79 protein-coding genes, 1 tRNA gene and 1 pseudogene (1 of these 81 running past the window's edge) are annotated in these 93,353 nt (G+C 71.1%); 47 read left to right on the forward strand and 34 right to left on the reverse strand.

What is annotated here, in order from left to right; translation table 11 throughout:
- On the reverse strand, window positions 1-1,622 hold the beginning of the coding sequence (locus tag ACFWM2_RS13845) for a S41 family peptidase (RefSeq protein WP_383277813.1). 1,882 nt of this gene lie to the left of the window's left edge; only the first 1,622 of its 3,504 coding nucleotides appear in the window; its start codon is at window positions 1,620-1,622; the stop codon falls past the left edge of the window.
- 190 nt (window positions 1,623-1,812) lie between these two features.
- On the opposite strand from ACFWM2_RS13845, the gene ACFWM2_RS13850 reads away from it, so the two are divergent.
- Window positions 1,813-2,403: a TetR/AcrR family transcriptional regulator gene (locus ACFWM2_RS13850; protein WP_383277816.1), complete on the forward strand. Its 591-nt coding sequence runs from the start codon at window positions 1,813-1,815 to the stop codon at window positions 2,401-2,403.
- A gap of 170 nt (window positions 2,404-2,573) precedes the next feature.
- Window positions 2,574-4,805, forward strand: coding sequence for an MMPL family transporter (locus tag ACFWM2_RS13855; RefSeq protein ID WP_383277819.1), 2,232 nt, complete (start codon window positions 2,574-2,576; stop codon window positions 4,803-4,805).
- Between the two features lie 40 nt (window positions 4,806-4,845).
- Here ACFWM2_RS13855 and ACFWM2_RS13860 read toward each other — a convergent pair whose 3' ends face one another.
- The gene (locus tag ACFWM2_RS13860) at window positions 4,846-5,289 is read right to left on the reverse strand and encodes an ATP-binding protein (RefSeq protein WP_383277822.1); all 444 of its coding nucleotides are present in this window, start codon (window positions 5,287-5,289) and stop codon (window positions 4,846-4,848) included.
- 140 nt (window positions 5,290-5,429) lie between these two features.
- Here ACFWM2_RS13860 and ACFWM2_RS13865 point away from each other — a divergent pair, with 140 nt between their 5' ends.
- A complete protein-coding gene (locus ACFWM2_RS13865) occupies window positions 5,430-6,278 on the forward strand; it encodes a helix-turn-helix domain-containing protein (protein ID WP_383277825.1) in 849 nt (282 codons plus the stop codon).
- A complete protein-coding gene (locus ACFWM2_RS13870; protein WP_383277828.1) occupies window positions 6,275-6,484 on the forward strand; it encodes a DUF397 domain-containing protein in 210 nt (69 codons plus the stop codon). Before ACFWM2_RS13865 ends, ACFWM2_RS13870 begins: the two co-directional genes overlap by 4 nt.
- A gap of 39 nt (window positions 6,485-6,523) precedes the next feature.
- On the opposite strand, the gene ACFWM2_RS13875 is transcribed toward ACFWM2_RS13870, so the two are convergent.
- Entirely contained in the window at window positions 6,524-6,913 is a 390-nt protein-coding gene (locus tag ACFWM2_RS13875) for an ATP-binding protein (RefSeq protein ID WP_383277831.1), read from the reverse strand.
- Between the two features lie 898 nt (window positions 6,914-7,811).
- Between ACFWM2_RS13875 and ACFWM2_RS13880 the strand changes: the two genes are divergently transcribed.
- Window positions 7,812-8,150, forward strand: coding sequence for a MerR family transcriptional regulator (locus ACFWM2_RS13880; RefSeq protein WP_383277834.1), 339 nt, complete (start codon window positions 7,812-7,814; stop codon window positions 8,148-8,150).
- Between the two features lie 115 nt (window positions 8,151-8,265).
- Here ACFWM2_RS13880 and ACFWM2_RS13885 read toward each other — a convergent pair whose 3' ends face one another.
- Window positions 8,266-8,613, reverse strand: a complete 348-nt coding sequence (locus ACFWM2_RS13885) for an SsgA family sporulation/cell division regulator (RefSeq protein WP_383277837.1) — start codon at window positions 8,611-8,613, stop codon at window positions 8,266-8,268.
- Between the two features lie 169 nt (window positions 8,614-8,782).
- Between ACFWM2_RS13885 and ACFWM2_RS13890 the strand changes: the two genes are divergently transcribed.
- The 4 genes from ACFWM2_RS13890 to ACFWM2_RS13905 all read left to right on the forward strand — a co-directional run bounded on the left by ACFWM2_RS13890 (window position 8,783) and on the right by ACFWM2_RS13905 (window position 11,943).
- Complete coding sequence (locus ACFWM2_RS13890) at window positions 8,783-9,835, forward strand: energy-coupling factor ABC transporter permease (RefSeq protein ID WP_383277840.1); 1,053 nt, start codon at window positions 8,783-8,785, stop codon at window positions 9,833-9,835.
- A gap of 1 nt (window position 9,836) precedes the next feature.
- Window positions 9,837-10,598, forward strand: a complete 762-nt coding sequence (gene cbiQ, locus ACFWM2_RS13895) for a cobalt ECF transporter T component CbiQ (protein ID WP_383277843.1) — start codon at window positions 9,837-9,839, stop codon at window positions 10,596-10,598.
- Entirely contained in the window at window positions 10,586-11,359 is a 774-nt protein-coding gene (locus ACFWM2_RS13900) for an energy-coupling factor ABC transporter ATP-binding protein (protein WP_383277846.1), read from the forward strand. Before cbiQ ends, ACFWM2_RS13900 begins: the two co-directional genes overlap by 13 nt.
- Before the next feature lie 98 nt (window positions 11,360-11,457).
- Complete coding sequence (locus tag ACFWM2_RS13905) at window positions 11,458-11,943, forward strand: MarR family winged helix-turn-helix transcriptional regulator (protein WP_383278324.1); 486 nt, start codon at window positions 11,458-11,460, stop codon at window positions 11,941-11,943.
- Between the two features lie 13 nt (window positions 11,944-11,956).
- On the opposite strand, the gene ACFWM2_RS13910 is transcribed toward ACFWM2_RS13905, so the two are convergent.
- Complete coding sequence (locus ACFWM2_RS13910; protein ID WP_383277849.1) at window positions 11,957-12,712, reverse strand: helix-turn-helix domain-containing protein; 756 nt, start codon at window positions 12,710-12,712, stop codon at window positions 11,957-11,959.
- A 221-nt stretch (window positions 12,713-12,933) separates the two neighbouring features.
- Between ACFWM2_RS13910 and ACFWM2_RS13915 the strand changes: the two genes are divergently transcribed.
- The 3 genes from ACFWM2_RS13915 to ACFWM2_RS13925 all read left to right on the forward strand — a co-directional run bounded on the left by ACFWM2_RS13915 (window position 12,934) and on the right by ACFWM2_RS13925 (window position 15,661).
- Complete coding sequence (locus ACFWM2_RS13915; protein WP_383277852.1) at window positions 12,934-13,602, forward strand: DUF4097 family beta strand repeat-containing protein; 669 nt, start codon at window positions 12,934-12,936, stop codon at window positions 13,600-13,602.
- A gap of 266 nt (window positions 13,603-13,868) precedes the next feature.
- Window positions 13,869-14,315: an organic hydroperoxide resistance protein gene (locus tag ACFWM2_RS13920; RefSeq protein WP_383277855.1), complete on the forward strand. Its 447-nt coding sequence runs from the start codon at window positions 13,869-13,871 to the stop codon at window positions 14,313-14,315.
- A 182-nt stretch (window positions 14,316-14,497) separates the two neighbouring features.
- Entirely contained in the window at window positions 14,498-15,661 is a 1,164-nt protein-coding gene (locus ACFWM2_RS13925) for a serine hydrolase domain-containing protein (RefSeq protein ID WP_383278328.1), read from the forward strand.
- Window positions 15,662-16,091: 430 nt separating this feature from the next.
- On the opposite strand, the gene ACFWM2_RS13930 is transcribed toward ACFWM2_RS13925, so the two are convergent.
- The 6 genes and pseudogenes from ACFWM2_RS13930 to ACFWM2_RS13955 form a co-directional block, all read right to left on the reverse strand.
- Window positions 16,092-16,937, reverse strand: coding sequence for an EamA family transporter (locus tag ACFWM2_RS13930; protein WP_383277858.1), 846 nt, complete (start codon window positions 16,935-16,937; stop codon window positions 16,092-16,094).
- Window positions 16,934-17,497: a YbaK/EbsC family protein gene (locus tag ACFWM2_RS13935; RefSeq protein WP_383277861.1), complete on the reverse strand. Its 564-nt coding sequence runs from the start codon at window positions 17,495-17,497 to the stop codon at window positions 16,934-16,936. The genes ACFWM2_RS13930 and ACFWM2_RS13935 overlap by 4 nt, the downstream gene beginning before the upstream one ends.
- A gap of 58 nt (window positions 17,498-17,555) precedes the next feature.
- Window positions 17,556-19,229 (reverse strand): penicillin-binding transpeptidase domain-containing protein, encoded by a 1,674-nt coding sequence (locus tag ACFWM2_RS13940; protein WP_383277864.1) that lies wholly within the window; start codon window positions 19,227-19,229, stop codon window positions 17,556-17,558.
- Window positions 19,230-19,326: 97 nt separating this feature from the next.
- Entirely contained in the window at window positions 19,327-20,955 is a 1,629-nt protein-coding gene (locus tag ACFWM2_RS13945; RefSeq protein WP_383277867.1) for a penicillin-binding transpeptidase domain-containing protein, read from the reverse strand.
- 148 nt (window positions 20,956-21,103) lie between these two features.
- Window positions 21,104-21,235 (reverse strand): annotated as a pseudogene (locus ACFWM2_RS13950) (pyridoxamine 5-phosphate oxidase); the annotation flags it as partial.
- Window positions 21,236-21,279: 44 nt separating this feature from the next.
- Entirely contained in the window at window positions 21,280-23,019 is a 1,740-nt protein-coding gene (locus ACFWM2_RS13955) for a dolichyl-phosphate-mannose--protein mannosyltransferase (protein WP_383277870.1), read from the reverse strand.
- Window positions 23,020-23,081: 62 nt separating this feature from the next.
- On the opposite strand from ACFWM2_RS13955, the gene rsmI reads away from it, so the two are divergent.
- From rsmI to ACFWM2_RS14005, 10 genes are all read left to right on the forward strand, one after another.
- Window positions 23,082-23,939 carry a 16S rRNA (cytidine(1402)-2'-O)-methyltransferase gene (gene rsmI, locus ACFWM2_RS13960; protein WP_383277873.1) on the forward strand — a complete coding sequence of 286 codons (858 nt, stop codon included), beginning with the start codon at window positions 23,082-23,084 and terminating at the stop codon, window positions 23,937-23,939.
- 227 nt (window positions 23,940-24,166) lie between these two features.
- Window positions 24,167-24,649, forward strand: coding sequence for a hypothetical protein (locus ACFWM2_RS13965; protein WP_383277876.1), 483 nt, complete (start codon window positions 24,167-24,169; stop codon window positions 24,647-24,649).
- Between the two features lie 115 nt (window positions 24,650-24,764).
- Complete coding sequence (locus ACFWM2_RS13970; RefSeq protein ID WP_383277879.1) at window positions 24,765-25,634, forward strand: TatD family hydrolase; 870 nt, start codon at window positions 24,765-24,767, stop codon at window positions 25,632-25,634.
- Window positions 25,635-25,767: 133 nt separating this feature from the next.
- Window positions 25,768-27,120, forward strand: a complete 1,353-nt coding sequence (locus ACFWM2_RS13975) for a ubiquitin-like domain-containing protein (protein WP_383277882.1) — start codon at window positions 25,768-25,770, stop codon at window positions 27,118-27,120.
- A 152-nt stretch (window positions 27,121-27,272) separates the two neighbouring features.
- Window positions 27,273-28,223, forward strand: coding sequence for a 16S rRNA (adenine(1518)-N(6)/adenine(1519)-N(6))-dimethyltransferase RsmA (gene rsmA / locus ACFWM2_RS13980; RefSeq protein WP_383277885.1), 951 nt, complete (start codon window positions 27,273-27,275; stop codon window positions 28,221-28,223).
- Window positions 28,220-29,119, forward strand: a complete 900-nt coding sequence (locus ACFWM2_RS13985; RefSeq protein WP_383277888.1) for a 4-(cytidine 5'-diphospho)-2-C-methyl-D-erythritol kinase — start codon at window positions 28,220-28,222, stop codon at window positions 29,117-29,119. Before rsmA ends, ACFWM2_RS13985 begins: the two co-directional genes overlap by 4 nt.
- 71 nt (window positions 29,120-29,190) lie before the next feature.
- Complete coding sequence (locus ACFWM2_RS13990) at window positions 29,191-30,996, forward strand: ABC-F family ATP-binding cassette domain-containing protein (protein ID WP_383277891.1); 1,806 nt, start codon at window positions 29,191-29,193, stop codon at window positions 30,994-30,996.
- A 188-nt stretch (window positions 30,997-31,184) separates the two neighbouring features.
- Window positions 31,185-33,053 (forward strand): PQQ-binding-like beta-propeller repeat protein, encoded by a 1,869-nt coding sequence (locus ACFWM2_RS13995; protein ID WP_383277894.1) that lies wholly within the window; start codon window positions 31,185-31,187, stop codon window positions 33,051-33,053.
- 79 nt (window positions 33,054-33,132) lie between these two features.
- Window positions 33,133-34,992, forward strand: coding sequence for a PQQ-binding-like beta-propeller repeat protein (locus ACFWM2_RS14000; protein WP_383277897.1), 1,860 nt, complete (start codon window positions 33,133-33,135; stop codon window positions 34,990-34,992).
- Between the two features lie 226 nt (window positions 34,993-35,218).
- A complete protein-coding gene (locus ACFWM2_RS14005; protein ID WP_383277900.1) occupies window positions 35,219-35,926 on the forward strand; it encodes a LuxR C-terminal-related transcriptional regulator in 708 nt (235 codons plus the stop codon).
- Window positions 35,927-35,994: 68 nt separating this feature from the next.
- Here ACFWM2_RS14005 and ACFWM2_RS14010 read toward each other — a convergent pair whose 3' ends face one another.
- Together ACFWM2_RS14010 and ACFWM2_RS14015 are read right to left on the reverse strand one after the other, a co-directional pair.
- Window positions 35,995-36,306: a hypothetical protein gene (locus ACFWM2_RS14010; protein WP_383277903.1), complete on the reverse strand. Its 312-nt coding sequence runs from the start codon at window positions 36,304-36,306 to the stop codon at window positions 35,995-35,997.
- Window positions 36,307-36,327: 21 nt separating this feature from the next.
- Window positions 36,328-38,007, reverse strand: a complete 1,680-nt coding sequence (locus ACFWM2_RS14015; RefSeq protein ID WP_383277906.1) for a sodium:solute symporter family protein — start codon at window positions 38,005-38,007, stop codon at window positions 36,328-36,330.
- 170 nt (window positions 38,008-38,177) lie between these two features.
- Here ACFWM2_RS14015 and galT point away from each other — a divergent pair, with 170 nt between their 5' ends.
- The 3 genes from galT to galK are packed head-to-tail and all read left to right on the forward strand — an operon-like array spanning window position 38,178 to window position 41,353.
- A complete protein-coding gene (galT, locus tag ACFWM2_RS14020) occupies window positions 38,178-39,242 on the forward strand; it encodes a galactose-1-phosphate uridylyltransferase (RefSeq protein ID WP_383277909.1) in 1,065 nt (354 codons plus the stop codon).
- Entirely contained in the window at window positions 39,239-40,204 is a 966-nt protein-coding gene (gene galE / locus ACFWM2_RS14025) for a UDP-glucose 4-epimerase GalE (RefSeq protein WP_383277912.1), read from the forward strand. Before galT ends, galE begins: the two co-directional genes overlap by 4 nt.
- Before the next feature lie 3 nt (window positions 40,205-40,207).
- Entirely contained in the window at window positions 40,208-41,353 is a 1,146-nt protein-coding gene (gene galK / locus ACFWM2_RS14030) for a galactokinase (protein WP_383277915.1), read from the forward strand.
- Between the two features lie 141 nt (window positions 41,354-41,494).
- On the opposite strand, the gene ACFWM2_RS14035 is transcribed toward galK, so the two are convergent.
- On the reverse strand, window positions 41,495-41,950 hold the full coding sequence (locus ACFWM2_RS14035) for a GNAT family N-acetyltransferase (protein ID WP_383277918.1): 456 nt from the start codon (window positions 41,948-41,950) through the stop codon (window positions 41,495-41,497).
- A gap of 252 nt (window positions 41,951-42,202) precedes the next feature.
- Here ACFWM2_RS14035 and ACFWM2_RS14040 point away from each other — a divergent pair, with 252 nt between their 5' ends.
- Window positions 42,203-42,970, forward strand: coding sequence for a LuxR C-terminal-related transcriptional regulator (locus ACFWM2_RS14040; protein WP_383277921.1), 768 nt, complete (start codon window positions 42,203-42,205; stop codon window positions 42,968-42,970).
- On the opposite strand, the gene tamR is transcribed toward ACFWM2_RS14040, so the two are convergent.
- Window positions 42,929-43,426, reverse strand: coding sequence for a MarR family transcriptional regulator TamR (gene tamR, locus ACFWM2_RS14045; protein ID WP_383277924.1), 498 nt, complete (start codon window positions 43,424-43,426; stop codon window positions 42,929-42,931). The genes ACFWM2_RS14040 and tamR overlap by 42 nt on opposite strands.
- A 107-nt stretch (window positions 43,427-43,533) precedes the next feature.
- Here tamR and ACFWM2_RS14050 point away from each other — a divergent pair, with 107 nt between their 5' ends.
- Both ACFWM2_RS14050 and ACFWM2_RS14055 read left to right on the forward strand, forming a co-directional pair.
- A complete protein-coding gene (locus ACFWM2_RS14050; RefSeq protein WP_383277927.1) occupies window positions 43,534-44,349 on the forward strand; it encodes a trans-aconitate 2-methyltransferase in 816 nt (271 codons plus the stop codon).
- Window positions 44,346-44,756, forward strand: coding sequence for a VOC family protein (locus tag ACFWM2_RS14055; RefSeq protein WP_383277930.1), 411 nt, complete (start codon window positions 44,346-44,348; stop codon window positions 44,754-44,756). Before ACFWM2_RS14050 ends, ACFWM2_RS14055 begins: the two co-directional genes overlap by 4 nt.
- Here the strand turns inward: ACFWM2_RS14055 and ACFWM2_RS14060 are convergent.
- Both ACFWM2_RS14060 and ACFWM2_RS14065 read right to left on the reverse strand, forming a co-directional pair.
- Window positions 44,753-45,430: a TetR family transcriptional regulator gene (locus tag ACFWM2_RS14060; protein ID WP_383277933.1), complete on the reverse strand. Its 678-nt coding sequence runs from the start codon at window positions 45,428-45,430 to the stop codon at window positions 44,753-44,755. The genes ACFWM2_RS14055 and ACFWM2_RS14060 overlap by 4 nt on opposite strands.
- Entirely contained in the window at window positions 45,427-46,440 is a 1,014-nt protein-coding gene (locus tag ACFWM2_RS14065) for an acyl-CoA desaturase (RefSeq protein ID WP_383277936.1), read from the reverse strand. The genes ACFWM2_RS14060 and ACFWM2_RS14065 overlap by 4 nt, the downstream gene beginning before the upstream one ends.
- 319 nt (window positions 46,441-46,759) lie before the next feature.
- On the opposite strand from ACFWM2_RS14065, the gene ppc reads away from it, so the two are divergent.
- On the forward strand, window positions 46,760-49,492 hold the full coding sequence (gene ppc / locus ACFWM2_RS14070; RefSeq protein ID WP_383277938.1) for a phosphoenolpyruvate carboxylase: 2,733 nt from the start codon (window positions 46,760-46,762) through the stop codon (window positions 49,490-49,492).
- 126 nt (window positions 49,493-49,618) lie between these two features.
- Here ppc and ACFWM2_RS14075 read toward each other — a convergent pair whose 3' ends face one another.
- Both ACFWM2_RS14075 and ACFWM2_RS14080 read right to left on the reverse strand, forming a co-directional pair.
- Window positions 49,619-50,107 carry a hypothetical protein gene (locus ACFWM2_RS14075; protein WP_383277941.1) on the reverse strand — a complete coding sequence of 163 codons (489 nt, stop codon included), beginning with the start codon at window positions 50,105-50,107 and terminating at the stop codon, window positions 49,619-49,621.
- Window positions 50,108-50,478: 371 nt separating this feature from the next.
- On the reverse strand, window positions 50,479-50,913 hold the full coding sequence (locus ACFWM2_RS14080; RefSeq protein ID WP_383277944.1) for a hypothetical protein: 435 nt from the start codon (window positions 50,911-50,913) through the stop codon (window positions 50,479-50,481).
- Here ACFWM2_RS14080 and ACFWM2_RS14085 point away from each other — a divergent pair.
- Entirely contained in the window at window positions 50,863-51,582 is a 720-nt protein-coding gene (locus ACFWM2_RS14085) for a zinc-binding dehydrogenase (RefSeq protein ID WP_383277948.1), read from the forward strand. The two genes, ACFWM2_RS14080 and ACFWM2_RS14085, sit on opposite strands and share 51 nt — an antisense overlap.
- A 56-nt stretch (window positions 51,583-51,638) precedes the next feature.
- On the opposite strand, the gene pth is transcribed toward ACFWM2_RS14085, so the two are convergent.
- The 6 genes from pth to ACFWM2_RS14115 all read right to left on the reverse strand — a co-directional run bounded on the left by pth (window position 51,639) and on the right by ACFWM2_RS14115 (window position 56,676).
- A complete protein-coding gene (gene pth / locus ACFWM2_RS14090; protein ID WP_383277951.1) occupies window positions 51,639-52,250 on the reverse strand; it encodes an aminoacyl-tRNA hydrolase in 612 nt (203 codons plus the stop codon).
- Between the two features lie 69 nt (window positions 52,251-52,319).
- On the reverse strand, window positions 52,320-52,913 hold the full coding sequence (locus ACFWM2_RS14095) for a 50S ribosomal protein L25/general stress protein Ctc (RefSeq protein ID WP_383277954.1): 594 nt from the start codon (window positions 52,911-52,913) through the stop codon (window positions 52,320-52,322).
- A gap of 160 nt (window positions 52,914-53,073) precedes the next feature.
- Window positions 53,074-54,048, reverse strand: coding sequence for a ribose-phosphate diphosphokinase (locus ACFWM2_RS14100; protein ID WP_383277957.1), 975 nt, complete (start codon window positions 54,046-54,048; stop codon window positions 53,074-53,076).
- Between the two features lie 108 nt (window positions 54,049-54,156).
- Complete coding sequence (glmU, locus tag ACFWM2_RS14105; RefSeq protein ID WP_383277960.1) at window positions 54,157-55,605, reverse strand: bifunctional UDP-N-acetylglucosamine diphosphorylase/glucosamine-1-phosphate N-acetyltransferase GlmU; 1,449 nt, start codon at window positions 55,603-55,605, stop codon at window positions 54,157-54,159.
- A 116-nt stretch (window positions 55,606-55,721) separates the two neighbouring features.
- A tRNA-Gln gene (locus tag ACFWM2_RS14110) sits at window positions 55,722-55,792 on the reverse strand.
- An 11-nt stretch (window positions 55,793-55,803) separates the two neighbouring features.
- Window positions 55,804-56,676 carry a hypothetical protein gene (locus ACFWM2_RS14115; protein ID WP_383277963.1) on the reverse strand — a complete coding sequence of 291 codons (873 nt, stop codon included), beginning with the start codon at window positions 56,674-56,676 and terminating at the stop codon, window positions 55,804-55,806.
- 168 nt (window positions 56,677-56,844) lie between these two features.
- Here ACFWM2_RS14115 and ACFWM2_RS14120 point away from each other — a divergent pair, with 168 nt between their 5' ends.
- Window positions 56,845-58,161 carry a sensor histidine kinase gene (locus ACFWM2_RS14120; protein WP_383277967.1) on the forward strand — a complete coding sequence of 439 codons (1,317 nt, stop codon included), beginning with the start codon at window positions 56,845-56,847 and terminating at the stop codon, window positions 58,159-58,161.
- Window positions 58,162-58,265: 104 nt separating this feature from the next.
- Here ACFWM2_RS14120 and ACFWM2_RS14125 read toward each other — a convergent pair whose 3' ends face one another.
- Both ACFWM2_RS14125 and ACFWM2_RS14130 read right to left on the reverse strand, forming a co-directional pair.
- Window positions 58,266-58,760 carry an SUKH-3 domain-containing protein gene (locus ACFWM2_RS14125; protein ID WP_383277969.1) on the reverse strand — a complete coding sequence of 165 codons (495 nt, stop codon included), beginning with the start codon at window positions 58,758-58,760 and terminating at the stop codon, window positions 58,266-58,268.
- Between the two features lie 130 nt (window positions 58,761-58,890).
- A complete protein-coding gene (locus ACFWM2_RS14130; RefSeq protein WP_383277972.1) occupies window positions 58,891-59,394 on the reverse strand; it encodes a YwqJ-related putative deaminase in 504 nt (167 codons plus the stop codon).
- A 255-nt stretch (window positions 59,395-59,649) separates the two neighbouring features.
- Between ACFWM2_RS14130 and ACFWM2_RS14135 the strand changes: the two genes are divergently transcribed.
- The 3 genes from ACFWM2_RS14135 to ACFWM2_RS14145 all read left to right on the forward strand — a co-directional run bounded on the left by ACFWM2_RS14135 (window position 59,650) and on the right by ACFWM2_RS14145 (window position 65,148).
- Window positions 59,650-60,636 carry an SMI1/KNR4 family protein gene (locus ACFWM2_RS14135; RefSeq protein ID WP_383277975.1) on the forward strand — a complete coding sequence of 329 codons (987 nt, stop codon included), beginning with the start codon at window positions 59,650-59,652 and terminating at the stop codon, window positions 60,634-60,636.
- A 7-nt stretch (window positions 60,637-60,643) separates the two neighbouring features.
- Complete coding sequence (locus tag ACFWM2_RS14140) at window positions 60,644-64,066, forward strand: SUKH-4 family immunity protein (RefSeq protein WP_383277978.1); 3,423 nt, start codon at window positions 60,644-60,646, stop codon at window positions 64,064-64,066.
- Between the two features lie 197 nt (window positions 64,067-64,263).
- Entirely contained in the window at window positions 64,264-65,148 is an 885-nt protein-coding gene (locus ACFWM2_RS14145) for a DivIVA domain-containing protein (protein WP_383277980.1), read from the forward strand.
- Window positions 65,149-65,376: 228 nt separating this feature from the next.
- Here the strand turns inward: ACFWM2_RS14145 and ACFWM2_RS14150 are convergent, their stop codons facing one another.
- Window positions 65,377-66,999 carry a cation acetate symporter gene (locus ACFWM2_RS14150; RefSeq protein ID WP_383277982.1) on the reverse strand — a complete coding sequence of 541 codons (1,623 nt, stop codon included), beginning with the start codon at window positions 66,997-66,999 and terminating at the stop codon, window positions 65,377-65,379.
- Entirely contained in the window at window positions 66,996-67,457 is a 462-nt protein-coding gene (locus tag ACFWM2_RS14155; RefSeq protein WP_383277985.1) for a DUF485 domain-containing protein, read from the reverse strand. Before ACFWM2_RS14155 ends, ACFWM2_RS14150 begins: the two co-directional genes overlap by 4 nt.
- Window positions 67,458-68,003: 546 nt before the next feature.
- On the opposite strand from ACFWM2_RS14155, the gene ACFWM2_RS14160 reads away from it, so the two are divergent.
- Complete coding sequence (locus ACFWM2_RS14160) at window positions 68,004-68,168, forward strand: hypothetical protein (protein WP_383277987.1); 165 nt, start codon at window positions 68,004-68,006, stop codon at window positions 68,166-68,168.
- 31 nt (window positions 68,169-68,199) lie between these two features.
- Here ACFWM2_RS14160 and ACFWM2_RS14165 read toward each other — a convergent pair whose 3' ends face one another.
- Complete coding sequence (locus tag ACFWM2_RS14165; RefSeq protein WP_383277990.1) at window positions 68,200-69,756, reverse strand: MFS transporter; 1,557 nt, start codon at window positions 69,754-69,756, stop codon at window positions 68,200-68,202.
- A 454-nt stretch (window positions 69,757-70,210) separates the two neighbouring features.
- On the opposite strand from ACFWM2_RS14165, the gene ACFWM2_RS14170 reads away from it, so the two are divergent.
- The 3 genes from ACFWM2_RS14170 to mfd all read left to right on the forward strand — a co-directional run bounded on the left by ACFWM2_RS14170 (window position 70,211) and on the right by mfd (window position 77,577).
- On the forward strand, window positions 70,211-70,999 hold the full coding sequence (locus ACFWM2_RS14170) for an ABC transporter ATP-binding protein (RefSeq protein WP_383277993.1): 789 nt from the start codon (window positions 70,211-70,213) through the stop codon (window positions 70,997-70,999).
- Window positions 70,996-73,560: an ABC transporter permease gene (locus tag ACFWM2_RS14175; protein ID WP_383277996.1), complete on the forward strand. Its 2,565-nt coding sequence runs from the start codon at window positions 70,996-70,998 to the stop codon at window positions 73,558-73,560. Before ACFWM2_RS14170 ends, ACFWM2_RS14175 begins: the two co-directional genes overlap by 4 nt.
- Before the next feature lie 474 nt (window positions 73,561-74,034).
- Complete coding sequence (gene mfd, locus ACFWM2_RS14180) at window positions 74,035-77,577, forward strand: transcription-repair coupling factor (RefSeq protein WP_383277998.1); 3,543 nt, start codon at window positions 74,035-74,037, stop codon at window positions 77,575-77,577.
- 230 nt (window positions 77,578-77,807) lie between these two features.
- Here the strand turns inward: mfd and ACFWM2_RS14185 are convergent, their stop codons facing one another.
- The gene (locus ACFWM2_RS14185) at window positions 77,808-78,389 is read right to left on the reverse strand and encodes a TetR/AcrR family transcriptional regulator (protein WP_383278001.1); all 582 of its coding nucleotides are present in this window, start codon (window positions 78,387-78,389) and stop codon (window positions 77,808-77,810) included.
- Between the two features lie 109 nt (window positions 78,390-78,498).
- Between ACFWM2_RS14185 and ACFWM2_RS14190 the strand changes: the two genes are divergently transcribed.
- Window positions 78,499-79,449, forward strand: coding sequence for a hypothetical protein (locus ACFWM2_RS14190; RefSeq protein WP_383278004.1), 951 nt, complete (start codon window positions 78,499-78,501; stop codon window positions 79,447-79,449).
- A gap of 310 nt (window positions 79,450-79,759) precedes the next feature.
- The gene (locus ACFWM2_RS14195) at window positions 79,760-80,479 is read left to right on the forward strand and encodes an HNH endonuclease family protein (protein ID WP_383278006.1); all 720 of its coding nucleotides are present in this window, start codon (window positions 79,760-79,762) and stop codon (window positions 80,477-80,479) included.
- Window positions 80,480-80,512: 33 nt separating this feature from the next.
- Here ACFWM2_RS14195 and ACFWM2_RS14200 read toward each other — a convergent pair whose 3' ends face one another.
- Both ACFWM2_RS14200 and ACFWM2_RS14205 read right to left on the reverse strand, forming a co-directional pair.
- Complete coding sequence (locus ACFWM2_RS14200; RefSeq protein WP_383278009.1) at window positions 80,513-81,262, reverse strand: hypothetical protein; 750 nt, start codon at window positions 81,260-81,262, stop codon at window positions 80,513-80,515.
- A 478-nt stretch (window positions 81,263-81,740) separates the two neighbouring features.
- Window positions 81,741-82,478 carry a hypothetical protein gene (locus tag ACFWM2_RS14205; protein WP_383278012.1) on the reverse strand — a complete coding sequence of 246 codons (738 nt, stop codon included), beginning with the start codon at window positions 82,476-82,478 and terminating at the stop codon, window positions 81,741-81,743.
- Window positions 82,479-82,669: 191 nt separating this feature from the next.
- Between ACFWM2_RS14205 and ACFWM2_RS14210 the strand changes: the two genes are divergently transcribed.
- The 5 genes from ACFWM2_RS14210 to ACFWM2_RS14230 all read left to right on the forward strand — a co-directional run bounded on the left by ACFWM2_RS14210 (window position 82,670) and on the right by ACFWM2_RS14230 (window position 89,191).
- Complete coding sequence (locus ACFWM2_RS14210; RefSeq protein ID WP_383278015.1) at window positions 82,670-84,700, forward strand: N-6 DNA methylase; 2,031 nt, start codon at window positions 82,670-82,672, stop codon at window positions 84,698-84,700.
- A gap of 132 nt (window positions 84,701-84,832) precedes the next feature.
- Window positions 84,833-85,456: a hypothetical protein gene (locus ACFWM2_RS14215; protein ID WP_383278018.1), complete on the forward strand. Its 624-nt coding sequence runs from the start codon at window positions 84,833-84,835 to the stop codon at window positions 85,454-85,456.
- A gap of 38 nt (window positions 85,457-85,494) precedes the next feature.
- Complete coding sequence (locus ACFWM2_RS14220) at window positions 85,495-86,985, forward strand: protein kinase (RefSeq protein WP_383278329.1); 1,491 nt, start codon at window positions 85,495-85,497, stop codon at window positions 86,983-86,985.
- 287 nt (window positions 86,986-87,272) lie between these two features.
- Entirely contained in the window at window positions 87,273-87,929 is a 657-nt protein-coding gene (locus tag ACFWM2_RS14225) for a SurA N-terminal domain-containing protein (protein WP_383278021.1), read from the forward strand.
- A 176-nt stretch (window positions 87,930-88,105) separates the two neighbouring features.
- Window positions 88,106-89,191, forward strand: coding sequence for a nucleoside triphosphate pyrophosphohydrolase (locus tag ACFWM2_RS14230; protein ID WP_383278024.1), 1,086 nt, complete (start codon window positions 88,106-88,108; stop codon window positions 89,189-89,191).
- A 181-nt stretch (window positions 89,192-89,372) separates the two neighbouring features.
- On the opposite strand, the gene ACFWM2_RS14235 is transcribed toward ACFWM2_RS14230, so the two are convergent.
- On the reverse strand, window positions 89,373-90,617 hold the full coding sequence (locus ACFWM2_RS14235) for a globin domain-containing protein (protein ID WP_383278027.1): 1,245 nt from the start codon (window positions 90,615-90,617) through the stop codon (window positions 89,373-89,375).
- A gap of 378 nt (window positions 90,618-90,995) precedes the next feature.
- Between ACFWM2_RS14235 and ACFWM2_RS14240 the strand changes: the two genes are divergently transcribed.
- Together ACFWM2_RS14240 and ACFWM2_RS14245 are read left to right on the forward strand one after the other, a co-directional pair.
- Window positions 90,996-92,396 carry a cytochrome P450 gene (locus ACFWM2_RS14240; protein WP_383278030.1) on the forward strand — a complete coding sequence of 467 codons (1,401 nt, stop codon included), beginning with the start codon at window positions 90,996-90,998 and terminating at the stop codon, window positions 92,394-92,396.
- 459 nt (window positions 92,397-92,855) lie between these two features.
- Window positions 92,856-93,353 (forward strand): transglycosylase family protein (locus ACFWM2_RS14245; RefSeq protein ID WP_383278331.1); only part of this gene is annotated, 498 nt, incomplete at its 3' end.

Genomic DNA, 93,353 nt, shown 5'->3' on the forward strand with positions numbered 1-93,353 from the left:
TCGATCCGGGCCATCTTGATCTGCCGCAGGGAGCGCCCGATGCCGGGGTGCGACCAGGTCAGCCATGACCCGTCGGGCGAGAACGCCAGGTCCCGCACCGGCCCGTTGATGGACTGGATCAGCTCGGTCACCCGCCCGTTCGCCTCGCCGCCCAACACTCCGGCGGCCAGACCGCCCAACCCCCCGGTCCCGTCTATCTCGGACCCCCCGGCCCCATCCCCGTCAGACCGCAGGACCCCGTCCCTCTCAGACCCCAGGGCCCAGTCCCCCTCCACCCCCTCGGTCCCCCCGCCCTCAGCCCCTCCAGCCCCTCCAGCCTCATCAGCCCCGTCAGCCCCGTCAGCCTCCCCCGCCTCCTCAGCCGCATCAATGAGCAGCAGCCGTCCGTCGTGCGAGGCAATCGCGAGCCGTTCACCCTGCGGGTCGGCGACGAGTTCCAGTACGTGGCCCAGTTCGCCGGAGGCGAGCCGGCGGGGCTTGCGGTCGCCGCTGGCGCGCGGCAGGTAGGCGATCTCGACGGCGTCCTCGCCCTCCGCGTCGGTGACGTAGGCGACCTGGCCGCCCGAGCCGAGCATCTCGGGGAGCCGGACCCGTACGCCCGGGGTGTCCGTGATGGTGCGGGCGGGCCCGTCGCGGTGGGTGAGCCAGTAGAGGCTGCCGCGTACGACGACGGCGCCGGCGCGGCCCGTCTCGTCGACGGAGATGCCGTCGATGTGCTGCGCGGCGGGCACCTGGTACCTGCGCCGGCCCGCGCGGGGCCCGCCCAGGCGGATGTCGAGGCGGCGCGGCTGCGAGTCGGGGGAGAGGTCGTCGACGATCCACAGGTCCCCGGCGCACTGGTAGACGACCCGGGTGCCGTCGCTCGCGGCGTGCCGGGCGTAGAAGGCGTCGTGGTCGGTGTGCCGGCGCAGGTCGGAGCCGTTGTGGGCGCACGAGTAGAGGTTGCCGATGCCCTCGTGGTCGGAGAGGAAGGCGATGCGGTCGCCCACGAACATCGGCGAGTGCAGATGGCCGTCGAGACCGTCGAGGATCCGCTGCCCGTGCAGCCACAGCCGTCCCGTCGCACCGCCCCGGTACCGCTTCCACGCGGCCGGCTCGTGCGGCGGGGTGCCGGTGAGCAGCAGCGTCCTGCGCTCGCCCGCGAGGTCGGCGACCTGGATGTCGGAGACCGGGCCCCAGGGCAGCCGGCCGCCGGGGTCGCCCGTGGTGGGGACGTTGTAGGCCCAGGTGAAGTAGGAGAAGGGCTGGCCGTGCGAGGCGACGGCGAGGATGTCGCAGTGGCCGTCCTTGTCGGGGGGTGTCCAGCCGCAGACCCGGGTGTCCGCGCTGCCCCAGTAGGTGAGCCGCCGGCCGGGGCCGCCGTCGACCGGCGCCAGATGGATCTCCGGGACGAGGCTGCGCCAGCTCGTGTACGCGATGTGGCGGCCGTCGGGGGAGAAGCGGGGGTGGCCGACCTTGGTGCGGTCGACGGTGAGCCGCCAGGCGCGCCCCGGGCCGTCGAGCGGGGCCACCCACAGGTCGTCCTCGGTCGCGAAGCAGATCCGGTCGCCGCTGAGGTGCGGGAAGCGCAGGTATCCGGGTGCGTGCTCCCCGGGGGTCGCCTTCTCGTACGCGTCGCTCACCTCCCCATGCTTTTCCGCCCGGCGGCCCCCGGCAACTCGTGCCAGGGAAACCAGCGCCCCACCGGTGAGAGGTGACCCGTGACACAGCACACGTACGAAACGGTTTCGTTTCGCAGGTTCTCAGGGTATGTTCAGAGAGGTAAGAACCGGCACAGGAACCAAGCAGTCGAAGCAGAGGAAGGTGAGTGGGATGACTGAAGCCGCAACGGTGCGTCGCAGTCGGATCACGCCCGAGCGCGAAGCCGAGTTGTACGCGGCTGTGCTCGATCTGCTTCGAGAGGTCGGCTACGACGCCCTGACGATGGACGCCGTCGCCGCCCGTACGCGGTCCAGCAAGGCCACGCTCTACCGCCAGTGGGGCGGCAAGGCCGAGCTGGTGGCGAGGGCGATGCGGCACCAGAAGCGGGCCGATTTCACCAACCTCGACACCGGATCCCTGCGGGGAGACCTGCACGCGCTCGTCCTGCGCGCGGACGACTGCCAGATGGAGCAGGACTCCGCGCTGATGCGGGGTCTGGCCATGGCGATGCACGGGAACCCCGATCTGCTGCGCGCCTTCCGGGAGTTGCTCATCGAGCCGGAGGTGGAAGAGATGCGCGTGGTGCTGCGACGCGCCATCGACCGGGGCGAAGTCCGCCCGGACAACCCCGCGATGGCCTACGTCGTGCACATGATGGTCGGCGGCTTCGCGGCCCGGACCATGATCGACGAACTGCCACCGACGCAGGACTTCCTCACCTCGTACATCGACGCCGTCGTTCTCCCCGCGCTCGGCGCCTGATTCCCTCGACCCCCTCTCAAGTCCCAGCTGTTCAAGTGAAACCCTGAAGTCTTGACCCACCTGACGCGACCGCTCACGTCGTCGGGCTGATCCCTGCTGCCGTCCCCCACGCCCAGCGGGGATCTCACCAGCCCTTTGTCGTCCCACGACCTGACCGGGAGTACGCCCTCGTGGCCACGTTCCTCTACAAACTCGGCCGACTCGCCTTCAGGCGACGGCATTTCGTCGCCCTGATATGGGTGGCCCTCCTGACGCTCGCCGGCGTCGGAGCGGCCTCCGCCCCCACCGCGGGGACCAGTTCTTTCTCGATCCCGGGCACCGAAGCCCAGAAGGCCTTCGACCTGTTGGAGCAGCGCTTCCCCGGGATGAACGCCGACGGGGCGACCGCACGCGTCGTCTTCCAGGCGCCGAGCGGCGAGAAGATGGCGGACGCGGCGAACAAGGCCGCCGTCGAGAAGACCGTCGACGAGCTCGGCGACGGCTCCGAGGTCACCTCCGTCACCGACCCGTTCAAGGCCAAGTCCATCAGCAAGGACGGCACGATCGCGTACGCGCAGGTGTCGTACAAGGTCTCCGGCATGGAGCTGAAGGACGCCACCAAGGACGCGCTGAAGGAGGCCGCGCAGGACGCGCGGGGCTCCGGGCTGACTGTCGAGGTCGGCGGTGACGCGCTCCAGGCCGTGCCCGAGACCGGGTCCACCGAGATCATCGGTATCGCGGTCGCCGCGGTCGTCCTGGTGATCACCTTCGGCTCGCTGATCGCGGCCGGACTGCCGCTGCTGACCGCGCTGGTCGGCGTCGGCATCGGCGTCTCCACCATCGCCGCCCTGGCGAACGCGCTCGACCTCGGTACCACCACCTCCACGCTCGCGATGATGATCGGCCTCGCGGTCGGCATCGACTACGCCCTCTTCATCGTCTCCCGCTACCGCGCCGAACTGGCCGAGGGCCGAGAACGCGAGGAGGCGGCGGGACGCGCCGTCGGCACGGCCGGATCGGCGGTGGTCTTCGCGGGCCTGACCGTCGTGATCGCCCTGGTCGGCCTGGCCGTCGTCAACGTTCCGATGCTCACGAAGATGGGTGTCGCGGCCGCCGGTACGGTCGCCATCGCGGTACTGATCGCGCTCACCATGATTCCCGCGCTGCTCGGTTACGCGGGCCGCAAGGTGCAGCCCGCGGGCCGGAAGAGCCGGCTGCTCGGCGGCGGACGCAAGAAGGCGCAGCAGGCCGCGGCCGGAGAGCGCCCCAACATGGGTACGCGCTGGGCGCGTTTCGTCGTCCGCCGGCCGCTCGCCGTCCTGCTCCTCGGTGTCATCGGCCTGGGTGCCGCCGCGATCCCGGCGGCCTCGCTGGAACTGGGTCTGCCGGACGACGGCTCGCAGCCGACGTCCACCACCCAGCGCCGCGCCTACGACCTCCTGTCGGAGGGCTTCGGACCCGGCTTCAACGGTCCGCTGATGGTGGTCGTGGACGCCAAGTCGAGCGACGCCCCGAAGGACGCCGTCACCACGGTGTCCAACAAGGTCAGGGACCTCGACGACGTCGTGTCGGTCACCCCGGCGACGTACAACAAGGCCGGTGACACGGCCATGATCAACGTGATTCCGGACTCCAAGCCGTCCTCGACGAAGACCGAGGACCTGGTCCACGCCATCCGTGACTCGGGCGGCACGGTCAAGTCCAACACCGACGCGAACGTGCTGGTCAGCGGCTCGACGGCGATGAACATCGACTTCTCGCAGAAGCTCAACGACGCGCTGGTGCCGTATCTGGCGCTCGTCGTGGGTCTGGCCTTCCTGCTGCTGATCGTGGTCTTCCGCTCGATCCTGGTCCCGCTGAAGGCGGCCCTCGGCTTCCTGATCTCGGTGCTGGCCGCGCTCGGCGCCGTCGTCGCGGTCTTCCAGTGGGGCTGGCTGTCCGGGCTGATGGGGGTCGAGGAGACCGGTCCGATCATGTCGATGATGCCGATCTTCATGGTCGGTGTGGTCTTCGGTCTCGCGATGGACTACGAGGTGTTCCTCGTGACCCGGATGCGGGAGGCGTACGTCCACGGGGAGCGGCCGGGGCAGGCCATCGTGACCGGCTTCAGGCACAGCGCCCGCGTGGTCACCGCCGCCGCCGTCATCATGATCGCCGTCTTCTCCGGCTTCATCGGCTCCAGCGAGTCGATGATCAAGATGATCGGCTTCGGCCTCGCCATCGCCGTCTTCTTCGACGCCTTCATCGTCCGGATGGCGATCGTCCCGGCCGTGCTCGCCCTGCTGGGCAAGTGGGCCTGGTGGCTGCCGAAGTGGCTGGACCGCGCACTGCCGAACGTCGACGTCGAGGGCGAGGCCCTGCGCGCGCAGGACGCCGGTGCCGCCAAGGACGGGGACGAGGACCGGGAGTTGGTACGGGTCTGACCCGACCGCCCCTCTGACCAGACCGCCGGTGAGCGCCCCCTCACCGGCGGTCGCCTTTTTCCAGCGGTACGTCCGCCCAGACCGTCTTGCGCGGCGGCGGGCCCGGAGTGACACCCCAGCGGTCGGCGAGCGCGGCCACCAGGAGCAGCCCCCGGCCCGACTCGGCGTCCGGGGGCGCCTGTTCGGGCAGCGCGGGCAGACGGTCACCGCGCGTGTCCGTCACCTCGATCCGGAGCGTGGCGCCGACCACGTAGAGCGTCAGGCGGAAGTCGCGGCCCGACACCCGGCCGTGGGTCGCCGCGTTGGCCGCCAGTTCGGCGACGATCTGGCCCGCCGGGTCCAACGGGAGCTCCCAGCAGCGCAGTTGCTCGACGGCGAGTAGCCGGCCGAGGCGGGCGCCGCGGGGCGTGGGGGACAGCAGGACGCTGAAGTTACGGATGGGGTGGCCGAGTTGGGGCCGCGCCCCGACGGTTTCCTGATTCACGTCACTCAGCGTGGCGGACCTTGCCTACTCTGAGCGGTGATCACGCCGGTGCGTACGGGGACTGTCCGGTCGTTGTCCCGTTCTGTCCCGGCTGTCCCGGGGGCCGTACGGGTACGGGTGCGCGTTGGAGGTGGGTGGGTATGAACAGCGAGGGTGCGGACAAGCCCGGGTGGGACGTGAGTCCGGAGGACGAGATCGCTCCGGTGGTGGAGTCGACTGGCCGTCAGATCAAACTCTGGCGCGAGGCGGCCGGGATGCGGGTGGCCGACTTCGGGGAGGCCATCGGATACGGCGAGGACCTGATCCGCAAGGTGGAGCGCGGGGCGCGGATTCCCCGCGCGGAGTTCCTGGACCGGGCGGACGAGGCGCTGAACGCCGGGGGCCGCATCAGGGCGTTCCGGGAGGACATGGAGAAGGCCCGGTATCCCAAGAAGGTACGCGAGCTGAAGATGCTGGAGGAGCGGGCGGTTGAGCTGGTGGCCTACGGGGACCACAACCTCCACGGCCTTCTGCAGACGGAGGAGTACGCCCGGGCGCTCTTCGAGATGCGGCAACCGGCGTATTCGCGTGACGAGGTGGAGCGAGCGGTATCAGCACGCATGGCACGTCAGTCGATCTTCGAGCGGGAACCAGCCCCTGCGCTCATCTTCGTTCAGGAGGAGGTGACCCTGCGGCGCCCACTCGGAGGGAGAATGGTGCTGCGCCGGCAGCTTGAACGGCTGTTGGAGGTAGGGAAGTTGCGGAACGTCACGATTCAGGTGATGCCGACAGACCGCGAGGAGCATGCCGGGATGCAGGGTGAGACCCAGGTGCTGAAGTTCGAGGACGGTACGGCCGTGGGGCGCTCCGAGGGTGCCTTCAACAGCCGCCCGGTTTCCGAACCCAGGCAACTGCGAATCCTGGAATTACGGCATGGCATGATCCGGGCGCAGGCTCTCAATCCCCGGGAGTCGGCGGCCCTCATCGAGCAAGTGCTGGGAGAGACATGACCCTTAAGCCCTCTGCCGAGGACGGCTCCGAGCTGAAGTGGCGCAAGAGCAGCTACAGCGACAGTAGTAATAGCAGCGAGTGCGTCGAGGTCGCCCCCACCCCCACCACCATCCACATCCGGGACTCCAAGAACACCTACGGCCCTCGCCTCGCCGTGGAACCCACCACGTGGACGGAGTTCGTGGCGTACGTCTCGGGCAGCTGAGCCTGACGTAGGCGCCAAAGGGGCGCCGACGCCTTGGCGCTACCGCGCGAGAAGGGCGCTTACGGTCTTGCCGTCGGGCATCCGGCGGCTCACCGCGGTGGCGAGGGCGAGGCGATTGACCATGGGCCAGCCGAAGCCTCCGGTGCCGCCGTTCAGGTCGGGGGTGCGCATGCGCGGAGCTTGCGGGCTGGGGTCATGCACGGCCACCTCGATGCTGTCCGGGTGCGCGGTCAGGTCCAGGGTGCAGGTGCCGCCGCCGTGGCGCAGAGCATTGGTGACGAGCTCCGAGACGACCAGGACCACGGTGTCGGCAGCCTCGGCTGCGATCGGATGGCCGAGACCTTCGAGGAAGCCCCGGGCGCTCCTGCGTGCGCCGGTCACGGACGTCGCGGAGCGGACGGTTGCGACGTTGACGCTCAAGGTGTCCATCAGGTCTCCCTGGTCTCTGGATCGTCCATTCCCGGTCCCGTCTGCGCGGTGGTTGTGCCCCGGTCGACGGCCCGTCAACCGGGCCGGGGGGACGGCTTCGCACCTGTTCGCGTCACTGTTCGAGACCGATTGCCTCATCGGCGAGCGATCGGAAATCTATGTTGGCCGGGGTAGACATTGGTGAGCCGTGTGGTTATGGTTTCTCTCGTAGCCGAGATCAGCAAGGCCCGGGCAGACACGAACTGCCGGGCAGCAGTAACGCAGTTGCAGTGCGCAGGACGGTGCGGTGGTGGAGTTTCGAAGCCAGGGTTGTTGCAGGACGGCGACGGGACTGACGACCGGACCGGGTGGCCCGCGGTGATCAGGGGCCGCCGTGAGCAAGACCGCAGTTGTCGCGGTGGCATTACTCAGTTCGCAGTACCCCGCAGTGAAGTCAGTGAGCAGCACCTCGGTGAAGGCGTCGGCTGCGGACGCGCGCACCGGGAAGTTCGGCAGTGGGGTTCCAAGCCAGAGCGGACGCATGACGGGCGACGGGGCTGGCTGCCGAAGAGTGGTGCTGTCGCAGGCCACTGAGCAGTTCGCATCACCAGCATGTGCGGTAGAGCAGTACGCAGTCCCCAGTTCGGCAAGTAGTTGATCACCGAGGGAAGAACGGAGGAGCCGAGCGCCATCTGGATCGCCCGGGCGGACGTCTTGAGCCCGGGTACCGCAGGACATCGATAGTGGGGTGGTCTCCGGTCAAGCAACCGCGATCCCAGCACACCCGACAGCATCTCGGTCGGGTCTGCGGACACAGTAGGCCGGCGCAGTATCAGGGCCGGCGGATGGTGTAGCAGTTCCTTCGGGGCCCTGGCGCAATGGCGCCAGGGCCCCTCAACGCGTTCCACAGAGAGGTGCAATGACAGCAGACGACTCGTTCGGCCGTCTCGATGACGACGACTATCCCGCGTACACGATGGGCCGGGCCGCCGAACTGCTCGGCACCACCCAGGGCTTCCTCCGCGCCATCGGCGAAGCCCGCCTCATCACCCCGCTCCGCTCCGCAGGCGGACACCGCCGCTACTCCCGCTACCAACTGCGCATCGCCGCCCGCGCCCGGGAACTCGTCGACCAGGGCACTCCCATCGAGGCCGCCTGCCGCATCATCATCCTCGAAGACCAGCTCGAGGACGCCCAGCGCATCAACGCCGAACACCGCCGCGCCGCCGAATCGGCGAACCCAACGGTCGCGGTCTGAGGCGGCTGCCCCGAGGCCCCCGGCGGCTTCGCGACTGCAGCCCACGCATGCTGCCCGGGACGCAAAGCGTTCCGGGCAACGTCGTTAAACGGACCGATCGGCCTGAGCGGCAGCGCTAGTGCGGAACCGGCGTGGCCGCCACCGTGTACGTGCGCCGCAGGAACCGTACGAGGGCCTTCGAGTCGAACTGGACGACGGTCACGCCCTGGGTGGAGTGGAACTCCAGCACCGCCTGCACCCGGCCGCACGGCCAGATCTCCACGGCACCGCTGCGGGCCGGGGCGCGCAGACCGCGCTCCAGCAGCTCGCGGGAGAACTCCCACTCGTGGGGGCCGGGCAGACCGATCCGGACGGAGCGCGGGTCGGTCTCGGGGTCGTAGCGCAGGACGACCGGGACGGCGTTCTGGCCCTCCGAGGTCTCCGTGACGATGTGGGCTCGTGCGTACTGTTCGACGACGGACATCGGACGGCTCCTCACGCTGCGTAACCTAAGCAGAAGCTGTGAATCCCGCTCTTCATCCAATGTCGCACACTTCCCGGAACTCGCCCCTGGGCCGCCACCTGCCCGTACGCGACTATTCCTGGGCACACGCTCTTGCAAGCCATTCGCAACAAGGCGCTATCCTCGAACGGTGCATGTGCCTGACGGATTCATCAACGCCCCGGTCTCCGCGGTCGCCGGAGTGGTCGCCGCCGGCGCCATCGCCGTGAGCCTCAAGGGGGCCCGGCGCGAGCTGGACGAGCGGACCGCGCCGCTCGCCGGCCTGGTTGCCGCCTTCATCTTCGCCGTACAGATGCTGAACTTCCCGGTCGCCGCCGGGACCAGCGGACATCTGCTGGGAGGAGCGCTGGCGGCGATACTCGTCGGCCCCTTCACCGGGGTCCTCTGTGTCTCCGTGGTGCTGCTGATGCAGGGCATCCTCTTCGCGGACGGCGGCCTCACCGCCCTCGGCGTGAACATCACGGACATGGCGATCACCACGACGGTCGTGTCGTACCTCGTCTTCCGGGGGCTGGTGAAGGTGCTGCCGCGCAAGCGGCGTTCCATCACCGTCGCCGCGTTCGTCTCCGCGCTGCTCTCCGTGCCCGCCGCGGCGGTCGTCTTCACCCTCATCTACGCGATCGGCGGCACCACCGACGTCCCGATCAGCAAGGTCGCCACGGCCATGGTGGGCGTCCACATCCTCATCGGCATCGGCGAGGCCGCGATCACCGCACTCACGGTCGGCGCCGTCATCGCCGTACGACCGGATCTCGTCTACGGCGCGCGGGGCCTTCAGCAGCGCCTCAAGCTGCGGGTGCAGGGTGAGCTGGTCGACGTGCCGGAGCCCGTCGCCGTGCCGGTCGTCGCCCGGACCTCCCGGCGCAAGGTGTGGGCCGTCGGACTCGTCACCTCCCTCGTGCTCGCCGGGTTCGTCAGCTTCTACGCCTCGGCCAACCCGGACGGCCTGGAGAAGGTCGCCAAGGACCAGGGCATCGACAAGAAGGCGCAGAAGCACGCGTCGGACGACTCGCCGCTCGCCGGGTACGGCGTCAAGGACGTCTCCGACGCCCGGATCTCCGGCGGTCTCGCCGGCGTGATCGGCGTCGGCGTCACGATCGTCGCGGGCACCGGAATCTTCTGGGCCGTCCGCAGGCGCCGTACGAGCGAGGCCTCCCCGACCTCGCTTCCCGAAGGCGTCTGACGTGGGCGCGGGACATGCGCACAAGCTCTACCGGCACGGGCACTCGCCCGTGCACGCCCTGCCCCCGCACACCAAACTGGCGGCGGCCTTCGCCTTCGTGATCGTGGTGGTCTCCACCCCGCGCGAGGCGATGTGGGCGTTCGCGCTGTACGCCGTCCTGCTGGCCGGCGTCGCGTACAAGGCCCGCGTACCGGCCGGCTTCCTGCTGAAGCGGCTGCTGATCGAGATCCCGTTCGTCGCCTTCGCCGTACTCATGCCGTTCGTGGCCGAGGGCGAGCGGGTGGACGTGCTGGGACTCTCGCTGAGCCTGAACGGCCTGTGGGGCGCCTGGAACGTGCTCGCCAAGGGGACGCTGGGTGTCGCCGCCTCCGTCCTGCTCGCCTCGACCACCGAACTGCGCGAACTGCTGCTCGGCCTCCAGCGGCTCAAACTCCCGCCGCTGCTCGTGCAGATCGCCTCCTTCATGATCCGCTACGGCGATGTCATCACCGGCGAGATGCGCCGGATGCGGATCGCCCGCGAGTCGCGCGGCTTCGAGGCCCGCGGTGTCCGGCAGTGGGGCGTCCTCGCCAAGTCTGCCGGCGCGCTCTTCATCCGCTCGTACGAGCGCGGGGAGCGGGTGCATCTCGCCATGGTGAGCCGGGGGTACGCCGGTTCGATGCCGGTGATCGACGAGGTGACCGCGTCCCGGGCGCAGTGGTCGTACGCGCTCGCCCTCCCCGTCGCCGCCCTCGCCGTATGTCTGCTGGGATGGACCCTGTGACCTCCTCCGTTGTGACCCCCTCGCTGGACGTGGCCGGGCTGGCCTTCGCCTATCCCGACGGCCACCAGGCCCTCTTCGGCGTCGACTTCACCGTCGGACGCGGTGAGCGCGTCGCGCTGCTCGGGCCGAACGGCGCCGGCAAGACCACGCTCGTCCTGCACCTCAACGGCATCCTGAGCGGTGGCGCCGGGAGCGTGACGGTCGCCGGGCTGCCGGTCGGCAAGAAGCACATGGCGGAGATCCGGCGCAAGGTCGGCATCGTCTTCCAGGATCCGGACGACCAGCTCTTCATGCCGAGCGTGCGCGAGGACGTCGCCTTCGGACCCGCTGCGGCCGGTGTGCGGGGCGCGGAACTCGAGGAACGGGTGGACAAGGCGCTGACGCAGGTCGGCATGGCGGAGTTCAAGGACCGTCCGCCGCACCACCTCTCCTTCGGCCAGCGCCGCCGGGTGGCGGTGGCGACGGTCCTCGCGATGGAACCGGAGATCCTGGTCCTGGACGAGCCGTCCTCCAACCTGGACCCCGCCTCGCGGCGCGAACTCGCTGACATCCTGCGGTCGTTGGACGTGACCGTGCTGATGGTCACGCACGATCTGCCGTACGCCCTCGAACTCTGCCCCCGGGCCATGATCCTCAGCGACGGCGTGATCGCGGCCGACGGGCGGACCGGCGAGCTGCTCTCGAACGACGAGCTGATGCGCACTCACCGTCTGGAGCTGCCCTTCGGGTTCGACCCGCGTTCCGTGACAATGGGCGCGTGACGAACGACGAGACGGGGTCGAGCGGTGTGACGGGTGTTGCTCCGGTCCGTGGGGCGGGTGCCGCGGAGCGGGGGGCGGGCAGCGCTCCGGTCCGTGGGGTGGGTGTCCCGGTCCGGGAGGCCGGGTCCCCGGGCGGCCGGCCGGGGTCGCTGTTGCTCGACGAGCAGCTGTGCTTCGCGCTGTACGCCGCCCAGCGTGCGGTGACCGCCGCCTACCGCCCGCTTCTCGAAGAACTCGGCCTCACCTACCCGCAGTACCTGGTCATGCTCGTCCTCTGGGAGCGCGGCGAGACCACGGTCAAGGAGCTGACGGGCAGCCTGCGGCTCGACTACGGCACGGTGTCGCCGCTGCTCAAGCGGCTGGAGACGGCCGGTCTGCTGCGCCGCGAGCGCTCGGCGCGCGACGAGCGGACCGTGCTCGTCGCGCCGACCGGGCGGGGCGAGGCGCTGCGCGAGCGCGCGGAGAGCGTGCCCGAGGCGCTGCTGGCGGCGACCGGCGTGGACGGGGACGAGGTCGCCCGGCTGCGCGAGGAGCTGTGGCGGCTAGCGGATCGGGCGGAGGGGGCGGCGGCCCGGGGGCGTTGACGCCCGGGCGCTGCTACCCCTGATCCGAGCTTGGCTCGACGGTGCCGCCCGAGGCCGCTTCGGGCTTCGTGTGGAGGACCTCGCGGGCCTGCTCCGCGGCGCGGGTGAGGCTCTCGGAGACGAAGTCGAGGAAGCGGGCGACGTTCTCGAGGCGGACGGCCGCCGGGGTGCCGGGGCCGAGGATGCCGACGCCCTGCCGTGCGGTCTCGACGACCTGGGCGGTGGACCGGGCGCTGGCGATCATCGACTGGTACCAGATGTCGTCGTCGACGACGTAGCGCTCGCGGCGCCGCTCGTCGCGTTCCCGGCGGACGAGGCCCTGGCTCTCGAGGAACGCGATCGCTTTGGAGATGGACGCCGGGCTGACCTGGAGGCGCTGGACGAGTTCGGACGCGGTGAGCGTGCCCGCGTCGGTGGTGTAGAGGCAGGCCAGCACCCGGGACATCATCTTGGGCGCGCCCGAAGCCATGAAGACGGTGGTGAACACCTCCTCGTACTCGCGTACGGCCTCGGCGTCGCGTCCGTGGGCCTGCGGGGGCGCTTCCGCTCCCCGGGGCGCGGCCTGCCTGCGCCGGTGCGCGCGGTGTTCGGTGGCGCGGTGGGCGAGGTCGGCGCGGTAGGCGGTGGGACCGCCGTTGCGCAACACCTCGCGCGTGACCGTCGAGGTGGGGCGGTCGAGGCCTCTGGCGATCTCCGCGTAGGCGAGGCCGTCGGCCAGTCCCAGCGCGATCTGCCGGCGTTCCTGCTGGGTGAGCCTGCCTCCCGGCATCGCGGTCTCCTTCGTGGTCCGTGGTGTCTCCAATATAGCGTTCACTTCCAATTCATTGCAACGAACAGACTGGCGGTTGTTGCGTTAGATTCAGAACCAATGCAACGATTTAACGGCTGTGAGCTGCTCAGATGACAATTACACGCAACGAGTTTGTTGCCAGTTTCGTGAACGCAACGTAGCTTTTCCTCTATCGGAAACAACGAACCGAGGAGAGCACGATGCAGAAGTTCGACACCCCCGCCCCCGTCTCCGCCGTCCTCGACATCCCCGCGGGGCGCATCCGGTTCATCGCCGCCGACCGGGCCGACACCACGGTCGAGGTCCTGCCCGCGGACGCCTCGAAGGGCCGCGACGTGAAGGCGGCGGAGCAGATCACGGTCGAGTACGGCGACGGCGTCCTGCGGATCGAGGCCGCCCCGGCGAAGAACCGGATCCTCGGCAACTCCGGATCGGTCGAGGTGACCGTCCAGCTGCCCGCCGGCTCCCGCATCGAGGCGAAGGCGGCCAGCGGTGAGTTCCGCGGCGTCGGGCGGCTCGGCGACGTCGCCTTCGAGGGCGCGCAGGGTTCGGTCAAGCTCGACGAGACCGCGAGCGCCCGACTCACCCTTCTCGCCGGCGACGTCTCGGTCGGCCGCCTGGGCGGTTCCGCGGAGATCAGCACCCAGAAGGGCGACCTCCACATCGCCGAGGCCGTGCGCGGCACGGTCGAACTGCGCACCGAGGCCGGCGAGATCTCGGTCGGCGCCGCCCGCGGAGCCTCCGCCTCCCTGGACGCCGGCACCGGCTACGGCCGGATCCACAACGCGCTCAAGAACACCGAGGGCGCTGCCGGCCTGAACATCCGCGCGACCACCGGCTACGGGGACATCTCCGCTCGCAGCCTTTGAGCCGGGCCAGGTGGCGCCGCCGGTTCGGTGCTCCCGCCCCGGGGCGGCATACTCCGACATCGCGTCGGCGTACGCCGCCCTGCCGGTGTCTCGATCGGTGTCGTTCACGAGTCCGGCGCCCGGACCTGACCGCCTCCGCCGGGTCACCCGGGCCGGAGCGTCGCTGGTTACCGGTGGTTTCTACCCCCGGGTAACAAGAGGGCGGTGGCGGTGGATAGCTTGTGCGCAATGTACTTGTGCACACTTGTCCCCGGGGAGGACCGGCCATGATCGACGGCGCCGCTGTCGACACGCGTCCCACGAAGATCATGTACGTCGCCGAAGCCACCGCACACGGCGGCCGGGACGGCTATGTGACCAGCCATGACGGCCAGTTGGAGCTGAGGGTCGCGATGCCGCCCGCCCTCGGCGGCGACGGCGCCGGGACCAACCCGGAGCAGCTGTTCGCCGCCGGGTACAGCGCCTGTTTCCACAACGCGCTCGTGCTCGTCGGCCGCCGCGCCGGCTACGACCTGTCCGGCTCCACGGTCGCCGCGAAGGTCGGCATCGGCCCCAACCAGCAGCGCGGTTACGGCCTCGCGGTCGCCCTCAGCGTCTCGCTGCCGGTCGTCGACCAGGAGCTCGCGGGGAAGCTGGTGGACGAGGCCCACCAGGTCTGCCCGTACTCGAACGCGACCCGGGGCAACATCGAGGTCACGATCCTGCTCGGCTAGGGCCGGACAGGCCCTGGGTGCCTGGGAATCCCGTGCGGTGGATGGCTGTTGCATCGACTGTTGCCGGCGATCGGGACCGGCGCGATCGGCAGGGCAGGTCGGGCAGGCACGACCGGCAGGGCAAGGCGGACAGAGATGACCGGGGCGGGAGCGCGGGCGTGGACGTGGACGTGGACGTGGACGTGAACGTGAACGGCACAGTGGCCGAGGGCTTCGAGCCGGTCAGGGCGGCGTTCGTACGCAACTTCGAGACGCTCGGCGAGCGGGGCGCGGCCGTGACCGTCTACCGCCACGGACGCAAGGTCGTCGACCTGTGGGGCGGCACGCGGGACGTGGACGGCTCCGAGCCCTGGCAGCGCGAGACGGCGCACGTCGTGCACTCCGCGACGAAGGGGGTCGCCGCCGCCGTACTGCTCCTGCTGCACCAGCGCGGCCAACTGGACCTGGATGCTCCGGTCGGCGCGTACTGGCCCGAGTTCAAGGCCCGCGGCAGGGAGACGGCGCTCGTGCGGCACGTGCTGTCGCACCGGGCCGGCGTGCCGGTGGTGGACCGGCCGCTCACACCGGAAGAGGCCGCCGATCCCGACCGTACGGCGGAGGCGGTCGCGGGGCAGGCCCCCGCCTGGGCACCCGGCGCGGACCACGGGTACCACGCGCACACCTACGGCTGGCTCGTCGGCGAGCTGGTGCGCCGGGTCACCGGGCGGGGCGTCGGCGGCTGGATCGCCGACGAGATCACCGGGCCGCTCGGCGCCGACCTCTGGGTCGGTCTGCCGGAAGCGGAGACCGGCCGGGTGGGCCGGTCGGGGCGCGTCACGTCACCGGAGACGGCCGGCAGCGTGCGGATGCGGCCGAAGCGGTCGGTGGCCGACGCCTACGCCGATCCGTCATCGCTGACCAGCCGCGCCTTCGCCGCGATCACGCCGCCCCCGGACGACAACGACCCCGCATACCGCGCCGCCGCGCTGCCCGCCTCCAACGGGATCGCCACCGCGGAGGGCCTCGCCCGTTTCTACGCCGCCCTCATCGGTGCGGTGGACGGCCGCGAGCCCCTGTTCGCGCCACCCACGGTCGAGGCGGCCCGCGCGGAGGAGTCCGCCGGGCCGGACCGCGTCCTCGTCGTCAACACCCGTTTCGGCCTCGGCTACATGCTCCACGGCACGGCGTCCCCGCTGCTGGGCCCGGGCTCCTTCGGTCACCCCGGCCGCGGCGGCCCCCTCGGCTTCGCCGACCCCGACTCGGGCATCGCCTTCGGCTACGTCACCAACGGCTTCCGCAAGACGGTCACCGCGGACCCACGAGCCCAGGCGCTGGTACGGGGTGTGCGGGCGGCTATCGCCGGCTGAGGGGGGCGGGGGCTCGGCGTGCGCGCTGTTCATGGGGGCGCGAGGTCTCGGCGTGCGCGCCGTTTATGGGGGCGCGCGACGCGACGGGCGGGTGTGCGCGCCTGCTGCGGGGCGCGGGGGTTTGGGGTGCGAGCCTGTGACGGGGCGCGAGGATTCGGCGCGTACGCCGTCTATGGGGGCGCGGAGTTCTGGCGCACGCCTGTGGGGCGGCGCGGGAGGTCCGGCGCGTTCGCTTGTGACGGCGCGCGAGGGTCTGGCGCGCACGCCTCCTATAGGGGCGCGGACATCCGGCGCGCACGCCCCAATTTGGGGGCCGCGGATGGCTGGCGTGCGCGCCTGTTGCAGGGGCGCACGAGGCCGGCTCGCACGCCCACGACAGGGGCGCGAAATCCAGGACGCACGCACGCGCGCGCACCCGCGGGCGGGCGGGTCACCCCGCGTGCAGCATCAGGCCGATCCCCGCGACCAGCAGGCCCGCCGCCGCCAGGCGCGGCGCTCCGAAGCGTTCCTTGAAGAAGACGGCGCCGATGGCCGCGCCCACGATGATGGACGACTCGCGCAGGGCAGCGATCGGCGCCAGCTCCGCACGCGTCTGCGCCCACAGGACCAGGCCGTACGCCGAGACGGACAGCACCGCGCCGAGCAGACCGACCGCGGCGAACGGCCGGAGCACCGTCACGAACTCACCGCGCCAGCGATACGCCGCGTACGCCGGGATCGCCACGCCCTCCAGGGCCATCAGCCAGGCGGTGTAGCCGAGGGAGGAGCCGGAGGCGCGGACGCCGAGGCCGTCGACGACGGTGTACGCGGCGATGGAGAGGCCCGTGGCCAACGCCGCGCCGATCGCCGCCCAGTGGGGCCGGCTCCCGCGCAGACCCCACAGGGCGACGCCGGTCAGCCCCGCGCAGGACAGCGCGATGCCCGCCGCAGCCCACCGGTCCGGCACCTCGTGCGCGAAGACCGCGGCCAGCGCGGTCACGATCAGCGGCGCGGTGCCGCGGGCGATCGGATACGCCTGCCCGAAGTCACCGAGCCGAAACGAGCGCATCAACAGCACGTAGTACACGACGTGGATGACGGCGGAGGCGAACAGATACGGCCACGCCCCGGACGCCGGGAAGGCGACGAACGGGATCGCGGCCAGCCCGAGCAGCGTTCCGCCGCCCGCGATCAGTGTGAAACCGACGAGCTTGTCGGTGATGTGGTGCGCCATCGCGTTCCAGCCGGCGTGCGTGACCGCGGCGAGCAGTACGGCAGCGGTGACGAGCGGGGTCACTGAGCCGGCTCGCGGACGCCCCGGCCGTCGCCGTGCGGGTCATCGCCGTCGGCACCGTCGTCGTCCTGTTCACGGACGTCGACGAGCGTGCCGCCCGCGTGGGCGACAAGGGACTTGGGGTCCATCGGGAAGACGGCGTACGGCGTGCCGGCCGCGGCCCACACGGTGTCGTGGCCGAGCAGTGAACGGTCCGCCAGCACCCGCGTCCGCGTCCGGTGCCCGAAGGGCGGGATCCCGCCGATCGCGTACCCCGTCGTCTCCCGGACCAGATCGGCCCTGGCCCGCGTGACCTTCGCCGCGCCCAGCTCCCGCCGTACGAGCTCCAGGTCCACCCGGGAGGCGCCGTCCATGAGCACCAGCACCGGGACCCCGTCCGCCGCGAAGATCAGCGACTTGCAGATCTGACTGAGATCGCAGCCGATCGCGGCAGCGGCCTCGGCGGCGGTCCTGGTGGCGTCCGGGAAGCGGCGGATGCGCGGAAGCACATCGCCGAGGCCCAGCTCATACAGGGCCTCGGCGAATCGGGGATGAGCGGCGTGCTGCGGTTCGTCGGCGGTCATGCACGGCACGCTAGCGGTGGGTGTACGAGCCACGCGACCGAGTTCCGGGGAGCGGACGTCAGCTGCCTGCGCGCAGCAGGGCCGCCACGATCGGGCCCGCCGAGTCGCCGCCGTGACCGCCCGCCTGGACGACGCCCGCGGCCGCCAAGTCGCCCTTCCAGGCCGTGAACCAGCCGTTCGGCTCCTTCTGGCCGTCGACCTCGGCGGAGCCGGTCTTGGCGCCGAAGTCGGGGCCGAGACCGGACATGGCCTTGGCGGCGGTGCCGGAGGAGGCCGTGTACTGGAGCAGCTCGCGCAGCTGGGCCTGAGTGGTGGAGGAGAGGGAGCGGGAGCCCTTGGCGAGGGTACGGTCGTCGACCGAAGGGGCGACCAGATACGGCTGGTGGAAGGTGCCGGTCTTCGCAGTGGAGACCACCGACGCCATGTTCAGCGGGTTCATCCGGACCCCGCCCTGGCCGATCAGCGAGGCCGCCATCTGCGCGGCGCTCTGCACCGGCACCGCTCCGTCGAAGGACGGGACGCCGATGGACCAGTTGTTCCTGCTGAGCCCGAAGACCTGCTGGGCCTGCTTGGTCAGGTCGTCGTTCTCGAGCTTCTTGGCCTGCGAGATGAAGGCCGTGTTGCAGGACGCCGCGAAGCTCGCCTTGAACGTGCCGTTCTTGATCTCGAACTTGTTGTCGTTCTGGAACTTCCAGCCGCCGTACGTCACGTACTTGGGGCAGGGGTGCGCCTTGTCCGCCGACGCCAGGCCCTTGTCGATCAGCAGGGACGACGTGATGATCTTCATCGTGGAACCGGGGGCCAGGGAGCCCTGGAAGGCGGTGTTGAAGCCGTGGCCCGAGTTCGCCACCGCCAGGATCTCGCCGGTCGACGGGCGGGTCACGACCACCGACGCGCGCGGCTTCGTGGTCACCTGCTGCTCGGCGTCCGCCTGGAGAGCCGGGCTGAGCGTGGTGTGGACCGTCCCCGGAGTTCCCTCGCTCAGCGCCACCAGCGTCTTGTCCGGGGTCTTGTCGGCGCCCTTCGCGGCGGCCTTGCGGACCACCCGGAGCTCGATGCCCGCCGTACCGCCGGCCTTCTTGCCGTACTTCTCGCGGAGTCCGTCCAACACCGTGCCCAGCGACGGGTACTTGGCGGTGGTCAGCTCGCCGCCGTCGCGGTCGAGGGCCTTGACCGGCGGGGTGCCCGACGCGCCGGTGACGAGCCGGTCGCCGTCCCGCAGGTCCGGGTGCACGACGGACGGCTTCCAGCCCACCAGCGCGACACCGTCCTCGGCCCGTCGCACGATGGTCAGCTTCGAGTTGTACGCGAGCGGCTTGCTCTTGCCCTTGTACGTGACGGTCGCCTTGACGGAGAACGGGACGGTGGCGCCCGCGCGCGTGCCGGACGTCAGGGTCACGCCGGTGATGTGGGCGTCCTTGCGGTAACCGGTCAGCGCCGCGGTCGCGGCCGCCGAGTCGTCGGTGGCGGCGGCCGCCTTCGCGACCTGGCCGCCCTGCCAGGCGGCGAGGAACGTGCGTGCGGCGGTGCGCACCTCGGTCGCCGACACCGGCCCGGTCTTGACCGCCTTGTGGTCGGCGGTCGCCGTCGTCCGGTCCTCGGCGGCGGCTCCACCGCCGCCGTACAGGCTGTAGGCGCCGACTGCCCCGCCGCCGACGACCACGGCGATCAGCCCGCCGATCACGGCGGGCCTCTTCTTACCGCGCTCGGTGGCGCGCCCTCGCTTGCCCACAGCTACAGATCCTCCGCTGGTTCCCCTGGTGCCCCCGTGCCCTCACGCTTCTCAACGAGAGGCACCACCCTAGGTTCCCGGTGTGACCGGAGTGACTTCAGCCACCAGTTCGTAGCACAGCTGCGACGATCGGACCGGCCGCGTCCCCGCCGTGCCCGCCCTCCTCGGTCATCGCCGCGGCCGCCACGTCGCCCCGGAAACCGGTGAACCAGCTGTTGGACTTCGCCTGGCCGTCGACATCCGCCGAGCCGGTCTTGGCGCCGTAGTTCGGGCCGAGACCGGCCATGGCCGGGGCGCCGGTGCCCTGGGCCGCGGTGAGGCGCATCATCTCCTTCAGCTGGGCGGAGGTGCCGTGCGACAGGCCGCGTGCGGTGGCGAGTTGGCGGTCGTCGAGCTTCGGCGAGACGAGATACGGCTGGCGGAAGGCACCGGTGATGGCCGTGGCCGTGACCGACGCCATGTTCAGCGGGCTCATCTGGACCTCGCCCTGGCCGATGGCGTTGGCCGCGCGGTTCGGGCCGCCGGAGGCCGGGACACTGCCGTCGAAGGACCTGATCCCCGTCTTCCAGTTGTCCTTGCCGAGACCGAACCGCTCCTGCGCCTCGGTGGTCAGCGACTCGTCCGTCAGCGGCTTCTCGTCGACGAGCTTCACGAAGGCGGTGTTGCACGACCGCAGGAAGCTGTTGGCGAGGGTGGCGCTCTCGTTGGCCTTCATGCCCGTGAGGTTGTGGAAGGTCTGGCTCTGCCAGACGGCGGTGTCCGTGCACGGTGCCGGGCCGTTCATCGAGGTCACGCCGTTGTCGATGAGCATCGCCGCGGTGATGATCTTCATCGTGGAGCCGGGTGCGAGCTCGCCCTCGAAGGCCGCGTTGAACTCGTCCTTGCGGTGGTTGGCGACCGCCAGCACCTCACCCGTGCTCGGCTTCACGGCGACCACGGACGACTCGGCGTAGTTCGTGACGGCCCGTTCGGCCGCCGCCTGCGCGGTCGCGCTGATCGTGGTGCGCAGCCTGCCGGCCTTGCCCTTCGCGAGGGTCACCAGCGTCTTGGCGCCCGCGCTCGCGTCCGCGTGCCGGATCGCCAGCTCGACCGCCGGCGTACCGCCCGCCTCGTCGCCGTACTTGCCGCGCAGGGCGTCCAGGATCGGGCCGAGCGACGGGTACTTCTCCTTGGTCAGGACAACGTTGTTGCGGTCCACGGCCTCGATCGGCGGGCTCGCCGACTCACCGGTGACCAGGGTGTCGCCCTTCTCCAGCCCGGGATACACGACCGACGGCTGCCAGTCGACCAGCGCCTTCCCGGTCGTCTGCCCGCGGACGACGGTCAGTTCGGAGTCGTACGCCAGTGGCTTGGTCTTCCCGTCGTACGACACCGTCGCCTTCACCGAGTACGACACGGTGGCGCCGGACGGCTTGTCGGGCGTGATCCTCACGTCGGTGAGATGCGCGTCGTCGCGATAGCCGGCCAGCAGCGGCCGGGCGTCGGCGGCGTTGTTCGTGTAGTCCGCGGCGACGGACGCGCTGCCCTTCTCCCAGGCAGCGAAGAACTTGCCGCTGGTCTCCTTGACCTCGTCGCCGCTCGGCGGCCCGGTCCTGACGGCCGGAGGTCCGGCCGCACCGCCGTCCCCGCTGATCGCGGTCACCACGTTGTACGCGCCGTACCCGGCGCCCCCCACCATCACTGCGAACACACTGCCGACGATGGCAGCCTTGGCCCCCTTGCGCATGCGCGCTCCCCTCCCCGTAAGCGGTTGCACTCTAAGCGGGGGGAGTGACACGCGGGGAGCGAGTTTCCCCGATTGTTAGCACCGACTCCGGGTCACCTACGTGAACTTCGGCCGCCGACGGGTGGGGTGAACGCGGGTGCCGCGGGCGTCAGTCGCGGCGGCGTTCTTCGCGCTGCCTGGCCAGTTCCTCGATCGCGCTCGGGAGGGCCGTCTCGAAGTCGATCAGCTTCGCCCAGGTCGCGGTCACGACGATCCGGACCATGCCGTCGTAGGGCGACCGACGACGAGTCGGAACTCATCGCCTCCGATGGCCGGACAGGCGCCTCAGACCCACGTATCCAGCCACATCCGTGACCGCCAGTCGTCGATCGGGATCGCGGTGCCGGTGTAGATGGGCCAGAAGTAGATGAAGTTCCACGCGATCAGGAGGACGAGGACGCCTGCGCCGGCGGCGCCTGCGACGCGGCGGCGTTCGCTCGAACCCGGAGGGCCGAGGATCGCGCCGATCATCATCGCCACGGCCAGGCAGAGGAACGGGACGAAGACGACGGCGTAGAAGTAGAAGATCGTGCGCTCCTGGTACATGAACCAGGGGAGGTAACCGGCCGCGATGCCGCAGGCGATCGCGCCTGCCCGCCAGTCGCGGCGGAACGCCCACCGCCACAGCACGTAGAGCACGGCGAAGCAGGCCGCCCACCACAGCAGGGGCGTGCCCAGGGCCAGGACCTCGCGGGCACACTTCTCGCCGGCGTCGGCCGGGCAGCCGTCGCTGCCGGGGGCCGGGGACTCGTAGAAGTACGAGACCGGGCGGCCGGCGACGAGCCAGCTCCACGGGTTCGACTGGTAGGTGTGCGGGGACGACAGCCCGACGTGGAACTTGTAGACCTCGTGCTCGTAGTGCCAGAGGCTGCGCAGCCAGTCGGGGAGAAAGGCCCAGCTGCCGCCCTTGCCGTCGGTCGCCGCCCAGTTGCGGAAGTAGCCGCCGCTGCCGTTCGTCGGGGAGAGGATCCAGCCGGTCCAGGAGGCCAGGTAGACGGCGACCGCGACCGGCACGGTGGCCAGGAACGTGATGCCCGTGTCGTGCTTGAGGACGGCCGAGTACGGGTGACGGGCGCCGGTGACCCGGCGTGAGCCCACGTCCCACAGCAGGGCCATCACACAGAACGCGGCCAGGATGTACAGGCCGTTCCACTTGGTGCCGATGGCCAGGCCCAGCATCAGGCCGGCCGTCCAGCGCCAGGGACGCCGGCCGAGGCGCGTCGACTCGGCGATGCGCGCGTCGGGGCGTACGAACCCGTCCTCGTCCGGTGGGAGCGCCGCTGCCAGCCGGGCCCGCGCCCGGTCGCGGTCGATGACCAGACAGCCGAAGGCGGCCAGTACGAAGAACATCAGCACGCCGTCGAGCAGCGAGGTGCGGCTCATCACGAAGTGCAGCCCGTCCACGGCCATCAGCGCGCCCGCCAGGCAGCCGAGGAACGTCGAGCGGAACAGCCGGCGGCCGATCCGGCACAGCATCAGCACGGAGAGCGTGCCGAGCAGCGCCGTCATGAAGCGCCAGCCGAACGGGTCGAAGCCGAACATCAGCTCGCCGAGACCGATGACGTACTTGCCGACCGGCGGATGGACGACGTACGCGGCGTCCGCCGGGATGGTCACATGGCCGTTGCCCTGCAGGATCAGGTCGTTGGCGTCCTTGGGCCAGTTGACCTCGTATCCGCGGTGGACCAGCGCCCAGGCGTCCTTGGCGTAGTACGTCTCGTCGAATATCACCGCCTTGGGGCTGCCCAGGTTCCAGAACCGCATCAGCCCGGCGAGCAGTGTCACGAGGAGCGGACCGCCCCACGCCGACCAGCGGGTGACGCGTGCGGCAACCTCCTGGCGCACCCCCAGCGCGGCCCAGATGCGCGGGCTGGGCTCGGCGTACGGCGGCACGAGCCGCTCGCGGACGTCACTGCGGGGCGTCGCCGGGTAGCCGAACCGGCGCAGCCTCTGCTGCCACGTCGGCTGCTGCTCTTCGGTGGCCTGGCCCTGCCGGGTGTCCGTGGAGGACGCGGTACTGGTCACCGCGCCATCGTAGGGAACCTCGCTGTGGGAGTCCCGCCCCCGGGCCCTGCGAGGATGGAAACGTGACAGGAACCCTTGTACTGGCAGGCACCCCCATCGGCGACGTGAGCGACGCTCCGCCCCGGCTCGCGCAGGAGCTGGTGGCCGCGGACGTGGTGGCCGCCGAGGACACACGGCGGCTGCGCCGGCTCACGCAGGCGCTGGACGCGCAGCCGACCGGACGCGTGGTCTCGTACTTCGAGGGGAACGAGGCGGCCCGCACACCGGAGCTGGTGGAGGCGCTGGTCGGCGGGGCGCGGGTGCTGCTGGTGACCGACGCCGGGATGCCGTCCGTCTCCGACCCGGGCTACCGGCTGGTCGCGGCCGCCGTCGAGAAGGACATCAAGGTCACCGCCGTACCGGGCCCGTCAGCGGTGCTCACCGCGCTCGCGCTGTCCGGGCTGCCCGTCGACCGCTTCTGCTTCGAGGGCTTCCTGCCCAGGAAGGCGGGCGAACGGCTGTCGCGGCTGCGCGAGGTCGCCGAGGAGCGCCGCACCCTCGTGTACTTCGAGGCGCCGCACCGGCTCGACGACACCCTCGCCGCGATGGCCGAGGCGTTCGGCGAGGAGCGGCGGGCCGCGGTCTGCCGCGAGCTGACGAAGACGTACGAGGAGGTCAAGCGCGGTCCGCTGGGCGAGCTCGCGGCCTGGGCCGCCGAGGGCGTCCGCGGTGAGATCACCGTCGTCGTCGAGGGCGCGCCCGCCAAGGGGGCCGCGGAACTGGACGCCGGGGAGCTGGTGCGCAGGGTGCAGGTGCGCGAGGAGGCGGGGGAGCGACGCAAGGAGGCGATCGCCGCTGTGGCCGCCGAGGCGGGGATTCCCAAGCGGGAGGTCTTCGATGCCGTCGTCGCGGCAAAGAATGCGGCGCACAGCGCCCCATAGGAGGGCAAAGGACTATCGTGAAAGGCAAAGCTCAGGCCGTGGACCAGGGCCTTGCGGCAAGGAAAGGCCAAAACGGCTCCAACACTCGACAGGCCTGATGCATTCGCGCCGGGAGAAGCGTCCACTGGTTGAAGGGACGCACCCGTCCCTCGCCTTCGGTGGACGCAGTGGGATTCCGGGGGAATCCCGTCACGGAGGCGCTTGTCCAGCGGACAAGAGGAGCTGGAATGAGTGAGATCGCAGGGCAGACCGGCCGTCGCACGGCGGCGGCGGACGTCGTTCACGAGTCGTATTCCTTCGCCTGCATGCGCTGCGGGCACGGCTGGGAGCAGTCCTACGAGATAGAGCACCACCTCGACGCCGAGGGCAGCGAGTTCGTGACGTACGTGGCGGACGGGCGGGTGGTGCCGTCGCCCCTGAGCCGGCCGACCTGCCAGAACTGCGACAACCACGTGGTGCGCATCATGCGCGCCGGACAGGTGTCGTCCGTGCTGAACTCCATGCAGCGACAGCAGCGACAGCAGCGCCAGGAGCGGCAGGACCGGCAGCGGCGGGGCGTGCCGAAGCAGCCCGAGGAGGCCGGCGCGGAAGCGGAGCCGGCGGCACCGCAGGAGGCCCTCACCGGGGCCGAGTCGGCGGCCCTCAAGGAGCACCACCACTGGCACTTCTCGGATCTGCTGCACCCGTTCCACCACCGCAAGGCGGGATGACACCGCCGGCCCCCGTTCCCCCACCGCTGTGCGGGACGGGCCCGCCGGGCGGTGGGGTGGCCTCCTGGCTCCCCGCGAGATGAGGTCGGGCATGCCCCCTTCGTAGGATCGGGGCATGCCTTCCAACGCCGAAGCCCCACCCCTGCCGGACCCGCTGCGCGTCGCGGTCGCCGACTCGCACACCCATCTCGACATGCAGTCCGGCACGGTCGAGGAGGGCCTCGCCAAGGCCGCGTCGGTCGGCGTGACCACCGTCGTCCAGGTCGGCTGCGACGTGAAGGGCTCCCAGTGGGCGGCGCGGACGGCCCAGGAGCACGACGCCGTCCACGCGACCGTCGCACTGCACCCGAACGAGGCGCCCCGTATCGTGCACGGCGATCCCGACGGCTGGTCCCGGCAGGGCGCGCGGGCAGGGGGCGGTGACGCCGCCCTGGACGACGCGCTGGCCGAGATCGACCGGCTGGCCGGCCTGGCGCAGGTGAAGGGCGTCGGCGAGACCGGGCTCGACTACTTCCGCACCGGCCCGGAGGGCAAGGCCGCCCAGGAGCGGTCCTTCCGCGCGCACATCGAGATCGCCAAGCGGCACGGCAAGGCGCTGGTCATCCACGACCGCGACGCCCACGCGGACGTGCTGCGCATCCTCAAGGAGGAGGGCGCCCCCGAGCGCACCGTCTTCCACTGCTACTCCGGTGACGGGGCGATGGCCCGGATCTGCGCCCGCGCCGGCTACTTCATGTCCTTCGCCGGCAACATGACCTTCAAGAACGCCCAGCCGCTGCGCGACGCGCTCGCCGCGGCCCCGCTGGAGCTGGTCCTCGTGGAGACGGACGCGCCGTTCCTGACGCCGGTGCCGTACCGCGGACGGCCCAACGCGCCCTATCTCATTCCGGTCACGGTCCGGGCGATGGCGGCCGTGCGGGGCATCGACGAGGACGCGCTGGCGACGGCGCTCGCGGCGAACACGGCCCGCGCGTTCGATTACTGACGGATAACGCTTCCAGGGGTTTTCCCGGGACCCACCTCAAGGCGTGTCGCGACACTGCGTAGCCGCGTTGCTTTGGAGAGTGACGGCCACTCCGCTAGGTTCTGGTCGCCCGAACCCCCTGGAGCGTGTCGTCGTGAGCAACTCGCAGTACGAGACGTACGGATCCGCCGCACCCGCCGGAGCCGCCCCGACCCATGAGCCGCGCCCGGCGTACGCCGCCCACGGGCCGCACGCCGCGCCGACCCTGCCGTACGGGCTCCACGAGGACACGTACCGGCCCGCCTACGAGGAGCCCCGGCTGCCGCGGCAGAACATCCCCGAGGGTGCTGCCCCGCTCTCCGGCGGCCGGGCCGAGGCCCGCCGGGCCGCCCGCCGCAAGCGCGCCTCCGTACGGCCCGACCCGCTGCGCCGGCTGCTGCCGCAGGCGCTGGTGGTGGCTTTCCTCGCGGGCGGCACCACCGCGTTCGTCGCCAAGGACAAGGCGATCGAGCTCAGCGTCGACGGGGCGCCGCGCACGCTGCACACCTTCGCGGACGACGTGACCGAGCTGCTCGCCGACGAGGGCGTCGAGGTGGGCGCCCACGACATCGTGGCGCCCGCTCCCGGCACCCCCCTGGCCAGCGGGGACGAGGTCGCCGTGCGCTACGGGCGGCCCATGCACCTCACCCTCGACGGGCACCGGCGCAAGGTGTGGACGACGGCGCACACGGTGGACGGCGCACTCAGACAGCTCGGGGTGCGCGCGGAGGGCGCGTACGTGTCGACCTCGCGCTCCCAGCCGATCGGCCGGGCCGGGCTGGCGCTCGACGTCCGTACGGAGCGGACCGTCACGATCCTCGCGGACGGGCGGACCCGCACGATCCGCACGAACGCCGCGAGTGTCCGGGAGGCCGTCGAGGAGGCCGGGATCACCCTGCGCGGGCAGGACACCACGTCCGTCGCGCCCGGCAGTTTTCCGCGCGACGGGCAGACCGTCACCGTCATGCGGGTCACCGGGACCAAGGAGGTCCGCGAGGAGCCGATCCCGTTCGAGGTGGAGCGGACCCGGGATCCCTCGCTGTTCCGGGGGACCGAGGTCGTCGAGCGGGCCGGGCAGCCCGGCGCCCGGCGGGTCACGTACGCGCTGCGGACCGTCAACGGCGTGCGGCAGAAGCCGCGGCGGCTGAAGTCCGAGGTGGTGCGGGAGCCGCGGACGCAGGTCGTGAAGGTCGGGACGAAGCCGCCGCCGGTGTCGGTCGCCGGGGCCGACCACCTCAACTGGTCCCGTCTCGCCGCCTGTGAGTCCGGGGGGCGGCCCGGGGCGGTGGATCCCTCCGGTACGTACGGCGGGCTCTACCAGTTCGACACGCGGACCTGGCACAGCCTGGGCGGTTCCGGCCGGCCGCAGGACGCCCCGGCCGCGGAGCAGACCTTCCGGGCGAAGAAGCTGTACGTACGGCGGGGGGCGAGCCCCTGGCCGCACTGCGGGGCGCGGTTGCAGGGGTGAGGGGGGCTTCGCCTTCGCTGGATTCGCCCCGCCTCCCCTTCCCGTCCCGTACCGGGGCCGGCCCCGTACCCCCGGCTCCTCGAACGCCGGAGGGGCCGGCTGTCTCCCTGCCGGGGCGGAGACCTGCCCTCTCGCCCCCGTACCCTTGGTGCGTGACCAGCCCCACCTCCGACGCCCTCCTGGGCCCCGCCGACATCCGCGAACTCGCGGGTGCCCTCGGCGTACGGCCCACCAAGCAGCGCGGCCAGAACTTCGTGATCGACGCGAACACCGTCCGGCGCATCGTGCGGACCGCCGGCGTGCGGCCCGACGACGTGGTCGTCGAGGTGGGGCCGGGGCTCGGCTCGCTGACCCTGGGCCTGCTGGAGGCGGCCGACCGGGTGGTCGCCGTGGAGATCGACGACGTGCTCGCCGGGGCGCTCCCCGCGACCATCACCGCGCGCATGCCGGAGCGGGCGGAGCGGTTCACGCTGGTGCACTCCGACGCGATGCAGGTGGCCGAACTGCCGGGCCCCGCGCCCACCGCACTGGTCGCCAACCTCCCGTACAACGTCGCCGTGCCCGTGCTGCTGCACATGCTGGAGACCTTCCCGTCCATCGAACGGACGCTCGTGATGGTGCAGGCCGAGGTCGCCGACCGGCTCGCCGCCCCGCCCGGCTCGAAGGTGTACGGCGTGCCGTCCGTGAAGGCCAACTGGTACGCCGAGGTGAAGCGCGCCGGATCCATCGGGCGGAACGTCTTCTGGCCCGCGCCCAACGTCGACAGCGGGCTCGTCTCGCTGGTGCGGCGCGCGGAGCCCCTGAAGACCACGGCGACCCGGCGTGAGGTCTTCGCCGCCGTCGACGCCGCGTTCGCCCAGCGCAGGAAGACGCTGCGGGCGGCCCTCGCGGGCTGGGCCGGGTCGGCCGCGGCCGCCGAGGCCGCGCTCGTCGCCGCCGGCGTCTCGCCGCAGGCCCGCGGGGAGTCCCTGACGGTCGAGGAGTTCACCCGGATCGCCGAGAACCGCGTCACCGCGAGCCCCGCGCGCACCGAGAATCCCCAGGATTCCGAGAGTTCCGAGCACAACGAGAGTTCCGAGCACAAGGAGAGCGGTCAGTCGTGACGGCGACGGTGACGGTACGCGTCCCGGCCAAGGTCAACGTCCAGCTCGCGGTGGGCGCCGCCCGCCCCGACGGCTTCCATGACTTGGCCAATGTCTTTCTCGCCGTCGGTCTCTACGACGAGGTGACCGCGACGCCGGCGGACGAGCTGCGGATCACCTGCGCCGGACCGGACGCCGCACAGGTGCCCCTGGACCGGACGAACCTGGCGGCCCGCGCGGCACTCGCGCTCGCCGAGCGGTACGGCCTCGCACCCGACGTCCATCTCCACATCGCCAAGGACATTCCCGTCGCGGGCGGCATGGCGGGAGGCAGCGCGGACGCGGCCGGCGCGCTGGTCGCCTGCGACGCGCTGTGGGGCACGAACGCCCCGCGCGACGAACTCCTCGCCATCTGCGCCGAGTTGGGCAGCGATGTGCCGTTCAGCCTGGTGGGCGGGGCGGCGCTGGGGACCGGCCGGGGCGAGCGGCTGCGGCCCCTGGAGGTCGGCGGCAGCTTCCACTGGGTCTTCGCGGTCGCCGACGGCGGACTGTCGACCCCGGCCGTGTACGGGGAGTTCGACCGCCTCACCGCGGGCCTCGCCGTCCCCGAGCCGGTCGCCTCGCAGGAGCTGCTCGACGCACTGGCGAAGGGGGACGCGACGGCTCTCGCGGCCGCCGTCTCCAACGACCTCCAGCCCGCGGCGCTGTCCCTGTTCCCCGCGCTGTCCGACACCCTCGCCGCCGGACGCTCCGCGGGCGCCCTCGCCGCACTGGTCTCCGGCTCGGGCCCGACCACGGCCTTCCTCGCGCGCGACGCGGAGTCCGCCGGGGCGGTCGCCGAAGCCCTGCGCACCTCCGGGACCTGCCGCGCGGTACGGATCACCGAGGGCCCCGCCCCCGGCGCGACCCTGCGCTGAGACCGCGGCGGGCGCGACGGCGGGCGCGGACTACCCTGGAGGGTCGATCGTCCCCCTCGTTCAGGAGAGAAATGGCCGTCAACCTGGTCAATGCCGAGTCCGTCAGCAAGGTGTACGGCACTCGTGCCCTGCTTGACGGGGTCTCCCTCGGCGTGTCCGAAGGGGACAGGATCGGTGTGGTCGGCCGCAACGGCGACGGGAAGACCACCCTCATCCGGATGCTCGCCAAGCTGGAGGAGGCCGACACCGGACGGGTCACGCACTCCGGCGGCCTGCACCTCGGGGTGCTGACCCAGTACGACTCGCTCGACCCCGAGGCCACCGTCCGGCACGAGGTCATCCGGGACCTGGCCGACCACGAGTGGGCCGGCAACGCGAAGATCAGGGACGTACTCACCGGCCTGTTCGGCGGTCTCGACCTGCCCGGGTTCCCGCAGGGCCTGGACACGGTGATCGGGCCGCTCTCCGGCGGCGAGCGGCGGCGCATCGCGCTGGCCAAGCTGCTCATCGAGGAGCAGGACCTGATCATCCTGGACGAGCCCACCAACCATCTGGACGTGGAGGGCATCGCCTGGCTCGCCCAGCACCTGCGCGAGCGGCGGTCCGCACTGGTCTGCGTCACCCACGACCGGTGGTTCCTCGACCAGGTCTGCACCCGCATGTGGGACGTGCAGAAGGGCGACGTGTACGAGTACGAGGGCGGCTACTCCGACTACGTCTTCGCGCGGGCGGAGCGGGAGCGGATCGCCGCCACCGAGGAGGTCAAGCGGCAGAACCTGGTCCGCAAGGAGCTGGCCTGGCTGCGCCGCGGCGCTCCCGCCCGTACGTCCAAGCCGCGCTTCCGGGTGGAGGCCGCCAACGAGCTGATCGCGGACGTGCCGCCGCCGCGGGACACCAGCGAGCTGATGAAGTTCGCCTCGTCCCGCCTCGGCAAGACCGTGTTCGATCTCAAGGACGTGACCGTCCAGGCCGGACCCAAGGTGCTGCTCAAGCATCTGACCTGGCAGCTCGGCCCGGGCGACCGGGTCGGCCTGGTCGGGGTGAACGGCGCCGGCAAGACCTCGCTCCTGCGCGCCATGACCGAGGCCGCGCGCAGCGACGGGGACACCCAGCCCGCGGCCGGCCGGATCGTGACGGGCAAGACCGTCAAGCTCGCCTATCTGTCCCAGGAGGTCGCCGAACTCGACCCGACCTGGCGGGTGTTGCAGGCCGTCCAGGCCGTGCGCGACCGGGTCGACCTCGGCACGGGTCGCGAGCTGACCGCCGGCCAGCTCTGCGAGACGTTCGGCTTCAACAAGGAGAAGCAGTGGACGCCGGTCGGGGACCTGAGCGGTGGTGAGCGGCGGCGGCTGCAGCTGCTGCGGCTGCTGATGGACGAGCCGAACGTGCTCTTCCTCGACGAGCCCACGAACGACCTCGACATCGAGACGCTGACGCAGCTGGAGGACGTGCTCGACGGGTGGCCCGGGTCGATGGTGGTGATCTCCCACGACCGGTTCTTCATCGAGCGGACCACCGACAAGGTGTTCGCGCTGCTCGGCGACGCCACGCTGCGGATGCTGCCGCGCGGCATCGACGAGTACCTGGAGCGCCGGCACCGTATGGAGGAGGCCGCCGCGGCCGCCGTCCTCGCCGCCGCACCGGCCCCCGCGAAGTCCGGTTCGGCCGCCGACGCCCGCGTCGCCAAGAAGGAGCTGCAGAAGATCGAGCGGCAGCTGGACAAGGTCTCCGAGAAGGAGGCCAGGCTGCACTCCCAAATCGCCGACAACGCAACGGACTTCGGGAAGGTGGCCAAACTGGATGCCGAGCTGCGGCAGTTGACCGGGGAGCGCGAGGAGCTGGAACTGCGCTGGCTGGAGCTCGCCGAAGACGCGTGACGGAGTGAAGGACGCGTGAAGGCGCGTAACGGCGGCATCACGGGCCGGTTCTCCCTTGGGAACAGGGGAAGGACCGGCCCTCTGTTCGAGGCCGGCTCAGTGATAGAAAGAGCCGTCTGAGAACAGTCTGAGAACCACTCCAGCGTGACCGTGGGTGGCTAAAAATCAGTGACAGAGGGGGAGCGCTGATGACTCAGCCGCCCAACCAGCCGCCTCAGGGCGGCTTCGGAGCACCGCACGACCAGCCGACGCAGTCCTTCGGGGGGCCGCAGGACCCGGGCCAGAACCCGCCGCAGGATCCGCGGCAGGGAGCGACGCCTCCGCCGCCCGCGCAGCCGCCTCAGGCGCCGCCGCCCCCGCAGGGGCCGCCCGCCGGCGCTCCGGGGACCCCGCCGGCCGGACCTCCGCAGCCCGGTTACGGATACCCGCAGCAGCCCGGCCCGTACGCCCAGCCGGGTCCGTACTCCCCGCCGGGCCAGTACGCCCAGCAGCCCGGCCCCTACGGCCAGCCCCAGCAGCCGGGCCCGTACGGCCAGCCCGGTCCCTACGGGCAGCCTCCGCAGGCCGGTTACGGCTATCCGCAGGCCCAGTACCCCGGTGGTCCGGGCACCCCGCCGCCCGGCGGCGGGTCCAGGAACCCCTTCAAGGGCAGGCCCGCGGTGATCATCGGTGCCGCGGTCGCCGCGCTGCTCGTCATCGGCGGCACGGTGTTCGCCGTCACGAGCGGTGGCGACGACGACAAGAAGCCGACCGCCGACAAGAGCCAGGACGCCAAGCCGTCCGCGTCCACCCCGGTCAACGAGGGTGACGGCAGCGGCGACGGAGGTGCGGACCCGGACAACCTCAACGAGGGCCGCAAGCCCGGCGAGGCGAAGGTCCTCTGGTACAAGGAGGCGCCCGACGCGCCCGGTTCCGGCGCCGACGCGGCCGGCATGTGGATCACCGACAAGACCGCGGTGAAGGCGGCGTACAAGCAGCTCTTCGCCTACAACGTCGGTGACGGCAAGCCCACGTGGAACCCGGTCTCGTTCGCGCAGAAGATCTGTGCGGCCACCCCGCAGAAGACGTCCGACGACAAGATCGTCGTCGCGTACAAGAGCGGCAGCAGCGACAGCGCCAAGTGCAACCAGCTCCAGCAGATCGACCTCGCCACCGGCAAGAAGGGCTGGACCGCGAAGGTCGCCGACGGCGGCCTGTTCGACAGCGCCCTCTCGATCGAGCTGACCCTCACCGGCGACACCCTGATGGTGGGCCGTTCGCAGTCCGGCACCGCGTACGACGCCGGCACCGGCAAGAAGCTGTGGGACAAGGAGAAGTACGGCTCGGCCTGCTTCCCCACCGCGTTCGCCGGCGGCAGCAAGCTGGTCTCCGTCGCGTCCTGCGGCGCCAGCACCTCGAACGAGCACGACGAGGTGCAGGAGCTCGACCCGAAGACGGGCAAGGTCAGGTGGACCCAGAAGGTCGCCAAGGGCTGGCAGGTCGCCCGTACGTACTCCGTCGACCCCGTCGTCCTCTACCTCACCAACGAGGACAAGAAGCAGTGGAACATCTCCACGCTGAAGAGCAACGGGACGATCCGCTCGCAGGTCGACATCGACGAGTCGTTCGCGCCGGAGTGCGGCTGGGCGATCCTGGCCCGTGACCTCCAGGGCTGCACCGGTGTCGCGGCCGACGCCAACACCCTCTATCTGCCGACCGAGGCGAAGAGCGGTCCCAACGAGATCGTCGCGATCAACCTGGAGACCGGCAAGGAGAAGTGGCGCACCAAGTCGCCGACGGACCAGACGATGCTGCCGCTGAAGCTGGACGGCGGCAACCTCGTCGCGTACGTCGAGCCGTCGTACGACGCGGGTGGCGAGATCGTCTCCATCCCGACCGGCGGCAGCGGCCACAAGGCGACGAAGCTGCTGCAGAACCCGCAGGGGGCCGCCGACATCGAGAACAGTTTCTTCTCGAGGGCGATCGACTACGTGGACGGGCGTTTCTACATCTCCACGACCCGGCTGACGGGCAATGACGAATCGAAGGAGAAGTTGATGCTGGCCTACGGCAAGTGACCGCCGGCCAACGGCAATCGATCCTCCCGACCGTCCCTTCGCGCCCCGCGCACTCCGAGCATTCCGAGGTAGACACGTCATGAGCCAGCCGCCGCCCCCGCCGCCCAACCAGCCCCCGCCGGGCGGTTTCGGCGCCCCCCAGCCCCCGCCCCCGGGCGGTTTCGGCGCCCCCCAGCCCCCGCAGGGCCCCGGTTACGGCTATCCGCAGGCGCCGCAGCCTCCGCAGGCGCCCCCGCCGGCCCCGCCGCAGGGCCCGCCCCCGCAGCCGCCGCAGGGCCCGGGTTACGGCTATCCGCAGGCACCCCCGCCCCCGCAGCCGGCGCAGGGCCCGGGTTACGGCTATCCGCAGGCGCCTCAGCCCCCGCAGCCGGCGCCGCCCGGTCAGCCCGGCTACGGCTACCCGGGCCAGCAGCCCCAGCAGCCCTACGGCTACCCGCAGCCACAGACCTACCCGATGCAGCCGCAGGTGCCCCAGGGCGGCGGCCGTAAGGTCAGTCCGCAGCTGCTCATCATCGTCGCGTCCGTGGTGGCCATCGCCCTCATCGTCGGCGGCGGGATCTGGTACGCGTCCTCCTCCGGCAAGGACGACAACAGCAAGGACACCTCCGCGGGTCCGGGCAACCCCAGCGGCGGCTCCGACGGCGACGAGGACAAGGGCGGCGACACCGGCACCTCCGGCGGCGCCAAGGAGAAGGCGCCGGGCGACCCGAGCGCCGAGGTCCTCTTCCAGGTGCCGGCGCCCGAGGTCAAGGACAAGAACCAGATCGACAGCGTCGTGGGCTCCTGGCTCACCGACTCGGTCTACGCCAAGGCCGGCGTCAACAAGATCGTGGGCTACGACCCCGACAGCGGCTCCGCGAAGTGGACGCTCCCGCTGGCCGGCCAGACCTGCGCGGGCTCGCCCGAGATCACCGAGGACGGTGTCGCCGCGGTCGTCACGGAGGCGGCCAAGCGCAACAGCAAGGGCGACCACCAGTCCTGCACCCAGGTGACCGCCTTCGAGGCGAGCACCGGCAAGAAGCTGTGGACGAAGAGCGTCGACATCAGCGGCTCGAAGGTCGCGTTCGGCGAGATCACCATCAGCGGCAGCACCGTCGCGGTCGGCGGCGGCTACTCCGGCGGCGCCGCCTTCGACGCCAGGAGCGGCAAGGTGCTGTGGCAGCCGAAGGTCGGCTCCTGCGAGGACGTCGGCTACGCGGGCGGCGACCAGCTCGTCGCGGTCCGCAAGTGCGGCGACTACGGCGACGAGAAGTACCAGGTGCAGCTGCTCGACCCGAAGACCGGCAGCGTCAAGTGGACGTACAAGGTCCCCGCCGGCATCGACAACGCCAAGGTGATCTCCACCAAGCCGGTGGTCTTCGGTGTGGACGCCGGCGAGATCACCGCGTCCGGTGTCACGGACGTCTTCTCGCTCGACGGCAGCGGCAAGCTGCGCACCAAGATCACGCTGGCGGACGGCAAGTACGAGCACGACTGCGGCGTCGGCAAGGTCCACGACTGCAAGGGGATCACGGTCGGCAACGACAAGCTCTACGTCCCGACCAAGGAGCACGACGGCACGGCCCAGTACAGCCAGACCAACGAGATCATCTCCTTCTCGCTGGCCACCGGGAAGACCACCGGGGACAAGATCGACGCGGGTGACGGCTACACGATCTTCCCGATGCGCATGGACGGCGGCAACGTCATCGCGTACAAGGACGGCCCGTACGACAAGGGGGCCCAGGTCGTCTCCGTCAACGGCGCGTCGCTGAAGGCGAGCGAGCTCCTGGAGACCCCCTCGTCCGAGACGGTCCTGAAGGCGATCAGCGGTATGGTCCCGGAGTCCGCCGAGCTGCTCTACACGGACGGCCGGCTCTTCATGGGCAAGGAACTCGTCAGCAAGCCGTACTCCGCGGACGAGAAGGAATACACGGCGCTTGGTTTCGGCGCCAAGTAACCGGCGCCCGCACCTCGGCCGACGGCCCCGCCCCTGCTCAGGGGCGGGGCCGTGCGCGTACCCCCCATCATTCGCGAATGGTAGGGATTTCGATATTCCGGGCACTTCTCTCCGGTAGGGGAAGCGCAACGTCGAACAAGCGTGTAGCTTCCGGGGGATGGAGAGCCGGGGGGCTCCTACCACGGGGAACCAGTGGGGATGCTCAGGGGGACTGGGGGGTTGCTCGATGGGGGTTCGGCTCATGGTGGTCGACGACCACCGACTGCTCGCCGAGGCACTCGCCTCGGCGTTGAAGCTGCGCGGGCACCGGGTGCTCGCGGCGGCCGCGCCCGCGGCGGGGGCGGCGGAGCTGGTGATCACACGGGCACCCGAGGTGTGCCTGATCGGCACGGCCACGCCGGACGAGCCGGGAATCTTCGACCCGGTGGTGAAGATCAAGAAGGAGCGGCCGCAGGTGGCGGTCCTGGTCCTGGGCCCGGTGCCCAATCCGCGGGGAATCGCCGCCGCCTTCGCCGCCGGTGCCTCCGGTTACGTACGGCACGACGAGCGCATCGAGGGCGTGGAGCGCGCGATCATGAAGGCCAGGGCCGGGGAGGCCGCCGTGGCACCGCAGTTGCTGCAGGGCGCCTTCAGCGAACTGCTCAACCCGGCCGCCCAGCCCGACGACGAGGGCCAGCGGCTGCTCCAGATGCTCACGCCCCGCGAGGTGGAGGTGCTGGTGAGAGTGGCCGACGGTGAGGACACCCGGCTCATCGCGGCGGGCATGGGCATCGCGCCCAGCACCGCGCGCACCCATGTCCAGCGGGTCCTGATGAAGCTCGGGGTGGGGTCCCGCCTGGAGGCGGCGGCGCTCGCCGCGCGTACGGGTCTGCTCGACCGGGCCGGGCCCGTGCCGACCTCGCTCAACAGCACGGAGGAGCCGGGCCTGCGCTGAGGGGGCTGTTGGTGCCACGCGTGCGGGGCCGGAGTTCCGAGGTGGAACTCCGGCCCCGTGCACGGGTGTTACTTCGAGGGCTCCTCGTCGGGCGAGGAGGGCTCCTCGTCGGGCGTGACGGGCGGCGTCACCACGGGGCGCAGCTTCAGCCAGACCAGGAAGAACAGCCCCAGGGCGAGCATGGCGAGGCCCGTCCAGAGGTTGATGTTGACGTCCTGCGCCTTCTTCAGGTCGGCGTCGGACGGGTTGATCCCGGCGATCGTGACGATGATGCCGTAGACGACGAACAGGCCGCCGATGATCCGCCGGATGTCGAAGAGACGGGCGGCGGTGGTGGACTTGCTCTCCAGTTCGGAGACTTCGCGTTGCAGTTCGGACATGGGGTGTCTGCCTCCGATCGGTCAGAAGGAATACGGGATGTAGCAGAGGGCCGCCAGGACGACCGCGCCCCAGCCGAGCAGCGACGGCCTGCGGTACCAGGCGTCGTCGCCGGTGGCGGGCGGCTCCGCCATGCCCGGGGACGTCGTTCCGTAGACCAGACCGGCCAGTTCGGCCTCCGGCTTCGGGGCCGTGAACAGGGTGACGGCGACCATCACGACCGCGCCGGCGACGAACCCGACGATCGCCGAGACGAAGTTGGCGCCCTGGTCGCTGGGGATGCTGATGACGCCCTGCTTGTAGATCCAGAAGTAGTTGACCATCGCGGCCGTGGTGCCCGCGAACAGGCCCCAGACACCGGACTTCATCGAAGCGCGCTTCCAGAACATGCCGATGATGAAGACCACGAACATCGGCACGTTGAAGAAGGAGAAGAGCGTCTGGAGGTAGCTCATGATGTTCGAGAAGCTGGACGCGATGAAGGCCGTGCCGATCGACGCCAGCACACCGACCGCGGTGATCATCCGGCCGAACTTCACGTAGTAGCCGTCCTCGCGGTCCTTGACCACGTACCGCTGCCAGATGTCCGTGGTGAACACGGTGTTGAAGGACGACACGTTGGCGGCCATGCCCGCCATGAAGGCCGCGAGCAGACCCGTCACCGCGATGCCCAGCACACCGTTGGGCAGCAACTCCTGCATCAGGTACGGGATCGCCTCGTTGTACTGGAGGCTCGATCCGCTGGTGCCGATCTTGGGGACCAGCACCGCGGCCACCAGGCCCGGGATCATCACCAGGAAGACGATGAAGATCTTCGGGAAGGCGGCGATCAGCGGGGTGCGCTGGGCGGCCGAGAGGTTCTTCGCGGACAGCGCGCGCTGCACCTCGGCGAAGTTGGTCGTCCAGTAGCCGAAGGAGAGCACGAAGCCGAGGCCGAGGATGATCGTCAGCCAGTTCGCGCCGAGCGGGTTCGCGTGACCGATGCCCGTTCCGGCCCACGCCGACAGGAAGTTGTCGCCGTGACTCTTGGTCAGCGAGTCGCTCAGACCGTCCCAGCCGCCGACCTTCTTCAGGCCGAGGATGGTGATCGGGATGAGCGCGGCGAGGATGACGAAGAACTGGAGTACTTCGTTGTAGATCGCCGAGGACAGACCGCCGACCGTGATGTACGCGAGCACCAGGAAGCCGGCGACCACGATGGCAACCCACTGCGGCCAGCCGAGCAGCGCCTCCACGACGATCGCCAGGGCGTACAGGTTGACGCCGGCGATGAGCACCGCGGCGAAGGCGAACAGGACCGAGCTCAGCAGATGCGCGGACTTGTCGAAGCGCTGCAGCAGGAACTCCGGCACCGAACGGACCTTGGAGCCGTAGTAGAACGGCATCATCACCAGGCCGAGGAAGACCATGGCCGGGATGGCGCCGATCCAGTACCAGTGGACGACCGCGACGCCGTACTGCGCGCCGGTCGCCGCCATGCCCAGGATCTCGGTGGCGCCCAGGTTGGCCGCGATGAACGCGAGGCCGGTGACCCAGGCGGGCAGGGAGCGCCCGGAGAGGAAGAAGTCGAGGCTGGTCTTCACCGAGCGGCGGGCCGCGAAACCGATGCCCAGGACGACGACGAAGTAGATCGCCAGGATCGTGTAGTCGAGTCCGTTCGTCGGGAGACGGAGCCCTTCGGCCAGATAAGTGGGGGACTGCATAGGAGCTCGCTTCGTTGCGTGAACGTATCCGACCGGAACCTACGCCTCCATCTTTAGAAAATGAACACTTAGGGTGATGTTCTTTGTTTGATTGTGATGTTGACGTCCGTGGTGTCTTGTGGTTTGTTGTGTTCGGTTCTGTTTGATGGGTGCCGATGGGGAGTCCCACAGTGAAGAAGACCTCGACCCGGCTGGCCGACGGTCGTGAGCTCATCTACTACGACTCACGGGACGACACCGTCCGCGACGCGGCCGACCGGCGTCCGCTCGACCCGACCGTCACCACCTCGGAGATCCGGCGCGATCCGCTGCTCGGCGACTCGGTCGCGATCGCCTCGCACCGCCAGGGCCGCACGTACCATCCGCCGGCCGACGAATGCCCCCTGTGCCCGTCCCAGGGCGAGAGGCTCAGCGAGATCCCCGACTCCTCGTACGACGTCGTGGTCTTCGAGAACCGCTTCCCCTCGCTGGCCGGCGACTCCGGCCGCTGCGAGGTCGTCTGCTTCACCTCCGACCACGACGCGGCCTTCGCCGACCTCACCGAGGAGCAGGCGGGCCTGGTCCTGGACGCGTGGACGGACCGCACCGCCGAGCTGTCCCATCTGCCCTCCGTCGAGCAGGTCTTCTGCTTCGAGAACCGCGGCGCCGAGATCGGGGTGACCCTCGGTCATCCGCACGGTCAGATCTACGCCTACCCGTTCACCACTCCGCGTACGGCGCTGATGCTGCGTTCACTGGCAACTCATAAGGAGGCGACCGGCGGAGAGAACCTCTTCGACGAGGTCGTCGCGCGGGAACTCGCGGACGGCTCCCGGCTCGTCCTGACGAGTGAGCACTGGGTGGCCTTCGTGCCGTACGCGGCGCACTGGCCCTACGAGGTGCACCTCTACCCGCGCCGCCGGGTGCCGGACCTGCTGGGCCTCGACGAGGGCGCACGCACAGAGTTTCCCCAGGTCTATCTGGAACTCTTGAGGCGCTTCGACCGGATCTTCGGCGAGGGTGAACCGGCGACGCCGTACATCGCCGCCTGGCATCAGGCGCCGTTCGGTGCGCTGGAGGGGTTCGACGGCATCAGCCGGGACGACTTCGCGCTCCACCTCGAGCTTTTCACCATTCGCCGCACTTCCGGCAAGCTGAAGTTTCTCGCGGGTTCCGAGTCCGGCATGAGCGTGTTCATCAACGACGTGCCGCCGGAGACCGCGGCCCAGCGACTGCGAGAGGTAGCGAGTTCATGAGTGGGAAGTACCTGGTCACCGGCGGCGCGGGCTATGTGGGCAGCGTGGTCGCGCGGCACCTGGTGGAGGCGGGCCACGATGTCACCGTCCTCGACAACCTCTCCACCGGCTTCCGCGAGGGCGTCCCGGCGGGGGCCTCGTTCATCGAGGGCGACATCCGCGATGCCGCCAAGTGGCTGGACTCCTCGTACGACGCCGTCCTGCACTTCGCCGCGTTCTCGCAGGTCGGCGAGTCCGTCGTGAAGCCCGAGAAGTACTGGGCCAACAACGTCGGCGGCACGATGGCGCTGCTCGCGGCGATGCGCGAGTCCGGCGTACGCAGGCTGGTCTTCTCCTCCACGGCCGCCACCTACGGCGAGCCGGTGAACACGCCGATCACCGAGACCGACCCGACCGCCCCGACCTCGCCGTACGGCGCCTCCAAGCTGGCCGTCGACCACATGATCAGCGGTGAGGCGGCCGCGCACGGGCTCGGCGCGGTGTCCCTGCGCTACTTCAACGTGGCGGGCGCGTACGGCAGCAGCGGCGAGCGGCACGACCCCGAGTCGCACCTCATCCCGCTGGTCCTCCAGGTCGCCCAGGGCCGCCGCGAGGCGATCTCCGTCTTCGGCGACGACTACCCGACGCCGGACGGCACCTGCATCCGCGACTACATCCACGTCGCCGACCTCGCCGAGGCGCACCTGCTGGCGCTGGACGCGGCCACCTCGGGCGAGCACCTGATCTGCAACCTCGGCAACGGCAACGGCTTCTCGGTCCGCGAGGTCATCGAGACCGTCCGCCAGGTCACCGGGCACCCGATCCCCGAAGTCGTGGCCCCGCGCCGCGGCGGCGACCCGGCCGTCCTGGTCGCCTCGGCCGCCACCGCGCGCGAGCGACTCGGCTGGAACCCGTCCCGCGCGGACCTCGCGGGGATCGTCGCGGACGCGTGGGCGTTCGCGCAGAACATCTCGGAGGAGTAGCCGGTGGGGGTTCGCGAAGGGTTCGAGGAGCTGTACGGGAGCGTGCCGGAAGGTGTCTGGGCCGCTCCCGGCCGGGTCAATCTGATCGGCGAGTACACGGACTTCAACGAGGGGTTCGTGATGCCGCTCGCGCTGCCGCACACCGCGGTGGCGGCGGTGTCCCGGCGCGACGACGGCGTCCTGCGGCTGCACTCGGCCGACATCGAGGGGCCGGTCGTCGAGCTGCATGTGGACGCGCTGGAGCCGCTGACCAACACGAGCTGGGCCGCGTACCCGGCCGGTGTGGTGTGGGCGCTGCGCGAGGCCGGGCACCTGACGGTCACCGGCGCGGACGTGCATCTGGCCTCCACCGTGCCGACGGGCGCCGGCCTGTCCTCCTCGGCGGCCCTCGAAGTGGTCACGGCCCTCGCCCTGAACGACCTCTACGAACTGGGCCTCACCCGGCCCCGGTTGGCCCGGCTGGCCCAGCGCGCGGAGAACGACTTCGTCGGTGTGCCCTGCGGGATCATGGACCAGACCGCGTCGGCGTGCTGCACCGAGGGGCACGCCCTGCACCTCGACTGCCGTGACCTGTCGATCCGACAGGTGCCCTTCGACCTGGCCGCCCAGGGCCTCGCCCTCCTGGTCGTCGACACCCGCGTGAAGCACGCCCTCGGCGACGGGGCGTACGCGGAGCGGCGCGCGGGGTGCGAGGAGGGCGCGCGGCAGCTGGGCGTCTCCCATCTGCGCGACGTGGCGTACGAGGGGTTGTCCGACGCGCTCGACCGGCTCACGGACGAGCGCGTGCGCCGCTATGTGCGCCATGTCGTCTCCGACGACCACCGGGTCGAGCAGGTCATCGGCCTGCTCGACGCGGGTGACGTCCGGGGCATCGGGCCCGTCCTGACCGCCGGGCACGCCTCGCTCCGCGACGATCTGCGGATCTCCTGCCCGGAGTTGGACCTCGTGGTGGCCGCCGCGAACTCCGCGGGTGCCGTCGGGGCCCGGATGACGGGCGGCGGCTTCGGCGGCTCGGCCGTCGTCCTCGTGGAGTCCGCCGACGTCGACACCGTCACGAAGGCGGTCACCGAGGCGTTCGCCGCCGCGGGCTTCACCGCGCCCCGGGTGTTCCCGGGGGTCCCTTCGGGCGGGGCCCGACGCCTGTCCTGAGCCCTGGGTTGTTTCGCCCCCGCCGGCCCTACCCGTCCCGTACCCGGGGGCTCCGCCCTCAGACCCCCGTATCGCGCTCCGCGCTCGTCCTCGAACGCCGGACGGGCTGGATCCAGCCCCTCCGGCGTTCGAGGAGCCTGCTCAGACCAGCCGCTTCGTCAGCGTGTACTCCGTGATCCCCGGCGGATAGTCGGGGATCACGCACACCACCTCGTAGCCCTGCTTCTTGTAGAAGTCGGGGGCCTGGAAGTCCCACGTCTCCAGGCGGGAGTCGACGCAGCCACGCTCCTCGCGGGAGAGGCGCTCCGCCAGGGACAGCAACTGCGACCCGAGACCGGCCCCCCGGTGCCGGTCGTCCACCCAGAGGTACGTCACATGGAGCCACCCGGCCCAGGTGTACCCGACCAGCCCCCCGGCAAGGGCATCGGCGTCGTCCAACGCCCAGACATGGAGCGGAACTTCACGCTCCGCCGGAGTTCCCCGCAGCGAACGCAGGATCGGCGACGCCTGGACGTTGGCGTCCCGCAGTCGCAGGTGCAGCAGATTCCGCCGCTCCTTGTCGACTCCTGTCTCCATACGAAACATACGGCTCACCATAAACGGGCCGGCCCATCAGTTCTGCCATTTGCCTTCCGCTCCCCGCTCCCGGCCCTACCCTGATGAACAGCGCCGGTGGGGGCCGGTGCTGATCAGGGGGCGAGACAGTCGGGTACGACGCCCGGTGTGGGGGTAGCAGTTCCAGCACGGCGGCGGCCGTGCGGCTGCGCCGGCCCACCCCGGGCCCTAGGGGCTTGGGGACGCTCCGGGCGCCGTACCTGCCTCGGTCGTCCTCCGACAGTGGGGGTTTCAGTGGTTCGCATTCGAGTCCTGGTCGTCGACGACCATCGCATCTTCGCAGAGTCGCTCGCCGCAGCCCTGGCCGCCGAGCCCGACGTGGACGTGTCCGCCGCGGGCAGCGGCCCCGCCGCGCTGCGCTGCCTGGAGCGGGCGTCCGCGGAAGGCCGCAGATTCGATGTGATGCTCGTCGACGCCGACCTCGGCGGCAATGTGCCCGGGATGCGCTCGGCCGTACCCGTCCAGGCGAGCAACGAGGACGGCCTCGTCGACGGGATCTCGCTCGTCGCGGGGGTCCGCTCCGGTCAGCCCGGTGTGCGCACGGTGGTGCTCGCCGAGAAGGACGATTCGCGCCGGGCCGCGCTCGCCCTGCAGGCCGGTGCCTCGGGGTGGGTCGCCAAGGACTGTTCGCTGTCCCGGCTGCTGACCGTCATACGGGGTGTCCTGCGCGACGAGACGCATCTGCCGCCGGCCCTGCTCACCGGGGTGCTGCGGGAGCTGACCGCCGCGCGCAAGCACCGGACCGAGAGCGAGCGGCTGGTGGAGTCCCTCACGCCGAGGGAGCGGGAAGTGCTGCGGTGCATGGTGGCGGGGCTGGGGCGCAAGGCCGTCGCCGAGCGCCTGTTCCTCTCCCCGCACACCGTCCGTACGCACATGCAGAACGTCCTCGGCAAGCTCGGGGTGCACTCCACCCTGGCCGCCGTCGCCCTCGCGCGCCGCGCGGGCGTCGGGCCGGTCGACCTAACCGGGGATGTTGTCGAACGGGGCGGTCAACTGGCGTAGCAGTCCGGCCAGTTCACCCCGCTGGGCGCGGCTCAGTTCCGCCAGGATCGCGCGCTCCTGGTCCAGCAGGCCGGCCAGCGCCTGGTCGGCGCGGTCGCGGCCCTCGTCGGTGAGCCGGACGAGCACGCCACGGCGGTCACTGGGATCGGGCAGCCGCTCGACCAGGCCCTTCTTCGCCAGCCGGTCGATGCGGTTCGTCATCGTGCCGGACGTCACCAGGGTCTGGGTGAGCAGCTGTCCGGGTGAGAGCTGGTACGGGGCGCCCGCGCGCCGCAGCGAGGTCAGGACGTCGAACTCCCAGGGCTCCAGGGAGTGCTCGGAGAACGCCAGCCGGCGGGCGCGGTCCAGATGCCGGGCCAGTCTGCTCACCCGGCTGAGCACTTCGAGTGGTTCCACGTCGAGGTCAGGGCGCTCCCGGCGCCATGCTGCGACCAGCCGATCGACCTCGTCCTCCATGACGATCAGTGTAGTGGTTGTGTCGACATGAAGTCTCTTGACGTCAAGATACTTTGGATGTGAGGGTGGAGACGTACCTCAGCCAGTGATGTCGAGGAGGCCCCGCCATGCCCGCTTCCACCGCCCCCACCTGGGATCCCGGTCAGTACCTGCGCCACGCGGACCACCGCGCCCGCCCCTTCGCCGACCTCCTCGCCCGCGTTCCCGCGCTCCCCGGGGAACCGGCCCGCATCGCCGACCTGGGCTGCGGTCCCGGGAACGTCACGGCCCTGCTCGCCGAACGCTGGCCCACCGCGCACATCACCGGCTACGACAACTCGCCCGAGATGCTCACCACGGCACGCGCCGGCCACGAGGGGCCCACCGCCGGCGGCGGACGCCTCGACTTCGCCGCCGCCGACGCCCGGACCTGGGTGCCCTCGGAGCCGTACGACCTGATCATCAGCAACGCCACCCTGCAGTGGGTGCCCGGGCACACCGACTCCTTCGCCGCCTGGGTGGAGCGCCTCGCCCCCGGCGGCACCTTCGCCTTCCAGGTCCCCGGCAACTTCGACTCGCCCAGTCACCGGCTCATGCGCGAACTCGCCCACTCCGCCCGCTGGAAGGACCGACTCGGCGAGACCCTGCGCCACGACGACGCCGTCCGCACCCCCGCCGTCTACCTGGACCAGCTGACCGCCCTCGGCTGCGCGGCCGACGTGTGGGAGACGACGTATCTCCATCTCCTGCCGGGCGAGGACCCGGTGCTGGACTGGGTGAAAGGGACGGGCCTGCGGCCGATCCTCACCGAACTGGGCACGGAGTCGGAGGCCTTCGTCGCCGACTACCGCGCCGCGCTCCGCGAGGCCTACCCGGCCACCGGACACGGCACGGTGTTCCCCTTCCGCCGCATCTTCGCCGTGGCGCGCAAGCCGGCGCGATGATCATCGCCGTCGACCATGTGCAACTGGCCGCGCCCCCGGGCTCGGAGGACGAGCTGCGCGCCTACTACGTGGACGTCCTCGGCATGACCGAGATCCCCAAGCCGCCCGTGCTCGCCGCCCGCGGCGGCTGCTGGTTCCGGGCCGGCGCCGTACACCTGCACCTGGGCATCGAGCCGGCCCCCGCCGAAGGCGGAACGGGTCGTTTCCGGGCGGCGAAGAAGGCGCACCCAGGGCTGCGGGTGCGCGACATCGAGGCGTACGCCGCCCGGCTCACCGCGCGGCACGCGCCCGCCATCTGGGACGACGGCCTCCCCGGCCACCGCCGCTTCTACTCCGAGGACCCGGTCGGCAACCGGCTGGAATTCCTGGAGCCGCTCCAGGAACCGGCGCCCCAGGCCAGCGGCTAGGCCTTGCGGTGGCCTATCAGGCGCGGTTTCGCCTCCAGGCCGTCCAGGCCGTGCCAGGCCAGATTGACGAGATGGGCGGCCACCTCGGCCTTCTTCGGGCGGCGCACGTCCAGCCACCACTGGCCGGTGAGCGCCACCATGCCCACCAGGGCCTGCGCGTACAGGGGCGCCAGCTTCGAGTCGAAACCGCGGTTCTTGAACTCGCGGCCCAGGATGTCCTCCACCTGCGTCGCGATGTCCGAGATCAGCGAGGCGAAGGAACCCGTCGACTGCGGGATGGGGGAGTCCCGGACCAGGATCCGGAAGCCGTCCGTGTACTCCTCGATGTAGTCGAGGAGCGCGAACGCGGCCTGCTCGCACAGTTCCCGGGGGTGGCCGGCGGTCAGAGAGCTGGTCACCATGTCCAGCAGCCGCCGCATCTCGCGGTCCACCACCACCGCGTACAGGCCCTCCTTGCCGCCGAAGTGCTCGTACACCACCGGCTTGGAGACCCCGGCCTTCGCCGCGATCTCCTCCACCGACGTGCCCTCGAAGCCCTTCGCGGCGAACAGGGTGCGACCGATCTCAAGGAGCTGTTGCCGTCTCTCGGCCCCGGTCATACGGGTGCGGCGGGTGCGCCGCGGTTTCTCGTTGCCCGGGGTGTTGCTGGAGTCGGTCGCCACGGCGTCAATCATGCCGCGTCGGCGGATTCCGGCTCACGTCGGGCGCCGGTCCCGTCCTGGTCGCGGCGGGAATCGATACGCGAGCGTGACGGCCAGCGCACGTCATAGGCCCAGCCGAGCTGCTCGCACCAGCGGATGATCCGCGCCGAGGAGTCCACCTGACCGCGGTCCACACCGTGCCGCGCCGACGTCGGGTCGGCGTGGTGCAGGTTGTGCCAGGACTCACCGCACGACAGCACTGCCAGCCACCACACGTTGCCCGAACGGTCACGCGACTTGAAGGGCCGCTTGCCCACCGCGTGGCAGATCGAGTTGATCGACCACGTGACGTGGTGCAGCAACGCCACGCGAACGAGTGAGCCCCAGAAGAAGCCGGTGAACGCGCCCCACCACGACATCGTGGCCAGACCACCGATCAGCGGCGGCAGAGCGAGCGAGAGCATCGTCCAGAGGATGAACTGACGGGAGATCGCGCGCAGCACCGGGTCCTTGACCAGATCGGGCGCGTACTTGTCCTGCGGCGTCCGTTCCTCGTCGAACATCCAGGCGATGTGTGCCCACCACAGCCCCTTCAGCAGGGCGGGAAGCGTCTCACCGAAGCGCCACGGCGAGTGGGGGTCGCCCTCCGCGTCCGAGAACTTGTGGTGCTTGCGGTGGTCGGCGACCCAGCGGACCAGCGGCCCCTCGACCGCCATCGAGCCGGCGATCGCGAGCGCGATCCGCAGCGGTCGTTTCGCCTTGAAGGCGCCGTGGGTGAAGTAGCGGTGGTAGCCGATCGTGACGCCGTGGCAACCCAGGTAGTAGAAGAAGACCAGCAGGCCGAGGTCGAGCCAGCTCACTCCCCCCCAGCTCCAGGCGAGCGGCACCGCGGCCACAAGCGCGAGGAACGGAACGGTGATGAAGAGGAGAAGCGCGATCTGCTCGAGCGACCCCTTCTTCTCGCCGCCCAGCGTGGCAGGGGGGAGTGAGTTGTCGTCGTTCGCCTGCGGGGCGTCGTCGATCACATCGGAACTCGTGGTCATGGGCGTCCCCTGTGGGGTTCGAGGGTGGAGACAGATGTCCGGGGTACGGAACCAGGGCGGCCTCGCCTGCTGACGGGATTCCCTACGGTTCCGTAACCTACGGCGTCGTAAGTATGGCAGCGCGCAGGCCGGCGGCAAGAGCCCGAGAGACTGCGCGTCCGCATGGACACCTATCCTTGGAGTCGGTCGGACAGCGCGGTCCGCTCTGATTTCTTCCCGGATGCCACGGTCCCTATGCGGCACCCGCCGCGCGGTCGCCACCCGGGTTCCCTCCCAGACGAGCTTCAGACGAGCTTCAACACTGCAAGGAGCCGCACCTGTGAGCAGTGCCGACGATCAGACCACGACGACCAGCAGCGAGCTGCGCGCCGACATCCGGCGTTTGGGCGACCTGCTGGGCGAGACCCTCGTCCGGCAGGAGGGCCCCGAGCTCCTGGAACTGGTCGAGAAGGTCCGCAGCCTGACCCGCGAGGACGGCGAGGCCGCCGCCGAGCTGCTGCGCGGCACGGAGCTGGAGACCGCCGCCAAGCTGGTCCGCGCCTTCTCCACCTACTTCCACCTGGCGAACGTCACCGAGCAGGTGCACCGCGGCCGTGAGCTGCGCGCCAAGCGGGCGGCCGAAGGCGGACTGCTCGCCCGGACGGCGGACCGGCTCAAGGACGCCGACCCCGACCACCTGCGCGAGACGGTCAAGCACCTGAACGTCCGGCCGGTCTTCACCGCCCACCCGACGGAGGCCGCCCGCCGCTCGGTCCTCAACAAGCTGCGGCGCATCGCCGCGCTCCTGGAGACCCCGGTCATCGAGGCCGACCGCCGCCGCTACGACACCCGGCTGGCCGAGAACATCGACCTCGTCTGGCAGACCGACGAACTGCGCGTGGTCCGCCCCGAGCCCGCCGACGAGGCCCGCAACGCGATCTACTACCTCGACGAGCTGCACGCCGGCGCGGTCGGCGACGTACTGGAGGACCTCACCGCCGAGCTGGAGCGCGTCGGCGTGACGCTGCCCGAGGCGAGCCGCCCGCTCACCTTCGGCACCTGGATCGGCGGCGACCGCGACGGCAACCCGAACGTCACCCCGGCCGTCACCTGGGACGTCCTGATCCTCCAGCACGAGCACGGCATCAACGACGCCCTGGAGCTGATCGACGAGCTGCGTGGCTTCCTCTCCAACTCGATCAGGTACACCGGAGCCACCGAAGAGCTCCTCACCTCCCTCCAGACCGACCTGGAGCGGCTCCCCGAGATCAGCCCCCGCTACAAGCGGCTGAACGCCGAGGAGCCCTACCGGCTCAAGGCCACCTGCATCCGCCAGAAGCTGGAGAACACCAAGAAGCGGCTGGCCACCGGGACCCCCCACGTGGACGGACGCGACTACCTCGGCACCGCCGAACTCCTCCACGACCTGGCCCAGATCCAGAGCTCACTGCGCGAGCACCGCGGCGCGCTGTTCGCCGACGGCCGCATGAACCGTACGATCCGCACGCTCGCCGCCTTCGGCCTCCAGCTCGCCACCATGGACGTACGCGAACACGCGGACGCCCACCACCACGCCCTCGGCCAGCTCTTCGACCGGCTCGGCGAGGAGTCCTGGCGCTACGCCGACATGCCCCGCGACTACCGCACCAAGCTGCTCGCCAAGGAACTGCGGTCCCGGCGTCCGCTCGCCCCGAGCCCGGCACCGGTGGACGCGGCGGGGGAGAAGACCCTCGGCGTCTTCCAGACCGTCAAGCGGGCCCTGGAGATCTTCGGACCCGAGGTCATCGAGTCGTACATCATCTCCATGTGCCAGGGCGCGGACGACGTCTTCGCCGCGGCCGTCCTCGCCCGCGAGGCCGGACTCCTCGACCTGCACGCCGGCTGGGCGAAGATCGGCATCGTGCCGCTGCTGGAGACCACCGACGAGCTGCGCGCCGCGGACGTCATCCTCGACGACATGCTCGCGGACCCCTCGTACCGCCGCCTGGTCGCGCTGCGGGGCGACGTCCAGGAAGTCATGCTCGGCTACTCGGACTCCTCCAAGTTCGGCGGCATCACCACCTCGCAGTGGGAGATCCACCGCGCCCAACGCCGGCTGCGCGACGTGGCCCACCGCTACGGCGTACGCCTCCGGCTCTTCCACGGCCGCGGCGGCACCGTCGGCCGCGGTGGCGGCCCCTCGCACGACGCGATCCTCGCGCAGCCCTGGGGCACCCTGGAGGGCGAGATCAAGGTGACCGAGCAGGGCGAGGTCATCTCCGACAAGTACCTGGTGCCCTCGCTCGCCCGGGAGAACCTGGAGCTGACGGTCGCCGCCACCCTCCAGGCCTCCGCGCTGCACACCGCCCCGCGCCAGTCCGACGAGGCCCTCGCCCGCTGGGACGCCGCCATGGACGTCGTCTCCGACGCGGCGCACACCAGGTACCGCAAGCTCGTCGAGGACCCCGACCTGCCGACGTACTTCCTCGCCTCCACGCCGGTCGACCAGCTCGCCGATCTGCACCTGGGCTCGCGGCCCTCCCGCCGCCCCGGCTCGGGCGTCTCGCTCGACGGCCTGCGCGCCATCCCGTGGGTCTTCGGCTGGACCCAGTCACGGCAGATCGTGCCGGGCTGGTTCGGAGTCGGCTCGGGCCTGAAGGCACTGCGCGAGGCGGGCCTGGACACCGTGCTCGACGAGATGCACGAGCAGTGGCACTTCTTCCGCAACTTCCTCTCCAACGTGGAGATGACCCTCGCGAAGACCGACCTGCGGATCGCCTCGCACTACGTCGACACCCTGGTGCCCGACGAAATCAAGCACGTCTTCGACACCATCCGCGCCGAGCACGAGCTCACCGTCCGCGAGGTGCTGCGGGTCACGGGCGGCGAGAAGCTACTGGACACCAACCCGGTGCTCCAGCAGACCTTCTCCATCCGCGACGCCTACCTGGACCCGATCTCCTACCTCCAGGTCGCCCTGCTCAAGCGCCAGCGCGACGAGGCCGCCGCGGGCTCCGCCCCGGACCCGCTGCTGTCGCGGGCACTCCTGCTCACCGTCAACGGTGTGGCAGCGGGGCTGCGCAACACGGGCTGAGGCCCACGGAGCCTTTGACGGTGCCCCCTGCCCGGTCCCGGGCGGGGGGCACCGTCATGTGACGATCCGCGGCGCCGAGGAGCCGGAGCGGGGGGCCAGGTCAGCGGGCCGGGTCAACGGGCCGGTTCAGAGGGCCAGGAACGTGGCGGTCAGGAAGGCGACCCCCACGCCGGCCATCAGCCACGCCGCGCGCGTCAGCCGCAGACCGCCCGCCACCACCACCGAGGCGAGCAGCAGCGCCCCGGCCAGCGGAACCCACGCGTACAGGAGCCCCGCGGGGCCGGTACGGACGACATGGCTGCTGCCCGGCTTCACGGCGACGGTGTACGTCTGCCCCTTGTGCACCGCGACCGACCGCTCGATCACGACCCGCGCACGGGCCCGCGAACCGGCCGACGTCGGGGTGTACGGGCCCGCGCAGGTGTCCTCACCGCACGTCGTCACCGCCATCGTCCCCTGCTCGCGGCCCTTCGTCAGCATCACGTGCTGGGCGGTACCCCAGGAACCCCAGACCCCCGCGACCAGAATCAGCGCCGCGACCGTGCCCATCGCGGCGAGCCGTCCGAACCGCAGTGCCGTGGACGCGCTCTGACGTGAGGAGGCAGTGGGGGACATGGCCGCGATCCTTGGCCATGGCCCTGCGCTCGGTCAACCCGGCCGGGGGTGAGGGCGGGGACAAGTCGCCAGTTGTACGCGTACGTCGACCCGCCGGGGACGCCTTGGGGACGGCCCCGGCGCCGGACCGCGCGCTCGGCTGTCGAGGGTGGGCCTCGTGCACGGCCGTCGAGGGTGGGCCTCGTGCTCGGCCGTCGGGGCGTGCGGCTCCTGGTCGGCTGTCGAGGGCTGGGGCTCCCGCTCGGCCTTCGAGGATGGGCCTCCTGCTCGGCCGCAGAGGGCTGGGCCTCTCGCTCGGCCGTCGAGGGTGGGCCTCGTGCACGGCCGTCGAGGCGTGCGCCTCGCTCGGCCCGTGTCGGCGGGCCGAGCGCTCAGTCCTCGGCGGACGTACGCGTCGGCCGGCCGGACCGCATGTCGTCGGAGACCGTACCCGCGGCGATCGAGCCGAGAAGGGCCAGCGAGCGAGCCGACTCCGACCCCGGCTCGGCGTGATAGAGGACCAGCAGCTGCCCGTCGGTCCCGGTGATCGCGAGCTTCTCGCGGTACAGGTCGAGATCACCGACCTCGGGATGGTGCAGCCGGCTCCGCGCGCCCTCGCTCCGGCGCACGTCAAGCCGTCCCCACAGGCGCCGGAACCGGTCACTCTTCAGCGACAGCTCCCCCACCAGCGCGGCCATCCGCGGATCGTCCGGCTCGGCACCCGCCGCCACCCGCAGCCCCGCCTCCACGGACACCGTCGCCGTCTCCCAGTCCTTGTGGAGCTCCCGCTCCCGCTGGTCGAGGAACGCCGCCCGCAGCCGGTTCACCCCCGGCTCGAAGCATTCACCAACGACCGCGCCGCACAGGCCGACTACGTCACCGTGCTCGCCCGACAGGTCACCCCCAAGCCCGCCGGCGTCGGCTGGAACGAAGCAGGATCCCTCTTCGTCGCCGGCACCACCGCCTACGCGGCCGTCCGGGCCGTCACTGCCGCACCCGGCGAAACCGTCGTCGTCACCCCGGCAGCCGGCGGCGTCGGCTCCCTGACCGTGCAACTGCTCCACCACGCCGGAGTCCGCGTCCTCGCCGTCGCCGGCAAGGCCAACCACGACTGGATCGCCTCCCTCGGAGTGGAACCCGTGGCCTACGGCGACGGACTGGAGGAACGGCTCAGCGCCGCCGCCCCCGACGGCGTGGACGCCTTCATCGACGCCTTCGGCGACGGCTACGTCGAACTCGCCATCCGCCTCGGCGTCGCCCCCGTCCGGATCAACACCGTCGTCGACTTCCCCGCCGCACAGCGCTACGGCACCCGCAGCGACGGCGGCATGTCCGCATCCACCGCCGACGTGCTCGCCGAACTCGCCGCACTCATCGCCGCCGGCGACCTCACCGTCGAGATCAGCGCCACGTACCCCCTCGAACAGGTCCAGGACGCCTACACCGAACTGGCCCGGCGCCACACCCGAGGCAAAATCGTCCTCCGGCTGCGCTGACTCGCACACCCCCGAACGCCCCCCGCGGGTTCAGGAGTTGTACGTGCGCACCGGATTCAGGAGTTGTACGTGCCCTGCGCCCGCTCCAGACCCTCGATCACCAGACACTCCACGGCATCCGCCGCCCGGTCCACGAAGTAGTCCAGCTCCTTGCGCTCACCCGAGGCGAAATCCTTCAGGACGAAATCCGCGACCTGCATACGGCCCGGCGGACGCCCGATGCCGAACCGCACCCGGTGATACTCCGAACCCATCGCCTTCGTCATCGACTTCAGCCCGTTGTGCCCGTTGTCGCCCCCGCCCAGCTTCAGGCGCAGCACCCCGTAATCGATGTCCAGCTCGTCATGCACCGCCACGATGCGCTCGACCGGCACCTTGTAGAACTCCCGCAAGGCGTTCACCGGACCACCCGACACGTTCATGAACGACATCGGCTTGGCCAGAATCACCCGCCGGTTCGCCGGACCCGGCGGCCCGATCCGCCCCTCGATCACCTGCGCCTGAGCCTTCCCGGCCCGCTTGAACTTCCCGCCGATCCGCCCCGCCAGCAGATCGGCCACCATGAAACCCACGTTGTGGCGGTTCATGGCGTACTCGGGCCCCGGATTACCCAGCCCCACGATCAGCCAAGGGGCACTGGCATCGGTCGTCACGTCCGCGTCTCCCATGTGTCCTTGATACGCGCCAGCCGCCGCCCCGGACGGGAGCGGCGGCTGACAGCTGAGAAATACGGGGGATCAGGCCTCGGCGGCCGCGTCGCCCTCGCCCTCGGCGTCCGCGGAGGCCTCCTCCGCCTGAGCGGCCAGCACCTGCAGCACGACCGCGTCGCCGTCGATCGCCAGCGTGGTGCCCGTCGGCAGCGTGATGTCCTTGGCGTGGATGGAGGCACCGGCCTCCAGGCCCTCGATGGAGACGGTGACCGACTCCGGGATGTGGGTGGCCTCGGCCTCGACCGGAAGCGCGTTCAGCACGTGCTCCAGCAGGTAGGCACCCGGAGCCAGCTCGCCCTCGGTCTGAACGAAGATCTCGACGTTGACCTTCTCACCGCTGCGGACCAGCAGCAGGTCGACGTGCTCGAGGAAACCCTTGATCGCGTCACGCTGCACGGCCTTCGGGATGGCCAGCTGGCTCTTGCCGTCGATGTCCAGGGACAGCAGAACGTTCGGCGTACGCAGCGCAAGCAGCAGGTCGTGACCCGGCAGCGTGATGTGGACCGGGTCGGCACCGTGGCCGTACAGAACACCCGGAACCTTGCTCTCGCGGCGGATACGACGCGCGGCGCCCTTGCCGAACTCGGTGCGGGACTCAGCGGCGATCTTGACCTCGGACATGTTCACTCCTCGTAGTACATGGGGAAGGTGGTCACCCGGCCACGAACGGCCTGCTACGAAGAGCGCGTCGATAACGGATCACCGCACAAAAAAGTGCGGCCTCCCTCGCCGAGCAACTTCAGCAGTCTACTCGGCAGGAAGGCCACACCCAAAAGGATCTTTACTGCTCCTCGAACAGGCTCGTCACCGAACCGTCCTCGAAGACCTCACGCACCGCGTTCGCGATCGTCGGCGCGATCGACAGCACCGTGATCTTGTCCAGCTCCAGCTCACCCGGCGTCGGCAGCGTGTCCGTGAACACGAACTCGCTCACCTTCGAATTCTTCAACCGGTCCGCCGCCGGCCCCGACAGCACACCGTGCGTCGCCGTCACGATGACATCCTCCGCACCGTGCGCGAACAGCGCGTCCGCCGCGGCACAGATCGTGCCACCCGTGTCGATCATGTCGTCCACCAGGACACACACACGGCCCTTCACATCGCCGACCACCTCATGCACGGTGACCTGATTGGCGACGTCCTTGTCACGGCGCTTGTGCACGATCGCCAGCGGCGCGTCCAGCCGGTCGCACCAGCGATCCGCCACCCGCACCCGGCCGGCGTCCGGAGACACCACCGTCAGCTTGCTCCGGTCGACCTTCGCCCCCACGTAGTCCGCCAGGATCGGCAGCGCGAAGAGATGATCCACCGGACCGTCGAAGAAGCCCTGGATCTGATCCGTGTGCAGATCCACCGTCAGAATCCGGTGCGCACCCGCCGTCTTCATCAGATCCGCGATCAGACGCGCCGAAATCGGTTCACGCCCACGGTGCTTCTTGTCCTGCCGCGCGTAACCGTAGAACGGCACGATCACCGTGATGCTCCGGGCGGACGCCCGCTTCAGAGCATCGATCATGATCAACTGCTCCATGATCCACTTGTTGATCGGAGCCGTATGGCTCTGCATCAAAAAGCAGTCCGCACCACGCGCCGACTCCTGATAACGGATGTAGATCTCACCGTTCGCGAAGTCGAAGGCCTTCGTCGGGACGACCCCGATCCCCAGCTTGTGGGCGACCTCCTGGGCAAGCTCGGGGTGGGCGCGGCCGGAGAAGAACATCATCTTCTTCTCGCCGGTCGTCTTGATCCCGGTCACAGCACTGTCTCCTCAGAGGTCTCTCAGCTGGTCATGCGAGGTGGTATCAGCTGGGGGTGTCGATGTGCACTTATCACGGTACGCCGTGTCAGACGCACCTGTTTCCGGTCAGGCTTCGCCCGCCGGCTCCCGAGAAGCCACCTCCGCCGCCTTCGCGGCCGCGCTCCCCGGACGCTTACGAGCCACCCAGCCCTCGATATTCCGCTGCTGGCCACGGGCCACAGCCAACGAACCGGGCGGCACATCCTTCGTAATCACCGAGCCCGCCGCGGTGTACGCGCCGTCCCCGACCGTGACAGGCGCCACAAACATGTTGTCCGAACCCGTACGGCAGTGAGAACCCACCGTCGTGTGGTGCTTGTCCTGCCCGTCATAGTTCACAAACACGCTCGCGGCACCGATGTTCGAGTACTCACCGATCGTCGCATCCCCCACATACGAAAGATGCGGCACCTTCGTACCCTCACCGATCGACGCGTTCTTCGTCTCCACATACGTACCCACCTTGGCCTTCAGACCAAGCCGTGTCCCCGGACGCAGATACGCGTACGGCCCCACACTCGCCTGCGGACCCACCTCGGCGCCATTCGCCACCGTGTTGTCCACCCGGGCACCCGCGCCCACCCGCGTATCCCGCAACCGCGAATTGGGCCCGACCTCCGCACCCGTGCCCAGATGCGTACGCCCCTCCAACTGCGTCCCCGGATGCACGATCGCGTCCTGCTCGAACGTCACCGCCACATCCACCCACGTCGACCCCGGATCGACCACCGTCACACCCGCCAGCATCGCCCGCTCCAGCAACCGGTCATTCAGAATCCGGCGCGCCTCGGCCAACTGCACACGGTTGTTGATCCCCGCGATCTCCCGGTGATCCGCCGCCACCGACGCCCCGACCCGATGCCCCGCCTCCCGCAGAATCCCGAGCACATCAGTCAGGTACTCCTCACCCTGACTGTTGTCCGTACGCACCTTGCCCAGCGCGTCCGCCAGCAATTGCCCGTCGAACGCGAACACTCCGGAGTTGATCTCCCGGATCGCGCGCTGCGACACACTCGCGTCCTTGTGCTCGACGATCGCCGTCACCGCACCGCTGGCCTCGTCCCGCACGATCCGGCCGTAGCCCGTCGCGTCCGGGACCTCGGCGGTCAGCACCGTGACGGCGTTGCCGTCCTCGCTGTGCGTGGCCGCGAGACGCGTGAGGGTCTCCCCCCGCAGCAGCGGGGTGTCCCCGCACACCACGACGACGGTCCCGTCGACACGGCCGCCCAACTCCTCCAGGCCCATGCGCACGGCGTGCCCGGTCCCGTTCTGCTCGGCCTGCACGGCCGTACGGACGTCCGGATCGATGCCGCCGAGATGCTCAGTGACCTTCTCGCGGGCGTGACCCACGACGACGACCAGATTCCGGGGCTCCAACTCGCGCGCTGCGGCGAGTACATGACCCACCAGCGAGCGACCGCAGAGTTCGTGCAGGACCTTCGGTGTGGCCGACTTCATACGGGTGCCCTCACCCGCTGCGAGGACGACGACGGCTGCCGGGCGGTTGGCGCTCACGGGATGCCCTTCGGCTACTGATGGCTGGGGGGTGGACATCCGCAGGATACCGGGGCGTATCAGGGGGGACATGAGAGCGGGCCCTGACTTGACTGTCAGGGCCCGCTCGAGCGCAGCTCCCGGGGAAGGAATCGAACCCTCATTCAATGGACCAAAACCATTTGTCCTGCCATTAGACGACCCGGGATGGTCTGCGTGTTATGTCCGATTCTGCTGATCGGCTTCGCGCGCGGACAACACTATGCCGTACCAAGCGCCTTCGATGCGACGGTAGAGGTCGGCGCTCTGGCGGACATTGACCGCCAGGCACCCGTGATAAGCCGCGCCCACGTTCTTGCGGACCGTCTTGGGATTGTGCTTCTTGAGCGTCGTTTTGTAGAAGGCGGAGGGGTCGGCTTCGACGAGGTTCGCCCAGTACTCTTCGGCGCCCTTGACGTCGGCGTTCTCGTGGATCATGACGGAGTAGCGGAGGCGGTCCCGCTCCACCCCGAGCAGGTCGAGCCAGCGCAGGAAGACCTCGATCATGCCGGGGTCGCTGTTGACGAAGGTGACCTTCTCCCGACGGTCGTACGACTTGTCCTTGGCGCCTTCGGCCCAGTACAGGCCGACCCCCAGGAGGGACAGCTCACGGTCGGAAAGGTCGCCGATCTCCGCGGCGGCGGCCGCCTTTGTGCGCTGCCGCTCCTCGTCCCGTACTGCCAGTTCGTGCTCCCACCGTTTCCGTCCGGCGAGTCTCGCCTGCTCGGACGGATCCCGTCGCTCCGGTTTGGGCAGATCCCGCACCCACAAGGAGATGGAGCTCTTCGAGCAGCCCAGTTCCAGCTGGATCCGGTCGTACGTCAAGCCCTGGAGCCGCAGCTCGCGGGCCCGGCTACGGAGGTCGTCCTTTGCGTTGGGGCGCTTCGTCCAGTCCGGGGCCGGCTCGCCGTCGAGGAGGCGGTTGAGGATGTCGTTGTTGTCGACCTGGAGCCGGTCGCGGATCTGGCGTCGGCTCAGCCCCGCCCGTCGTAATGCCATCGCCCGCTCCCGCAGTCCCTCGAAGTCGGTGTATTTGCTGTGTGCAGGTGCCATGGGGTCCACCGTTGTGGCGGAATGTGGGCGTCCGGGTTCGAACGGTGAGCGAATCAGCAGTTCGAGGGATACCGGCAGGTTTCGCTTCTGTTCGATTACGGAGTGTGGTGTAGGCCAGTCCCCGAAACTCACCGGAAAACGGGCGGCCGGCGCCCGTAGGCTGGAGGCATGACCACGACGGGGGAAGACCACACCGCGGCCGGGAGAGGGCCGTGGTGGTGGGCGAGGTGGCGCAGTGCGGTGCTGGACGCGTGTCTGGCGCTTGCGTCGGCGATCGAGTGCGCGGCGGAGGGTTTTCCGTTTGCGCGGGACGCGGGTCTGCCGGTCGCGGCGGGGATCGTGTTCGGGCTTGTCGCCGGTTCGGTGCTGGTGCTGCGGCGGAAGTGGCCGATCGCGGTCGTGCTGGTGTCGATCGCCATCACGCCGGCCCAGATGGGCTTTCTGATGGGGGTCGTCGGGCTCTATACGCTCGCGGCGTCCGAGCTGCCGCGGCGGATCATCGGGGCGCTGGCGGGGATGTCCCTGGTGGGGACGTTGATCGTGACGTTCGTGCGGGCGCATCAGGATGTGGTGCGCGGCGATCTGACGATAGGTGACTGGTTCGTTCCGTTCCTTTCCATCACGACGTCTCTGGGGATGACGGCGCCTCCGGTGCTGCTCGGTCTGTATGTGGGGGCGCGGCGTCGGCTGATGGAGAGTCTGCGGGAGCGGGCGGATTCGCTGGAGCGGGAGTTGCAGTTGCTCGCGGAGCGTGCGGAGGAGCGCGCGGAGTGGGCGCGCAATGAGGAGCGGACGCGGATCGCGCGTGAGATGCATGACGTGGTGGCGCATCGGGTGAGTCTGATGGTGGTGCATGCGGCGGCGCTGCAGGCTGTGGCGCGGAAGGATCCGGAGAAGGCGGTTAGGAACGCTGCGCTGGTGGGGGACATGGGCCGGCAGGCGTTGACAGAGCTGCGCGAGATGCTGGGTGTGCTGCGTACGGGCGAGGCGGCGCGGGTGGGGCCGAGTTCCGCGGTGCCGTTGGCGGCGGTGGGGGTGGCGGCCGCGGTGGCGGCGTCGCGGGTGGTGGACGAGGTGGGGGACGGCCCGTGTCTGGAGGACCTGGAGGAGTTGGTGGGGCAGTCGGCGGCCGCGGGGATGGTCGTGGATCTGTCGGTGGAGGGTGACGTGCGGGCGTATACGGCGGAGGTGGAGCAGACGGCGTACCGGGTGGTGCAGGAGGCGTTGACGAACGTGCACAAGCATGCGGTGGGTGCGAAGACGTATGTCCGGCTTGCGCATCGGTCGTCGGAGATCGCGATGCAGGTGGAGAACGAGCCGCCGCCGGAGCCGGGTTCGGCGTCGTCGGCGGGTCTGCCGAGCGGTGGGAACGGGCTGCTGGGGATGGAGGAGCGGGTTACGGCGCTGGGGGGCGTGTTCGTGTCCGGTCCTACGGATGCGGGGGGTTTCCGGGTGTCGGCGGTGCTTCCGGCGGCGGCCGGCTGAGAGGCGGCCGGTGGTTCCGGCGGCGCGTGGGTGGTTTCTCCAGGGGCGCCGCGGTGCGGGTGTGGTGCCCGCCGCGGTGCGGCGGGCGGGTGGGCCCGGGGTGGTTATCCGGCGGTGAGGCGTACGGGTTCGATGCCTGACAGCAGGGTGGTGAGGCCTTGGTCGATGTCGGGTCCGAGGTACCAGTCGCCGGTGTGGTCGAGGGTGTAGACGCGGCCTTCGGTGTCGATGGCGAGGGCGGCGCGGGTGTCGGTTTCCTCGCCGAGGGGGCAGACCTCGGTGTCGAGGGCGCGGCCGAGGTCGCCGAGGGTGCGGGCCATGTGGAGGCCGTGCAGGGGGTCGAGGTGCAGGGCGACGGGGGCGATGCGGCGGCCGGGGCCTTGTGCGGTGAGGTGAAGGCCGCCGAATTCGGCCCAGGCTTCTACGGCGGCGGGGAACACGGTGTGCCGGTGTCCGGCGGAGGAGACGTGTTCGCGCAGGGTGTCGGCCCAGTATTCGGCCTGTTTTATGTCCCAGCGTCCCGGCTGCCATCCGGCGGCTCGCAGTGCTGCGTCCACGGGGACGGAGAAGCGTGTGGTGGAGGTGCGGTCGGCGTGCATCTGCCCTTCGTTCGTCGAGTGCCGTGGACCGGTGTGGCCGCCGTGGTGTGTGCGCGGGGGTGGGGGGTGGTGGTGTGTCCCTGCGCGGGGGCGGTGCCGGCGTTGTGGTGCGTCGTGCGTGTGGGGGAGTTCAGTCGTCCTGGGCGCCGGGGTCGACGATGCGTACGCCGAAGTGGTCGCTGAGCGCGGTGCAGGAGTGGCAGGGCGCGGCGAAGCTGCCGTGCAGGGGGTCGCCGTCCTCGCGGATGCGGCGGGTGGTGAGTTTGGCCTGCTTGAGTGCTTTGCGGGCTTCGCCGTTGGTCATCGGTTTGCGTGCGGCGCGTTTGCTGCGGGTGGCGTCGACGGACGTGATGTGGCGGGAGATGAGGATGGCTTCGGCGCAGCGGCCGGTGAAGCGGTCGCGCTGGGCGGTGCCGAGGGTGTCCAGGTAGTCCTGGACGAGGGGGTGGAGTGCGGGGGCCTGGTCGCCGCGGGCGGCGGTGCCGGTGAGGGTGGCGCCGCGTACGGAGAGGGCGGCGGCGACGGTGGGGAGTATGCCGTCGCGGCGGTGCAGGATGGTGGGTGCCTCGGGTGCCTCGGTGCTGCTCCAGCCGACGCGTGGGTCCCCGGTCGTGCCCGTCTGTGTCGCGTTCATGTGGTCATCCCCTCCCAACCCGCGGTGGCAGCCGCTGATGTGACCGTCCCCCGGTGCGGAGAGACAGACTGCCAAACGCCGTGGCGGGTGGGGAAGCTGGGTCGGCGCGACACGCCCGGTCTTCGTCGCACCGTCACTGTGAGGTGACGGCAGGTCACGGAACCGGAGGCCCGGTGACCGGTGTCGTCGTACCGCATAGGCTGTCGACATCCGCGATCCATACAGCCATACAGAACGCCGCAGGGGGCAACCGCCATGACGACAGGTCGGCTCGGGCAGCAAGCCGCGCCGCCGAATGCGGCCTACGCCGGGCAGGTCGTGCATTTCCCGGATCCGGTCCGGGCCGCCCGTCACCCTAGGGGTGTACGGATCGACGAGCACGGGTTTCCCGACTTTTCGCCGTATGCGCGTGCTGCCGCGGAGATCGCCGAGCCTCCGGAGGGTTTCGGGGTCGACGAGTTGCGGCTGACGGACTATGTGTCCGCGAATGCCGCGCTCGCCGCCACCGGGCATGACCTGTGGGGCACGATTCCGCCGGTGGCGACGCCGCACGGGTGGACGTGGCATCACGTGCCGGGTTCGCGGCGGCTGGAGTTGGTGCCGGTCGAGGTGAAGGCGTTGTTGCGTCATCACGGTGGTCTCGCGACGGCGGTGGTCGACCAGGACAAGCGGGGTACGCGGCCGCTTCAGGAGACGCGTCCGGCGCATTTCGGGCTGCCGAAGTCGTCGGTGGCGGTGACCGAGCAGCAGGTGCTGGGTGTGGAGGAGGAGCTGGGGTACCGGCTTCCGGGTGCCTATCGGTCCTTCCTGAAGGCGGCGGGTGGTTGTGCGCCGGTGGGTGCCGCGCTCGACGCGGAGTTGGGTCTGCTGGTGGACCAGCCGCTGTTCACGGTGCGGGACGAGGCGGCGGTCAATGACCTCGTGTACATCAACAAGTGTCTGCGCGACCACCTGACCAAGGACTATCTGTGTGTCGGGTTCGTGCAGGGCGGTCAGCTGGCCGTGAAGGTGAAGGGCGACCGGATCGGGTCGGTCTGGTTCTGTGCGTACGACGATGTGCGTGACCAGGACGCGTGGCCGCCGGCCGAGCGGGTGCAGCGGCTGTTGCTGCCGTGCGGTGACGACTTCGACCAGTTCCTGTCCCGGCTCGCGGGTAATCCGCCGGAGCTGGAGACCGTGGCGAACCTGATGGTGGACGGTGGCTTCGCGCACGCCGTGGCCGTCTCTTCGGTGGGGGAGTGAACGTCCGATGGTGACCTTCGCGCAGGCGCAGGAGCGCGCGGAAGAGTGGATCAACGGGGATGTGGCCTCGTATCAGCATCGTGAGGTGCGGGTGCGGGAGTTCGATCTCGGGTTCGTGGTCTGGGCGGAGGACCGTGCCGAGGGTCCGCGTTCGGACGGTGGTGCGCAGCGGCTCGTGATCGCGCGGGACAGTGGCGAGGCGACGTTGTGGCCGGGTCTGCCGGTGGGTGAGGTGATCCGCAGGTACGAGGAGGAGTACGGGGTGCCGGACGCGGCTGCGGAGCCTGCGCCGGCGCCTGCGGCACGGGTGGATCTGAACCAGACGTCGTTCCTGTTGAGCCCGCCGGAGTGGCTCCAGGAGGCGGCGGACAAGCTGGGTATTCCGGATCGTCGTGCGGGTGCGTCGGACGGGGCCGGGAGGTCCCATGGGGCCGGCGTGGGTGCCGGGTCCAACGGGGCTTCCGCGGGTGGTGATTCGGGGGCCGGTGCGCCGGATGCGTTCCGTGATGCGGGGGCGCGCGACGGTGTTGATGCGCCTGCGGATTCGGGTGTGCGCGGGGGTGCTGGTGCGGGCGTGGATTCAGGGGCGCGCGGTGACGCCGGTGCGCCCGCGGGTTCGGGTGTGCGCGGCGATGCGGGGGCGCATGGTGTGCCGTCCGCGCCGGGGGCGCACGCTGCGTCTGCGGATTTGGGTGTGAGCGCCGCGTCCGCGGGGGCCGGCGCGACCGGCGGGTCTTCCGGCGCGGGGGTGCCTGGCGCGCCCGCTGCTCCTGGTGGTGCCACGCCGTGGCCCGCCGCCGGTGGTGGGGCGGATGACGTACAGGACGCGCCGCCTGAGGACGCGGCTCCGCGTGATGCGCCGCCGCACGACCGGGCGCCGTCGGCCGCACCTCCTCCCGGGGCGACGCCCTGGGCGGGGACCGACACCAACGCCGAGGCGGGCGAGGACCGTTCCGTGCCGCTGCCGGCGACGGTGTTCGCTCCGCAGCTGGCCGACCTCGGCGACGAGCGCCCGCCGCCGCCCGGGGTGACACCGGACGCGAAGACCGCCCTGATCTCGGGCGGCAGCCAACTTCCGCGTACGGCGATGGCGCCCGCGCTGGACGACCCCGACGCCTCGGCTCCGTCCGGTTTCCCGCAGGGGCCGGGCGCGCAGGGGCAGGGCGCTCAAGGTCCGGGCGCTCAGGGCGCGGGTGCTCGGCCTCCGGGGCCCGGCCCGCAGGGCACGCCTGCGCAGGGCGCCTCGACGTACGGCTATCCGCAGAGTGCCCCGGGTGCCTCGCAGGCGCCGGGTGCTCCCGGTACGCCTCCGCCCGGTGCGTCCTCCTACGGCTACCCGCAGGCTCCGGGCGCGGCTCACGGAACTCCGCCTCCCGGGACGCCCGTTCCCGGTGGTCCGCAGGGCACGCCTCCGCCGGGTGACCCGTCCTACGGACACCCGCACGCTCCCGGCGCGCCCGGTGCTCCCGGTGCGCCGCAGTCGTCCGCCGGCTCGGCCGCTCCCGGGCGTCCGCTGCCGCCGAACGCCGGTGACATCGCGGACGCCGCGACCAGCAAGGCGCAGCGACCTCCGCGGAGCGCGCGAGGCAGCGGTGCGGGCGCGCCGCCTCCGCCGAGCGCCCCCGGGGTGCCGGGGGCGCGGCCGGCCAGTACGCCTCCGCCGTCCGGGCCCGGAGCTCCGGGCGCGCCGGCGGGTGGCTACGTGCCGACGCAACTCGTGTCGCAGCTCGGCCCGGACGGGCCGGAGGGCCTCGCGGGGCCGGGTGCGCCCGCGGCTCCCGGCGCTCCTGGGGGCGCACCCGGTCAGCCGGGCGCTCCGGGTGTGCCGTCCGCGCCGGGCGCGCAGACGCCTCCGGGCGCCCCCAATCCGCCCGGCAGTACGCCTCCGGGCGGCGTCCACCATGCAGCGACGATGCTGGCGGGTCCCGCGGTCGGCGGCCCCGGCGCTCCGCAGCCGCCGGGCCCGCCCGGCGCACCGGGTCAGCCGGGCGCTCCGGGTGTGCCGTCCGCGCCGGGCGCGCAGACGCCTCCGGGCGCCCCCAATCCGCCCGGCAGTACGCCTCCGGGCGGTGCCCACTACGCCGCGACCATGCTGGCCGGTCCGGCAGTTGGCGGCCCCGGCGCACCGCATCCGCCGGGCCCGCCCGGCGCGCCCCGGCCCCCGGGCGCCCCTGGCGCACCCGGAGCGCCTGGCGCACCAGGTGTCCCTGGCGCCCCCGTGCACCACGCCGCGACCATGCTGGCCGGTCCCGCAGTCGGCGGCCCCGGCGCACCCCCGCCGCCGCAAGCCCCCGGCATGCCCCCGGGCGCGCCCCAGCCGATGCCGGGCCCGCCTCTGCCCCCGCAGCCCATGCCGGGACAGCCGATGGGCGGTCAGCCCATGCCAGGCCAGTCCATGCCGGGTCAGCCGATGCCGGGGCAGCAGCCTCCGGCGTACGGCTATCCGCAGGGTGGGCAGCCGACGGTGGGGCCCGGTTATCAGGCCGTGCTGCGCTTTCGGGCGCAGGACGGATCCGAGCAGCAGCTGATCCGGCGTTCGGCGCCGGGCACCCCGCACCCGGAGTGGCAGATCCTGCACGAGCTGCGCGCGATGAACGTGCCGCCGCAGCAGGTGCTGGAGCTGCACACGGAGCTGGAGTCGTGCGAGCTGCCGGGCGCGTACTGCGCGCGGATGATCCGGGAGACCTGGCCGCAGGCGCGGATCACCAGCATCGCCCCGTACGGCACGGACCACGCGAGCCGTCAGCAGGGGATGCACCAACTCATCGCGCACCAGGGCGAGTTGCACCAGGTCGCGGACGGTCCGGCCCGGCTCGCGCCGGCGCGTGCGCCGATCCCGCCGGTGCAGCCCGCGCCGCCGATCCCGCCGGAGGGTGTCGCGCAGGAGCTGGCGGCGGCGTTCGGGCCGGGGGTCTTCCACTTCGACCAGGCGGCGGTCTCCCGGCAGGGCGTACCGCCGATCGTGGCGCACACGCTGGTCGTGGCCGGACTCCCGGTGGACGTGGGCCCGTTCTTCTGGGCGCAGGCGCAGCCCGGCCGCCCCGTGCCGACGCTTGCGGAGCTGGCGCAGGAGCGGGGGGTGCAGCCGGCGTCGGACGCGGGCTCGTACCTCGTCATGGGCAGCGACTTCGGCAAGGCGATCTGTGTGCAGTACGGCACGGCGAACATCGTGGCCGTGCCTGTGGAGGCCGGCCCGCGCGGTACTCCGGTGCCGCCGCAGTTCGTGAACACGGGGCTGCCCGAGTTCGCGCGGTGCCTCGCCCTGCTCGGGCGGATGTGGCGGCTGCGCTTCGGGCTCAACCAGGAGCAGGCGGGCCGCTGGACCGTCGACTTCCAGGCCCAGCTCGCCTCGCTCGACCCGGCGGCCCTGGGCTCCCCGGAGAGCTGGTGGTCGGTCCTGCTCGAGCAGATGTGGGACGGCCTGCTGTGACACCGCGGCGCTGAACGTCGGCGGACCGCACGGAAGGGGCGGACCCGGTTATATGACCGGGTCCGCCCCTTTTCTTATGCAACTCGACCGCAATGGATGGGCGGAGTGTCGCGTTATGAACACTTCTGTGTGATCCATCAAGATGTGCGCGAAATCGTTCGTCATTTCGTGTGTGTCCGGCGGAGAGGGGTTCCAGGATGAACAGCGCATCGATGTCGCCGCACGACTTCGTGGCCGTACGGCGGGGTTACCGTCCCGAGCAGGTCGACGCGTACGCCGAGGCGCTCTCGCAGGACCGTGACGCCGCCTGGGAACGCGCCGCCCGGCTGACCGTGCTGGCCAGGGAGATGGAGGCCGACGCGGAGCGGATGCGGGAGGCCGTCGCCCAGCTCGCACCGCAGTCGTACGAGACCCTCGGCGAGAGTGCCCGGCGCCTCTTCGCGCTCGCCCAGGAGGAGGCCGACGGCGTCCGTGAGAACGCACGCCGGGAGGCCCAGCGGATCGTCGGCGAGGCAGAGGAGGCGGGCCGGCGCCTGCGCGACGAGGCGCAGGCGTACGCCGACGAGGTGCTCGGCGAGGCCGCCGAACGTGCCAGGCACCGACTGCTCGCCGCCCGCGCCGAGGCCGATGACCTGCGCATCTCGGCCCGTCGCGGAGTGAAGGAGGGGCGCGGCGAGGCGCTGGCCGCGCTGCGCGACATGCGGCAGCGCGCGGAGGTGCTCCTCACCGATCAGGAGAAGGAGCACGCCGAGCGCTGGGAGGAGGCCGAGCGTGCGGCCGCCGAGCGGGCGGCGGCGCTCGACGCGGACCACGAGGAGCGGGAGGCGCGCGCCGAGGCCGCGCTGGCCGAGGCCGAACGCGCTCTGGCCGAGGCCGAGGAGTCGACCGGGCAGTCCCGGCAGGACGCCGAGGCGCGCGCCGCCGAACTGCTCGCCGAGGCCCGGGTCCGCGAGGATCGCATCGCCCGCGACACCGAGCGGGTGCTGCTGCAGCACGGCGAGGAGTGGGACGACGTACGCGCCCAGATGGACCACGTACGCGAGAGCCTCATGACCCTGACGGGCCGGGCGCCGGCTGAGTGACGCCCGGGGCCAGCGCCCACCGGCGGGTGACGGCTTGGGCCGGCCGGGCGCCCGCCGAACGAGTCCTCGACGGGGACCAGGGCGACGGCTACGGGGTACGCCCTGCGCTCACCCCTTCAGTGAGCCCGGTCTCGCCCCGGCCTCTCAGTGAACCCGGTCTCGGCTCACCCCTTCAGTGAGCCCGGTCTCGCCCCGGCCTCTCAGCGAACCCGGTCCCGCCCCACCCCCTCAGCGAGGCCCCGTCTCGGCCCGGCGTACGGCGCCCGCCAGGATCCACCCCTCCACTGCCTCGTACTGGCGTCGCTGTTCCTCGGACCTGCGGCGGCCGGAGGCCACGGTGCCGAGCCAGCCGTAGGCGAAGCCCAGGGGGATGGAGACGATGCCGGTGGTGGTGAAGGGGAACCAGTTGAAGTCGGCCTCGGGGAAGGCGGATATGGGGGAGCCGGAGACCAGGTTGGTGCCGGTCATCAGGACCAGGACCGTGAGCGTGCCGCCGATGAGGGTGCACAGCAGGCCCGCCCGGGTGTAGCGGCGCCAGAAGAGGCTGTAGACCAGCGCGGGCGCTATCGCGGACGCGCCCAGGCAGAACGACAGGGTGACCAGCGGCTGCAGGCTGTGGTGCTGGACGAGGGTGGCGAGCAGGATCGCCGGTACGCCGACCGCGAGTGCCGAGACCCGGGCCAGGGTCATCTCGCGGCGCGGTGACATCTCCTGGACGCGTGCGGCGAACACGTCGTGCGCGAGGGAGTTGGCGCAGGCCAGGATCATCCCGGCGACCGAGGCGAGCACGGTCAGGAAGATGGCCGTGGTGACCGTCGTGAACAGCAGGGTCTCGGCGGTGGAGACGTCGGGCCCGAACGCCGCCCGGGAGCCGAGCAGATAGGCCGTGTTGCCCTGCGGGTCGGCGGCGGCGATCGTCTCGCGGCCGATCAGCGCCGTCGCGCCGAAACCGACGACCGACATGACCAGGACGAACAGGGCGACGGCGGGCACCGCCCAGGACATCGAACGGCGCACCTGCCGGGCACTGTTCGCGGTGTACATGCGCATGGTGATGTGCGGCAGACACGCGCCGCCGAGTACCACGGTCAGCTCCGAACTGATCATGTCCAGGCGGGGGTTGGGGCCGCCCGAGAACTGCAGTCCCGAGTGCAGGAAGGCCGGTCCGACACCGCTGCCCTTCGCGGCGGCGTCGAGCAGGGCGCCCGGGTTCCAGTCGAAGCGGCTCATGATGAGGACGGCGACCACCGCGCCCGAGCCGAGCAGCATCACGATCTTCATGATCTGGATGAGAGCGGTGCCCTTCATCCCGCCGATCGCCGCGTAGCTGATCATCAGGACGCCGAGCCCGATGATGCAGCCGGTCTTCAGGGAGTCACTGGAGAAGCCGAGGATGAACGCCAGGAGATCGCCCGTGCCGGCGAGCTGGACGAGCATCAGCGGCAGCAGCGCGGCGATGGTCGCGCCGCACGCGGTCATCCGGACCGCGCGCCCCGGCATCCGTCGCGCCAGGGCGTCGCCCATGGTGAACCGGCCCGCGTTGCGCAGGGGTTCGGCCAGCAGGAACATCAGCAGCATCAGGGACAGCGCGGTGCTCAGGGCGAGGACGACACCGTCGTACCCGGCGAGCGCGATGATGCCGCTGGCGCCGAGCACGGTGGCGGCTGAGATGTAGTCCCCGGCGATGGCGAGGCCGTTGCGCATGGGGGAGAGGGAGCCGTACCCCGTGTAGAACTCGTCGAGGTCGTCGCGGTCGGGGCCGGTCATCACGCACAGCAGCAGCGTGATGGTGGCTACGGCGGTGAAGGCCACCAGGGACATGGCCTGCGCGGAACTGCTGAACCCGGTCATCGCGCCGCCTCCCGCTTCGCGTCCAACTCGGACTGTTTGCGGATCCGGTCGGCGATCGGGTCGACGCGCCGGCGCGCCGTGTGCTCGTACAGCCAGATCGCCAGGCAGGTGACGGGCACTTGGAGCACGCCGAGCAGCAGCCCGGTGGACAGTCCGCCGGAGACGGTGCTGGTCATCAGGGACGGTGCGAACGCGGAGAGGAGGAGAAAGAGGGTGAAGTAGCCGAGCGCCGTGAGGGTGGCCACGCGCCGCTGCCAGCGGTACGCGCTGCGCAGCACACGGATGTCGCTGTGCTGCCCGAGGGCCTGGTGGCGCGGCCTGCGCCGGTGATCGGGTTCGGGGGCCGGCTGCTGCCAGGGGTAAGTGGCGTAGGGCGGCGACGAGTTGTGCGGGGACTGCTGGTGGCGCGGTTGGTAGTGGGGCGGTTGGTACTCGGGGGACGAGAACGCGTCTGGCATCCCGTATCTCCTTGCGCGGCTCGGGTCCGGGGCGGACCGCAGGGAGCTGGGCGGTGAGCGAGGCACGCTACGCGTAGCCGCCGGGAGCGCGAAGCACTTTCACCAAACTGATCGGTCGGTACGCGCTTGCTTCGGTGACCTGCGGTGTTACCCGCGTTTACCCTCCTGTGGCTGTGTATCTGCTGTGTTCCGGTTGTGGCCGGAGTGTGAGGATGGCCTCACCGAACTTCCTTGGTGAACGAGGAGCCAATGGTTGATCTCCCCGGTGGCGGCACCCGTTGCGTCCATACAAGGAGAGAACGATGACTGACGTACGCGCATCCGTGATGCCCGGAGTCGTACGCGGTGCCCAACTGCTTTTGTTCGCACTGGGTTTCGCCGGACTTCTCGTCATGCTCGCCGGGTCGGACTGCTCGACCTCGTACGGGCTGGGCGTGCTCCTGGCCCCGTGGATCCTCGTATGGGTGTGCGCGCTGCTTGCCCTGACGTACGACGGCAGTTGCCCGGCACGGTGTCCGGCTGGCGACCTGTCTGGTCCTGGGGTTCGTGATGCTGGGGTCGTGCTCGCAGGCAGGCAGGGCCGAGGCGCCCGGTGACTTCCTGGACGCCGCGTTGCGCGTCCTGCTGGGGCTGCCGGCGATCGTGCTGCTCTCCCTGCCGGAGGCCACGGCGTGGTTCCGGCGGCCAGGCCCTGGTGGGGGAGTGCGGTGAACCCCCGGGAGCCGTCAGGCGGACGTGCCGTTCACTCTTCGGAGCTGTCGAGCACCGGGAAGCGGCGTGGGGCCATGAACAGCAGGACCAGGAAGGCGAGTCCGGCCGCGCAGGCCGCGCCGAAGTAGACCCAGTGGACGGCCGCCGCGACCGCGCGGCGCAGCTCCTCGCCCGGGGTGCCCGAGTCCAGGGCTTTCGTGACCGAGTCCAGGTCGCCCGCGCCGCCGAGCCGGGAGGCCAGCACGCCGTTGGCGACCGCGCCGAAGAGCGCGGCGCCGATCGTCTGGCCGCTCTGCCGGCAGAAGAGGACGGAGGCGGTGGTGGTGCCGCGCTCGGCCCAGCCGACGGTGGACTGGACGCCGATGAGCAGCGGGAGTTGGAAGAGCCCGAGCGCGCCGCCGAGCAGCAGCATCAGGAGAGTGGGCTGCCAGGCCTCGCCGGGGTACGGCAGGAAAGGGAAGGCGAACAGGATCAGGGTGGCCGCGCCGATGCCGAGCATCGCGGTATTGCGGAAGCCGATCCGCCGGTAGACGTGCTGGCTGAGGGCCGCCGACACCGGCCAGCTCAACGTCCATACGGAGAGCACGAATCCGGCGGTGATCGGCGCCAGCCCGAGCACCGACTGCGCGTACGTGGGCAGGAAGACCGTCGGGGCGACCATCAGCAGGCCCAGCGCGCCCAGCGCCAGGTTCACGGCGGCGATGGTGCGCCGGCGCCAGACCCAGCCGGGGATGATGGGCTCGGCCGCCCGGCGTTCGACGAGGACGAGGGTGGCGATCAGCGCGAGTCCCGTACCGAACAGGGCCGTTGAGGGTGCCGAGAGCCAGGGCCAGGCCACTCCGCCCTGCACCAGCGCGGTCAGCAGTACGCCGCCGCAGGCGAAGACGGTGAGCGCGCCCGCCCAGTCGATGCGCGGGCGCTTGACGCTCGCGCGCCGGGGCTCGTGGAGGTGGCGGACCAGCAGCCAGAGCGCGACCGCGCCGAGCGGCAGGTTGATGAGGAAGATCCAGCGCCAGTCGGCGTACGCGGCGAGCACCCCGCCGAGCGCCGGTCCCGCGACCGCCGAGGTGGCCCAGACCGTGGACAACCTGGCCTGGATCCTGGGCCGTTGGTCGAGCGGGTAGAGGTCGGCGGCGAGCGTTTGGACCGTGCCCTGCAGGGCGCCGCCGCCGAGGCCCTGGACGACCCGGAACGCGATCAGCGCGGCCATGTTCCAGGCGGCCGCGCAGAGCAGGGAGCCGAGCAGGAACAGGATCGAGCCGGCTATCAGCACCGGCTTGCGGCCGAAGGTGTCGGAGAGCTTGCCGTAGACGGGCAGGGTGACCGTCACGGCGAGCAGATAGCCGGAGAACAGCCACGAGAAGACGGAGAAACCGCCGAGGTCGCCGACGATCTGCGGGACGGCCGTCGACACGATCGTGGAGTCGAGCGCGGCCAGGCCCATGCAGAGCATGAGGGCGGCGACGACGGCACGGCGTGAGCGGGGGCCGGGAGAGCGGTCCGTCGCCGCCGCTCGCAGGCCGGGTGTCGCGCTGTCCACCGGTTGCCTCCCCCTCAGCCCTGGGGGCGTGATTCTTTCCCCCTGCATCTATCTGCCGCACCACAGCTTCCCACTTGACCCTCACGTCGCGGGAGGGTGGACGCTGAATGGGCTCGAGGGTGGAGGCGACCCCGAGAAGGGCTCCACCGATGGGTGGACTGCCCCTAGGGGTCCCTCCTTACTACGGCCCGGGGAGGGCTCGTACCGACGGAGGACGAGAAGGGCCGGGCCCCGTCCTTAACCTGGCTTTACGCCGCTGGGGAGCGGGCCGCGACCGGGCCGGGTCGTACGGACCGCACCCTCGGGGGTGGGGTTTTCCCCAGCAGAAGACTGCGCTGAGCACCAGCGCGCCGGACCCCCTTCCGCGACCAGACTGATCCGCGTACGGCACGTGGCTCAGTCGCTGACCGATCCACGTACTGCATCGCCGCGAACCATCCGCCGACCGTTCCGCGTACGGCACCGCTGTGAATCAACTGTTGACCGACATAGGAGACTTACCGTGACATCGGCTGTGACCATTCCCAGGCACGGGGGCACTGGAGGGCGTACGGCCGTTGCCGCGCGAGCGCGACAGGTCGTGAAGGCGTACGGGTCCGGGGAGACCCGGGTCGTCGCGCTCGACCACATCGACGTGGACATCGCGCGGGGCCAGTTCACCGCGATCATGGGCCCCTCGGGGTCCGGCAAGTCCACGCTGATGCACTGCCTCGCCGGACTCGACACCGTCACCTCCGGGCAGATCCACCTGGACGAGACGGAGATCACCGGACTCAAGGACAAGAAGCTCACGCGGCTGCGCCGGGACCGGATCGGCTTCATCTTCCAGGCGTTCAACCTGCTGCCGACGCTGAACGCGATAGAGAACATCACGCTGCCGATGGACATCGCCGGCCGCAAGCCGGACAAGGGCTGGCTGAACCAGGTCGTGGAGACGGTCGGGCTCGCCGACCGGCTCAAGCACCGGCCGACCGAGCTCTCCGGCGGCCAGCAGCAACGCGTCGCCGTCGCCCGCGCCCTGGCCGCCCGCCCTGAGATCATCTTCGGTGACGAGCCGACCGGGAACCTCGACTCCCGGGCCGGCGCCGAGGTGCTGGGCTTCCTGCGCCGCTCCGTCGACGACCTCGGCCAGACCATCGTGATCGTCACGCACGACCCGGTGGCCGCCTCGTACTCGGACCGGGTGCTGTATCTCGCGGACGGCAGGATCGTCGACGAGATGTACCAGCCGACCGCCGATCAGGTCCTCGACCGCATGAAGGACTTCGACGCCCGGGGGCGTACGTCATGACTGTCCTGAAGACCTCGATGCGCAACTTCTTCGCGCACAAGGGGCGGATGGCCCTGTCGGCCGTCGCGGTGCTGCTGTCGGTGGCGTTCGTCTGCGGCACGCTGGTGTTCACCGACACGATGAACACGACGTTCGACAAGCTCTTCGCGGCCACCGCTTCCGACGTCACCGTCTCCCCGAAGGCGGCCAAGGCCGACGACACCCCGCAGAACGGCAAGCCCGAGTCGATGCCCGCCTCCGTGCTGGCCCAGGCGAAGAAGGCCCAGGGCGTCAAGTCGGCCGAGGGCGCGGTCAGTTCGATGAACGTGACCGTCGTCAACAGCGACAACAAGAACATGGGCTCCACCACCGGCGCCCCGACGATCGCCGGCAACTGGACGAAGAACGACCTGCGGTCCATGGAGATCACCAAGGGACACGCCCCGCGCGGGCCCACCGAGGTGATGGTCGACTCCGACACCGCCGACAAGCACCACCTGAAGATCGGCGACGAGCTGCGCACCATCGCGGTCACCGGTGACTTCAAGGCGAAGATCGTCGGTGTCGCCTCCTTCAAGGTGACCAACCCCGGTGCCGCCGTCGTCTACTTCGACACCGCCACCGCGCAGCGCGAACTGATCGGCGAGACCGGCCGGTTCACGCACATCAACCTCGCGGCCGCCACCGGTGTCACCGACACCCGCCTCAAGCAGAACGTCATCGCCTCCCTCGACGGCACCTACAAGGTGCAGACGCAGCAGGAGACCGCGGACGAGAACCGCTCGGGCGTCGGCTCGTTCATGAAGGTCATCAAGTACGCCATGCTCGGCTTCGCCGGGATCGCGTTCCTGGTCGGCATCTTCCTGATCATCAACACCTTCTCCATGCTGGTCGCCCAGCGCACCCGGGAGATCGGCCTGATGCGGGCCATCGGCTCCTCCCGCGGACAGGTCAACCGCTCGGTGCTGGTCGAGGCGCTGCTGCTCGGCGTGTTCGGCTCCGTCCTCGGTGTCGGCGCGGGCGTCGGTCTCGCGGTCGGCCTGATGAAGCTCATGTCGTCGATGGGCATGGAACTGTCGACGGCCGACCTGACCGTGAAGTGGACGACCGCCGTCGCCGGCCTGGCGCTCGGCATCATCGTCACCGTCCTCGCCGCCTACCTCCCCGCCCGCCGCGCGGGCAAGGTCTCCCCGATGGCCGCGCTGCGCGACGCCGGCACCCCGGCGGACGGCAGGGCCGGTCGCGTACGGGGCCTGATCGGGCTGGTCCTGACCGGCGTCGGCGGCGGCGCCCTCTACTGGGCGGGCACCGCGGACAAGGCGGCCGACGGCTCCCGGGTCCTGGGCGCGGGTGTGGTGCTGACCCTCATCGGGTTCGTGATCATCGGCCCGCTGCTCGCGGGCGGTGTGGTCCGGGCGTTCAGCGCCGTACTGCTGCGGGCCTTCGGTCCGATCGGCCGGCTGGCCGAGCGCAACGCGCTGCGCAACCCGCGGCGTACGGGCGCCACCGGTGCGGCCCTGATGATCGGCCTCGCACTGGTCGCCTGCCTCTCCGTCGTCGGCTCCTCCATGGTGGCCTCGGCGACCGAGGAGCTCGACAAGACGGTCGGCGCGGACTTCATCGTCCAGGGCAACCAGCGGATCGTGCCGCAGGCCGAGAAGGCCATGCAGTCGACGGCCGGCCTGGCCCACGTCACGCGCTACAAGGAGGTGGACGCCAAGCTGACCGCCCCCGACGGGGTCACCGAGGACACCTCGGTGACCGCCGCGGACCCCTCGTACGCCGAGGACCTCCGTCGTGAGACGACGGCCGGCGACCTCGCCGCCGCTTACGGCACGAACGCCATGTCAGTCGGTTCCGACTACGCGACGAAGCACCACGTCAAGGTCGGCGACACGATGACCGTCGCCTTCAAGTACGGGAAGACGGCGGGGCTCAAGGTCGCGGCCATCACGGACGACGACACCTCCATCGACCAGGGCGCGCGCTATCTGAGCCTGAAGACGATGGAGAAGTACGTCCCCGCGGACAAGATCCCGTCCAACGTGATCATGTTCGCCAAGGCCAAGGACGGCCAGGAGAAGCAGGCCTACGCGGCACTCAAGAAGTCCATGGAGCCGTACCCGCAGTACCAGGTCCGCGACCAGACGGACTTCAAGCAGGAGCTCAAGGACCAGATCGGCCAGCTCCTGAACATGGTCTACGGCCTGCTCGCCCTGGCGATCATCGTGGCCGTCCTCGGTGTGGTGAACACCCTGGCCCTCTCGGTGGTCGAGCGCACCCGCGAGATCGGCCTCATGCGCGCCATCGGCCTCTCCCGCCGCCAGCTCCGCCGCATGATCCGCATGGAGTCCGTCGTCATCGCCCTCTTCGGCGCCCTCCTCGGCATCGGCCTGGGCATGGGCTGGGGCGCCACAGCCCAGAAGCTCCTCGCCCTGGAGGGCCTCAACGTCCTCGACATCCCCTGGCCGACGATCATCGGCGTGTTCCTCGGCTCGGCCTTCGTAGGCCTCTTCGCCGCCCTCGTCCCCGCCTTCCGCGCCGGCCGCATGAACATCCTGAACGCCATCGCCACCGATTAGCCACCGCGCACGGGGGTCGCGGAGGAGGAAGCCCGGTCCCGAAGAGCCACGGCTCTTCGGGACCGGGCTGATTTCATCCGGCCGAGGCCGAGGCGGGGCGCTTCAGCCGGGCCGGGGAGATTTTCAGCCCGTTCGGGGTCTGCCTGCGCGGGGGACCGTCTTCGGCCTGTCCGGGGCCTGTCTGTGCCGGCGCGAGGCCAGTTTTCAGCCCGTCCGGCGTTTGAGGACGAGGCCGCCAGGCCGACCGGGGGTCCGGGGGCGGAGCCCCCGGGGACACCAGCCCCGGACGAGGAAGCCCCGGAAGACCGAGCCGGAACCGTGCAGGCCCGCGGCAGGAGGGCCAGACCCCCGGCCAGGAGGCCGTTGTCCACAGGTCGAGGCACCGTCGAGCCCACCGACGTACGCTGGAGACCCCCGGCCAGAAACTCGCGCCGGGCACTTTGCGATGCCCACCCCCGGACGGGAAAGCCCTTCATGAGCCTGCACGGTCTGCTCGACGCCGTCGTCAAGGACGCCGCACTCGCACAAGCGGTGAAGGCGGCAGCCGACGGTCACCGGATGCACGTCGACCTGGTCGGCCCGCCCGCGGCCCGCCCCTTCGCCGTGGCGGCCCTCGCACGCGAGTCCGGCCGCCCGGTGCTGGCGGTGACGGCGACGGGCCGTGAGGCGGAGGACCTGGCCGCCGCGCTGCGCACCCTCCTGCCGGCCGACGGCGTCGTGGAGTACCCCTCCTGGGAGACGCTTCCCCACGAGCGGCTCTCGCCGCGCAGCGACACCGTGGGCCGTCGCCTCGCCGTGCTGCGCCGCCTGGCGCACCCGCGCCCGGACGACCCGGAGACCGGCCCGGTCTCGGTCGTCGTCGCCCCCGTCCGCTCCGTGCTCCAGCCGCAGGTCAAGGGCCTCGGCGACCTGGAGCCGGTCGCGCTGCGCACGGGCCAGAGCGCCGACCTGGGCGAGATCGTCGCAGCGCTCGCCGCAGCCGCGTACTCCCGGGTCGAGCTCGTCGAGAAGCGCGGCGACTTCGCGGTCCGCGGCGGCATCCTGGACGTCTTCCCGCCGACCGAGGAGCACCCGCTCCGCGTGGAGTTCTGGGGCGACGACGTCGAGGAGATCCGCTACTTCAAGGTCGCCGACCAACGCTCCCTGGAGGTCGCCGAGCACGGCCTGTGGGCACCGCCCTGCCGCGAGCTGCTGCTCACGGACGACGTACGGGAGCGCGCCGCCGCCCTGGCCGAGGCGCACCCGGAGCTGGGTGAACTGCTCGGCAAGATCGCCGAGGGCATCGCCGTGGAGGGCATGGAGTCCCTCGCGCCGGTCCTCGTCGACGACATGGAGCTGCTGATCGACGTACTGCCGAAGGGCTCGATGGCCGTCGTATGCGACCCGGAGCGGGTGCGGACGCGGGCCGCGGACCTGGTGGCGACGTCACAGGAGTTCCTCCACGCGTCCTGGGCGGCGACCGCCGGCGGCGGTGAGGCCCCCATCGACGTCGACGCGGCCTCCCTCTGGTCCATCGCGGACGTCCGCGAGCGGGCCCGGGAGCTGGACATGATGTGGTGGTCGGTGTCGCCGTTCGCGGCCGACGAGACCGACGAGACCATCGAAGAGGCCGACACCCTCAAGCTCGGCATGCACGCGCCCGAGACCTACCGCGGTGACACCGCCCGCGCCCTCGCCGACACCAAGGGCTGGATCGCGGACGGCTGGCGCACGGTGTTCGTCACCGAGGGCCACGGCCCGGCGGCCCGCACCGTCGAGGTCCTCGGCGGCGAGGGCATCGCGGCCCGGCTCGACTCGGACCTGGCCGACATCACCCCCTCGGTCGTCCACGTCGCCTGCGGCTCGATCGACTACGGCTTCGTGGACCCGCGGCTCAAGATCGCCGTCCTCACCGAGACCGACCTGTCCGGACAGCGCTCGGCGGTCAAGGACGGCGTGCGGATGCCGGCCCGCCGCCGCAAGACCATCGACCCGCTCACCCTGGAAGCGGGCGACTACATCGTCCACGAGCAGCACGGCGTGGGCCGCTACATCGAAATGGTGCAGCGCACGGTCCAGGGCGCGACCCGCGAGTACCTGGTGGTGGAGTACGCGCCCGCCAAGCGCGGCCAGCCCGGCGACCGCCTCTACATCCCCACCGACCAGCTGGAGCAGATCACCAAGTACGTCGGCGGGGAGGCGCCCACCCTGCACCGGCTGGGCGGCGCGGACTGGACGAAGACGAAGGCGCGCGCCAAGAAGGCGGTCAAGGAGATCGCGGCCGACCTCATCAAGCTGTACTCGGCCCGGATGGCGGCCCCCGGACACGCCTTCGGGGCGGACACCCCGTGGCAGCGCGAGCTGGAGGACGCGTTCCCGTACGTGGAGACGCCCGACCAGCTCACCACCATCGCCGAAGTCAAGGAGGACATGGAGAAGACGGTCCCGATGGACCGCCTGGTCTGCGGCGATGTGGGGTACGGCAAGACGGAGATCGCGGTCCGCGCGGCCTTCAAGGCGGTGCAGGACGGCAAGCAGGTGGCCGTACTCGTCCCGACGACGCTGCTCGTCCAGCAGCACTTCGGCACGTTCTCCGAGCGCTACGCCCAATTCCCGGTGAACGTGCGGGCGTTGTCGCGCTTCCAGTCCGACACCGAGGCGAAAGCGGTCCTGGAGGGGCTGCGCGAGGGCTCGGTGGACCTCGTCATCGGCACCCACCGGCTCTTCTCGTCCGAGACCAAGTTCAAGGACCTGGGCCTGGTCATCGTCGACGAGGAACAGCGCTTCGGCGTCGAGCACAAGGAGCAGCTGAAGAAGCTCCGCGCGAACGTCGACGTCCTCACGATGTCCGCGACCCCCATCCCCAGGACCCTGGAAATGGCGGTCACGGGCATCCGCGAGATGTCGACCATCACCACCCCGCCCGAGGAGCGGCACCCCGTACTGACCTTCGTCGGCCCGTACGAGGAGAGGCAGATCGGCGCGGCAGTCCGCCGCGAACTGCTCCGCGAGGGACAGGTCTTCTACATCCACAACCGGGTCGAGTCCATCGACCGGGCCGCCGCGCGGCTGCGCGAGATCGTCCCCGAGGCGCGCATCGCGACGGCGCACGGCCAGATGGGCGAGCAGGCCCTGGAGCAGGTCGTCGTCGACTTCTGGGAGAAGCGGTTCGACGTGCTCGTGTCGACGACGATCGTCGAGTCCGGCATCGACATCTCGAACGCGAACACGCTGATCGTGGAGCGCGGCGACAACTTCGGTCTCTCCCAGCTGCATCAGCTGCGCGGCCGGGTGGGCCGAGGCCGCGAGCGCGGCTACGCGTACTTCCTCTACCCGCCGGAGAAGCCCCTCACGGAGACGGCGCACGAGCGGCTCGCCACCATCGCCCAGCACACGGAGATGGGCGCGGGCATGTACGTGGCCATGAAGGACCTGGAGATCCGCGGCGCGGGAAACCTGCTGGGCGGCGAGCAGTCGGGCCACATCGCGGGCGTCGGCTTCGATCTGTACGTCCGCATGGTGGGCGAGGCGGTCGCGGACTACCGCGCCTCCCTCGAAGGCGGCGTCGAGGAAGAGCCGCCGCTGGAGGTCAGGATCGAGCTCCCGGTCGACGCGCACGTCCCGCACGACTACGCGCCGGGCGAGCGGCTGCGCCTGCAGGCCTACCGGTCCATCGCCTCCGCCAACACGGAGGAGGACATCAAGGCCGTACGCGAGGAACTGGTCGACCGCTACGGCAAGTTGCCCGAGCCGGTCGAGAACCTGCTGCTGGTCGCGGCTCTGCGCATGCTCGCCCGCGCGTGCGGTGTCGGCGAGATCGTCCTGCAGGGCACCAACATCCGCTTCGCGCCGGTGGAGTTGCGCGAGTCGCAGGAGCTGCGCCTGAAGCGGCTCCACCCGGGCACGGTCATCAAGCCGACCGCTCACCAGCTCCTCGTCCCCCGCCCGAAGACGGCGAAGGTGGGCGGGAAGCCGCTGGTCGGACGGGAGTTGCTGGGCTGGACCGGCGAGTTCCTGGCGACGATTCTGGGGTCGTAGCGGGCCGTAGCGGGTCGTAGCGGGTCGTAGCGGGTCGTAGTGGGGTGTTGTGGGACTGTTCGTAGCGACGGTTGACGGTGGCGGGGCGGTGGGTTGCGGCGGCGCGGTGTGAGGCCGAGCCCGGGGTGAGTCCGGCGTCGGGGGCGGGTGGTGAGCCTGGCGCCCGCGGGCCCGGGCTCGGCGTCGGGGGACGGGTGTTGGCCCGGCGCCCGACCTGGGCGCCGAGTCGGTCAGCCCGGCCGGAAGAGCAGTCCCGTCAGGGCGTGGAAGACCTCCTCGGGGTCCTGGTCGCCGACCGGGCCGTCCAGGTTGTGACTGAGGAGAAGCGTGGCGAAGCCGTGCGCCAGGGACCACGCGGCGACACCGGCGAGCCGGCTGTCGGAACCGCGTCCCCCGGCCGGTACGGCGGCGACCGCGGCGCGCAGTCGCTCCGCCGCGAGCGCTTTGGCCGTCGTCAGTTCGACGTCGTTCTCCCGCAGCAGGCCCGGCGTGAACATCACCTGGAAGTGCGCGGGATGTTCACGCGCGAAGCGTACGTAGCGGATGCCGGCGTCCCGCAGGTCCGCCGCCTCGGTGAGGCCTGACGACAGCAGAGCGAAGCCCTCCGCCGCGATGGCCGTGAGCAGGCCGGTGCGGTCCTTGAAGTGGTGGGCCGGCGCCGCGTGCGAGACGCCCGCCCGGCGGGCCAGGTCACGCAGGCTCAGCGCGGAAGGACCGTCGGAGGCGATGACGTCCAGGGCCGCGCCGAGGATCGCGCGCCGCAGATCGCCGTGGTGGTAGGGGCGGCGGTCGCCGTCCTCGGAACTCGTCATGCACAGCAGCGTACGCGGGATCTAGGCATTGACAAGTTGCAGGAGGGTCGGGCAATCTTGTCAGTGTCAAGTTGTGGAGCTGGTGGGAGCGCGACGAAGGGGGACGGTCATGTCGGAGAGCGTCAGCGGGACACGTACGGCCGACGGGGCGGGGACGGAGGACGCGGCCGGCGTGGGCGGGCCGGGGCGGACCGGCGGTGTGGAGCTCGGCCGGGTGCGGCAGATGTGGCACCTGCTGGAGCCCCTGCACGCCGTGGTCTATTACGCGCCGGAGGTCTTCGAGGAGTCGGCCGCGCTCGGTTACGCGACCCAGGAGCGCTGGCCGAGCTACTTCCCGTTGCGTGCGGCGCCGTTGGGGCCGGTCGGGGGCGCGCGCGTGGCCTCCGCCTTCTACAGCTTCAGCCCGCGCATGGTCGCCGACCACATGGACTCGGCCTGGGACACGGCGAGCCCGGGCGACCTGCTGAAGGCGCGTGAGCGGGGGATCGACCGGGCGTACGCCGCGATATTCGGCGACCGCACGGCATCTCCCGAACTCGCCGAGGCCGCCGCCCTCGCCCGCCGCGCCGCCGAGGCGGTGAACAGCGCGGGCCGTCCCCTGGCCGCGGCCAACGCGGAGTTGGCGTGGCCCGAGGCCCCGCACCTTCAGCTCTGGCACGCGGCGACGATCCTGCGGGAGCACCGCGGCGACGGGCATCTCGCGGCGCTCCTCGTCGCCGGTCTCGACCCGGTCGAGTCGCTGGTGTCGTTCGCGGGGATAGGTGCGGCCACCGTGGAGCGCTTCGAGAGCCGCGGCTGGAGCGCCGCGGAATGGGCCGCCGGGCGTCAACGGCTCGTCGGGCGCGGCCTCGTGACCGAGGAGGGCATTGCCACGGAGGAAGGCCGTGAGCTGCGCCGCCGCATCGAGCAGCACACGGACGAGCTCGCCGCCGCACCCTGGCAGGCACTGGGCCCGGACGGCACCGCCCGCCTCGCCGAACTCCTCGGCGAGTTCTGGGTCGCGGTCCTTGGCTCCGGTCTCCTGCCGTCGGAGACGACGCTGGGGATCGGGAAGGTGTGAGGTGTGGCGGGGGAAGGCGTGAGACGTCCGGCTGGCGGTGTGACGTCCAGCTGAGGGCGTGACGCCGGGCGACCGGCGGCAAGGCGGGCGGTCTGAGAGGGCCGGGCGCCGCTCCTGAGTTCCCCAGAAGCCCTTGGTTCCCCAGAAGTCCTTCCTGACGTGACGCTCGACCGACAGCGCGCCCCGCGTGCTCCGATTGCTCGTTGAGGCCCGGTATGGCCAAGACCCCCTGGCCGCTACGGTGGGGCCCGGGGAACCGCCTGTACGGAGGCGGACCGGAAGCCGGTCGAAAGCCAAGGGGAGAGCCGTCGTGGTGCGTCTGAGGGGTGGGGTGGCCGCTGCCGCTGTGCTGTTCGCCGTCAGTGGGTGCGTGGAGCAGACGCCGGGTTCCGTGGGGCAGGAGGGGCCGCAGCAGACGGCGGCCGGTGGTGCCGCCCTCGCCGCGGTGGACTCGCTGACCGTCAAGGGGCGTGCGCCGAAAACGGGGTTCGAGCGGGACCGCTTCGGCACCGCCTGGGCGGACACCGACTCGAACCGGTGCGACACCCGCGACGACATCCTCAAACGGGACCTGGAAAGCGTGAAGTTCAGCGACGGGAAGTGCAAGGTCTCCTCCGGGACGCTCGACCCGGATCCGTACACCGGCAAGGAGGTGACCTTCGCGCGCGGCCGCAGCCAGGTGGACATAGATCACCTCGTCGCCCTCTCGGACGCCTGGCAGAAGGGCGCCCAGAAGTGGGACGCGAGCAAGCGCATCGCGCTCGCCAACGACCCGCTCAACCTCCTCGCCGTCGACGCCGGCCGCAACCGCAGCAAGGGCGACGGGGACACGGCGACCTGGCTCCCGCCCAACAAGGGCTACCGCTGCACGTATGTCGCCGCCCAGGTGGCCGTGAAGAAGAAGTACGGGCTCTGGGTCACCGGCGCCGAGAAGGACGCCATGAAGCGGGTGCTGACCGGGTGCCCGGGCCAGAAGCTCCCGTCGGGCGGCAACCCCACGCGGGCGCCGGAGCGGTTCCACGCGGGCTGACCCGGCACTCCGGGCGGCGCCGCGGGCCGGGCGTCAGCCGCCCAGCTTGTCGAGGTCCATGACCTTGCCCCTGGGGGCCTTGGCGGGCACCGGCTTGTTGTAGTCGGTGAAGGTGAGAGTGCCCGGGTCCTTGGCGGACTTGCTGATGACCTTCACGAGGTAGGGCTTGCCCTCGGTGGCCACATAGAGGGTGTAACGGTCCTTGCCGTCCTTCTCGTTGAGGACGATCGCCGGGGTGCCCTCGACCGTGGTGGTCTTGCCCCGGGTGGCGTCGGAGTTCACGTCCTCGGCGCCGGACAGCACCGTGTCCAGGTCGCAGAAGCTCGCGAGATCCTTGGCGTCCGAGCCGGTCGCGGACATCTTGGTCCACTTGTCGGCGAGCAGTTCCACGACACCGTCGGTCTCCTCCTTGGACGAGCCCTCGTCCTGTGCGCGCAGGAAGGCCTCGTCGTACTTCATGTAGAGGGTGTCGCCGGTCTTGATGAGGTCTGCCTTGCCCTGGCCGCCGAGACTCATCGTGCCGGCGCACTCGCCCTTCTTGTTCAGGGCCATGTCGATCTGAATCGTGCCGCCGTCCTCCTCGTCGGGGACATCGCCCTTTATGCGAAGCGACTTGGCGCCCGTGGTGGCTTTCACGGCCCGGTTGGCGATCTCGCCCCCGGTCAGCCCGGCGAACGGGCCCTTCGGCTTGCTGTCCGCCTTGCCCTCGCCCGGCAGGCAGCCGGTGAGACCGACGGTGGCAGCGGCGGCGAGGCAGAGAGCGGCAAATGCGGTACGGCGCATGGGAATTCCTTCAGGTGAGGTGAGGTGAAGAGGTGCGATGAGATGAGGTGTGGTGGCGCAGGCGCAGGCGCAGGCGCAGGCAGGGCAGTTCAGGTGACGTGGGGTGGTCCGAGGCGGCGGGCGGCAGGCGCCGGGTGAACGGGCGATGGGGCAAGTGGGCCGGGTTCGCGTGCCGGCGGCCGGGGTTCGCGTGTCGGCGGACGGGCCGCGTGTCGTGTGACTGAGGTCCGCGCGTGTCGGACCGTTCGGGCCCCGCCCCGTCTCAGGCGCCTGAGGCCTTGGGCCCCGCGTGCGTAAGCCCCGTCCCGCCTCAGTCCCTGGGCGTGCCGCGGGCCCGGCTTGCGTAAGACCCCGTTCCGCCACAGTCCCCGGACACCTCGGGCCCGGCCTCCGTCAGGTCCTGTCCTGCCTCAGTCCTCGGACGCACGCCTCGGGCCCCGCCTGCGTCAGGTCCCGCCCCGCGTAAGGCCCCTGTGCCTCAGGCCGTCTTCTTCCAGTTCCGGCAGCCCGTGGTCTTGAAGTAGGCGTCGCCGGCGCTGATGGTTACGACGGCGGTGCCGGTCACGTTGTCGTTCGCACGGATCGACCGGATCGAGTGCAGGGCGTCCTTGGCGCGCTCCCAGTAGCAGAGATCGTCCGCGTTGCCCGTGGACCTGTAGGTGCCGGGAGCGATGTCGACGCCCACTCGGTACATACCGCCGTCGCCCTCGAACCGCGTGGCTGCCGGGCTCTTCGTCCTCCCGGCCTGCCCGTCCACGGCCTCCCAGTCCTTGCAGCCGCTGGACTTGAAGAGCTTGTCGCCGACCTTGACGGTGACGTAACTCGTGCCGCTGACATTGTCGTTGGCGATGAGTGAGGCGACTTCGCCGGAAGCGTTCTTCGCGCGTTCCCAGTAACACATGCCGTCCGTGTTGCCGGTGGTCCGGTAGGTGCCGGGCTTGATGTCAGCGCCGACCTCGAAGGAGCCGTCGCCCCGGACCGCGACCTTCTTCTCCGCCTGCGGCGCCTTGGCCGACCGCCCCTTCGCGGACCGCCCCTCGGCGGGCCGGCCGTCGGCATCCGTCTTCTTGTCCGGCTTTCGGGCGGCGGAGGCGGACGAACCGGTTCCCCCATCGCTCTTGTGGCCGCCGCTGCCGTCCCCCGAGTTCGCCGACACCGCACCGATGACGGCCACGCCGACCACGGCGCCGAGCGCGATCTTGCCCTTCATACCCATGACAGGTCCCCCCTGTGCCGGCGATCGCGTTCTGTACGCGACCACCTCGTTCGGTGGGTCAATAACACCAGAGCGTGTGAACCGAGTCAACACGATTCGCGAGATTGGTTGTGTACACGGCCGTGAATCGGGGGATCTTGCGTACGTCGGTATGCTCGACGCCACACACCAGGTAGAGGGGAGCCGGGCGGGTGCAGGAGAACGGGACAGAGGTGACCGCCGCGGGCATCGCGCGGCTCGCCGGGGTCGGCCGTGCGGCCGTCAGCAACTGGCGCCGCCGCCACGCCGACTTCCCCAAGCCCGTCGGCGGCACCGAGACCAGCCCCTCCTTCGCGCTGGCCGACGTCGAGGAATGGCTGCGCAGGCAGGGCAAGCTCGCCGAGGTCCCGCTGCGTGAGCGGGTGGGGCAGCACCTCTCCGGACACCCCGAGGGCCCCGTCACCGCCTTGGTGCACGCCGGCTGTGTGCTGCTGCTCATCCACGACCGCCCGACGGTGTGGCTCGAGCTGAGTGCCGGCTCCGACGAGCGCCTCGCCGAACTGCTCCCCGTGGCGCTCGACCAGGTGATCACCCCGCGCTTCGGTCTGATCCGCAAGCGCGCTGTGAACACCCCGTCCGCCGCGGAACTCCTCCCGTCGGCCCCCCTGCTGCGCGGCGCTGCCGAACTCGCCGCCGAGCTGGGCGCCCGGCAGACGTACGAGTTCCTGCTCGGGCGCCATCTCGACGCCAACCCGCGCCAGTACACGCTCACCCCGGGCGGCCTCGCCGCGCTGATGGCCGAACTGGCCGGGCCCGCCCGGACGGTGCTCGACCCGGCGTGCGGCACCGGCGCACTCCTGCGCGCCGTCGCGCCCCGTCCCGACCAGGAGCTGTACGGCCAGGACACCGCCCCTGAACTTGCCGCGCTGACCGCTCTCCGCCTCGCCCTGCACACGAAGGCCACGATCCGCAGCGCCGTCGACGACAGCCTGCGCGCCGATGCGTACGAGACGCTGCGCGCCGACGCGGTGCTGTGCCACCCGCCGTTCAACGAACGCAACTGGGGCCACGACGAGCTCGCCTACGACGCCCGCTGGGAGTACGGCTTCCCGGCCCGTACGGAGTCCGAACTGGCCTGGGTCCAGCACGCGCTGGCCCGTCTCAGGGACGGCGGCACCGCCGTCGTCCTCATGCCGCCGGCCGCCGCCTCCCGCCGCTCGGGCCGCCGTATCCGCGCGGATCTGCTGCGTCGCGGCGCCCTGCGCGCGGTGATCGCCCTGCCGGCCGGCGCGGCGCCCCCGCACAACATCCCGCTGCACCTGTGGGTGCTGCGCCGGCCCGACAAGTCCCCCGCGCAGCCCGAGCTGTTGCTCGCCGACACCGCGGCCCTGTCCGCCGACGGCCGGGGCGGCTTCGACTGGCAGGCCGTGCACACCGCCGTCCTGGACGCCTGGCGGCCCTTCGAGCGGGCCGGCACGGCGACCGAGAACCCGGGCCTCAGCCGTTCGGTCGCCGTCATCGAACTCCTCGACGACGACGTCGACCTGGCCCCCGCCCGCCACCTCCCGCCGCCCACCGGGGCGGGGGGCGCGGAGCAGCTCGCGACCGTCCGTGAACGCCTCGGTGAGACCCTGCGGCTGACCGCCGACCTCGCGCCGGCGGCCGTCGACCTAGAGGGGCGCGCACGCTGGCCGCTCACCACCGTCGGCGAACTCGCGCGCGGGGGCGCGCTCTTGCTGCGTACCGGCGGAACAAGCGCCCCGGCGCGCGTGCCGGTACTCACCGACCAAGACGTTCTCGCCGGAACCACCCCCTCCGGCACGCTCCCCGAGGGCGAGGAGGAGCCCGTACTGGTCGAGGCGGGCGATGTCGTCGTCCCCGTGCTCGGCGGCGGGTCCGTCGCGCGCGTGGTGGACGAGAAGACCGCCGGCGCCGCCCTGGGGCGCAACCTCACGCTCCTGCGCCCCGATCGCACGGCGCTCGACCCCTGGTTCCTGGCCGGCTTCCTGCGCGGCACCGCCAACAACCGGCAGGCCAGCAGCTACGCGTCCACGGCCACCCGGCTCGACGTGCGCCGCCTCCAGCTGCCCCGGCTCCCGCTCGACCAACAGCGCCGCTACGGCGATCGGTTCCGCGCGCTGGCCGAGTTCGAGGAGGCGCTCAGGCTCGCGGGGCGCCTCGGTGAACAACTCGTGCGCGGTATGTACGACGGGTTGACGGACGGGACCGTCGCGCCCGGCTGAGCCCCCGTGAGGCGGACGGGGTGATCAGCCCGACAACGGTTCGGTACAACCCGTGACCGCTTGTCCTTGTCGGCCTATACGCTCGGACTTCCAACTCGTACGTCCGTCCCCATCAGGCCTCCGGGAGCAGCCATGCACGGCCACGGCTACGCGCCGCCACCGCCGAAGCGACCCTCTACGGGGGCGCTGGTCGTGCTGCGCGTGATCTTCGCGGCGCTGCCCCTGCTGAGCATCGGATTCCTGGCATGGGCCGCGACGCTGCGAGTGGCCCTCGTGACCCACCGCCGCGCGGACTGGTGGGTCTTCCTGGCGTCGCTCGCGGTCCTCGGCACGAGTTTCGCCTTCCTCAGCACCGACCACACCGACGACTTCAGCAGCCGGAACGGCAACATCGGCATGATCATCCTGCTGCTGAACGCCGCGGCCTGCGCCGGCTACTTCCTGTACGCGGACATACGCCACCACCACCGGCTGCGCCCCACCGGTTATCCGCCGCTCCAGCACCCGGCCGCGCACTACGGCTACCCGCAGGCCGCCTCGCCGTACGCGGCCACCCACCAGCAGCCGACGGCATCGGTGATCCACACGCCCGTGCCCCCCACGCAGGTGCCGCAGACGCCCGTGCCGCACACCCCCGCGCCGCCCCCGCAGCCCGCTCGCCCCGCGCCCGCCCGGATCGACCAGGTGCGAGCCGAACTCGACGAGCTCAGTGACTATCTGCGCAAGCACGAGAGCAACCCCGAGGACGGCCGGTGAGCGTGGCGACAGGGCGGGTGGTCGCCGACCGCTATGAACTGTCCACGCTCATCGGACAGGGCGGCATGGGCCAGGTCTGGACGGCCTACGACCGGCGCCTCGACCGGCGCGTCGCCGTCAAGCTGCTGCGCCCCGACAAGGTCGCCGGCCAGGAGGCGGACGAACTGCGCCGCCGCTTCGTGCGCGAGTGCCGGGTCACCGCGCAGGTCGACCACCCCGGACTGGTCACGGTCCACGACGCGGGCAGCGAGGGCGAGGAGCTCTTCCTCGTCATGCAGTACGTCGACGGGGCCGACCTCTCCGACCATCTCGCCGAGCACGATCCCTACCCCTGGCAGTGGGCCGTCGCGGTCGCGGCACAACTGTGCGCCGTGCTGTCCGCCGTGCACGCCGTGCCGATCGTCCACCGTGACCTCAAGCCGCGGAACGTGATGGTCAAGCAGGACGGCACGGTCACCGTTCTCGACCTCGGTGTCGCCTCCGTCATGGACACGGACACCACCCGCCTCACCCACACCGGTTCGCCCATCGGCAGCCCTGCCTACATGGCCCCCGAGCAGGCCATGGGCGGCGCGGTGGGCCCGTACACCGATCTGTACGCGCTCGGTGTGCTGCTGCACGAACTCCTCAGCGGAGACGTGCCGTTCTCCGGTTCGACGGCCCTCGGGGTGCTGCACCGGCACCTCTACGAGCCGCCGCTCCCCGTGCGCCGCCTGCGCCCCGAGGTCCCCGAGGCCCTGGAGCGCCTGGTCCTGCGCCTGCTCGCCAAGGACCCGCAGCACCGCCCGTCCTCCGCGCAGGAGACGTACGAACAGCTGCTTCCGCTGCTCCCGGCGCGAGGTATGCCCTCGGGCGCCCCCTTGGACCCCACGCGCCCCTTCCTGCGCCCGCACGCCCCCTGGCCGGACCGGGCCCGTACGCCCGCGCCCCAGCCCTCCGTGTCCACCTCCGCGCCCGCGGTCGAGAAGCCCGACGTCGCCGGAGCCGTCGACGAGGTCAAGCGGCTGCTCGGCGAGGGCCGCATCACCCAGGCCGTCGACATCCTCGGCGCGATCCTGCCGGCCGCCGCCACACAGCACGGTGAGCACTCACCCGTCGTACGCACCCTGCGCAAGCAGTACGCGGCGACGCTCATGGACGACGGCCAGTACCGGCGCGCGCTGCCCGAGTTGCGCCGTCTCGCCGACGAACGCGCCGCCGAGGCCGGCCAGGCCGACCCGCAGTCCCTGCGCTTCCGCTACGAGGCCGCCCAGTGCCTCGAACAGCTCGGGGAACCGGCCGCCGCGCTCGCCGAGTACCGCGCGCTGCTGCCGTACTACGAGAACCAGTACGTCGCCGGTGACCCCGAGGTCGCGCTCGAAGTCCGCCGGCGCATCGGCCACCTGCTGCTCGCGCTCGGCGACCGAGCCGCGGCCCACGACACCCTGGCACGGCTGCTGCACGACGTGGAGCGGCTGCGGGGTCCCGGGCATCCGCTCGCGGCGGAGATCCGCCGGACGCTGCAGTGGCTGGGCCAGGTCCGCGGCTGACCGGAGCGGTCGGCGGGTTCCGTGCCGCCTCGCACGCGTGCCGCGTGTTCCCGCCGCCCCGCACGAGTGCCGTACCTGCCCGCCACCTCGCGCGCGTGGGCGGACTTGCCGGTGCGGGGGTGCCCGAAGTCCTCGCGAATCGTTGGTCGAATGGGTGGCCGAGAGCTGGGCCACTGCCTAACATCGATCACCGCAAGACCTTGTGCGCCCGCCCGTCGCCCGACCGCCGCCCTTAGACGAGACGGCGTGGGTCGCACCTGTCTTCACCATCTCCTCGGGAGGCTTCCTTGCACCGCCGCCGTCGCACCGCGCTCGCCTTCTCCGCCGCGATTCTTGCCGCGGCCCCCCTCCTCACCGCCTGCGGGAGCGACGCCCACCCCGGCGCCGCGGCCGTCGTCGGCGGCCAGCGGATCACCGTCGGCCAGCTGGAGAGCCGGGTGAACGAGGTACGCACCGCGCAGCGGGCCGCCACCAAGGACGACGCCCAGTACGAGCAGGCCATCGCCAAGACCGGCAGCCTCACCCGGGACACCCTGCACAGCCTGGTCCTCGACCGGGTCCTGGACCGCGCGGCCAAGGACGCGGGCGTGACCGTCTCCCGCAAGGACACCCAGCAGATGCGCGCCGGTCTGGAGCAGCAGGCGGGCGGCGCCAAGGAGCTGGAGACGGCCTGGCTCCAGCAGTACGGCGTGGCCCCGCAGCGGCTCGACGACAGTCTCCGGACCGAGATCCAGGCCCAGAAGCTCGCCGCCGCGCTGGGCGCCGACATGAACACCGAGGCGGGCAAGGCCTCGTTCTGGAAGGCGATGTCCGAGGCCTCCAAGAAGCTCAACGTCGACCTGAACCCGCGCTACGGCACCTGGGACGTCGAGAAGAGCAGCCGCGTCGACGCGAAGACGCCATGGCTGCGCGAGGTCACGGCGGCGGCCCAGCAGACCGCCTAGGACCTGGCCGGGGCGCCGACGCGGGTGCAACGGCGTCATCAGCCTGTGGACAAACGGTTCGGCACCCGGGCGGTGCGTGCCCGCGGGGGTGCGACCGATACCTGTGTACGGTGCCTCGGCCGCCCGGCCTGTGGATAACCGCTGGTGGCGTCGGACGGGTGGGTTACGTTCGAAGGGTGAACGCAACCCGCCTCGACGGCGACCCGCACGGGACCGGTCCCGACGACACCGCCCCCCGCCCTGACGCCGGCGCGCCCGGACAGGACGCCCCCGCGCCCGGCCGCATCGTCCTGCTCACCACCAGCCACCGTGTCGCGCCCGGGCTGCTCTCCTGGCCGGCCTGGCAGGCGCTGCGCGGCGCCGACCGGGTCCTGTGCGCGGACGGGGCGCACCCGCAGCTGCCGTATCTGCGCGAGGCGGGCATCCCCGTCGACGAGGCCTCCCCGACAGCCGAGGAATTGGTCGACGCCTGCGTCGGCGGCCGTACGGCGGTCGTCGTCGCCACGGGCGAGGGCGAATCGCGGCTGACCGACGGCCTGGCCCGGCTCGCCGGTTCCGGGCGCATACAGATGCCGGAGCTGGAGCTGCTCCCCGCCTCGTACGACCTGCCCGGCGCCCGCCTCCTGGACCTCGTCCAGGTGATGGACCGCATTCGCGCCGAGTGCCCCTGGTCGTCCCGGCAGACCCACGAGGGCCTGGCGAAGTACGGCATAGAGGAGGCGTACGAACTGGTCGAGGCGATCGAGGAGGGCGACCGCGACGAGCTGAGGGAGGAGCTCGGCGACGTCCTGCTCCAGGTCGTCTTCCACGCCCGTATCGCCGAGGAAGGCCGACCGGAGGACGGCAGCGAGCCCTTCTCGATCGACGACGTGGCGGGTGGCATCGTCGCGAAGCTCATCCACCGCCACCCGCATGTCTTCGGCGACGAGACCGCCTCGACCCCCGAGGAGGTCAAGGAGCACTGGCTGCGCACGAAGGCGGTCGAGAAGCAGCGGACGTCCGTCACCGAGGGGGTTCCGCTGGGGCAGCCGGGTCTGGCCCTGGCGGCAAAGCTCTCCTCGCGCGTGCGTACGGCGGGCCTTGAAGTGGCGCTTCCGCAGGGCGAGGGCATCGGCTACGAGTTGCTGGCGGCAGCCGCGGGCGCGGAGGCGGCCGGTGTGGATCCGGAGGCGGCCCTGCGCGCGGCGGCGCGGGCGTACCGGGACGCGATCCGGGCGGCGGAGGCGACCCGGGCCGCCGGGACGGGCTCGTCCGGGACGTGACCCGGGCTGATCCGGGCGGTACGCCCCAATAGGACCTGCGCTGGGCGGTGCGCCGGGACCTGCGCCGGGCGGTGCGTCCCGGGACCTGCGCTGGGCGGTGTGCCCCGGGACCTGCGCCGGGCGGCGTGCCCCGGGACCTGCGCCGGGCGGTGCGTCCCGGGGGCCTGCCCCGGGGGAGGTCCTAAGGGCCCGGTTCGCGGCTCGCCGGGTTGTGCCAGCTCGGCTGGGGGCGATCGAGGAGCCACTCGGCCGCGCCCAGGGGACGGGTCTCGGCCTGTCCGGTGGGTGGCAGGAGATCGTGGAAGATCCGCTCGGGGAGCGTGCCGAGGGACGGGAGGGCGTCGCCGATCTCCTCGACCAGCTTGGGCGGGCCGGCGAGATAGACGTCGTGCTGGGCCCAGTTGGCGCGGTTGCCCAGGGCGGTGAGGAGGCGGTCGGTGGCCTGTGCCTTGGGCCGGCCGGGCGCGGGGGTGATGAAGGTGACGACGAGACGGGGGAGCCGTGCCTGCAACTCCTCGATGGCCTCCCGGTCGTAGACGTACGCGAGGTCGCGGGCGACGACGAAGAGCCGGGAGTCGTACGGGGCCCGTTCCTGGGCCGGGTCGAGCCGCTCCGCCTGCTCCAGCTGTTCCAGGAGCGCCTTGACGGGCGCCCATCCGGTGCCGGCCGCTATGAAGGTGATGGGCCGTTCCGCGGGCGTGCGCAGGGTGAGTCGGCCGCCGGGCGCGCCGAGCCGGAGCAGATCGCCCTGCCTCGTCTGCCGGACGAGTGCGGTGGAGAGGACGCCTTCGGCGACGTGGCTGATGTGCAGGTCGACGGTGTGGTCGGGCCGGGGCGCGTTGCCCAGCGAGTACGGGCGCCAAATGCCAGGTAAGTGAGGGGAGTTGACGCTCGCGTACTGACCCGGGAAATAGCGGAGCTGGCGGTCGGGCCGCAGGGTGAGCACGACCAGGTCGTCCCCGAAGCGCCGACGGGCGACGACCTCGGCGTCCCACCAGGGCGGCTCGCCGTCGTTCTCGGCCTGCCACGCGCCCTGGAGCATTGCGTCCATGACGGTCGTATAGGCCTCCGCCCAGGTCTTCTCCACCTCGGTGTTCCAGGCCGAGCCCGCGACGGCGGCGAAGGCGGCGATCAGACTCGTCCCCACGGCCGCGTAGTGCTCCGGTTCGGCGAGATACTTCCGGTGGTCCCGTCCCAGATCTCCCAGGTAACCGGCCAGCGCCGGATCTCCCAGCCGCGCCACGACATGCGTGAGCGCGGCGAACAGCCGGTCACGCTGGCGTTCCATGTCCTCCGGGAAGTCCAGCGGGAAGAGCCCGCGGACGCCCGGGTTGTGCCGGAACAGGTGCGCGTAGAAGTACTTGACCGCGAACTCGGCCCGTCTCTCGACGACCGCGAAGCTGGATCTGAGTATTTCGGGGTCCACGGGCGGAATGTAGGGAGTCATCGAGCCCCGTAGTCAAGTGGCAGGCGATTTCTGGACAGCCCGGGAGGAACCGCTCAATGGCCGGGATGTGGTGGCCTGCGGGCGCCACCCCGCCCGGTGGTCACCTCGGTGGGCGGACGGTCCGCGGGGGTTCCTCGGACGTCCCGTCCGGAGAGGCCGGACGCCCGTGCCGTGAGCCCGGGCGGCCCGTGCCGGGAAGCTGGCCGGCCCCCGGCGGGAGCCCGGGCCGTCCTTGCCGGGAAGCCGGAGGCCCCCGCTGGGAGCCCCGGATGGCCCGCGCCCGCAAGCTTGACGGCCCCCGCCGGGAGCCCGGACGACCGGCTCCGGGAAACCGGACGACCCCGATACCGTCGGGGAGTGACCGAGCACCCTCCCCAGCCCGCCGACGAGCCTTCCGCCCAGCCCGCCGACGAGCCTTCCGCCCAGCCCGCCGATCAGCCCGCCGCCCAGCCTTCCGATCAGCCTTCCGCCCAGCTTTCCGATCAGCCCTCCGCCCAACTCTCCGCCCAGAATCCGGCTCCCGAACTCTTCACCTGGGAGTTCGCGACCGATCCGTACCCCGCGTACGCCTGGTTGCGGGAGCACGCGCCCGTGCATCGGACGCGGCTGCCGAGCGGGGTGGAGGCCTGGCTGGTCACCCGCTACGCGGACGCCAAGCAGGCGCTCGCCGACGGACGGCTCAGCAAGAATCCCGCTCATCATGACGAGCCGGCCCACGCCAAGGGCAAGACCGGCATTCCCGGCGAGCGCAAGGCCGAGCTGATGACCCATCTGCTCAATATCGACCCGCCGGACCACACTCGTCTGCGCCGGCTCGTGAGCAAGGCGTTCACGCCGCGGCGCGTGGCCGAGTTCGCGCCGAGGGTGCAGGCGCTCACCGACCAGCTCATCGACCAGTTCGCCGACAAGGGCTCCGCCGACCTCATTCACGACTTCGCCTTCCCGCTGCCGATCTACGCCATCTGCGATCTGCTCGGTGTCCCCCAGGAGGACCAGGACGACTTCCGGGACTGGGCGGGGATGATGATCCGGCACGGGGGAGGACCGCGCGGCGGGGTCGCCCGGTCGGTGAAGAAGATGCGCGGATATCTCGCCGAGCTGATCCATCGCAAGCGGGAGGCGCTGCCCGACCACCCGGCGCCCGGCGAGGACCTCATCTCCGGTCTCATCCGCGCCTCGGACCAGGGTGAACACCTCACCGAGAACGAGGCCGCGGCCATGGCCTTCATCCTCCTGTTCGCCGGCTTCGAGACGACCGTCAACCTCATCGGGAACGGGACCTACGCCCTCCTCACCCACCCGGAACAGCGACAGCGGCTGCAGGCCTCCCTCGCCGCGGGGGAGAGCGGCCTGCTGGAGACCGGCGTCGAGGAACTGCTCCGCTATGACGGACCCGTCGAGCTCGCCACCTGGCGTTTCGCCACCGAGGCCGTGCGGATCGGCGGGCAGGACATCGCGGCCGGAGACCCCGTGCTCGTCGTGCTCGCGGCCGCCGACCGTGACCCCGAGCGCTTCGACCGGCCGGACACGCTCGACCTCTCCCGCCGTGACAACCAGCACCTCGGGTACGGGCACGGCATCCACTACTGCCTGGGCGCGCCCCTGGCCCGGCTGGAGGGCCAGAGCGCGCTCGCCACGCTCCTCACCCGGCTGCCCGACCTCCAACTCGCGGTGGAACCGACCGATTTGCGCTGGCGCGGCGGTCTCATCATGCGCGGACTCCGCACGCTCCCGGTGCAGTTCACGCCCCGTCCTTAGGCGCCGCCACCCAAAGGCGCACCCGCCTCCAGAGGCGCACCCCCGACCCGGTGCGCCCCACTGAAGGGACGCGCAAGCACGCACAAGCCTCCGAACACCTCGCCCCTCGGCGTGCGCCACCACCCCTGGGCGACCGCCCCCGCCACCGCGCCAACACCGGCCGCCGCGCCAACACCCGCCACCCCAGGGCCAATCGCCCCCGCCGGAAGTCGTCTCCCGTCCCGCCGGCAGTCGTCTCCCGTCCCGCCGGAAGGCGGACCACACCCCGTCAACAGCCGTCTCACACGCAGATGACAGACGCGCGGACCGACAAAAAGCTGACGCACCGTCAAGACTGTGATCTTCACGTGATCTACGCTGCATCGACTTGTGACAAGCGTTCGACTGCGGATACGTTCACGCATCAGCGCGATGGATCTTTCGTCGCGCCCCTCACTGCTGTCACCGAAAGGCAACCGCATGCTCTCCGGGAACGGTCGTCACCGTCGCCCCCGTCAGGCTCCGGCCCTCCTCGTCGCGGCAGGAGTGACCGGGTCGGCCATCGCGATCCCCTTGCTCGGCGCCACCAGCGCGAGCGCAGCCGACGGCACCACGTGGGACCGGGTCGCGGAGTGCGAGAGCGGCGGTTCGTGGAGCGCCGACAACGGCAACGGGTACTACGGCGGGTTGCAGCTGACCCAGGAGAACTGGGAGAAGTACGGCGGTCTCGCGTACGCGCCGAGTGCCGACCAGGCCAGCCGCTCCCAGCAGATAGCCGTCGCCGAGAAGGTCCTCGACGCCAAGGGTCTGGCCGCCTGGCCCACCTGTGGTCCGCTCTCCGGGCTCAGCAAGGACACCGGCTCGGTCGACGTGGACACGGGCGTGGGGGGGGAGGGAGGGAGAGATAGCAATGCATCGCTCTCCAGGCCACACCCCCCCTCCTGTGCCTCCCCCCTCGCCCTGCTTCCCCCCCTCACC

It is taken from the genome of Streptomyces sp. NPDC058371, assembly GCF_042723265.1.
GTDB lineage: Bacteria > Actinomycetota > Actinomycetes > Streptomycetales > Streptomycetaceae > Streptomyces.

Excerpts from the sequence above, each read along its gene's own strand:
- ACFWM2_RS13850 (WP_383277816.1), top strand. The coding sequence starts at position 1,813 with ATGACTGAAGCCGCAACGGTGCGTCGCAGTCGGATCACGCCCGAGCGC.
- ACFWM2_RS13865 (WP_383277825.1), top strand. The coding sequence starts at position 5,430 with ATGAACAGCGAGGGTGCGGACAAGCCCGGGTGGGACGTGAGTCCGGAG.
- ACFWM2_RS13870 (WP_383277828.1), top strand. The coding sequence starts at position 6,275 with ATGACCCTTAAGCCCTCTGCCGAGGACGGCTCCGAGCTGAAGTGGCGC.
- ACFWM2_RS13875 (WP_383277831.1), bottom strand. The coding sequence starts at position 6,913 with ATGGACACCTTGAGCGTCAACGTCGCAACCGTCCGCTCCGCGACGTCC.
- ACFWM2_RS13880 (WP_383277834.1), top strand. The coding sequence starts at position 7,812 with ATGACAGCAGACGACTCGTTCGGCCGTCTCGATGACGACGACTATCCC.
- ACFWM2_RS13885 (WP_383277837.1), bottom strand. The coding sequence starts at position 8,613 with ATGTCCGTCGTCGAACAGTACGCACGAGCCCACATCGTCACGGAGACC.
- ACFWM2_RS13900 (WP_383277846.1), top strand. The coding sequence starts at position 10,586 with ATGGACCCTGTGACCTCCTCCGTTGTGACCCCCTCGCTGGACGTGGCC.
- ACFWM2_RS13910 (WP_383277849.1), bottom strand. The coding sequence starts at position 12,712 with ATGCCGGGAGGCAGGCTCACCCAGCAGGAACGCCGGCAGATCGCGCTG.
- ACFWM2_RS13915 (WP_383277852.1), top strand. The coding sequence starts at position 12,934 with ATGCAGAAGTTCGACACCCCCGCCCCCGTCTCCGCCGTCCTCGACATC.
- ACFWM2_RS13920 (WP_383277855.1), top strand. The coding sequence starts at position 13,869 with ATGATCGACGGCGCCGCTGTCGACACGCGTCCCACGAAGATCATGTAC.
- ACFWM2_RS13935 (WP_383277861.1), bottom strand. The coding sequence starts at position 17,497 with ATGACCGCCGACGAACCGCAGCACGCCGCTCATCCCCGATTCGCCGAG.
- ACFWM2_RS13945 (WP_383277867.1), bottom strand. The coding sequence starts at position 20,955 with ATGCGCAAGGGGGCCAAGGCTGCCATCGTCGGCAGTGTGTTCGCAGTG.
- ACFWM2_RS13965 (WP_383277876.1), top strand. The coding sequence starts at position 24,167 with ATGAGTGAGATCGCAGGGCAGACCGGCCGTCGCACGGCGGCGGCGGAC.
- ACFWM2_RS13970 (WP_383277879.1), top strand. The coding sequence starts at position 24,765 with ATGCCTTCCAACGCCGAAGCCCCACCCCTGCCGGACCCGCTGCGCGTC.
- ACFWM2_RS13990 (WP_383277891.1), top strand. The coding sequence starts at position 29,191 with ATGGCCGTCAACCTGGTCAATGCCGAGTCCGTCAGCAAGGTGTACGGC.
- ACFWM2_RS13995 (WP_383277894.1), top strand. The coding sequence starts at position 31,185 with ATGACTCAGCCGCCCAACCAGCCGCCTCAGGGCGGCTTCGGAGCACCG.
- ACFWM2_RS14000 (WP_383277897.1), top strand. The coding sequence starts at position 33,133 with ATGAGCCAGCCGCCGCCCCCGCCGCCCAACCAGCCCCCGCCGGGCGGT.
- ACFWM2_RS14005 (WP_383277900.1), top strand. The coding sequence starts at position 35,219 with ATGGGGGTTCGGCTCATGGTGGTCGACGACCACCGACTGCTCGCCGAG.
- ACFWM2_RS14010 (WP_383277903.1), bottom strand. The coding sequence starts at position 36,306 with ATGTCCGAACTGCAACGCGAAGTCTCCGAACTGGAGAGCAAGTCCACC.
- ACFWM2_RS14015 (WP_383277906.1), bottom strand. The coding sequence starts at position 38,007 with ATGCAGTCCCCCACTTATCTGGCCGAAGGGCTCCGTCTCCCGACGAAC.
- galE (WP_383277912.1), top strand. The coding sequence starts at position 39,239 with ATGAGTGGGAAGTACCTGGTCACCGGCGGCGCGGGCTATGTGGGCAGC.
- ACFWM2_RS14035 (WP_383277918.1), bottom strand. The coding sequence starts at position 41,950 with ATGGTGAGCCGTATGTTTCGTATGGAGACAGGAGTCGACAAGGAGCGG.
- tamR (WP_383277924.1), bottom strand. The coding sequence starts at position 43,426 with ATGGAGGACGAGGTCGATCGGCTGGTCGCAGCATGGCGCCGGGAGCGC.
- ACFWM2_RS14050 (WP_383277927.1), top strand. The coding sequence starts at position 43,534 with ATGCCCGCTTCCACCGCCCCCACCTGGGATCCCGGTCAGTACCTGCGC.
- ACFWM2_RS14055 (WP_383277930.1), top strand. The coding sequence starts at position 44,346 with ATGATCATCGCCGTCGACCATGTGCAACTGGCCGCGCCCCCGGGCTCG.
- ACFWM2_RS14060 (WP_383277933.1), bottom strand. The coding sequence starts at position 45,430 with ATGATTGACGCCGTGGCGACCGACTCCAGCAACACCCCGGGCAACGAG.
- ACFWM2_RS14065 (WP_383277936.1), bottom strand. The coding sequence starts at position 46,440 with ATGACCACGAGTTCCGATGTGATCGACGACGCCCCGCAGGCGAACGAC.
- ACFWM2_RS14075 (WP_383277941.1), bottom strand. The coding sequence starts at position 50,107 with ATGTCCCCCACTGCCTCCTCACGTCAGAGCGCGTCCACGGCACTGCGG.
- pth (WP_383277951.1), bottom strand. The coding sequence starts at position 52,250 with ATGGGAGACGCGGACGTGACGACCGATGCCAGTGCCCCTTGGCTGATC.
- ACFWM2_RS14095 (WP_383277954.1), bottom strand. The coding sequence starts at position 52,913 with ATGTCCGAGGTCAAGATCGCCGCTGAGTCCCGCACCGAGTTCGGCAAG.
- ACFWM2_RS14115 (WP_383277963.1), bottom strand. The coding sequence starts at position 56,676 with ATGGCACCTGCACACAGCAAATACACCGACTTCGAGGGACTGCGGGAG.
- ACFWM2_RS14120 (WP_383277967.1), top strand. The coding sequence starts at position 56,845 with ATGACCACGACGGGGGAAGACCACACCGCGGCCGGGAGAGGGCCGTGG.
- ACFWM2_RS14125 (WP_383277969.1), bottom strand. The coding sequence starts at position 58,760 with ATGCACGCCGACCGCACCTCCACCACACGCTTCTCCGTCCCCGTGGAC.
- ACFWM2_RS14130 (WP_383277972.1), bottom strand. The coding sequence starts at position 59,394 with ATGAACGCGACACAGACGGGCACGACCGGGGACCCACGCGTCGGCTGG.
- ACFWM2_RS14135 (WP_383277975.1), top strand. The coding sequence starts at position 59,650 with ATGACGACAGGTCGGCTCGGGCAGCAAGCCGCGCCGCCGAATGCGGCC.
- ACFWM2_RS14140 (WP_383277978.1), top strand. The coding sequence starts at position 60,644 with ATGGTGACCTTCGCGCAGGCGCAGGAGCGCGCGGAAGAGTGGATCAAC.
- ACFWM2_RS14145 (WP_383277980.1), top strand. The coding sequence starts at position 64,264 with ATGAACAGCGCATCGATGTCGCCGCACGACTTCGTGGCCGTACGGCGG.
- ACFWM2_RS14150 (WP_383277982.1), bottom strand. The coding sequence starts at position 66,999 with ATGACCGGGTTCAGCAGTTCCGCGCAGGCCATGTCCCTGGTGGCCTTC.
- ACFWM2_RS14155 (WP_383277985.1), bottom strand. The coding sequence starts at position 67,457 with ATGCCAGACGCGTTCTCGTCCCCCGAGTACCAACCGCCCCACTACCAA.
- ACFWM2_RS14165 (WP_383277990.1), bottom strand. The coding sequence starts at position 69,756 with ATGCAGGGGGAAAGAATCACGCCCCCAGGGCTGAGGGGGAGGCAACCG.
- ACFWM2_RS14175 (WP_383277996.1), top strand. The coding sequence starts at position 70,996 with ATGACTGTCCTGAAGACCTCGATGCGCAACTTCTTCGCGCACAAGGGG.
- mfd (WP_383277998.1), top strand. The coding sequence starts at position 74,035 with ATGAGCCTGCACGGTCTGCTCGACGCCGTCGTCAAGGACGCCGCACTC.
- ACFWM2_RS14185 (WP_383278001.1), bottom strand. The coding sequence starts at position 78,389 with ATGACGAGTTCCGAGGACGGCGACCGCCGCCCCTACCACCACGGCGAT.
- ACFWM2_RS14190 (WP_383278004.1), top strand. The coding sequence starts at position 78,499 with ATGTCGGAGAGCGTCAGCGGGACACGTACGGCCGACGGGGCGGGGACG.
- ACFWM2_RS14200 (WP_383278009.1), bottom strand. The coding sequence starts at position 81,262 with ATGCGCCGTACCGCATTTGCCGCTCTCTGCCTCGCCGCCGCTGCCACC.
- ACFWM2_RS14205 (WP_383278012.1), bottom strand. The coding sequence starts at position 82,478 with ATGGGTATGAAGGGCAAGATCGCGCTCGGCGCCGTGGTCGGCGTGGCC.
- ACFWM2_RS14215 (WP_383278018.1), top strand. The coding sequence starts at position 84,833 with ATGCACGGCCACGGCTACGCGCCGCCACCGCCGAAGCGACCCTCTACG.